We start from the raw sequence: 91,286 nt of genomic DNA, 5'->3' as shown, positions 1-91,286 counted from the left end.
GAAAGGCTGGCATTCATACGCGCAGAATCCTCGCCGCCTCCTCTGATGCCTACCGGGAGTCCATCCTTGGACTCGGGTAGGTTTGATGCGATTGCCCTGCGTTAGCAACAAACACAGCTGTGGCGCCAAAGCAACGCCTCAACGTGAAAAATCGGGTAAGGCCGCCTCGCGGTCGGTGAGCGAATGGCCGATTTGATAAAGGCCCGCATCAACGTTGACAACCCCGCGTTCGCCGAGATTGTTCGCGGACAGCACATCGGCCACCAGCGCTCCAACGCGCCCGGCATCAAAGCCGGTGACGAGAACCACCCAATCGACGGCCGCATCCTTGCCGCGAATGCGTTGCTCCGTTGTCAGCCGAGCCTCAAGGCCCGATTCGAACAGATGGGCGCTGGCCAGTCCCGACTGGTCAGGCAACCGGGGAAGGTATTCGCCGACCAGCCAATCGCGCAACGCACCCTCCCGCCCTTCGGCGGGGCATAAACGGAGCAGCAACGCCGCGTGGCCGAGTCCATGGCCGAAACTCGCCGTCAGCCGGCACAGACCGCGGTTCATCTGGCGGTAGTGAGTCATCATTTTCGACGTCCACGAGCTCGGATTATTGAGCCGCTCCAGATAAGCGGGCGAATCGAGGACGTCGAGGTCGGCCACTTCGTACATCACGAAGTACGGCAACTGCCCCGGCAAAGCCGCCGGTGCCGCACGCCAGCGCGACCCGCGCAAGAAACCCGGGATCGCCAAGCGCTCCGGCAAGTGTTCGTGCGAATGCCAGTCATCGTGTTCGCAACGCGCCTCCGACACGATGTCGAAGGACAGGATCATTGCAGCTTTACCGAGCAGTGCCATGGCGAATCTCCTTGAAAGTGGCCAACATCGAACATGCGCGCCGCCGTCTGGCGATCAGCGCTGGAAAGAGCTTCGAATCATGCCCGCGCGGCAGCGAGGACCGGAGCCGGTGCCACACGCAGGCGGATATCCGGCAGAAAAACCGCCAGCAGCCCGAGCAGTGGCAGGAAGGCGCACAAGCGATAAACGGCCACGATCCCCCAAGCGTCGGCCAATTGGCCGAGCACCGCCGCGCCGATGCCGGCCAGACCGAAGGCAAGCCCGAAAAAGAGTCCGGAAACGGTACCGATCCGGCCCGGAAAGAGCTCCTGCGCATACACGAGAATGGCCGGGAAGGCGGAAGACAGCATGAAGCCGATGATCATGGTCAGGACGACCGACGCATCGAGTCCGACATACGGCAAGGCGAGCGTGAACGGTGCGACACCGAGAATGGAGATCCAGATCACCCGCTTGCGCCCGATGCGGTCGCCGATCGGGCCGCCAAGCAAGGTGCCGGCCGCGACGGCGAACAGGAAATAGAACAGGTGATATTGCGCGGTCTGCGTATCGATGCCGTACTGATGCATCAGGTAGAACATCAGGTAGCTGTGGATGCTGGCCACGTAAAAGAATTTCGAGAAGATGAGCGAGAGCAGAACGCCCAGCGTCAGCATGACCCGGCGCTTCGGCAACTCATGCGCCACGGCCGGCGCGACCTTCTTCGGCTGCTTTTGCTGCTGCCGGTACCACATGCCGACGCCGGTCAGCACGACCATTGCCACCAGCGCGATCAGCGAAAACACGGCGATGCTGCGCTGTCCGTACGGCAGAACGATCCACGCCGCCAGCAACGGGCCGGTCGCCGTACCGGCGTTGCCACCCACCTGAAAGATCGACTGCGCAAGGCCGTGCCGCCCGCCCGACGCCATCCGCGCCACCCGCGCCGATTCCGGATGAAACACCGACGACCCCGAGCCAACCAACGCCGCCGCCAGCAACACGACTTCAAACTGCGTGGCAAAAGCGAGCAGCAGCAGGCCGCACAGCGTGCAGCCCATGCCGAAGGCCAGCGAAAACGGCTTCGGATTGCGGTCCGTGTAATAGCCGACGACGGGTTGCAATAACGAAGCCGTGCATTGGAAGGCAAGCGTAATCAGCCCGATCTGCGCAAAGCTCAACTGGAAATCCGACTTGAAGAGCGGATAGATTGCCAGCATCAACGACTGCATCGTGTCGTTGAGAAAATGCGCAAAGCTGATGGAGAGGAGTACCCGGAAAGAGGTTTTTGCAGAAGATTGAGCGGTCATTTTTTCAAAGGCAAATACAACATGGGCGCACTATATCGGCTAGGATGAATGTCCGTCTCGCTGTTATAAGGCACCCATCTTCGCAAAATGGACACATCAACACTCCCGTGGTCGGAATATGGCCAGGATCAGGGGCATTCCCCGGTTTCCGGCCGCTCGGCCGATCACGCCGCAGACGGGGAAATCCCGCCGCACAGCCACCCAACCGCCCAACTCATCCACGCCGTGCAGGGCGTCATGGTGGTACGGGCCGACGACGGACAATGGATCGTGCCGCCGACGCGCGGCCTGTGGATGCCGCCCGGCGTCGTGCATCAGATGCGCCTGATCGGCGAAGTCCGCCTGCGCACCGTCTATATCCGCCCCGACGCCAGCCCCGATCTACCGCAGCGCTGCCAGGTCGTCCGCATCTCGCCCCTGTTGCGCGAGCTGATCCTCGCCGCCATCGAAATCGAACAACCCTATGCCGCCGACTCCCGCGACGGACGACTCATGCGCCTGCTGCTCGACGAAGTCGCTGCCCTGCCCAGCCTTCCGCTGCGTCTGCCCGCCCCCGTCGATCCGGCGCTGCAGACCATCTGCCGGACAATCGCCGACACGCCCGACGACCCATCGACGCTCGCCGACTGGGCCGGCCAGCTCGGAGTCAACGCCCGCACCATCCAGCGCCGCTTCCTGCGCGAGACCGGCATGACCTTCGGCGACTGGCGACAACAAGCCCGCCTCATCATGGCGCTGGAACGACTGGCCAGCGGCGAAAAAGTCATCGACGTCGCCCTCTCCCTCGGCTACAACAGCCCCAGCGCCTTCGCCACCATGTTCAAACAGCAATTCGGCGTGACGCCGAGCGGGTATTTTCGGACGGAAAGATAGGAGGGATACCTGCCAACGGGGCGGCGGCTATCGTCACAACCATCGCCGTCGGACAACGAGGAGGGCGCATTGCATAGTCATGGGGCGACAATCTACCAACTGTTTTCACACCGGATTGAAATCCGAGCAGCTGCTTGACGCCGAAACCTGCTTAGCAGTCCAATGCGCATAGCTTTCGTCAAGACGCTGATAGGTCATTAACCCTTTGCATATGCTTACCAACTGGACGGATCGCCGAAAGGAATTTCGATACGAGAACACGCTCTTCTCGGACGATGGCATGCGGCTGAAAACGGGCGGGATCGAGTATGTCGAACGCCCGTTTTCCGACAAAGCAAGCAGGCGGTTCCGCATTTTTCTGATCGTCGTACTTGCATTCATATTTCCCGTGATTCCCTTGCTGGCATCTTGGGGGCTCAACGAACATTTCATCTGGATCGTTCCGTTCTTTGCCATCATCGTCTTCTGGGCTCATGTGCGGATTCATTCCTGCCCGACATGCGGAGGGCGGTCGCGATCCTTGAGCACTCCGCACATGGACTCGCCGGTACTTTATCTATGTGATCGGTGCCGAACCTTCTTCGAGCATGGCCAGATCGATGGCGGCTGGCCCTGGAAGTAGCGGGTAGGTTTTGTCTGCACTGGCCGGCGTTGAAACGGTGATGGCAGATATTCCCAGCCCTGCGGCTGCAGTTCGAGGAGAAACTTGACGCGACCGCCGAAAGTGCGTCGGGACCGTTCAGAGCCAGTACCCATTCACTGTGAGTGGGGAATGCCAAAGGGGCGAGCGTGGTGAAACGCCCGCGAGGTGGCGCTCCAGGCATGCCTTATCCGATGCTGAATCGAGTTCCGTGCGCAGACTCGCGAGCGGCTGCACACTATGTAGAACCGCATCGGCCCTCCCGCTATCTGCCCGGCTCGCCTTCGGCCCAGGTCTTCCGGCCGTTGATGAAAATAGGGGTAAAGATCGGTAGCAACCAGAGCAGCATCCAGCTGTTAAGTTGTTCGTTGCCTAGACCCCCGAATGCCCAGATCGCCCAAGGTATCGTCAGCAAAAAAATGACGTACAGCCCCAAGTAGAGCCGCCAGTAGGGTGTTGTCGGATGGCGCCATGGTGCGAAGCTGCGCGTCGCCCAAATGGCCGCGACGAAGATCAGTACGCCGGTGCATCCTTCAGCTATCTTTCCTTGGGCCAGAAATATCAACCCGACGATTGCGACCCACAGGAAGCCGCCAATCCAGCCCCATGTCCAGCCAATCTTTTCACCTTTGCGTTCTACCATGCTTGATCCCCATGTCGCCGAAACGTCATGCTACGCTCAGCGATGAAGGATAGGAAAGTCGGTATCGATCTATTGCTGCCGAGAAGTCTCATACTCATCCGGTGAAATCTGTTGGCCATGAATAGACGAGCGGCGGGAATTTTCCCGAGTTCGACGCCTGGCAGGAATGGGCACTTCCATTCCCTTCGACCGGCAGGTTGGGGGTCAAACTTGCCGTTCATTCGGCCATGTCATTCGCTATAGACGTCATAACAACCGCATCGTCCCATACTTTTCCCGTCGGGAAATTGACTTGCATCCGGCTCAGTCTCGGAACAGCCCGCCAACCAAACGGCGGCTCTCGCTCCCCTGCGTCGAACAAAGGGGATTGCACATCGCCTATCCGGGGGGCGAAAATCGGCCAGTTACGGACCATCGCCACCCATAATCATGGCGCCATGATGTCTGCTTTCGGTCCACAACCGAACATCAACATTCCAGACGTCATCAGCGGGGTAAGCCAAACATGGACCACTTGCTCAGCGAAGTAGTCCATGCCTAATTTTATTGCATTCTAAAATGGCTAATTGACAATCTGGGTTGAAATGTCTCAGCCCCCTTTGGCCACCTAACGACGACACAAAAAGATGACTGCGATGAACACCCGCCCCGAGACAACAATCCCGGATCCTGAAATCGCCCCGTTTCAACGCGGCTACGTGCATGTTTACACCGGAGACGGCAAAGGCAAGACCACCGCAGCCATCGGACTTGCGGTGCGCGCCGTAGGCGCCGGATTGCGCGTATTCCTGGCGCAATTCGTCAAATCGATGCGCTACAGCGAGATCGAGGCGCTCGAACGGCTGGGAGGAAACATCGTCTGCCGTCAATACGGACGCGGATGCTGGCTGCGCGGGGATCCGTCCCCGGAGGATGTCCGTCTGGCACGGATCGGCTATGCGGAAGTACGGGAAGTCATCCACTCCGGAGAATACCCGCTGGTGATTCTCGACGAAGCCAACGTGGCCACGTGGTTCAAGCTGCTGGACGTCGAGGACCTGCTGGTGCTCATCGATGAAAAGCCAGCGGCCGTCGAACTGGTCTTCACGGGCCGCCGCGCCGACTCACGGCTGATCGAACGGGCCGACCTGGTAACCGAAATGCGCGAAATCAAGCACTACTACCACCAAGGTGTGGCAGCCCGGAAGGGGATCGAGAGCTGACCGCAAGCAGGCGCGTCCTGGCTATCTTTCTCCTGCTTCCTTCAGCCAAAAACACTATGCACAAAAGATAGCTGCTTAACTCGCTGGACTCTTCGGTTGTCGACCTACGTCAGCATCCAGACCAAACTCAGAACAGTCTGCCAACCGATTCTGGCAGGCAATCAGGAATACAAAACGGGCCTGCGGCCAAATTGGCGGCAGGCCCGTCGTCTAATGTACGCGGCGCTTAGTAGGTGATCTTCGCCAGCGAGCGCAGTTCTTCCGCCGTCGTGGTGCCGAAGCCGAAGAACTCGAGGTAGGCCGGGATCATTTCGAAGAGCATGTCGGTGCCGATCTGGTAGCGGCAGCCGCGCTCCTTGGCGATCTGCAGGAGCGGCGTCATTTCCTGCTTCATGACGACTTCGCCGACGAAGGTCTTGTCGTCCATGCCGGTCACGTCCATCGGCAGCGGGTCGCCGGGCAGGCCGAGCGGCGTGCCGTTGACGACGAGGTCGTAGCCGGCAGCGGCGTTGTTGCCGGTTTTGGCTTCGAGGTTCGGATAGTGCTGGCGCAGACGAGCGGCCAGCGCTTCGGCCGAGGCGGTGTTGAGATCGCAGATGGTGATCGAGCCGACGCCGGCGGAGGCCAGCGAAGCGGCAATCGCCGCGCCGACGCCGCCGGAGCCGACGAGCAGACAGCGCGCATCCTTGAAAACGAAGCCCTTGTTGGCCAGACCGCGGCAGAAACCGGTGCCGTCGAACATGTCGCCGACGAGTTTGCCGTCCGGACGCTTGACCACGGCGTTGCAGGAACCGGCGACCTTCACTTCGGTCGACACCTCGTCGAGCATGTCGACGACGGCGACCTTGTGCGGCATCGTGATCAGCGCGCCGGGGATGTTGGTCGTCTGGAAGGCGGCCTTGAACACGGCGGGGAAGTTTTCCGGCGTGGCGCCAAGCGGGACGACGACCGCATCGATGTCATGCTTTTCGAACCAGGGGTTGTAAATGAGCGGTGCCTTGAAGGCATAGGTCGGGTAGCCAAAGAGCGGGAGCAACAGGGTCTTGCCGCTGATCATGAACGTGTTTCCTTTCTCAGAGCGTAGGAGTCATCAGAGTTCGTCGATCTCCCGACAATCTGAACGACGGCGCCCCCAACCTTGCGGTGGAGGCGCGTCGCATTGCTTCAGCAACTTCAGGAGGAGACCGATTGCCGGAACGAGGCCGGCTTTACAACGCGCTTGACTATAGTTCCGCGCGTTTCACCCTGTAAATCGCATGGGCCGTATAGACATTATTTCCAGGACGAATAACAGGCACGCTCACAAATGTGATTCGATGACGCGCACCAGCGTTTCCACCGCCGGCACGATGCTTTTTTCCGGCACGGCGGCGAAGCCGAGATTCAGCCCCGTTTGCCAGCTTTCCGGGTTGGCGTAGTACATCGAGAGCGGCCGGCTGACGACGCCTTTGGCGAGCGCCTGCGCGGCCACCAGCGTATCGTCGATCGGCCGGTTGAAGCGGTAGACGAGTTGCAGCCCGGCATGCCCGCCGGAAACGGTCACCACGTCGCCGAGCCGCGATTCCATCGCCTCGCGTAGCGCGTCGCGCCGCCCCTGATAGATGCCGCGCATGCGCTTGATGTGGGCGGTGAAGTAGCCTTCGTCGATGAACTCGGCGAGCGCCGCCTGCTCCGGCATGCGGCCGCCGCGGTAGAGCTCCGAGTTGCCGATCACGAACGCATCGACGAGGTCTTCCGGCAGCACCATGTAGGCGAGCCGGATGCCGGGATACATGACCTTGCTGAAGGTACCCATGTAGATCACGCGCTGACGGCGGCAGAGGCCGAACAGCGAAGCGACCGGCCGTTCGTCGTAGCGCAGCTCGTTGTCGTAATCGTCCTCGATGATCCAGCTTCCCGACTGGTGCGCGTTCTCGAGCAATTCCAGCCGCCGGTCGAGCGACAGGACGACGCCGGTCGGGTACTGGCTCGACGGCGAGGTGAAGATCATGCGCGGCGGTTGCGCCCAGTCCTCCGGCGTCGGCGCCAGCCCCTTCGCGTCGAGAGGAATCGGCCGCACGTCGAGGCCCGCCGCATGCAGCACGTTGCGCGCCCCCCAGTAGCCGGGGTCCTCGATCCACACCCGGTCGCCATGGTCGGCCAGCATGCGGGCGCAGAGGTCGAAGCCCTGATGCGAGCCATTGATGATGAGTACCTGCTTCGGATCGACGGTCATCATGCGCGTCACGCGCAGGTAGTTGGCGAGCGCCACCTTGAGCGGGCCGAAGCCGAGGTGGGTGTAGTTGAGCAGGCGCGACTGGTCGGCATGGATGTATTTGCCGACGAGCCGCCGCCACAGGTTGAACGGGAACAGGTCGACGGCCGGCACGCCGGGCATGAACGCGCCGTGCTGGATGGCGCTGCTCGCCGCCTGGCTGGCGATCGACGTGCCGCGCCTTGAAAGCCCTTCGCGCCGCGTGCCGATCAACCGTTTCGGCGTATCGGGCTTGCTGGCGCTGTCGACGATGCCCGACACGTAGGTGCCGTCGCCGACGCGGCCTTCGAGATAGCCTTCGACGAGCAGCTGCTCGTAGGCGCGCACGACGGTGTTGCGCCCCATGTCGAGTTCGTCGGCGAGCAGACGGGTCGGCGGCAGCTTGGTGCCCTGTTTCAGCACGCGGTCGAGGATGGCGGTGCGCAAAGCCATATAAAGCCGGATGCGCAGCTTGACCGTTTCCGGCTGGCGCTCCAGATACTGGGCGAGCACTTCAATGACGAGGCGTGGTTCCATGCCGGCTCCGGGCGGTTTCGTGACATGCCTGAACGATATTCAGGAGAAGGGAAGCGAATTGGTCCCAGCAAAACCGGGAAAATTGGTTCTCATTCTGTCCAATTCATCTCCTATCATCAATACCAAGCGAAATGAGCGACGAAAAACGCCCAGCAACAAACCCGATGGTTCGCCAGCACGAGCCGGAAGTCAGGAGGTTACAGTGAACATGATCGACAAAAACATCGCGGCTCTGGCCGAGGCCGACACGGCGGCGACAAAAGAGGACGCCGCACCGCATGTCACCTTCCGCAAGGTGCAAAAGACCTACGACGGGGAAAACCTGATCGTGCGCGACCTCAACCTCGACATCCGGCGCGGCGAGTTTCTGACGCTGCTCGGCCCGTCCGGTTCCGGCAAGACGACCTGCCTGATGATGCTGGCCGGTTTCGAAACGCCGACCTCGGGCGAAATCCGCCTCGGCGACCGGGTCATCAACAAGCTGCCGCCGCACAAGCGCAACATCGGCATGGTTTTCCAGAACTACGCGCTGTTTCCGCACATGACGGTGCGCGAGAACCTCAAATTTCCGCTCGCCGTACGCAAGCTGCCAGCCGCCGAAATCGACAAGAAGGTCGACCGGGCGCTCAACATGGTCCAGCTCGGCGTCTATGGCGAGCGCTACCCGCAACAGCTCTCCGGCGGTCAGCAGCAGCGCATCGCGCTGGCCCGCGCCCTCGTTTTCGACCCGGAACTGGTGCTGATGGACGAGCCGCTCGGCGCGCTCGACAAGCAGTTGCGCGAGCACATGCAGATGGAGATCAAGCACATCCAGCGCGAACTCGGCATCACCGTCGTCTTCGTGACGCACGACCAAAGCGAGGCGCTGACCATGTCCGACCGCATCGCCGTGTTCAATCAGGGCGTCATCCAGCAGCTCGCCGATCCGGCGACGCTGTACGAGAAGCCGGCCAACAACTTCGTCGCCAACTTCATCGGCGAGAACAACGCGCTCGCCGGCATCGTCGAATCGGTCGATGGCGACTACTGCCACCTCCGCCTCGACAACAAGGCGCGCGTGCAGGCGGTGATGGGCAACCCGCTCAAGAAAGGCGACAAGGCCGTGCTTTCCGTGCGCCCCGAGTGCGTCCAGCTCAACGTGCAGTCGCTCGGCTGCGCCAACCGGCTCGGCGGCTACGTCACTGAAATCACCTACCTTGGCGACCATCTGCGCGTGCGCGTCGAACTCGCCGGGCGCAAGGAAATCGTCGTCAAGGCGCCGGCCGCGCAGCACAAACACCGCTTCGACCTGGGCGACGCCATCCATGTCGGCATCAACCCCGAACAATTGCGGGCGCTCGATCCGGCGCTCGGCGCCTGAATATCAACGAACCATTTTTCCACGCTGACCACAGCCCTTCCCCCTTAAGTAGCCGACTTTTTAATTCAGGAGAAAGACATGCACCGCATCCCCTCGAAAGTCCGCCCGCTGGCCGTTGCCGGTGCCGCCGCCATGAGTTTGCTGGCCGGCACCGCGCACGCCGACATCACCGTCATTTCCTTTGGCGGCACCAACCAGAAAGCGCAGGTCAAAGCCTTCTACGAGCCCTACACCAAGGCCACCGGCAGCAAGATCATTCAGGGCGAATACAACGGCGAACAGGCCAAAATCAAGGCCATGGTCGGCGCCAAGAACGTGTCGTGGGACGTCGTCGAAGTCGAGTCGCCGGAACTCGTGCGCGGCTGCGAGGAAGGTCTCTATGAGAAGCTCGATTTCGCAAGGATCGGTCCGAAAGCCGATTTCATTCCCGCCGCCGTCACCGAATGCGGCGTCGGCATTTTCGTCTGGTCGACGGTGCTCGCCTACAACAGCGACGCGCTGAAAGCCGCCCCGACGTCATGGGCCGATTTCTGGGACCTGAAGAAATTCCCGGGCAAGCGCGGCATGCGCAAGGGCGCCAAATTCACGCTCGAATTCGCGCTGATCGCCGACGGCGTCAAGCCGGAAAACGTCTACAAGGAACTGGCGACGAAGGCCGGCGTCGACCGCGCCTTCAAGAAACTCGACCAGATCAAGCCGCACATCCGCTGGTGGGAAGCCGGCGCGCAGGCACCGCAACTGCTGGCCGCCGGCGACGTGGTGATGACGTCCGCCTTCAACGGCCGCATCGCCACCGCGCAGAAGGAAGGCAAGAAGAACCTGAAGATGGTGTGGACGAACAACATCTACGACTTCGATTCGTGGGCGATCCCGGTCGGCACGCCGAAGAAGGACGAGGCGTACAAGTTCATCGCCTTCGCCAGCAAGCCGGAAAACCAGAAGGTCTTCGCCGGTGAAATCCCCTACGGTCCGACCAACCTGAAGGGCACGGCGCTGGTCGACAAGGCCATCGTCCCGGAACTGCCAACCGCACCGCAAAACATGAAGGGCGCCTTTGCCAGCAACACGCAATTCTGGGTCGAACACGGCGAAGATCTGGAACAGCGCTTCAACGCCTGGGCGGCGAAGTAAGACGGTGTAACCAACAAGCAAAACGCATTTAACGCAGAGTTCGCAGAGAGACAGAGAGCGCAGAGAGAAACCAGGAGAAAAGAGAGAAATTCAAACGCCATCGTTTTTTCCCGTCGGGTAAATCATGGATTTTTCTCTGCGCTCTCTGTCTCTCTGCGATCTCTGCGTCGAAAGCGGTTCCCGATCACAACCGAAGCAGAGGATCACGGCATGTCTAAACTAAGCGCCACGATGCCCGCCGCGCTGGCATCCGAAAACACGGTTTCGCTGAAACGCCAGCTGGGCCGCGCCGAGCGGATGAAGAAGCTCAAGTACGGCGCGCTGATTGCGCCGCTGGCGATCTTCCTGCTGCTGACCTTCGTCTGGCCGATCAGCGCGCTCCTGAAGCGCAGCGTCGACAACCCCGAAGTCATCGGCGCCTTGCCGGCGACCAGCGCCCTGCTCAGCGACTGGAACGGCGAGAACGCACCGGACGCCCTCGTCTTCGCCGCCTTTGCCCGCGAGATGGGTGAGATCAAGGGCACGCCGGTCCTTGCCGGCGCCGCCAAGCGCCTGAACATGGAACAGCCGGGCTTCCGCTCGCTGATGATGAAAACGGCCCGCGCCATGCCGCCGGCCGAAGGCGTCTCGCCGCGCGACGCTCTCATCGAAGCCGACGAGCGCTGGGCCGACCCGGCGACCTGGCGCTTCCTCGCCCGCAACGCGACGCCCTACACCGGCCGCTATCTGCTCGCCTCGGTCGACCGCACGTACGACGAACAGGGACAAATCGTCCGCGCCGGCGACGATCAGGCGATCTACGTCGATGTCCTGAAGCGCACCTTCGGCATGTCGGCGATTGTCACCGCCTTCTGCCTGCTGCTCGGCTTCCCGCTCGCCTACCTGATGGCGACGCAACCGCCGAAAATCGCCAACACGCTGATGATCTTCGTGCTGCTGCCGTTCTGGACTTCGGTGCTGGTGCGCGTCGCCGCCTGGATCGTGCTGCTGCAAACGCAGGGCCTCGTCAATCAGGCGCTGATGGCGCTCGGCGTCACCGACCATCCGCTGCAGCTCGTCTTCAACAGCACCGGCGTCTATATCGCCATGGTGCACATCCTGCTGCCGTTCATGATCCTGCCGATGTACAGCGTCATGAAAGGCATCTCGCCGACCTACATGCGCGCCGCCCTGTCGCTCGGCTGCCCGCCCTTCAAGAGCTTCTGGAAAATCTACTTCCCGCAGGCCCTGCCCGGCGTCAGCGCCGGCGCGCTGCTCGTCTTCATCCTGTGCATGGGCTACTACATCACGCCGGCGCTGCTCGGCAGCCCGAAGGAACAGATGGCCAGCTACTTCGTCGCCTTCTATACCAACCAGACGATCAACTGGGGCATGGCGGCGGCACTGTCGGCGATCCTCTTCGTCGCCACGCTGATCCTCTACATGGTCTATACGCGCCTGACCGGCCAGCAGGATGCCGCGTCAAAAGCTCGCTAAAAAGGAGAACCGACATGATCCCCGCCTACGCCACTCCGCTCGAACGCGTCTGGTACTACGCCTTCCGCGTCCTCTGCGGCCTCGTGCTGGTATTCCTGATGCTGCCGATCCTCGTCATCGCGCCGCTCTCGTTCAACGCCGACTCGTTCCTGCTCTACCCGATGTCGGGCTTCTCGCTGCGCTGGTACGAGGAATTCCTGACCTCGGCGGCCTGGCGGCAGTCGTTCATGAACAGCCTGATCGTCTCGCCGATCGCGACGCTGCTGGCGATGGCGCTCGGCACGCCGGCCGCCGTCGGCCTCGCCCGCATCGACTTCCCGGGCAAGGCGCTGCTCACCGCGATCCTGATCTCGCCGATGGTGGTGCCGGTGGTGATCGTCGGTGTGGCGACCTACCTCGTCTTCGCGCCGATCGGCCTCTCCGGCAGCTACATCGGGCTGATTCTGGTGCATGCCGCGCTCGGCGTGCCGTTCGTCGTCACCACCGTCACGGCGACGCTGCAGGGCTTCGACTTCAACCTGGTGCGCGCCGCGTCCAGCCTCGGCGCCAATCCGCTGACCACCTTCTTCAAGGTGACGCTGCCGATCGTCGCGCCGGGCGTCATCTCGGGCGGGCTGTTCGCCTTCGGCACCTCGTTCGACGAAGTCGTCGTCACGCTCTTCCTCGCCGGCCCCGAGCAAAGCACGCTGCCGCGCCAGATGTTCGCCGGCATCCGCGAAAACATCAGCCCGACCATCGCCGCCGTCGCCACGATCATGACCGTGCTCTCGACGCTGATGCTGATCACCCTCGAAGGGCTGCGCCGGCGCGGCGAGCGGATGCGCGGCGAAGGGAAGTGAACACGATGAACCGCATTCAACGCAGAGATCGCAGAGCCGCAGAGTTCGCAGAGAAAAACAGGAAGAAACGCATTTATCGATTTTCTCTGCGTTCTCTGTATCTCTGCGCCCTCTGCGTCGAAAGCGGTTTCTAAAAATTTTTATCGGCAAAAGGACTTCATCATGCTCAACCTCAAAGACGCCTCCCTTCTGCGCGACCTTTGCTACATCAATGGCGCCTGGCTGAATGCCGACAAGGGCGAAACCCTCACCGTGACCAATCCCGCCACCGGCGCGGTTGTGTCCTCCGTACCGAAAATGGGCAGCGACGAAACGCGCCGCGCCATTACGGCGGCCAACGCCGCCTATCCGCTGTGGCGGGCGAAAACGGCCGGCGAGCGCGCCAAGCTGCTGCGCCGCTGGTTCGAGCTGATGCACGAGAACGCCGACGACCTGGCGCTGATCATGACCTCCGAGCAGGGCAAGCCGCTGGCCGAAGCGAAGGGCGAAATCGTCTATGCCGCCAGCTACCTCGAATGGTTCGCCGAGGAAGGCAAGCGCGCCTACGGCGAGGTCATCCCGCCGAACGTGCCCGGCCGCCGCATCCTCGCCACGCGCGAGCCGGTCGGCGTCTGCGCCGCGATCACGCCATGGAACTTCCCGGCCGCGATGATCACGCGCAAGGCCGGTGCCGCGCTGGCCGCGGGTTGCACGATGGTATTGAAACCCGCCAGCCAGACGCCGCTCTCCGCGCTGGCGCTCGCTGAACTCGCGCACCGCGCCGGGATCCCGGCCGGCGTGTTCAACGTAGTCACCGGCTCGGCCAAGGCGATCGGCGGCGAAATCTGCGCCAACCCGATCGTGCGCAAACTCTCCTTCACCGGCTCGACCGAGATCGGCGCCGAGCTGATCGCGCAGTGCGCACCGACCGTCAAGAAGCTGTCGATGGAACTCGGCGGCAACGCCCCTTTCATCGTCTTCGACGACGCCGACCTCGACGAAGCGGTGATCGGCGCCCTCGCCTCGAAATACCGCAACGCCGGCCAGACCTGCGTCTGCGCCAACCGCCTGTTGGTGCAGGACGGCGTCTATGACGCCTTCGCCGCCAAGCTGGCCAAGGCCGTCGCCGAATTGAAGGTCGGCAACGGCGTCGAGCCCGGCGTCACGCAAGGGCCGCTGATCGATCAGGCGGCAGTGGACAAGGTGCAGGAACTGCTCGCCGACGCCACCGACAAAGGCGCGCGCATCGTCTGCGGCGGCAAGCCGCACGCGCTCGGCCACACTTTCTTCGAGCCGACGATCATCGCCGACGTGACGAGCAGCATGCGCATCGCCCGCGAGGAAATCTTCGGGCCGGTGGCGCCGCTCTTCCGCTTCAAGACCGACGAAGAAGCGATCCGCATGGCCAACGACACCGAGTTCGGCCTCGCCTCGTACTTCTTCGCCCGCGACGTCGGCCGCATTTTCCGCGTTTCCGAAGCGCTCGAATACGGCATGGTCGGCGTCAACACCGGCCTCATTTCCACCGAAGTCGCGCCGTTTGGCGGCGTCAAGTCGTCCGGCCTAGGCCGCGAAGGCTCCAGCCACGGCCTCGACGACTATCTCGAAATCAAATACGTCTGCCTCGCCGGCCTCTAAACAACGAACCACCTAGAAACCATATTGCAGAGCATCGATAAATGCTTCACCACCAAGACACGAAGGGCACCAAGAAGCACCAAGTAAAAGCCTCGTTTTTCTTGGTGCAACTTTGTGTTCTTGGAGCCTTGGTGGTTCGCATTTTTCGTTGCCTGACGACTCGCGTCACAGCCCCTATCCACGATCCCTCGATAAACAGGAGAGCCCCATGAATTCCATGACCGATTTGCCGGCCCAAACCAACGCCACCCTGATGGCACGCCGCCAGGCCGCCCTGCCGCGCGGCGTTTCGCAAGCGCACGGCGTCTTTGCCGAGCGTGCCGAAAACGCCGAAATCTGGGACGTGGAAGGACGCCGCTGGATCGACTTCTGCGCCGGCATCGCCGTCGTCAACACCGGCCACTGCCACCCGCGCGTGATGGCCGCCGCCAAGGCGCAGATGGAAAAATTCACGCACACCTGCTTTCAGGTCGTCGCCTACGAGTCCTACGTCGAACTGGCCGAGCGCCTGAACGCGCTGGCCCCCGGCGCGACGCCGAAGAAAACATTCTTCATGAACAGCGGTGCCGAAGCCGTCGAAAACGCGGTCAAGGTCGCCCGCGCCTATACCGGTCGCAGCGGCGTCATCGCCTTCAACGCCGCCTTCCACGGCCGCACGATGTTCACGCTGGCGCTGACCGGCAAGGTCGATCCGTACAAGAAAGGCTTCGGCCCCTTCCCGGCCGAGGTCTATCACACGCCCTTCCCCGATCCGCTGCACGGCATTTCGGTCGATGACGCCATGCACGGCCTCGAACTCGTCTTCAAGAACGACATCGAAGCCGCGCGCGTCGCCGCCATCATCGTCGAGCCGGTGCAGGGTGAAGGCGGTTACCTGCCGGCGCCGACGGAGTTCATGCAGCGCCTGCGCGCCCTCTGCGATCAGCACGGCATCGTCCTGATCGTCGATGAAATCCAGACCGGCGTCGCCCGTTGCGGCAAGTTCTTCGCGATTGAACACTCGGGCATCGAGCCGGACGTGATCACCATGGCCAAAGGCCTGGGCGGCGGCATGACGCTCTCCGCCATCGTCGGCAAGGCCGAGATCATGGACGCTGCCGTGCCGGGCGGACTCGGCTCGACCTACGCCGGCCACCCGGTCGCCGTCGCCGCCGCGCTCGCCGTGCTCGACGTGGTTGAAGAGGAAAAACTCTCGGAACGCGCCGCCGCGCTCGGCGAAAAATGCCGCGCCCGCCTCGAAGCGCTCAAACCGCGCTTTGCCTGCATCGCCGATGTGCGCGGCCTCGGCGCGATGACCGCGGTGGAATTCAGCCACGGCGGCGATCCGAAAAAGCCCGCCGCCGACATCGCCAAGGCCCTCGCCGCCGAAGCCGCCCAGCGCGGCCTGCTGCTGCTCAACTGCGGCAGCTACGGCAACGTCCTGCGCCTGATGCTGCCGCTGACGATTCCGGACAACGTGCTCGACGAAGGGCTCGAGATTCTCGAAGCATCGCTGGCGGCGGCCGTCGGGGGCTAATCACCCAGGCGGATGATTCGAGCGGCGGGCACCATCGTCATTACTTCTTGTGGTGATGATGGTGCGCGTGATGAAAGTGATGATGCTGGTGCCCGATTTCCTCCAGCGCCGCCTTCAGGCAGCGTTTGGCTTCTTCGGCGCATTTGCCGCACTCGCTGGCGACGCCGAGTTCGTGCCGGAGGTCTTTCAGGGAATGCGCGCCACCGGCCACGGCTTCCCGGATCTGCCGTTCGGTGATGGCTTTGCAGACGCAGATGTACATCGCTGAGCTTTCGTTGCGGATGGCAGGCCGACGGCCGGGATTGGCGCCCGGCCGTGTTCCAGATCAGTCGCCGGCGGCTTCCATGTGCGCTTGCAGGTAGTTCGGCAGGGTGACGTTTTCGATCAGCCCCTGCTGCGTCTCCAGCCAGTCGATGGCTTCCTCGCACTCTTCCAGCAGGTCTTCGAGCAGATCGCGGCTCACGTAGTCCTGCACTTCCTCGGTCAGCGCAATCGCCTCGATGAGCTGCGGCCGCTGGATTTCGCGCTCGGCCTTGAGGTCGCTGGCCAGGCATTCGACGACGTTCTCGCCGATCATCAGGCGGCCGAGGCTTTGCAGGTTGGGCAGCCCTTCGAGGAAGAGGAGGCGCTCGATCAGCTTGTCCGCCTCCTTCATGACGCGGATCGACTGCTTGTACTGGTAGTCGTTGAGCTTTTCCAGCCCCCAGTTGCGGAACATGCGGGCGTGCAGGAAATACTGGTTGATCGCCGTCAACTCGTTCTTGAGCACCTTGTTCAGGACTTCGATGACTTTCTTGTCGCCTTTCATGGGTCGCTCCTCAGGAAACCAGCGGCACGCTGTCGATCTGGCTCTGCTTGTAATTCTGCAGGCCAACCTGCTCGATCAGGCGCAACTGCTTTTCGAGGTAGTAGGCGTGGTCCATCTCGGTGTCTTCGAGCTGGATGGCGAGCATGTCGCGCGACACGTAATCCTGCGCCTTTTCACAGGCGGCGATGGCTTTCTTCAGGTCGCCGACGACCTTGTATTCGACGGACAGATCGGCCTTGAGCATTTCGGGCACTTCCTTGCCGACCTTCAGCGCCTCGCGCTTGGCGAGGTTCGGCGTCCCCTCAAGGAAAAGGATGCGCTGGATCAGCGCGCGCGCATGCTGGCGCTCATGGTCCGACTCGTGCAGCGCCTTGTCCGCCAGGCGCTGGAATCCCATATCGGCATACATCTCGCCGTGAATCAGGTATTGGTCGACGGCGGTCAGTTCCCCCGCCAGCAGGTCGTTCAGGATGTCGATGATTTTCTTGTCGCCCTTCATGGTGTCCTCTCCAGAGTGTTGGCCCGATGGATGAAATGGGAGACGCCATGCGGCGGGCGATCTTCCACTCACAAGCCGGGTTGACTCCGAGTAACGGCACGAGTTCCGGATTCACCCGAGCAACCGGCTTTGAGTGAGCGTTCGATTACGAGCCAGGCCGACTGTCTGCGCATTCCAACTGGAGATGGCCCCCATCAGACAGGATCAGCTGCTGTAGCCAAGGATCGCGGCAGGAATCTGGTCGAGCGGCAGAATCCGGTCGGCGGCTTCGAGTTTGATCGCCTCCTTCGGCATCCCGAACACGACGCACGTGCTTTCGTCTTCCGCGACGGTCTGCGCGCCGGCGTCGTGCATTTCCTTCAGGCCGCGGGCGCCATCGTCGCCCATGCCGGTCATGATGATCCCGAGCGCATTCTTTCCGGCGGCATGGGCCACCGAGCGGAACAGGACATCGACCGACGGCTTGTGGCGATTGACCAGCGGGCCGTCTTTGACCTCGACGTAATACTGCGCGCCGCTCCGCTTGAGCAGCATGTGCTTGCCGCCGGGCGCGATCAGCGCCAGTCCGGGGCGCACCCGGTCGCCGTCCTTGGCCTCGCGCACTTCGATGTTGCACAGGCCATTCAGTCGTTGCGCAAACAGGGCGGTGAACCGCTCCGGCATGTGCTGGACAATCACGATCCCGCTGCTGACGGCTGGAAGCTGCGTCAGCACCGCTTCCAGCGCCTGCGTTCCGCCGGTGGAGGTGCCGATCGCGATCACCTTGTCCGTCGTCGCATACATCTTTGCGCCGTGGTGCAGCGCGGGACTGGGCAGAATGACGTCGGCGGAATTCTTGGCGCGCAAGCCCAAGGACGGATCGACGGGCGTCACCCGACGAACGGCCATCTTTTGCAGCGCCGTCACGTTGGCTCGGGCGGCCGCCTTGATGCTGCCGACGATGTCGTTCGACGCATCCTCCAGGAAGGACTTAACGTCGATCTTCGGCTTGGTGATGATGCTGACCGCGCCCGCCGCAAGCGCCTCCAAGGTCACTTGCGCGCCCTTTTCGGCCAGCGACGAGCAAATGATGATGGGTGTCGGCCGCTCGGCCATGACTTTCTTGAGGAAGGTCAGCCCGTCCATGCGCGGCATTTCGATGTCGACGATGAGCACATCCGGCCATTGCTTCTTCATCTTCTCCAACGCGAACAGCGGATCCTGCGCGGTTGCGATCACCTCCATCGAGGGATCCTTTGAAATCGCCTGCGTGACCACCTGCCGCACGACGGCTGAGTCATCGACGACCATCACCCGGATTTTTTCGGCCATTGCCATCCTTTCCTTTGTTTTTCTTCTTCCCCTTCCTCGGGGTTCAGCGCCAACAGCGCTCCGACATTATCGGCAAAGATGAGGCCGTCGATAAATCGTCGGCCGTAGGGGCGCCAACTCGTCGGTAACTCCGGTCAGCGATTCCGAATGCCCGATCACGAAATAGCCGTCGCTTTTCAGGTAGGGCAACAGATTCGAGACCACCTTGCGTTTTGTTTCATTGTCGAAATAGATCATGACGTTGCGTAAAAAAATGACATCGAACTGACCGAGTCCTTTTTCGGGCGCCATCAGGTTGCTGGGACGAAACTCCACGCGGTCCCTCAGTTCGCGGGAAACGAGCAAGGTTCCGTCGTGCCGTCCCGTGCCTTTGAGGCAATACTTCTTCAGCAAACGTTCCGGGATATGGTTGGCGCGTTCCAGCGAATAGTGGCCGATTCTCGCCTTCTGCAAGACGCGCTCGCTGATGTCGGTCCCGACCACTTCCCAGGCGTTGCCGCCCAATACGTCGGCAAGCACCATCGCGACCGAGTAGGCTTCTTCGCCGCTTGAGGAGGCGGCGCTCCAGACGCGGAAACTGGCGGCGCTCCGACGCGCCGTCGCCACTTCGCGCAGAAAATCGAAGTGCTTGGGTTCGCGGAAAAAATAGGTTTCGTTCGTCGTCAGCAAATCGACCATCATTTGCCGTTCCTGCCGGTTTTCCGCGCTGGTGACATGACGGTAGTACTGGCCGAAGGTCTGGAAGCCAAGATGGCGGAGCCGCTGGTTAAGGCGGCCGACCAGCAGCACCTTCTTTCCATCGGAAAGATTGATGCCGGCAATCTGGAAAATCAGTTTCTGGAACTGAATGAACTCGGCATCCGAGATGGCGGTATGGTCGAAGCGGACGGTAGAGTTCATCGCATGTCTCGAAGCATTCTTCGCCAAAAAAACCGCGGCCGCCCCGTCGGCGATGCGCGACCGGGCGGCCGCGCATCTGCCAACAGAAGAGGACGGGCTCGCGCCTTACGCGGGACTTGCTTCCTCCGCCCGATTCATCGCCGCGACAACGGCAACTTCCTCGATGGAGAGTATCTTGTTTACATCGAGCAAGACGACGAACTTGCCGTTGACCTTGCCCATGCCGCTGATGAAATCGATGCGAATGCGGGCCCCGAATTGCGGCGGCGGCTCGATCTCGCTGGCGGGGATTTCGAGCACCTCCGACACGGCATCGACAACGATGCCCATCTGCTGCTTTTGGCCACCTTCGGCGTCAACCGTTTCGATGATGACGATGCACGTCCGCTTGGTCACCTCGCACGGTGGTCGTGCGAAGCGTACCGACAGGTCAATCACCGGAACGACGGCACCGCGCAGATTGATGACGCCCCGGATGAAGGGCGGCACCATCGGCACCTCGGTCAAGTTGCCAAATTCGATGATCTCGCGGATCGACAGAATGCCGATGGCGAACATTTCCTCGCCGAGATTGAAGGTCAGGTACTGCTGCTGCTCCGCATCCATCCCGGCGCCGGCCGGAAGACCGGCACCGGACGCGGATGCGTTGAGAACGGATGTTGTCTGGTTCGTCATCGCGGTCATTCCTTTTTATCAATGACTTTCACTGGCCGTCACCTCAGAAACGGGAGAATTCCGATTCATCGAGATGGCCCGAACCGCGACTGGCGCTGCCTTTCGGCGCGGCATTCGACGCCTGCGTCGATCGCCGTGCCTGCGCACCACCCTGCCGGCCCCGTTCATCGTTGCCCAGATTGAAGAACGACATCAGTTCTTGCAGGCTGGTGGCCTGCGACGACATTTCTTCCGCCGTCGCCGCCAGCTCTTCGGAGGCGCTGGCATTCTGCTGCGTCACCTGGCTTAGCTGGTTCATCGCCGAGTTAACTTGGCCGACCCCCACGGTCTGTTCTTCCGAAGCCGCCGTGATTTCCTGCACCAGATTGGCGGTGTTCTTGGTCGCCGGCACGATTTCTTCCAGCAACTTGCCGGCCCGTTCGGCCATGCCGACGCTATTGACCGCCAGCTGGCCGATTTCCTGCGCTGCGACCTGGCTGCGTTCGGCAAGTTTCCTCACCTCGGCGGCCACCACCGCAAAGCCCTTGCCATGCTCGCCGGCACGCGCCGCTTCGATCGCGGCGTTGAGCGCCAGCAGGTTGGTCTGGTAGGCAATGTCGTCGATGATGCCGATCTTCTTGGCGATCTGCTTCATTGCGCCAACCGTTTCATTGACCGCCTCGCCGCCATCCTCGGCTTTCTTGCTGCCTTCGGCCGACATGCCGTTGGCCACCTTGGCGTTCTCCGTGTTCTGCTGGATCGAGGAGGCCATTTGTTCGATCGACGCCGAGGTTTCTTCGACGGAAGCCGCCTGCTGGCTGGCCGCCTGAGAAAGCGTCTGTGCCGTGGCGGACACCTGCTCCGTTGCCGACACCAGCGAGTCTGCGGTGTTATTCACTTCGGTAATCGTGCTCGACAACCGCTTGGTCGTATCGTTGATGGCATCCTTCAGAACCTTGAATTCGCCCTGATACTCCTTCGCGATGCTCTGCGTGAGATCGCCTTCCGACAGCGAGCCCATGACGCGCTTGATTTCGTTGATCGGATCGACGATGGCTTCCACCAGATCATTCAGCCCTTCGACGACTTCCTTGAACTGGCCACGATGGCGGCCCGCATCGCCGCGCTCGTTCAACTGGCCGGCGATGACGGCCTGGGCCAGCTTTTGCACATCGTCTATCAGCATGTTGAGCGGGTTGATCACGGCATCGAGCGTGGCATTGACGCCTTCGATGACGCGCCGGTAGTCACCCTGGTGCTTGTTGGCATCGGCACGCACATCGAGCCTGAGCGCAACCGCCGCTTCAGACAGCATGGTAGCGTCGCTGATCAGCGCGGTCAGCGACGAGCCGACCTCCTTGAAGCTGCCGTCGATCTTGCTGAACTGCGATTCGACTTCCTTCGTGTATTGGTCGGACGGACGGGTCTGGAGGTTGAGGTTGAGGTCGCCCTTGCCCAGACGCTCCAAGTTCAGCGCGACACGCTGCACTTCCTTCTCGGTGTAGTCCTTGATACTGAGGGTGGCGGTAAGGTCGCTCACCGTTTCGACAAAGCCGACTTTTTCGCCCCTGGCATTGAGCACGTAAGCGGTGTCCTGCTTGCACTTCAGGTTGCCCCAGTCGAAGAAGCTCTCGCCCACGCCACGCTTCAGCTGCTGGATGCCGCAGTTTTGCGAATTGCAGATGTTGGCGTTGGCCGTCGAACACGGACGACCGACCGCATCGCTACGGTCGCGGACATAGCCGCGTTCGACCATCAGCTTCTCGAAGGCCTTGTTGAGGAAGGTCCAGTTCATGTCGTTATCGATGACATGGATCGGGAATGGTACGGCGTCGATAACCGAGCGATACCATTCGAGCTTATCGACCACTGTATCGAGCGTGGCGTTGACGCCCTCCACGACCTTGCGGAACTCGCCCGGATGTTTCGCGGCATCCGCACGCACTTCGAATTTTCCGGCGATGGCGCTTTGCGACAACATCTCCGCATCGGCAATCAATGCCGTGAGCGACGTACCGACCAGCTTCAGCGAATTGTCGATCTTGCGGAACTGTGCGGCGACTTCAAGCGTGTATTGGTCGGCGGCCAGGGCGCTGAGATCGAGGTTGAGATCCCCCTTACCCAGGCGTTCGAGGTTTTCGGCAACGCGCTGAACTTCTTTTTCGGTAAAGGCCTTGATGCTGAGCGTGGCGGAAAGATCGGTGACCGTCTCCACATAGCCGACGACCTCGCCCTTGGCATTGAGCACGTTGGCCGTATCCTGCTTGCACTTGAGGTTGCCCCAGTCGAAGAAGCTCTCGCCCACACCCGCCTTCAACTGCATGATGCCGCAGTTCTTGGTCTTGCAGATGTTGGCATCGGCCGTCGAGCACGGACGGCCCACCGCATCGTTACGGTCGCGGACATAGCCGCGTTCGACCATCAGCTTCTCGAAGGCCTTGTTGAGGAAGGTCCAGTTCATGTTCAGGTCGATGACGTGGATCGGGAACGGCACGGCGTCGATGATCGAGCGGTACCATTCGAGCTTGTCGACCACCGTATCGAGCGTGGCGTTGACACCATCCACCACCTTGCGGAATTCGCCCTGATGGCGGCTCGCATCCGCCCGGGTTTCGAACTTGCCGGCGACAGCCGCGTGACTCAGCATCTCGGCATCAGTCACCATCGTCTTTATGTTGTTCTGCATGAGGCTCATGGCGGCCAGCAGGCTCGTCGTGTCCCCGGCCTTCAACGGAATATCCCTGGACAGGTCGCCGCTGGCGATACGTCCTGCGACTTCGTTCGCCAGCGCCGGCTCGCCGCCCAAGACCCTGTAGATGCTACGCGCCATGACAAACGCAAGAGCAATGATCACCGCCAGCATGAACACGCCGAGTCCGATATAGCCGTAGGCGCTCTTCCAGAACGCGGCCTCGATATCGTCAACCCACGCGCCATAGCCGATCACCCAGTTCCAGCCCTTGACCAGCGTCACGCCGTTGATCTTCGGCAGAATTTCGTCTCCGCCCGGTTTCTTGACCGTGATCTCGACAAAGCCGAATTCGCCTTTGTTCAATTCGTCGAGATAGAGCTGGAAATCGGTACGGCCATCGGGGTGTTTCTTGCCCCAATCGACCGTTCCCACATTTTTTTCCTGGCCCGGCGCGGGGACGACGTTGAGCGCTTCCGTGGTGCGCGCCCAGATATACATCGTTCCTCCGTCACGCATGTTGCTCAAGGCTTCAACCGCCCGGGCCTGCGCGTCTTCCTTGGAAAGCTTCCCGCTCCGTTCGAGCGACTGAAAATATTCGGCTTGTTTGGCGGCCAGCGTCAGCGCCGTCCGGAGTTCGCTGCGCCGGTCTTCGTACATGCTGGAGTGCAGCGTACTCAAGCCGTAGCCAGACAAAAGAATCAGGCCAATGAGCGAGCAAATCACAACAATGGCCAGACGACTTGAGAGTTTCATGACTGCATCTCCTTCTCTATCAAAATTCCCTGATGACACCGCCGAATACCGGCGATCACATTGATTCCAACAACCCTTAAAATTAACCGCTTCCCGCACCGTTCATCGGCGCGCTTTGTTCCTTGATTCATCGCCGACCTCACTCGCGCATGACATAACTCGCCGCCCTGGCATTAACCCGGCTTTCCTTGCTCGCGACCCGGCGCACGAGCCCCGGCACATCGAGGATCAACGCGACTTGCCCGGTTCCCAGGATGGTGAAGCCGCTGATGCCCTCGATACCGCTGAACACGGCACCGAGCGGACGAATCACCGTCTGGTATTCGCCCTGCAGGGTATCGACCACGAGTCCGGCGCGATGCCCGGCGTAATTCACCACCACGACGTTCTCGCGCCTGACAGGCTGGAGCAGAAAGGCCAGTTCTTCGTCCACCGGCGGCAAATCGTCCCGCCCGCTCTCCAGTTGCAGCCCGAAGGGCGAGTCGGCGTCCGCGTCGATTGCCGGAGGCGGCGCGTCCGCGATGTCGAAGAGTTCCTTGAGTCGGATAAAGGGCAGCACCTCGCCGCGCAGGTTGAGATGCTGGCGGCCATGCGCGGCGTCGATTTCCTCCTGCGACAACTCGACGCATTCGACGACCATTTCCAGCGGCACGACGAACGACGATCCGCCAACGCCGACGAGGAAGCCATCGATGATGGCCAGCGTCAGCGGCAGACGGATGCGCATCGTGGTGCCGACGCCTTCTTCCGTATCGATATCGATGCTGCCGCGCAAATCCCTGATGTTGCGGCGCACGACATCCATGCCGACGCCGCGCCCCGAAAGGTTGTTGATCTGCTCGGCAGTGGAGAATCCCGGCTCGAAGATGAGCTTGTGGATTTCGTCATCGCTCAGCATCTGCTCCGGCTTGACGAGACCGCGTTCAAGGGCTTTCGCGAGGATGCGCTCCTTGTTGAGGCCGCCGCCGTCGTCGATGACTTCGATGGCAATGGCGCCCGAGTCGTGATACGCGTTCAGCCGCAGCGTTCCGTGCGGCGGCTTGCCGCGCGCCAGACGCACATCGACCGGCTCGATGCCGTGATCCATGGAATTGCGCACCAGGTGGGTCAGCGGGTCGCCGATCTTTTCGACCACGGTTTTGTCCAGCTCGGTTTCCGCGCCGCTGATTTCCAGGCGGATATCCTTGCCGATCTCCCTGGAAACGTCGCGCACGACGCGCTGGAACTTGTTGAACGTGGCGCCGATTTGCACCATGCGCAGTTGCAGCGCCGAATCGCGGACGTTCTCGACCAGCCGCTTCATCACCGACGCGGCTTCAAGCAGCTCGGGATTGCCGCTCTTGAGGGCGGTCAGATCGATGCTGGCGCTGGCGATGATCAGCTCGCCGATCAGGTTGATGTGTTCGTCGAGCTTGTCCGCATTGACGCGGATCATGCTCGCATCACCGCCCTTGGTTTCCTTGACCTGCTTTTGCTTCTGCAGCGCCGCCTGCACCACGGTCGGACTGACCATCTGCTCGGCGACGAGCACGGTGCCGAGCGGTTGATGCGCCTCGCTGGAAGCATCGGCCGCCTGCTGGGCCAGCAGCGCCGCATCCAGTTCATTTTCGGTCAGCGTGCCGCAACGGACGAGGATTTCGCCCAGCCGCATTTCCGTTTCCGGCATCTCCCGGATGAGGTCCAGGTAATCGCCGATTTTGCTGTGCGGCGGCACGATGCGGATACGCGCATCGTCCTGCACGAATTCGAAGGCGCTTTCAATCGCCGCCTTGTCGGCATCCGTCCGGTAGCTGATCTCGAAGCCGAGATAGCAGTCTTCGGGATCCATTTCAGCCGCGCGCGGAATCTCGTCGAGCAACGTGACGATGTTGACGATGCGGCCAAAGGTGGTCAGGTAGCGAATGAAAGAGGCGGGATCCATCCCGTTCTTGAGCACATCCTTGCCGAAGCGCATCGAGATGTGCCAATTGTCGGTTTCGGCGTGAGCGGCACCGCCCTCGCCACCACCGGCGGGGACCGCCACATGTTCCGACGAAGCGGCGCTGGAAGACGCTTCCGCCGGGGCGCCAGCGGCACCGGCCGACTGATGCGCCGTCATCTGACCCTTCAACTGCGCGGTCAGTTCGTCGCTCCGCTGGCGGATGTCTTCGCCGAATTCCTTGCCCTCGGCGACGTTCGCCACCAGCGACCCCATGTGATCGCACACTTGCAGGAACAGGGCGACAAGATCGCCGTCGATTTCCAGTTCGCCCGAGCGCACGCTGTCGAGCACGTTCTCGGCGTTGTGGGTAAAGGCAACCACGTGGTCGAGGCCAAAGAGCCCGGCTGATCCCTTGATCGTATGCGCCGCGCGGAAAATGGCGTTGATCAGATCCTCGTCGTGCGGCGACTGCTCGACACGAAGAAGCGCCTCCTCCATGCTTTCAAGGAGTTCCCGGCTTTCAATGACGAAAGTATTGAGTGCGTCGTCAAGATTCACGGTCTTGTCCTCAGTGGGTAGAGCCAGCAAGCGCCGGCGTGCCGAAGAAACCGGACAGGCCGAACAGGTCGATCAGGTTGAGGACGGGTTCGCTATGCCGGGTGAAACGAACGTTCTTGCTCTGCGCCGCGCCTTCCCGCATGGCCATGACCATCAGTTGCAGGCCGGCGCTGTCGATTTCGCTCACATCCGCAAGATCGATGACGACTTCGTCCGTTTCGCCTTGATTGATGGCCTCGATGATTTTTGGCTTCAGGTCGGCGGCGGCGAAGATGGTGAAATCACCGAGGATGCAAAGCGCCGGCACGGCAAGATCGGGGGAGGTGGCTTCGGCCATGCTCGCCTTCCTTACGGCAGAACCAGCTTCGAGACGGCAGCGAGCATCTGCGCCGGCTGGAACGGCTTGACGACCCACGCCTTGGCACCCGCGGCCTGGCCCTGCTGCTTCATGGCGTCGCCCGCTTCGGTGGTCAGCATGATGACCGGCGTAAACTTGTAGGCAGGCAACTGCTTGGCCGCCTTGACGAACGAAATGCCGTCCATGTTGGGCATGTTGACGTCGCTGATGATGAGATGCAGCTTGCGGCCATCGAGCTTGCCCAGCGCATCCTTGCCGTCACAGGCCTCGACAACGTCATATCCCGCCCCCTTCAGGGCAATGCCGACCACCTGACGCAGTGAGGCGGAATCGTCAACAATCATGATGGTTTTTGCCATGGTAATCCTCGCAAAATCGAGCTAATCAGAAGAAGGTAATGTCCGACTCGACAGCGGCGCTGGCCTTGCCACCGCCATGCACATCGTGCTGTTCGGGCATGGTGTAGGTTTGTGAGAGCTCTTCCAGCCAGGCCGACGCATCGACCGCCCTGGTGCCCTGCCCCTCCTGGCTCTGGATACGCTCGCGCAGCTTTTCCATGTCCTTGCCGACATGGTTCAACACCTGGCTGATGCGGTCCTGGAACTGGAGGGCGACAAGCACTTCCGCAATTTCACCGCCGATCAACTGCGTTTCATGGCGCAACACGTTGGACGAATCAGCCAGCGTATCGACGGCGGTTTGCGCCCGGCGGACAACATGCTCGATCACCTGCTCGGACTGGTTGACCATCTCGGCATCCTGCGCGGCGTACTGGCGCGAGATTTCGAGCGTCGAGGCGATGGCCTTGTTGACCGTCTCGACGGTCTCGCCGATCTTCTTGCCGGTACCGCCGGAGAGATCCGACAGCTTGCGCACTTCGTCGGCCACCACCGCGAAACCGCGCCCGACCTCTCCGGCGCGCGCCGCTTCGATCGCGGCATTGAGCGCCAGCAGATTGGTCTGCTTTGCGATATCGCCGACTTCAGAGGCCATCCGCTTGAGTTCTTCGGTAATTTGCGACAGGGAGGCAATCTCGTTGAGCATCGACTCCTTGACGGCCAGGGCGGAACGAAGCGTCGTGACGATGGAATTGAGTTCCACCTCGTTCTCGCGCAGCAAGGCAATCAGGCCGTCGCCGCCCTCGCCTTGCGATGTTGCCATCGTGGCCGCGATCCGCTGATTGATGTCGGCAAAGCGCTGCGTCAGTTCCGTGATTGAGCTTTCACTGTGCGCGCGGGCCATTTCGACCTGCCCCGCCCAGACCGGCAGCACGCCGGTACACAACCGGTCGAGCCCTTCGATGTGATCGGAACGATGCGCCAGCCGCTCGCGCTCAAGCGTCTCCTGTGCCGCCAGCGCCTGCGCCCGAATGAAACGTTTGCAGCGGGAAACAGCAAGGCTCGCCAACCCGCCGCCCACAACAACGACGGTCGCCGCCAGACCCCAGGTCAGAACACCGTCCCCGACGACCAGCAGGCAAATCGCACTGACCACGGTCAGCGCGGCCGCCGGAATCGCCACCCAAGAAAGAATGCTTTTTTCGCTCACGCGGATACCCCCCCGTTCGTATCGCCGAATCCCGAATCATCAAGACAGTCGTCACGCCAGCGACACGTCATCTCGTCGCAATTTTTTTTCCCTGTGGCAAAGCAGTCGGCATGCCCTTCAGCACGCTGAATTTTCCTGACCAAGTTGGCCGTCGTCAGACCCGTGCTGGCAATGAAGTACTGATCAGCGATCTTGAGCAATCCGGCTTTGTCCATGAACTTCCCCGCGAAAACTTCAACGGCCAGAGCGAATAGGCACGTTGAACACCGCGCTATCATCAGCCAGAAGGGGTAATCGTCTTAGAGTGGAACTACTCAATGCACGTGAAGGAAGTCCCCCATTCGGAGCGCCACCGTCAGTACGAGAGCGCAATCAACACGTGAAGCAAGCACGCCTTGCCTGCCAAACAGCACCTCGCTTACTGTTGACCATCGCCACGCCGATGACGAATCCGCCTCTTTCAACCGAGAAAGCACAAGTTCTTATGAACATGGAAAAACAGGATCAGGCCCCTGCGCCCGCCACCGCAACGGCTCTGCAGATCGTCATCGTTTATGCCGTCTTTGCAAGTCTATGGATACTTTTCTCCGACAGAGCGATCGGCCAGCTGTCCGCGAATCCGGAAACCATCACCCTGCTGGGAACATGCAAGGGCTGGCTGTTCGTTGCGGTAACGTCCGTGCTGCTCTATACGCTGATCCAGCGCCTGAGCAACCAGTTCCGTGCAGCGCTAGCGCGAGAACGCGCCGCCCAGGAAGAAAGCACGCGCACCCGGCAGCTCCTGACCGCGATCATCAACTCCTCGGGCGACGCCATTTTTGCCAAGGACTTGCAGGGCCGTTACTTCCTGTCCAACAACGAAACGGCACAGCTGCTCGGCAAGGAGGCCGAACGGGTTTTGCAGGAAGACGACTGTGCTCTCTTCCCACCGTTGGCGGCGGAGACAATTCAAGCCCGCGACAGAAAAATAATCGCTGACAACCAGACACTTACCTATGAGGAGACGCTTCCAACGGCGAACGGCGAGCGCCTTTTCGTATCGACGAAGGGGCCGCTGCGCGACAGCGACGGGCAGGTCATCGGTGTCTTTGGCATTTCCCGCGACATCACCGAGCAACGACGGACCGAGGCCTCGCTGTCGTACTCCGTTTCGCTGGCCAACGCGGCACTCGAATCAACGGCTGACGCGATCCTCATCGTCGACCGGAATGGGAAAATTGCGCGATGGAATCAGAAATTCATCGAACTGTGGAAGGTGCCGGAAGACCTGCTGGGTGATCGCCCGGATGCCCCGCTGCTCGAGTATGTAACTGCCCGGATGGCAGACCCCGACGCTTTTCTGGCCCGAGTCGCCCAATTCTACGAACACCCCGATGCCACCGGTTCCGACACCCTTCGCCTGGCCGACGGGCGAACCATCGAACGCTACTCGCACCCCCACCGTGTCGGTGACGAGATCATTGGACGATTATGGTCCTTCCGCGACGTCACCGAACGCAAGCGCATCACCGACGCCATCACCGAATCCAAAACGCTGCTGCAGCGTGTCATCGACGCCACTCCGGACTGGATCTACGTCAAGGACCGGCAACACCGGTTCATGCTCGTCAACGAACCATTCGCCCGTGTTTTCGAGCTGACCCCAGCGGCAATGATCGGGCGCTGCGATACCGATTTCTCGCAACTTGACGTGCGCGTCGACGGGCAGGAAAGCACGATCAAAAGGCTTCACGACGACGATGACGCCGTATTTGCTGGCCGGTCGCTTCACTACCCGAGTGAGAAATTTTACTTCGGCAACGGCGAAATCCGGGTTCTCGACTCATTCAAGCGGCCGATCCGGGACGCCGAGCAGAACATCTATGGAATTCTCTGTTATCGGCGGGACATCACCGAACATTTCAAGGCCGCTCAGGAGCAGAAGATCCTCGAAACTCAGTTGCAGCAGGCGCAGAAGATGGAGATCATCGGCCATCTGACCGGTGGCATTGCCCACGATTTCAACAACATCCTTTCCGCCGTGCTGGGCTACGCCGAGCTCATTCAGCTGTCGCCCCAGATCGAGCAGGATCCCGAATTGAGCGACTATCTGCGCGAAATCCTGCAAGCCGGGATTCGCGCCAAGGAACTGGTCGCCCAATTGCTGTCCTTCAGCCACCGCCGGGAAGCCGCCAGCGAAGCCATCGACGTCGCCCCGATTGTGAAGGAAGTCGTTCGCCTGCTCCGCTCCACCATGCCGACGTCGATCTCGATCGATTGCGAAATCGACGACTCGCTGCCCGAGGTGCTGATCAGCCCCGTCCAGTTGCACCAGATCGTGATGAACCTCGGGGTAAATGCCCGCGACGCCATGGCCGGCTCAGGCTCGCTGGAAATCCGGGCCAAACAGGTGCTTGTCGATGAAACGAACATTTGCACCTCCTGTCGCCAAGGCTTTTCAGGCAATTACCTGGTGATTTCCGTGCGCGACAGCGGCGCCGGAATTTCGCCGGAGAACCTGACGAAAATTTTCGATCCGTTTTTCACGACGAAAAACGTCGGACAAGGAACCGGCCTCGGCCTGTCGGTGCTGCATGGCATCGTGCATTCGGCGAAAGGCCACGTGGAAGTGCTTTCCACGCCGGGCGACGGGACGGAGTTCCGCATCTACCTTCCGCCGCACGTCGGAGCTGTCGAGCGGATTCCCCGCGACACCCACGCGGGCGCCAAGGCATCGACGGTGCGCGGACACGTCTTGGTGGTCGACGACGAAGTGAGCATCGTGCGATTCATGACCGTGCTGCTGGAAAATCTCGGCTGCCGCGTCACCGGCACCACCAGTGCGACCGAAGCGTTGCGGCTATTCCAGGACGATCCTTCCGGCGTGGATCTGGTGATCACCGACCAGACCATGCCCGACCTGGCCGGCGTCGAACTCGCCCGCGCCCTGCTGCGCTGCCGCCCCGACATTCCGATTGTTCTGAGTACCGGCTACAGCAACGCCATCGACGAAGAAAGCGCCCGCATGCTCGGCATTCGCCGCTTCGTCCTGAAACCGGTACCGGCCAAATTGCTGGCCGACATCGTCACGGAATGTCTGGCGGAAAAATCGTGAATACGAAGCGCCCCACCGCGGAAAGCGCTACAGGAACAGTTTGATCAGATCCACCGTCGAATCGACATGCAGCTTTTCCATGATCCGCGTCCGGTGATTTTCGACGGTCCGGACACTGAGGCCGAGCAGCTCCGATATTTCCCGGCTCGACTTGCCGTCGACGACCTGCTCGACCACACTGCGCTCACGCGGCGTGAGCAGCTCCTTTCTGGCATTGACCGCCTCGTTCTTCAGCCGCTCGGCATGGAGCACCCGGCTCGCCTCCAGCGCTGACTGGATCTTGCCCAGCAACGCCTGCGCGCTGAACGGCTTTTCAATGAAATCGAACGCGCCGAGCTTCATCGCCTCCACCGCCATCTGCACTTCGGCGAAGCCGGTGAGGAAGATGATCGGCAGCGTCGCGTTCATCGTCGCCAACAGCCTCTGCAGTTCCATGCCGTCGATTTCCGGCATGCGGATATCGCACAGCAGGCACTCGCACGGCATTGGCCGGTAGGCGGAAAGAAATTCGCGCGCCAAACCGAAAGTCTGGGCATCGATACCGATGGTCGCCACCATCACTTTCAGCAATTTGCGCATCGTGGGGTCATCATCCACGACATAAACGGTTCTCGACGATTCTTTGTTGTTCATGGTTGGGGCCGATTCTAAACGCCAAGCTGGATATTCTCACCCGCCAAGACGACGCATGACTTATAGATATCATTGACGGAAAAAATGTTTCTCGCGGAACAACGCGCATTTTTGTGAGCGGATTTGCTTGTGTCAATCGAATGGAGCATTCTCGGCCCGACGAATCCCCCCCAAACGCCACAAATCACTACCGGATATTTCATGGATACGTTCGGCTATTGGCTTCTCCGGCTGGAAAACCAGTGTTTTGCCACCAGTCAATCGACGCAGGGTGGAATTTTCCCGCGAGGCACCGCCTCAAACATCGGCACTCCAGAAGCGTCCCTGTTGATTGGACAATGGCGGGGATTGCCCTGCTACGCGGCGGATATCGAAAAACTGCCGGAGTGCGTCGCCGATGAGCCCGTACCGCTGCGTTCGCTTTACGAACTGGCGGGCGAGGAAGCCTTTCTGCTCGCCGGACGGGCCAGCCAGTTGCTCGACTGGCAACGCAACCATCGCTTCTGTGGACGCTGCGGCACGCCGACCACGCAACAGGAAGGCGAATTCGCCATGGGCTGTCCATCTTGCGGACTGTTGGTCTACCCGCGGATTTCGCCCGCCATCATGGTGCTGATCCAGCGCGGCGACGAATTTTTACTGGCGCGCAGCCGGCATTTCCGGCCCGGCATGTTCAGCGCCATCGCCGGTTTCGTCGAGGCGGGAGAGACGCTGGAAGAATGCGTCGTTCGCGAGGTACGCGAAGAAGTCGGCGTCGACATCTGCAACCTCCGCTACTTCAAAAGCCAGCCGTGGCCGTTTCCCGATTCGTTGATGGTCGCCTTCTTCGCCGATTACGCCGGCGGCGAACTGACGCCCGATCCCGGTGAAATCGAAGCCGCGGGCTGGTTCAGGCGCGACGCGCTACCGCCGCTGCCGGATCGCGTCAGCCTGGCGCGGCGCCTGATTGAGGCGGCCTGTCGTTCGGCAAAGCCGGAGAGTGAAAACTAGCGAGAATTAGCGGCCGACGGCAAGTCTGGCCGACTGTCGACGCATGCCACTGAAGATGGCATCGGCGATGTCCAGCGGAAAATCATCCGGCAGCCGCTTGCTCACCTGTTCGATCACCGCTTCGGTCAGCCCGATCACTTCCTCGATCAGCGCTTCACCCGCGGCCGCCCCCAGCCCGACTTGCTGCGCCTGCGCGATCCAGTGTCGGCGCTCGATTTGCTCGATCAGGTAGTAATTGGCGCTGCCACGCACGGCCATGGCGAGTTTGGCCTTGTGGGGTGAAATCTGGTTTGCCCCTTTCCCGATAACGGGATGGGCAGACAGCACGTCATAAATCGGCGTTGCCTGATACCGGCCACCGGGAAGATGGGCGATGCTGAAATTCTTGCCGTGGCCATCGGTCGCTGCCAAAACCCAGAAGATGATCTGGGTTTTGAAGAAGATCTTCCGATCCTGCCCAGCGTTGTCCGAGCCGAGCAGGATGCCCATGATCCGGGAAATGCCCGGCCCACCATCGGCCTGATATTTGAACAGGGGTGACGTACCCGTTGCCTGACACATGTCTTCCTGGGGCAAGCGGATAATCCAGCTTCCGTCACTTGCCAGCCGGCGATCAAATCGTTCCACGACCAGCGCCTTCTGGTCCTCAAACTGCGCGATATCGCAGTGCGCGACCGGGATTCCGTAAGCCTCCATGAGTTTTGAGCACAACCACTCGTTTTCCACCGACGTACGCATGTCGGCCTGCATATGCCCAACCAGCCCCATCGGCAATTTGAAGATATGCGTTGTCGGCGTACTGCCACGGGGGAGAAGCCACTGTCCGCGATGGCGCAATAAAGCCGTTTTTTCCTGCGCGCCCGCAATCGAGAGGCGCAGATCCTCTTCGTGATCATGCCGCCCCAAAGTTTGAGACGACGTGGCGTTACGGAGACATTGCGCCACACCGGCGCCGTCCAGCGCTTCGCCGTTGATCTCATAGATGTCCGATGGCACCTCGCCTTCGGCAAGGAGTTGCAGGGCGCCGACGCAGTCGCGTCCCAACTTCGCCAGCAGACGGAAGGCATCCGTTCCGCCGGCCTGATGGCGTTGCGCCAGCCGCCGCCGAATGGCCTCGCTGTCGGGCAGAAGGTTGTCAAAAAAGTCCGTGACGATCGCCCCCTGATACGCCGGATTGCCCGCCAGAAAAGGCAGCGACAAGGACAAAGGCCGCGATTGCTCGTCCGCAAGCCAGCCATCGAAATAGCGCAACCGCTCGCCTTGCCGGGAAGACTCCCAATAACCGACGGGGATGCCGTTCATCCAGATGTTCAGCCGTTGATTGCCGGCGCGACGGCCCATGGTTACCAGCTCTCTTTCTTTCTTGCCGGCGCGATGATCTCGCTGGCCCGGAGGCTCTCCGGCTCCCTGACCGTCAGATTCGCCGACGCCACGGTGCCGGAAACGGAAGAGGAAGGCTCCTGCTCCAGCACAATTTCAACGCCCAACAGGCGCAGCACCGTGAACAGCCTTTCAAACGTCGCCGCCGCCGGGTTGGCTTCAAAGGAGGCGTAGCTTTGCTGGGTGATCCCGAGCTTCTCGCCCATGGCGGCCTGGGTCAGGCCTTTTTCCTTGCGGAATCCTTTCAGGATCAGCGGGAGCTGACTGAGCGTTTTGATGGGATAACTCACGGCGACCTCCGTTCCTTGATCGGCAACGATACAAGTCAAAGACTGTAATCGCGATTAACAGCCTAACGACTGTATCTTACTTTTACATAAAATATTCTGTAAATAAACACAAAAAGGAAAATCTGTTTTTTTACAGATTCGTTCCGATCCCATACGAAGGCCGCCTCGGCACCGGCTGGCTATAATCGCCCGACTCTTGGAAAGGATTGCCATGCGTTTCAACGGTTCTGAACACTACGTCGCGACGCGCGACCTGACGCTTGCGGTCAACGCCGCCATCACCCTGCAGCGCCCGTTGCTGATCAAGGGCGAGCCGGGGACCGGGAAAACGAAGCTGGCCGAGGAAGTGGCGGCAGCGCTCGGTCTGCCGCTGTTCCAGTGGCACATCAAATCGACGACCAAGGCCCAGCAGGGACTCTACGAATACGACGCCGTTTCCCGTCTGCGCGACTCGCAGCTCGGCGACGCCAAGGTCGCCGACATCGGCAACTACATCGTCAAGGGCGTGCTGTGGGAAGCTTTCGCCTGCGAAACGCCATCGGTCGTCTTGATTGACGAGATAGACAAGGCTGACATCGAATTCCCCAACGACCTGCTGCGCGAACTCGACCGCATGGAGTTTTACGTCTACGAGACGCGCCAGTTGGTCAAGGCCAGGCACCGGCCGATTCTGATCATCACCTCGAACAGCGAGAAGGACCTGCCGGAAGCCTTCCTGCGCCGCTGCTTCTTTCACTACATCAAGTTTCCGGACCACGAAACGATGCGCCAAATCGTCGACGTGCATTTCCCGGACCTCAAGAAAACGTTGCTTGCCGAGGCGCTCGATGTGTTCTTCGACGTGCGCGATGTGCCCGGCCTGAAGAAGCGCCCTTCGACGTCGGAACTGCTCGACTGGCTCAAGCTGCTGCTCGCCGAAGACATCCCGCCGGAAGCGTTGCGCAGCAAGGACCGCAAAATCTCGCTGCCGCCGCTGCACGGCGCGCTGCTGAAGAACGAACAGGACGTGCACCTCTTCGAGCGGTTGGCCTACAAGCCCGCGCAAAGCCGCTGACCGATCGCGCATGCTGATCGCCTTCTTCCTGCATCTGAAGCAACGGCAGCTCCCGGTATCGACCAGGGAGTTTCTGGTGCTGCTCGAAGCGCTGCAGCGGCATGTCGTCGCCTTCGATCTCGACGACTTTTATCTCCTTGCCCGCGCCACGCTGATCAAGGACGAGAAGTACTACGACCGCTTCGACCGGGCGTTCGGCGAGTATTTCAGTGAAGTCGATGCCCTGTTCAGCCCGGAAAACGAAATCGCCAAAGACTGGCTGCGCGCGGCCATCAAGAAGCACCTCACCGACGAAGAGCGCAACAAGCTCGAAAAACTCGGTCTCGACGCGCTGACCGAACAGCTCAAACGCACGCTCGCCGAACAGGATGCCCGGCACGAACGCGGCGACACCTGGGTCGGCCCCGCCGGCAGCTCGCCGTTCGGACACAGCGGCACGCATCCGGAAGGCATGCGTTTCGAAGGAAAAAGCGAGCACCGCGCCGCCCTCAAGGTGTGGGCGAAACGCGAATATCGCAACCTCGACGACAGCGTCGAACTCGGCACGCGCAACATTCAGGTCGCGCTCCGCCGCCTGCGCAAATTCGCCCGCCAGGGCGCGGCCAGCGAACTCGATCTGGAAGGCACCATCGCCGGCACGGCGCGCAACGCCGGCCACCTCGATCTGCGCCTGCGGCCGGAGCGCCACAACGCGGTCAAGGTGCTGCTCCTGATCGACGTTGGCGGCTCGATGGACGACCACATCCGCGCCTGCGAGGAGCTGTTCTCGGCCTGCCGCAGCGAATTCAAGCACTTCGAGCATTTCTACTTCCACAACTGCGTCTATGACACGCTGTGGAAGGACAACGAGCGCGCCGACCGCGACAGCGTGCCGACGCTCGACCTGCTGCACCGCTACGGCAGCGACTACAAGGTGATTTTCCTCGGCGATGCGATGATGGGCACGTACGAAATCCTCAACCCCGGCGGCGCCATCGAGGACGACAACGAGGAATCCGGCGCCACCTGGCTGCGCCGCCTCACCGACACCTGGCCGCATTCCATCTGGCTCAACCCGCTCGCGGAATCCTCCTGGCAATACCGCAAATCGGTGATGATCATCCGCGACCTGATGGGCGGCCGCATGTTCCCGCTGACCCTCGAAGGGCTGGAGCGCGGCATGCGGCTGCTGAGCCGGCAGGGTTCCAGCTCAAACCTTGTCACCCCGTCAGCGCCGTAGCCGAATTTCTATTTCAGCCGAGCGCCTTCAGAAAGCGTTCGCGCCCGGCTTCGAGCGCCGCTTGCCGGTCCTCGGGCACCAATTCCCGGCATTCCTCACAGAACACCTCGAAGGCGCGCACGACATCCGTTTTTGCAACAGCATCGCGGGGCGCCTCCTGCGGGGGCACTCCGTCGAGCGGCTTCAACACGGCATAGCGCGGGATGAGGCGCTGCCCGCGCTTGCCCGATCCGAGCAAGGGGCCGGTTTTCACGTATTCCTCGCCTTCGTACTCAAAACGGGCGCCGAGCGCTAACTGGTGAATTTTCATGGGATTCTTTGATCAGGAAACAGAGGCGGCATTGTGCCAAATAACGCCATCGCCGGCTTTCATGCGGGAATTGCCGCACAGAATCGGACGTTTTTTACTATGATCAGAAACGCTTGAGACCTGCCCAACACGACAAACACAGCCAAGGAGACGCACAGTGAGCACACCGTACCCGCGTATCGCCATCGTTACCGGATCGACCTCCGGCATCGGTGAAGCCATCACCCGCAAATTCATTTCGTCCGGCTTCGGCGTCGTCGGCAACGCCCGCCGCGCCGACGCACTGGCCGCGCAGGAGAAGGAATTCGGCGCTTCGTTCCGCGGCGTCGCCGGCGATGCGGCCGACGTGTCCGTGATCGACCAGCTGTTCGCGACGGCGCAGGCGCATTTCGGGCGCCCGGCCGACATCGTCATCGTCAATGCCGGGCGCGGCCTCGGCGGCTCCGTGACCACTTCGGATCTGGCCCAATTCGAGGAAGTGCTGCGCACGAACGTCGCCGGCGCGCTCGCCTTGATGCAGAAAGCCGGCCGGCTCATGGCCGAAACACAGCAAACCAGTTTCCCGAAAACCGCGGCCGATATCGTCGTCATCGGCTCGGTGGCCGGACGCCACGTTTCCCCATTCAGCGCCGCCTACGGATCGACCAAATTCGCCGTCGCCGCGCTGACCGAAGGACTGCGCCGCGAAATCGGGCCGAAGGGCGTGCGCGTCACGCTGATTGAACCGGCCGTCGTCGTCACCGGCTTTCAGGCCGTCGCCGGCTACAGCGAATCGCTGCTGCAGGGGTTCGACGAGAAATTCGGCCCGTTGCTGGTCGGGGACGATGTGGCGAACGCCATTCACTACGCCGTCAGCCAGCCGCCGCATGTACATCTTTGCGACATCCTCATCCGGCCAACCCGGCAGGATTACCCATAATCTGGAACATCCCGCAACCAGCCCGCGCTCGCGCGGGCAACGGCCGGCTGCCCATTATTTAAGCAGCAAGAAAAAACCGTTTCCCACCAGCCGCTTACGATAGTTATCCACGGATTGTCGACAGCCTTGCCCAAGGTAGCAGGGGACAAACAGTCGGTTATTATTGCGCCCTCATCACCCACGGAGCCGACGCGCCATGACGCAGAGCGAAATTGAAATCGTCCTGAACACCCGGACCGGAGAAGTCCGCCGCAACGTTATCGGAGCAAGCGAAAGATACCGCTTTCACGCCGCCTACACCGAGGAAGACGCCAAGGCCGGCTGGCTGCAAGTCAGCACGTTCGGCGCCAACACCCCGGAAGAGGAAGTCGCCACCGCGATCGCGCAAGCCAAATCCATCTACCTCAAGACCGAAGACGCGTTGGACGAGGACGCACGGCCGCCAGTCGCCGCCAAGGAATACCTGCTCTACTCGGCCACGGAAAACCGCTACTACACCACCAATGACAGCGGCCAGCGCGCCGACGCCATCCGCTTCACCGAAACCGCCCGCGCCAACCTCGACCGCCACAAGGGCCGCTTCGCTCCGGATGCGGATTGGGTGGTCGCCTAAGCCGTTTGGAACAACAATCCGTGTTCTGAACAGTAAAGTCGAAAACGCAAAGCGACCTCTGTGCTTTCAGAACGAGAAAAGCCCATAGCCAAACGCACCATACATAAATTTGCGACAAACGCTTCCGTATTGCCTTAGAAGGAATCATGAGGCACGCCCAATTCCATCTGAATGACATAACCCCCTATGGGGTTTGGGGAAACTCGCCCCTGTGCTGATTTATGCAACAACGCCGCACCAGTCGCGGAGCAGAATGGAGGCCAGCATGTTGCCATCAATGCGCATTTGAAATGTTGAAAACAATGAACATCCATGACATGCTGTACCCTAGAATTCGGCAAAGGAGCCAATCATGTCCATGACAAAGCAATACGCCAATGCAGCCAAAAAGGCCACCAATGTTTCAATGGCGGAGCCACTTCTTGCTGATGCCAAGGAGTTGCGTATCAACATTTCTCAAGCTGCTGAAGCCGGCGTAGCAAAAGCTGTGGCAGAGAAACGAGCGGAACTCTGGCTTCAAGAGAATTGGGAGGCGATTGAGAGCTCAAACGCCTACGTTGAAAAACACGGATTGCCGTTGGAAAAGTACAGGATGTTCTAATGCCAAAATACAACGTCTATCCGAATCCAAGTGGAGAGGGTTACCTGCTGGATGTACAGGCAGAAATCCATGGCAACCTGAACACTCGAATGGTGGTTCCACTACTCCCCCTTGCGATAGCCCCAAAGCCGGCGCATACGCTTAACCCGGTTTTTGAATTGAACGGGGAAGCGCATTCCATGATAACGCAGTACATGGCGGCCATGCCGGTAAAGGCGCTCAGAGGAAACATCTTCAGCATTGAAGAACACCGTACTGAAATCGTTGCCGCAATAGACTTTCTGCTGCAAGGCTTCTAACTCCCCCCGCGCAGACTCTGCCGGGAGGGCATTTGAACGAGTTCGGGAGTTCACAACCAAATGCAAAAAGTTCAAAACTCAATGAAAACCGACATTCGACTTTACTTGCCTGGAACACACTCTGTTACAAGAAACTCCCCCATTTTTTAGCACTCAAAAGCAGCGAGTGCTAAAATTTTTGGTGCAGTTTGATTGTTCAACCACAAGGAGGTGTAAATCCAGATGACACAGGCTTTGGCATTTCCGATGATCTCGGCGGTAGGCAATATCGATGCCTATATCACCGCGGCAAAGCAGTTTCCGCTCCTCACTGAAGAGGAAGAGTTTCAGCTGGCGACGCGTTTCCGCGAGGAAGAGGATCTGGAAGCTGCGCGCCAACTGGTGTTGTCACACCTGCGCTTGGTGATCTCGATTGCCCGGGGGTATCTCGGCTACGGCCTGCCGCATGCCGACCTGATCCAGGAAGGCAATATCGGCCTGATGAAGGCCGTCAAACGCTTCGATCCAAAGCAGGGGGTGCGCCTCGTCTCGTTCGCCATCCACTGGATCAAGGCCGAGATCCACGAATACGTGCTGCGCAACTGGCGCATGGTCAAGGTCGCCACGACGAAGGCGCAGCGCAAGTTGTTCTTCAATCTGCGCAGTCTGAAGGCTAGCAGCGACACGCTCTCCCCGGCGCAGGTCGCCGATGTCGCGCACCGCCTGAGCGTCAAGCCGGAAGAAGTCGTCGAGATGGAAACGCGGCTTTACGGCCACGATCTGGCGCTTGAAGCCGACAGCGACGATGAAGACGCCTTCGCGCCGATCTCGTATCTGGAGGATAACCGCAGCGAGCCGACGCGCGTTCTTGAAGCGCGCGCCCATGACCATTTGCAGGGCGAAGGACTGCAAAACGCGCTGGCCAACCTCGATGACCGCAGCCGGCGCATCGTCGAGGCGCGCTGGCTGAGCGAGGATCCGGCCACGTTGCACGAGTTGGCCGCAGAATTCGGCGTTTCCGCCGAGCGCATCCGCCAGATCGAAAACAAGGCGATGCAAAAGATGAAGACCAGCCTGGTGCCGCTGCTCGCCGCCAGCTGACAGTCGCGCCTCTCCGCTCAAGAGTGCCGTTCAGCCAACACTGAACGGCATTTTCATTTCCGGAAACTCTGATTTCGTGACACGCGCGCTTGCCTGAGAACAAAATCGGGCATAGTGACACCGATTCGACATATCGATGCCCAACCATCAGGAGTCGCCCGTGCCCCCTTCAACCCCGCCTCACCAACCGGCCTTGTGGACGCCGGCCTTTGTTGCGCTGCTCGCGGTCAATCTGCTCTTGTGTTTCGGGTTTTACATGCTACCGGCGACGCTGCCCGCGCATGTGAAACTGGTCGGCGGCAGCCACTTCGAAGCCAGTCTGGTGATCGGCATGTTTTCGATCACATCGCTGGCCGCGCGCGTGATTTCCGGCACGGCCGTCGACGCCATCGGCGAACGGCGTCTGATCGGCGCCGGCATCCTGATCATTGCCGCGACGACGCTGGCCTTCATCTGGCTACCGATCGACGGCATCCTGCTCCTGCGCAGCCTGCAAGGCATCGGCTGGGGACTATCGACCGCCGCCATTGCCACGGCCGTCTACAAGATCGTGCCGGAAGCCCGGCGCGGCGAAGGCTCGGGCTATTACGTGCTGACCGTCATCACGGCGCTGTCGCTGACACCGCTGGTCGCCATCCTGCTGATGGAAACGTTTTCCTTCGATGTGCTGCTGACGACCTCGGCGCTGTTCACGCTGTCGGCGCTCGCCCTGCTCCGGCGCGGCCTGTCGACCTTGCCCGCCGCACAACCCGTCCGGCACGAAATTTCGCTACGCAACGTTTTCGAGCCCGGCGCCGTCGTTCCATCGCTGCTCTGCTTCATCAACTCGGTGCCGTTGTGCGGCGTCATGGTCTATCTGGTTCTGTTCGGGCGCGAGCGGCAGATCGACAACCTGTGGGTATTTTTCATCGGTTACACGCTGATGATCCTGCTCACGCGGCCAGCCATCGGCCGGCTGTTCGACCGCAAGGGCCACCTTGTCATCATTGTGCCGGGGTGCCTGGCGATGATGCTCGGCTTGGCGGTGTTGTCGCTGAGCGCGTCAACGTCGATGTTGGTCGCCGCCTCGTTGCTGTACGGGCTGGGTTACGGCGCCGTGCATCCATCGCTGCAGACGTGGGCCGTCAATCGCTGTCCGCCCAATCGCAAGGCGGCCGCCAACGGCCTGTTCATGTCGGCCATCGACCTCGGCTACATTGTCGGGGCGATCAGCCTCGGCCATCTGGCCAAGTTGTCGAGCTATTCCGCCATGTACCTCTATTCGACGGGCGCGCTCGTCGTCTTTCTCGCCGTTTATCTGGCGGAAGTGAGGAAACGGCCATCGGCCCTCTGAAACAACAGGCGCGCAATTTGCGGGCAAAAAAATCCCGGGCCGTTTCGGGTCCGGGATAAAGATCCTATCGTGTGATAGGTCAGGGAGGGTCAAACATTTGTCAGCGGGGGACGCTGAAGCAACAATTGCAGTCTATCCATAGACCACCGACTGGTCTGTCGTCCGACTTGGGCATTTTCGTAACGCCCTGTAATCGGCGGTCAACAACCGTCAAACGCCGCGCGGTATGAACAGATAATTGTCCGCCGCCAGCGTTTCCCCGACCCAGCCGCCGCCGAGCCATTCGGTCGCGTGTTCCGCCCCGGCCGCGCCGAGCGCCACGAAAAGCGGCAGAAAATGTTCCGGCGTCGGATGCGCCGCTTTCGCGCCGGGCGCTTCCTGCTCCCAGTCGAACAGCGATTCGGCCTCGTTGCGCATCAGCCGCGCATGCACCCAGTCGCGAAAAGCCCGCGAAGCCGTCGAAGGCTGCCCGAGGCCACGCATGTAATCCATCAGATTGTGCGTCAGGTGGCCGGTGGCGACGATCAGGATGTTCTCGCTGGCGAATGAGGCCAGTGCTGCACCGACCGCGTAGTGGTGGCGGGCGCAGCGCTCGGGCTGCACGGAAAGTTGCAGAACGGGGATATCGGCGGCCGGAAACAAGCTGCGCAGCGGCACCCACGCGCCGTGATCGAGGCCCCGCTGGGCATCGATACCGGTGGCGATCCCCGCTTCGGTCAAGCGCTGCTTGATGCGTTGCGCCAACGCCGGATCGCCGGGCGCCGGATACTGGAGGGCGTAAAGTTCGGCCGGGAAGCCGCCAAAATCGTGGATCGTTTCCGGCTTGGCGCTGCCGGTGACGATCGGCAGCCGCGTCGTCCAGTGGGCGGAAACGACCAGAATCGCCGTCGGCCTGGCCAGCCTTCCGGCCAGCCGCGCCCATGTTTCATTGAGCTCGTCGCCGCCGAGCGCCGTCATTGGCGATCCGTGCGAGAGAAAAAGGATGGGCTGCTTTTGCAGACTGGCGGACATGGTGACTCCTCTTGATTTACGGCCGAACGATCAGGCCTTGGCCGCTTCCGCCGCCTGCGCGGCCTTGACGCTCGGACGGCTGCCGACACGCGCCTGGAAGGCCACAAGTGACGGCCATTGGCCGAGGTCGATACCGACGTACTGGCACCAGTTAAGGACGGTGAACAGATAGCCATCGGCGACCGTAAACTGATTGCCCAGCAGGTAATCGTGGCCGGCCAGATGCTCGGCGACATAGGCGATACGCGCGATCAGGTTCTCTTTGGCAATCGCCTTGAACTCTTCCGGCGTATTCGGTTTGAACAGCGGCCCGAAACCCTTGTGAATCTCGGAACTGATGTAGCCGAGCCATTCCTGCAGCTTGTAGCGTTCGAACGTGCCGGCCTGCGGTGCGAGCCCGCTTTCCGGCTTGAGGTCGGCGATGTACTGGACGATGGCCGGGCCTTCGGTCAGGCGGCGCCCGTCGTCGAGTTCAAGCGTTGGCACATACCCTTTCGGATTGATTTGCAGATAGTCCGCACCGTCAGCGGCGAGCACATGCTTGCGATGGTCGACCTTGACCAGCTCGAAGTCGATGCCCGCTTCGCGCAGGGCAAGATGCGGCGAAAACGAGCAGGTTCCGGGGGCGAAATAGAGTTTCATGAAGTTCTCCTGATGGAAGTTTTTCGATGCGGCCGGGCATCGATTCTGCCCGGCCGGTGGGCACAACAATTCAAGCAGACTTGGACCGGGCACGATCGATCGAGAACGCACCGCTGCCGAGCAAAACCTGGGCAATCGCCAGAACGATCAGATAGACCGGATATTCCCAGCCGCCCTTGGGTGCGCTGAACACCCAGCCATTGCCGAAATGCACGGAAGCCGCGCCGATCAGGATCGGTATCGTCAGCGCCGCGATGAGTCGCGTCTGAAAGCCGACGAGCAGGGCGATCCCGGCAAGAAATTCGGCAGGCGCGACGATGTAAGCGAAAAATCCGGGGAAGCCGACCGAGGCGAAGAATCCGGCCGTACCCGGCAACGTGAAGACGAAAATCTTGAGCGCTCCGTGCGACAGGAACATCAAGCCCAAGGCCAGGCGCAGCAGGGCAATGCCATAGTCGGAAGGGGTTGAAACGGAAGCGGGAGCGGAGGTGGCGATCGGCGTTCCGGCGTTGGCGGCAAGAGTGGTCATGGCAGACTCCTTTGGTAAGTTTCAAATCGGGCGCCTGCATTTGCGCTGGCGTTGGACGAACTATAGACAACGCTCATTTCGGGATAAACACGGATAGAATTAAATCTCTATTGCGCTAATCGGGACAATCAAATGGACAAGTTCGAGGCCATGCGCGTTTTCTGTACCGTCATCGAGGCCGGCAGCTTCGCCGCCGCGGCCGAACAGATGGGACTGTCGACGACAGCGGTATCGCGCCACGTCGCGCAGCTCGAAGGGCATTTGAACGTACGCCTGATCAACCGGACGACCCGCCGGATGAGCCCGACCAACGAGGGCTTCGCCTATTTCGAGCGCTGCACGCAACTGCTCGCCGACCTCGAAGAGGCCGAGGCCAGCGTGTCCGGCGAAGCACACCACCCGCGCGGCCGCCTGCGCCTGACGGCACCGATCGCGCTGGCCACGTCAAGGCTTGCGCCGGCGTTCGCCGCGTTCTCCCTCGCCTATCCGGACATCACGCTCGACATCGTGCTCTCGGACAACATCGCTGACTTTGCCGAGGAGGGGCTCGATCTGGCCATCCGCGTCGGCAAGGTCGGCAGCGATAACCTCGTGGCGCGGCATATCGGCGAAACCACGCTGCTGATCGCCGCCGCACCGGATTATCTGGCACGCGCGGGGACGCCGAACCGCCCGGATGAACTCGCCCGCCACGCCTGCTTTACTTATGCATATTCGGCGACCGGCAACCAGTGGCAGTTCGGGGACAGCGAAGGAAATCCAGTGAGCGTGCGGATCGGCGGCCCGGTCAACGCCAACAACGGCATGCTGCTCGCCGAAATGGCCGCAGCCGGCGGCGGCATCGTGCTCGGACCCTGCTTCATTCTGCAACCGCTGATCGATAACGGCCGCTTGCAGCGACTCTTGGCCGACTGGCCGATGCGCCGCCTGCCGATCCATGTCGTCTATCCGACGCGCCGCCACCTCTCGGCCAAAATACAGGCGATGGCGCGTTTTCTTGCAGACTGGTTCACCCGGAACGAGCAGGCTGCGCAATAATCGATCGATCCTCACTCTAAGGAACACAGACATGATTCTTGGCCACATCGCCGACGTTAGCCGCCAGGGCGGCGTCCTTCCCGAGGTTATCCGCCGCGCCATCGAGACCGTGCAGAAAATCGATGCCGCCACCCTGACTCCCGGCCGCTACCCGATCGAGGGAGAGGAGCTGTTCTACATCATCGAGGACGCCACGCCGCGCGCCGTCGAGGACTGCCACCCGGAAGTGCACCGCAGCTACGCCGACATCCAGATACCGGTCAGCACGACCGAGCGTTTCGGCTTTTCCCTGCCGCAACCCGGCATCGCCGCCGTCACCGAGGAATTCGAAGAACGCGACCTCGGCTTCTACGCCACGCCCGCCAACGAATTCTTCCTCGACGTGGCGCCCGGCAGCTACATCGTCTTCCTGCCCGGAGAACTGCACCGCCCCTGCGTTGCGACCAAGGACACGACGCCGTTCCGCAAGGTTGTGATCAAGGTGCACGCGCGTCTGCTCGGCCTCTGATTCCGCGCTTTAAGCAAAAAACGGCCAGTCCCCTCGCAGGGGCTGGCCGCTTCGTTTTCCGGCGACCGGCACCGGCCAATCGGGCGTCAGAGAATGGCCAGCGCCGCCAGCAGCTTGCCGTGAATGCCGCCGAAGCCGCCGTTGCTCATGACCAGAATGTGATCGCCGGGACGTGCCGCCGCGACGACGCGAGCCACCAGCGCATCGAGATCGTCGCTGACGTGCGCCTTGCCGCCCATCGGCGCCAGCGCCCCGGCAGCATCCCAGCCGAGATTGGCGCCGAAACAGAACACGAGGTCGGCCTCGGCCAGACTCGCCGGCAGCTGCGCCTTCATCACGCCGAGCTTCATCGTGTTCGAGCGCGGTTCAAGGACGGCGAGGATGCGCGGCGCCGCCGCACCGGCCTGCCCGGCAGCGATCTTGCGCTTGAGGCCGGCGATCGTTGTCGCAATCGCCGTCGGGTGGTGGGCGAAATCGTCGTAAACGCTGACGCCACGCTCGACGCCGCGCAGTTCCATCCGCCGCTTGACGTTTTCAAAGCATGACAACGCCGCCAGTCCTTGATCGAACGGCACGCCGACATGGCGGGCGGCGAGCAGCGCGGCCACCGCGTTGGCCCGGTTGTGATCACCGGTCAACGACCACTGCGTGCGCCCGACCTCTTCCTGCCCGCGCATCAGGCGGAACGAGCCGTCGGCATCGTCACCCAGCGCATGCCAGCCACCCGCGTCGTTGAAGCGTTCAACCGGCGTCCAGCAACCGCGTGTCAGCACCCGGTCGAGACTTGCCTCGCCGGCATTGCTGACGACCAGCCCGTTGCGCGGCAGAGTGCGCACGAGATGGTGGAACTGCGTTTCGATCGCCGCCAGATCGGCGAAGATATCCGCATGATCGAATTCGAGGTTATTGAGGACGGCAGTCCGGGGCCGGTAGTGAATGAACTTCGAGCGCTTGTCGCAGAACGCCGTATCGTATTCGTCCGCTTCGATCACGAAGAACGGAGAATCTTCACTTTTCCCCGACAATCGGGCCGAAACACCGAAGTTCATCGGCACCCCGCCGATCAGAAAACCCGGGCTCAGGCCAGCGTCTTCGAGAATCCAGGCCAGCATCGACGAGGTCGTCGTCTTGCCGTGCGTCCCGGCCACCGCCAGCACCCAGCGCCCCTGCAGCACGTTGTCGGCCAGCCATTGCGGGCCGGAAACATAGGGCAGGCCACGGTCGAGAATTTCCTCCAGCAGCAGATTGCCGCGCGAAATGGCATTGCCGACTACGAAGCAATCGGGATTGAGCGCCAGTTGTTCGGTACCGTAACCTTCGATCAGCTCGATCCCGGCCGCTTCGAGCTGCGTGCTCATCGGCGGATAGACACCCGTATCGCAGCCGGTGACGCGATGCCCGGCCGCCCGCGCCAACTGCGCAATGCCGCCCATGAACGTGCCGCAGATGCCAAGAATGTGAATATGCATGAAATGAACCCAAGTTAGAATTTGCCGGACCAATACATGTGAGGCTGGCCGATCCAAAGAGACGCGAATTGTACTCCCGCCCGGCCAACAGCCCCGTCCGCTGCGGCAACGCCGACTTCGGACGCCCCGAAACCGATCAACCCAATTTCAACCACCGACCGGATATCAAACATGCCGCGCCGCCACGAAAGTACGAACAGCCTGCACCAACGACAACTGATCGCCTCCGCCGCCGCGCGATTGATGGCCGAAGAGGGCGTCACGGATTATGCCCAGGCGAAGCGCAAGGCCGTGCAAAGCCTCGGCCTGCCGGAAAACACGCGCCTGCCCGAAAACGCCGAGATCGAGTCCGAATTGCGCCTGATCCAGCGGCTGTTTCACGGCGACGAACACGCCGAGCGAATAACGCTTCTTCGGCGAAAAGCGGCCGAAGTGATGGCCATTCTGCAACGATTCAACCCTTATCTCACCGGCTCGGTTCTCGACGGAACCGCTGGCCGCTACGCCGACATCGACATCCAGCTATTCACCGACAGCGCCAAGGACGTCGAAATCTTCCTGCTCAACCAGCGCCTCGACTTCAGCCACAGCGAGCCGCGCACCGACCGCGCCGAAGCGGTACTCACCCTGCACGGCGAGGAGGCAGACATCAACCTGATCGTTTACCCACCGCACGAAGAGCGCGTCACGCTCAAGACGCGCGACGGCCGGGTGCGCCAGCGCGCACGCCTCGATGCGCTCCGGAAAATGCTTGCGGCAGGAGAGTAGCGGCTTCAAAACCGGTTCTCAATTTGCTTTTCCGGGAAAACCGGCCACAATGGTCGTTGCTGGACAAAAAGCGGCCAAGTGCGGCAAACTGCCGCGATTCACTTGCAACGTGCAAACTTCACATCCTTTCCGCAACGGGCATTCCATCCACAACCGTTGCCAATAACTACGCAACACCGCTCACGACGAACTCCAGCCGCCGACCACGGGTCTGACGGCTTACCACGCACCTTCGAGGAGGCAAATTCATGGATCTTCGCAAACTAAAGAAGCTGATCGATCTGGTCGAGGAATCGGGCATCACCGAACTCGAAGTCACCGAGGGCGAAGAAAAGGTCCGGATCGCCAAGCATTCGGCCAACGCCGCACAACAGACCATCATGATGCCGCAGGCCCCGGCCATCACCCTGCCGGCCGCCCCGGCCAACGTCGGCGCCGCCGCGCCCTCGACAACGCCGGAAGCGAGCGAAGCGCCGAAAACGCCGGAAGGCCAGGTCGTCAAATCACCGATGGTCGGCACCTTCTACCGTTCGGCCAGCCCCGGCTCCGACCCGTTCGTCGAACTCGGCAGCACGGTCAAGACCGGCGACACGCTGTGCATCATCGAAGCCATGAAACTGCTCAACGAGATCGAATCCGACTGCGCCGGCACCATCAAGGCCATCCTGGTCGAAAATGGCCAGCCGGTCGAATACGGCGAACCCCTCTTCATCGTCGGCTGAAGGAGGATTCCGCCATGTTCGGAAAAGTCCTCATCGCCAATCGCGGCGAAATCGCGCTACGCATCCAGCGCGCCTGCCGCGAGTTGGGCGTCAAGACGGTCGTCGTCCACTCCGAGGCCGACCGCGAAGCCAAATACGTGAAGCTGGCCGACGAATCGGTCTGCATCGGCCCTGCCCCGTCCAATCAGAGCTATCTCAACGTCCCGGCGATCATTTCGGCGGCCGAAGTTACCGATGCGCAGGCGATCCACCCCGGCTACGGCTTTCTTTCCGAGAACGCCGACTTTGCCGAGCGCGTCGAATCGTCCGGCTTCGTGTTCATCGGCCCGCGTCCCGAAACCATCCGCCTGATGGGCGACAAGGTGTCGGCCAAGGACGCCATGAAGGCGGCCGGCGTACCGTGCGTGCCGGGCTCCGAAGGCGGCCTGCCGGAAGATCCGAAGGAAATCCTCCGCATCGCCAAGACCATCGGCTATCCGGTAATCATCAAGGCCGCCGGCGGCGGTGGCGGGCGCGGCATGCGCGTCGTGCACACCGAAGCGGCACTGCTCAACGCGGTGACGATGACGCGCACCGAAGCGCTCAACTTCTTCGGCAACGCCAACGTCTATATGGAAAAGTACCTGGAAAATCCCCGCCACGTGGAAATCCAGGTGCTCGCCGACAGCTACAAGAACGCCGTCTATCTCGGCGAGCGCGACTGCTCGATGCAGCGCCGCCACCAGAAGATCATCGAGGAAGCTCCGGCCCCTGGCATTCCGGCCCGCCACATCGCGCGCATCGGCGAGCGTTGCGCCGAGGCCTGCCGGCGCATCAACTACCGCGGCGCCGGCACCTTCGAATTTCTTTACGAGAACGGCGAGTTCTACTTCATCGAGATGAACACGCGCGTTCAGGTCGAACACCCGGTCACCGAAATGATCAGCGGCATCGACATCGTGCAGGAACAAATCCGCGTCGCCGCCGGCGAGAAACTCCGCTTCCGGCAACGCGATCTCAACTTCCGCGGCCACGCCATCGAATGCCGCATCAACGCCGAAGATCCCTACACGTTCGTGCCATTTCCCGGCAAGATCACGCTGTATCACCCGCCCGGCGGCCCCGGCATCCGCGTCGATTCGCACATTTATCAGGGCTACACCGTGCCGCCGCATTACGATTCGATGGTCGCCAAGGTCATCGCCTACGGCGACACGCGCGACCAGGCCATCCGCCGCATGCGCATCGCCTTGTCGGAAATGAGCATCGAAGGCATCAAGACGAACATCGCGCTGCATCAGGAATTGTTGCAGGATGCCAATTTCGTCGAAGGTGGCATTAACATCCACTATCTCGAAAACAAGCTCGCCGCCCAGAGCGAAGTCAAGAAAGAAAAGTAAAACCATGACCTGGCAATCCATCACCATCGAAACCGGCTGCGAACACGCCGACGCGCTCGCCGACGCCCTGCTTGACGCCGGCGCCCTTTCGGCCAGCATCGAAGACGCCGACGCCGGCACGCCGGAAGAAAAACCGCAATTCGGCGAACCCGGCTCGATCACCACGCCCGGTTGGGATCGCTCGCGCGTCGTCGCCCTGCTCGAAGCAGACACCGACGTCGATGAACTGCTGGAAGCCTGCGCCGCCGCCATCGGCCTTACCGAAATCCCGCCCTACACCCACGAAACAGTCGAGGAGCAGAACTGGGTCCAGCTCACCCAGTCGCAGTTCGACCCGATCCGCGTCTCCGACCGGCTGTGGATCGTGCCCTCGTGGCACGAAGCGCCCGACCCCGAGGCCATCGTGCTCGTGCTCGATCCCGGCATGGCCTTCGGCACCGGCTCGCACCCGACCACCCGGCTCTGCCTCGAATGGCTCGAACGCACCGTCACGCCGGGCGTCTCGCTGCTCGACTACGGCTGCGGCTCGGGCATTCTCGCCATCGCCGCCGCCAAGCTCGGCGCGCGCGACGTGCTCGGCGTCGATATCGACCGGCAAGCGGTCAGCGCGGCGATCAGCAACGCCGAGCGCAACGAGGTCAGCGCCCGCTTCGCCGACTCCGCCAGTGAAATCGAAGGCCAGTTCGACCTTGTCGTCGCCAACATCCTGTCCAATCCGCTCAAGGCGCTCGCCCCGGCCATCTGCTCGCATGTGCGGCCCGGCGGCCAGCTGGCGCTCTCCGGCATTCTGGAAGAACAGGCCGAAGAACTGGTCGCCGCCTACGCGCCGTACATTCCGCTGACCATCGCCGACACCCGCGACGGCTGGGTTTGTCTGGCCGGAACCCGCTAGGAGAACTGACCGATGAAGACGCGCTGCCCCGAATGCCAGACCACGTTCCGCGTCACCCCGGAACAACTCAAGGCGCGTGCGGGAAAAGTCCGGTGCGGACAATGCAGCCACGTCTTCAACGCCCTCGATTACCTGCTCGACGAGGAGCCGGCCGCTAGACCCGTCGCCCCCGTAGCCACCATCACGCAGCCGGCCCCGCCCGCCGACGTTTTCCCCGCGCCGGAGGAGCACAGCTACCCTGCCCCCGAACCGGCGGCCGACTTCCCGGACATCGAACTCAGCGAACCGCCTGAGAAGACGGAACCGACCATGTCTTTCGCGCCTGTCGACGAAGAGGTGGCTTTCGCGAGTCCCGCCGTATCGGCCAAGGAAGAATCCCATCCCGGCGATGAAACCGGGAATGGAACCGGTGATGAAATCGAGCCGGAAACCCAGCGGGAAGGCGACAATCAGGAAACCCCGCTCAGCGCGACCGAACTAGAGGAACTCGGCAAAGCCAACGGCCTCATCGTGCCACGCGACACGACGGAAATTCCCGGTTACAGCAAATGGTCGGAAGGCGTCATGCCCCCTCCGGCAGGACTGGCGGCCGAGAAAGTTGTCCGCTGGCCATTCACGCTGGCCACAGTGCTGCTCGTACTGGCGCTGGCGGGACAGCTCGCCTTCCACTTCCGGACCGAGATCGCACTTTCGGCACCCGCTCTGCGCCCGGCGCTGGCCGGTTTCTCCCGCCTGTTCGGCGCCGACATCCCGCTGCCGCGCGATGCCCAGCAGGTCAGCATCGAAACCTCCGACCTGCAAACGGATCCGGCCCACGGCAACCGACTGCTCCTCACCGCGACGTTGCGCAACAGCGCCAAGCACGAAATGGCCTACCCGGTGCTGGAACTCGCGCTCACCGACACGGCGGACGAGCCGATCGCCCGGCGCGTGTTCGCCCCTGCCGACTACCTGCCGGCCAAACTCGCCCCGACCAAGGCATTCCCGGCCAATACCGACATCGCCATCCGCCTCTGGATCGAAGCCAGGGAAGTCGAAGCTTCCGGTTACCGACTGTACGTTTTTTATCCCTGAGGCTACCTCTCCCGACTCATCCTTCGGACATTTTTTCGAGCCCTTCCCATGACCACACTCATCTGCGGTTCGATCGCCTACGACAACATCATGGTCTTTCGCGATCGCTTCAAGAACCACATCCTGCCCGACCAGATCCACATCCTGAACGTCGCCTTTCTGGTGCCCGAGATGCGGCGCGAATTCGGCGGCTGTGCCGGCAACATCGCCTACAACCTCCAGCTGCTCGGCGGCGATCCGCTGATCATGGCCACCGTCGGCGACGATGCGCCGCCCTATCTGGCGCGCCTCGACGATCTCGGCCTATCGCGTGCGCACGTCCGCCACGTCGCCGGCAACTTCACGGCGCAAGCCTTCATCACCACCGACCTCGACGACAACCAGATCACCGCCTTCCACCCCGGGGCAATGAGCCTTTCGCACCAGAACCGGGTGGGTGACGTCGATGGCGCGACGCTGGCCATCGTCGCCCCGGACGGCCGTGAAGGCATGCTGCAGCACGCGGCCGACCTCGCCAACGCGGAAATTCCCTTCATCTTCGACCCGGGCCAGGGCATGCCGATGTTCTCCGGCGACGAACTGCTGGCCTTCATGCAGCAGGCTACCTGCGCCTGCTTCAACGACTATGAAGCCAAAATGCTCTGCGAACGCACGGGCCTGTCCATCGCCCAACTCGCCGGGCTGGTCGAGGCCCTGATCGTGACGCGCGGCGCGGCCGGTTCGGAGATTTACGCCGGCGACCACCGCATCCGGATTCCCTGCGTCGAAGCGGACCAGGTCGTCGACCCGACGGGCTGCGGCGACGCCTATCGCGCCGGCCTGCTCTACGGCATCCAGCAGGGCTGGGGCTGGGAAAAAGCCGGGCAGCTCGCTTCCGTCATGGGCGCCATCAAGATCGCCAGCCGCGGCGGCCAGAATCACCAGCCGAGCCGCCAGGAGATCGCCGACAAATTCGCACAGGCCTTCGGCTACGCGCCGTGGTAATGACGCCAACGCCACTCCCGCTCCGGTTCTTTCGCGGCGCGCGACTGGCGTTGCATATCATCTGGGCGATCATCTGCGTGATCGCCGTTTTCCCGCTGCTCGCGCCGGAACAGCGCCTGCGCCTCAAGCGGCGCTGGTCGCGCCGCTTGCTCGATATCCTCGCGATCCGGCTCGACGCGCCGCTCGACGGCATCCCGCCCGGCAACCTGATCGTTGCCAATCACGTTTCCTGGCTCGACATCTTCGCGCTCAATGCCGTGCGCCCGGCCGCCTTCATCGCCAAGGCCGAAGTGCGCCAATGGCCGTTGATCGGCTGGCTGGCGGCGCGCAACGACACCGTCTTCCTGCAACGCGGAAGCCGCGGACACGCCAAAACGGTGAATGGACAGATCGACGCCCTGCTCACGGCAGGACGGGATGTAGCGCTGTTTCCCGAGGGCACGACGACCGACGGCACGCATCTCCTGGGTTTTCATGCCGCCTTGCTGCAACCGGCCGTCGAAACCGGCCACCCGGTGCTGCCGGTCGCCATTTCCTACCACGATGAATCAGGCCGGATCAGTACGACCCCGGCCTACGCCGGCGACACCACCCTCAAGGAATGCCTGCTGGCGATTCTTTCCAGCCACTCGCTGACCGTGCGCCTGCAACCGACCGCGCCGATCGCCACGACGGAGCGGACGCGGCGGGAAGTCTCGCTCGCCGCCCACCGCGCCATCGCCGACATCCTCGCTACCAGGAACGGATTTCTTCCGGCAGCGCCAGCACCTGAAAAATCGCCCGGTCTTCCAGCCTGATCGCCGTCAGCGGCCCGCCCCACAGGCAGCCGGAATCGATCGCCAAGAGGTTCGGCAGAATCTTCAGGCCCAGCGCCGACCAGTGCCCGGTTACCAGCACGGAATCGGCACTGCGCCGGCCCGGCACCTCAAACCACGGCAGATGCCCGGGCGGCGCCTTGTACACCTCGCCCTTGGTCTTGAAATCCATGACGCCGAGCGGCGTGCAGAAACGCATGCGCGTCATGGCATTGACGATCACGCGCAAACGCGGCCAGCCGACGAGGCTGTCCTTCCACATCGCCGGCTCGCTGCCCCACATCTGCGCCATGAACTCGCGCCAATCGGGAGCCACCAGCGCCGCTTCGACCTCGGCCGCCAGCGCCCGCGCTTCCGACACCGTCCATTGCGGCAACAGCCCGGCGTGCACCAGACAGAAGTTGTCTTCGACGTGACAGAGCGGCTGGTGACGCAGCCAGAACAGCAACTCGTCACGATCCGGCGCACTCAGGATGTCGTCGAACGTATCGCCCTTGCCGCGCTTGCCGAAGCCTTCCCCCGCCATCAGCAGCGACAGGTCATGGTTGCCGAGGACGGTAATCGCCGCCGGCCCGAGGTCGCGGATGAAGCGCAACGTTTCGAGCGAACGCGGCCCGCGATTGACGAGATCGCCCACCAGCCAGAGCCGGTCCTTTGTGGCATCAAATGCACAATGCTCAAGCAAGCGCATGAACGCGCCAAAACAGCCCTGAATGTCACCGATCGCGTAGGTAGCCATTTGTTTGTATCCCGTTTCGCGCAGCAAAGCTGCGCTCCTACCGTCTGAGCTCCGCGTAGGAGCCCAGCTCCGCTGGGCATTTTTCCCGAGCTCACACCCACACCGCATCCCAATGCGGATAATCCCCAACCTTCCGAACCAGCCCGGCGCGCATCGGATTGGCAACCACATAACGCGCCACCGTCACCACATCCTCATCGCGCCGCAACGCGTGATCGTGAAAACCACGCTGCCAAATTCGACCGCCGATCGCCAGACTAACCTTCACCTTGAAACGCCATACAGTCTCGCCCAGCCCCGCGCCTTCCTTCAACAGCATCAACCAGTGCACATGATCGGGCATGACGACGAAGGCCAGTGTATCAGCAAGGACAGCAACGGCATCGCCGTGCAAGGCGCTCACCGCGCAACGCGCGGCGGCAAAGCCAGCAAAATGTGACCGCCTGTCTTTACAGACCATCGTCACGAAATAAACCTGACCGGGCAGAGAGACACGTCCGCGACGGAGATTGCATCCATGCGGGGCATCGGTCATGTCGAATCCTTGTGTCAATCAATCGCGCAGCAAAGCTGTGCTCCTACGGCCGGTTCGCGCCCCCATGTAGGAGCCCAGCTCCGCTGGGCGATTAAACCACCGGGCGATTAGCACATTCCCACCCCCACGCATCCCGACACATCTCATCGATCCCCCGCCTGGCCCGCCAGCCAAGCAGCTTTTCCGCCAGCGACGTATCCGCATAGCAGGCCGCGACGTCGCCGGGACGGCGGGCCACAATCTGATAGGGCACCGGCCGACCGCTGGCCTTTTCGAACGCCCGCACCATTTCGAGAACCGAATAACCGCGCCCCGTGCCCAGATTCACCGTCAGCATGCCCTCGTGCCGCCGCAGGTAATCGAGCGCCGCCACATGCCCCTCGGCCAGATCGACGACGTGGATGTAATCGCGCACGCCCGTCCCGTCCGGCGTCGGATAGTCGTTGCCGAAAACGCTCAACCGCTCGCGCTGTCCGCACGCCACCTGCGCCACGTAGGGCATCAGGTTGTTCGGAATGCCGCTCGGCGTCTCGCCGATCAGGCCGCTTTCATGCGCGCCGACCGGGTTGAAATAGCGCAGGCGGCCAATCCGCCATTCCGCATCGGCCTTGGCGAGGTCCGCCAGAATATCCTCGATCATCAGCTTGCTGGCGCCGTAGGGATTGGTCGCCGAGCGCGGAAAATCCTCGCGGATCGGCACCGAAGCCGGATCGCCATACACGGTCGCCGACGAGCTGAAGATCAGCGTTTTCACATGCGCTTCAGCCATCGCTTCGCACAGCGCAATCGTCCCGCCGACGTTCCAGTCGTAGTAACGCAGCGGCTGCGCCACCGACTCGCCGACCGCCTTCAGGCCGGCGAAATGGATGACCGCATCGACCCGCTTTTTCTCAAAAATCTGCCGCAACAGCGACCGGTCACGGACATCGCCCTCGAAAAAGACGGGAGCACGACCGGCAATCTGGGCCACACGCTCAACGACATCGCGCCGGCTGTTGGAGAGGTTATCGACGATGGAAACCTCGTGCCCGCCTTCGAGCAGCGCGACACAGGTGTGCGATCCGATGAAGCCGGTGCCGCCGGTTACGAGAATATGCATGCTTTCCCCCGATTCATTGCAGTTGCGGCGCGTACTCCGGCACGAATCGTTGCAGGTGCCGTTTCAATTCGTTCGCGCTTGCCGGCGCCGGCTGCCCGAGCCAATGGTCGAGTTCGGCCCGCCAATCGGCCGGCGGGGCCGCTTCGGCCTGGGCAACACGCAGCTTGTCATGGGGCGTGGGCAGCGTCCGTTCGCTGTCCGTCAGCAATTCCTCGTAGAGCTTCTCGCCCGGCCGTAACCCGGTGTATTCGATCCTGATCTCGTCCTCGGAAAAACCGGAGAGGCGGATCATGTCGCGCGCCAGATCGGCGATCCTGATCGGCTCGCCCATTTCCAGCACGAAAATTTCGCCGCCCTGTCCCATCAGCCCCGCCTGCAGCACCAACTGCGCCGCCTCGGGGATCAGCATGAAATAGCGGATGATCTCCGGATGCGTCACCGTCACCGGGCCACCCCGGGCGATCTGCTCGCGGAATTTCGGGATAACGGAGCCGTTGCTGCCAAGCACGTTGCCGAAACGGACCGTAACGAAGCGCGTCCCGCCCGCCTGCTGCATCCCGCCAAGCACCCGCTCGGCCAGTCGCTTGGTCGCGCCCATGACGTTCGTCGGATTGACCGCCTTGTCGGTCGAAATCAGCACCATTTTTTCGACGCCATACCGCTGCGCCGCCTCGGCCAGCCGCTTCGAACCCAACACGTTATTGCGCACCGCCTGCCAGGCGTTCTCCCCCTCCATCAGCGGCACATGCTTGTACGCCGCCGCATGGAAAACAATCGACGGACGGTGCGTCTGGAACACCCGTTCCAGAGACTCGACGTCCTTCACGTCACCCACGACGCAGGCAATCGGCAAGGCCGAAAAACGACGCTGGAACTCCTGTTCGACCTGATAGAGCGCGAACTCCGAAATGTCGAACAGCACCAGCAAACGCGGCCTGAACTGCGCGATCTGCCGCGCCAGCTCCGAACCGATCGACCCCCCCGCTCCGGTCACCAGCACCACGTGTTCGCCGAGCCAGTCGCGCAAACCGGCATTGTCGAGCCGAACCGCCTCGCGCCCGAGCAAGTCTTCGAGCTGGACCTGACGAACCTGGGAAATGCTTACCTTCTCGGACAGCATGTCATCGAGACTCGGCACCGTCAGCACCGAGAGGCCCGCCTGCACGGCCACTTCCATCGCGTGACGGCGGCGCACCTGCGAAGCTTCCGGCATCGCCACGATGGCTTTCCTGACCGACAGCTTGTCCGCCCATTTCGGCAGGTCGTCGATCAGCCCGAGGACTTTCACCCCGTGCAGTTCATGACCGACACGCCGGCTCTCCGACCCGAACAGCCCGACCACGCACCAGTCCGGCGAGAACACCAACTCGCGAAGCAACCGATCCGCGCCATCGCCGGAACCGAGCACCAGCACCGGTTCGCCGACCAGCATCATCCGCCCGTACAAAGCGCGGTCGCGCCACGCCCGGTAGGTAAAGCGGCCGCCGCCCATGGCGAACACCAGAAGAATCGGGTGCAGGATCAGCACCGAGCGGGGCACGGAGGTTTTCTGGAACATGAAAACGGCCGCTCCCACGCCAACCGCCGCCACAGCAACGGCAACGATGATGCGGCGCAAATCCATCAGGCTCGCGTAGCGCCAGATCCCCCGGTACAGACCAAAAAGCCAGTAGGCCGGCGCATGAACGGCCAGCACCAGCAGCAAGGCTTCCGCCCCTCCGGCAAGGAACGGCCCGGGAATATCCAGATTGAAACGCAGCCAGTAGGCAAGGAACCAGCACACGACCAAGGCGGAAAGGTCGTAGATAACGGCAAGAAAACGCTTGGCGACGAGAACGGGATTCATCGGGGAATGATAAGACGGGCCTCAGGCGTGAGGCGAACCGTGCATTCTACTTGATCACCAAAGCATGATCAGTGCGAAACACCGTCGCGCTTCACAACCTTGATGGCCGTTCTCCAGATGATGAGGCAGTCGAACCAGAAGGAGCGACGCTGCAAATATTCGACATCGAGCGCCACCTTTTCCGGAATCGGCAACTCATCGCGGCCATTGATCTGCGCCCAGCCGGTCAATCCTGGCGTCAGCTCGTGAACGCCGTATTGCGTGCGCAGGTCGATCAAATCCTGCTGGTTGAACAGCGCCGGGCGAGGGCCGACGAAACTCATGTCGCCCTTCAGGATGCTCCACAACTGGGGCAGTTCGTCGAGGCTGGTTCGCCGCAGGAAGGAGCCTATCGGCGTCAGATGGCTGGCCGGATCCTTGAGCAGATGCGTCGCCACCGCCGGAGTACCGGTCCGCATGCTGCGAAACTTGGGCATTTTGAAAATCCGGTTGTTTCGGCCAACCCGGTCGGACCAGTACAAGGCCGGCCCCGGAGAAGTCAGCCGCACCAGCGCAGCAACAACGATAATCGGCAACCACAGGAACGCCAAGGCCACGAGGCCCAACACAAGATCAAATGCGCGCTTCACCCTTCCTCCAAACCGCTCAGGTCCGCACCGAAGCCTGCAGCCCTTGCTGCAGAGAATACGGCGGCCTCCAGCCAAGATCATGACGAATTTTGCCGCTATCGACGCGCAGAGAACCCAGCAGGCGATCAAGTTGCCCCGACTTTCCGAACACACGCCCACCCAACCGCAACAATCCAACGGGGCACGGCAGCAATCGCGCCGGACATCCCATCGCGCCCCCCAACCCGCGCAGCAGATCCGGCGTCGAAACATCCTCTCCATCGCTCACCAGATAAGTCTGCCCGGCAGCGGCCGGGTGCGTCGCACAGGTGATCAACGCGTCGGCCAGATTGGCGACATAAATCAGACTCCGCGAGTTCTTGACGGAAGCCAGAGGCAACGGAAGGCCCCGCCTGAGCACCTTCAGCATCGTCGCGAAGTTACCTTTTACGTTCGGTCCATAGACAAGCGGCGGACGCACAATAACGACCTCAAGACCTGTTTCCGCGGCCACCCGATGCAATGCCTGCTCGGCCTCGAATTTTGAGACACCATAGGGATCTTGCGGCATTGGCTGATCGCCTTCCGAGAACGGCTCTCGACCTTCCGTGCCTTCCCCATTCACCTTGACCGAGCTGACGAAAACAAAACGCCTTACGCCGGACGCCACCGCTGCCCGGGCCAGCCTCTCGGTCCCGAACACATTCACCCGGCGGAATTCCGCCAACGGGTCGACCGCGCTCTCGTGCATCACATGGACACGGGCGGCAAGATGAATAACCGTCGTTATATCCGCAAACGCCCCCACCAAGTCTGGGCCGGATACGAAATCCGCAATTTTCGCGACTTCGCAATCAAGATCAAAATCCGCCCCCCCCCGTACCAAGGCGCGTAACGGAATGGCACGTTTCAGCAATTCGGCACACAGAGCGCGTCCGACGAAGCCGTTGGCTCCTGTCACCAATACAGCCATCCCATGCCCTTCATCACCCAAATGCATTTCCGATGTCACGTCGCAAAAAACCGGGCTCGCGCCAAAACCACCTGCGTCCATAGCCAGGAACGAGTCTTGCTGCCTGCCAACAGCCCCAGAAACACGCTGATGGCGCCGGTCATCACTAGAAATGCCGCATCCTCCACGCGTCCGTGCGACGTGAAGACAAACGTCTTGGTCAACAGGCAAGACAACAACGCGACCGCCGCAACCGACAAAACATCCTCGAACAACCAACGCCATTTGATCTCCGGAGCGACCTTGCCATGAGCGAAGGTCACCCAGAACAGAAGGAACAAGGCATTTCCAACCAGCCAGACCCATCCCGCACCTACGGCCCCATATCGATAAGCCACGACGGCCAGAATAGGGAGCCACGCCACCGCAAAGACCGACGAACCAATCCCCTGCCAACGAGTAATCCCTTTGGCAAACTGGACCTGGAAGGCCAGGTTATGCAAAGCAAACGCCGCGTTACCCATTGCATACAGCGCAAGCACCGGCGCCGCTTGCGCCGCGAGATCGGCATTATTTGTCCACGTCAGCAACAACGGTTCGGCCAGGAAAACCATCACCCCCGCCGCAGACATGAGTAGAGCTGCCGCAAACTGGGTTCCCAATCGATACAGATCAGCCATACCGGCCCACTGCCCCTGCGCCGCCAGCATGGTTATCCTGGGCTGCAACGCTTGACCAAAGGGAAAAAACATCAAGATGATGCCATTGGCAGCGGTGACCGCGACGCTGAAATAACCGTATTCCTCAAGATGCAGCCAATGCGACAAAAGAAGCTTGTCGGTCTGCATGATTGCGCTCCACACCAATGAAAGGTAGGCCATGCGTAGCGCAAAGGGCACATGCGGCTTCAACACAGCGCCCCAGGATGGCCAGAAACTTACCCTGACCTTGGGAATTGAACGACCGAGCAGCCATCGATTAAGCCAGCATTCAAAAATCACGACCAATAGTTGGTAGGCAAAGAACGCCGCGGGCCGAATGGAAATAAAACGCAGAACGACCAACACACCCAAACTACGCAGCGTTGCCACGGCAACGGCCGCCGCACTGATTGAGAGTTGGCGGTCCAGCCCGATCAAGCCGCTGGAATAGGCCGAGATCAGCCATCGCTGCCCGACCATTACCCCCATCACCGAAATACAAAAAACAACTTCGCCATGGGGAAGCAAAGAAAACTCAAGCCACGATGACGCGATCCAGTCGCTCACAAGAACTACGGCAACAGAGCAAACCACAGCCAGCGCACCAAAAAACCACTCAAGATTGCGCAGGAGCGCCATTGCTTCTAGCGTCGACATGGCACCCGCCTTATATCGTGACAATTCCCTGGAGAACATGGGGGAAAGCCCCATATCGAGCAGCAAGAGCCACGATTGAAGCATGGCAAAGAAGCCAACAAGACCATAGGCCTCTGCGCCCATGTAGCGCACATAGAGCGGCACGATGGCAATGCCGACCAGCGCAATATAAATTTTGCTGATGTAGTTGGCCGCGAAGCCTAATTTTGCCGACATGTCGAATTCGGAAATTGCTGGCCATGGCCCCCTAGCCGTACCGGCAAACATATTCCCCAGTCTTTCGGGGAGCGCTTAGCCATGGGAAAGCACATCCTTGTACAGTGCGGCGTAAGCCTGGCCTAAAGCATTCCCGGAGAAAAGCCTTTCATAACGCTGCCGCGCGGCCAGGCCCATTTTGTTGGCAAGACCTTCTTCAAGCAAGAATTGCATGGCTTGAGCTAATGCTTGCGGACTTTCAGGTGGCACAGCGAAGCCGGTTTCTTCATGTGCGTTCACAAAAGTGGTACCCGATCCCATCTCGCAGGAAATCAGCGGCCGGCCAAACATTGCCGCCTCCACCAGCACCATGCCAAATGCTTCCGACCGCAAATGTGATGGCAAGACCAGAGCTGCGCATTTTTTCAGCAGGCTGACCTTTTCCCGGTTCGAAACCTGCCCGGCGAAGACGACATTAACCGCCCCCAACTCTTGCGCCTGTTTAACCAGCCTCTCCCGTTCCGGCCCCGAACCGGCAATAACTATTTTTGCCTTTATCCGCGTCGCCGCTTCGATCAGCGTGTGCAAGCCCTTGTAATAACGCAGAACGCCAATAAACAAAAAATAGGGCTGCCCGTCTTCCAGCTCGAGTTTCTGCAGGATCGATTCGTCGCCTTCGGCAGGATAAGTCTGCTCATCTATTCCCAAAGGAATCACGCGTACCTTATCGCGAATCGACGGATGCGAAAGCACCGGACTGGATTGCGCATAATTCGGGGACGTTGCCACAATGACCTGCACGCTACGCAACATGCGCCACATCAACGGGGCATAGATCGCACCGAGCCAGCGCTGGCGAATGATGTCGGAATGATAGGTCAGAACGGCCGGAACCTCGGGCCGCACCAGCAAATGCAGTAAATCGGCAAATGGCCACGGAAACTGATAGTGCAAGACATCGGCCCGCTTCGCCAGGCTTGCAAACAGACGTGCGTCCGCCGGACCACCCAAATCACACGAAGCGGGCACCATAAACGATCGCCCCCTTACAACCTTGGCCTCTGGACGAATCAGTTCTTTCGGGTCAGGACTGGGGGACAAGGTAAAAATAGTATTTGCTACCCCAAGCTTCTCCGTCGCCATGCAAAATTGCCGAATGGCTTCCTGAAGGCCACCCGGCGGGTCCGGAAAATAAGTCTTGTAAACGTGTAAAACCTGCATTTCACGCGCCGGAAATCAACTGACGGTAGAGCTTAGCAGTTTTGTCCGCGCAAGCCGCCCACGTTGCTTCTCTGGCCCGAACAAATCCCTTCTCACGCAGCTCTCCGGCCAACTCAGCGTCATCGACGATCCGCCGCATGGCATGGCCGATTTCTTCAATATCCAGCGGATTGACCATCAACGCCGCCCCCTCGGCAACCTCCGGCAACGCCGTCGTATTTGACGTGATTACAGGCAGCCGCGAGGCAAAGGCCTCCACTACAGGAAGCCCATAGCCCTCATACAAAGAGGGAAACACCAAAGCGCAAGCACTTTGCAACAACGCCCTGGCTTCATAGTCCGGCAAATACTTCAACCAGCGAACGGTACCACCGGCCTCTGCACGTTGCAGTTTCTCCAGCAACGCATCGACACACCACCCCGCGCGGCCAACGACAACCATCGGAAATTCCTGCTGAACTTCCAAAGGCAGCGTGGCATGCGCATCGATCACGCGTTCAACGTTCTTGCGCGGTTGCAGCGTGCCGATAAACAGGAAAAACCTCGATGGAAGCCCCAGTTTCTTCAGAACGCCGGCCTTATTCTCTTCGTCGATCTTCTCAAAATAACGCTGATCGACGCCCAACGGAACAACGCTAACCCGTTCGGGAGGAATCGCAAACTGCTCGACGATATCCTGCTTCGAATACTCGGAAATGGTGACTACATGATCCGCCCACTGGCCCGCACGGCGCCACAACCAGGTTTTCAGCGCACGATAATTCAAGCGCACCCATTCCGGATGAGAAAGCGGAATCGCATCCATGATCGTTGCCAATACGGGCACGCCGGGCAACCGCGGAATCAGGTGATCCGTGGCATGGAACAAATCCACCTGCTTTTTGAGAGCCGAATGCCCGATGAATGGAAATGGAGTAATGGCAGACATTGCTGCCATTCCGGCATAACGCGGCAGTGACAAGCCGGCTTTTCCAGCCTCGACGACCTGTTCCGTAGATAGACCAAAGGCGACCGGCCGCAGATCCACATCGGGAATCGCCAACAGCCCTTTGGCCAATTCCCGTGTATACGTGCCAATACCATCCACACCGCCCGTCTGAAGCCCACGAGACAGGACCGAAACACCGTAACCAACCCTCAAATCTCTTCTCCGCTATACATCCAGGCAAGCGTTTCTTTCAGGGGGCGCGACTTCAAGGCGCCAATGGCCGACACAAGTTTCGCGTTGTCGCCCCGCAACATTTTTACCTCATTGCTCCGAACGAATGCCGGATTCACCGTTACGCGAATACGATAGCCGGCAATTTCCGCCATCATATCCAGCACATCCTGCAGACTGTAGGCCACGCCGGAGCAGACATTGAACACCTCTCCCGCAGGCGCGGCCTTCAACAAATCGCAATAGGCCGCCGTAACCATCCGCACATCGGAAAAATCCCGCGCCACATCCAGATTGCCGAGCTCGATTTCTCTGGCGCCTCTACGGAAATGATCCACGATCTTGGGCAACAGGAAATTCGCAGACTGCCCCACCCCCGTGTAGTTGAAGGGCCGCGCGATCACAATCGGCAAGCGGCCCATCCAAAGACGGGCCACATACTCCATCGCAAGCTTGCTCACGGCATAATCATTCACCGGCAATAGCGGCACGGCCTCATTAACCGCCTCCACAGAAGAATTGCCGTAAACATTCGCACTGCTTGCCAGCAACACGCACTCCACATTTGGCGCTTCCTCCGCCAACACATGCAGGAGATTTCGAGAGCCAATGACATTTATTTCATAAATATCGTTCACATTTTCGTGGGCGACAAAAGAAATTGCCGCAAGATGCACGACGAAATCAGGCTGAACCTCACGAACCACCTTGGACAACGCCTCACGATCGAGAATGCTGGCCAAGAAAAAATTCGGGACGTCCGCAGGATGATCACCCAGACAAAAGACAGAACAGCCTGCGCTTTCCAGATTCCGGACAAGGTGCCGTCCCGTAAACCCTGTTCCCCCTGTTATCAGTACCTTTTTTCCACGCACCAAACAACTCCTCTTGACAAGCAAAGCCCCGCCGGACGCCAAGCAAACCGAGTCCATCAATCAGTCATAATTCCGAATGAATGGACTTTTATCGCAACAAGCTTCGAATTATAATCCCTCGGTTCGGGCTCGGGGTCCCGGCTTTGGTCATTTCATTCCTTGGAAACCGCTCCCTTGCCCCTCCAAGATCCACCAGCATGACCTAACGCACAATCCACCCTGCCAACAGCGGCCAACCCAAACATTCAGGACAACAGATGACAAAAAGCGCACTGATCACAGGAATAACCGGACAAGACGGGGCCTACCTCGCAAAACTCTTGCTGGGGAAAGGATATGCCGTATTCGGACTGAACGCGCGTCGGAGCTCCGACAATCTCTGGCGCCTCCGCGAACTCGGGATTGACAACGACGTCCAGATGATTGACGGCGACCTCGCCGACCTTTCCTCAATCATTCGCGCTTTCCAAGCATCCAAGGCCGACGAAGTTTACAACCTTGGCGCACAAAGTTTTGTCGGAACATCCTGGACCCAGCCTCTGCTGACCGCAAACGTCACAGGCGTGGGGGCCGCCAACGTGCTTGAGGCCGTTCGCCTCGTAAACCCCGACGCACGCTTCTACCAGGCATCAACCAGCGAAATGTTCGGCCTCATCCAGGCAGAGCGCCAGAATGAGAACACCCCGTTTTACCCCCGCAGCCCTTACGGTGTCGCAAAACTCTATGCCCACTGGCTAACCGTGAACTATCGTGAAAGCTTCAAGCTCCACGCCAGTAGCGGCATTCTTTTCAACCACGAATCCCCACTGCGCGGCATCGAATTCGTTACGCGCAAGGTGACCGATGCCGTTGCCCGTATCAAACTTGGCAAACAAAAGGAACTCCGGCTCGGCAATATCGATGCAAAGCGCGACTGGGGCTTTGCTGGCGACTACGTCGAAGCCATGTGGCTCATGCTCCAACAGGACAAGCCGGATGACTACGTCATCGCAACCGGCAAAACGACCACAGTTCGCGAGATGTGCGAAATCGCCTTCAACCACGTTGGTCTCAACATCAACGACCACCTTGTGATTGATCCGGCATTTTTCCGGCCGGCAGAGGTCGACATCCTGCTCGGCGATCCGGCAAAAGCGAATGCAAAACTTGGATGGACAGCCAAAACACAGCTCGAACAGCTCATTGTCATGATGGTCGAAGCAGACATCACTCGCGTTTCAAAAGCATGATGCCGCATAGCTACAGGAGATAGCGTTACTTGAAAGAACTCTCGCTCGCTCCCGACGAGCGAGAGTTTCGCCGCAATTAAGCTCTCAAGCCTGACAAGGCCTCGAATCTCCTTGAGCGAAGGAAGGCTGGGCAGCAGAGCCCACCCCCTCCAACCCCATAGAGCAGAAGCAATAGACAAGGTTGCGCGAAAAACCACAGATTGCCCCAACTAGAAACAACGGATAAATCGCCGGCAAGGAGATCAGAAGTACGCTCGTTTATTTTCATGACACCTGTCTTCGATAGATTCACGATCTATTGATTCAGCTGGATGCTCCCCATAAAAAAGATCGACAAATGATTAAAAGAATAATTGCGTACCGCGGTTTTATATACGAAAGCATAAAGAGGGACTTTCAAGCAAAATACATGAACTCCATGCTTGGATCGGCCTGGGCGATCATCAACCCCCTCGCAATGATTCTTGTATATACATTAATTTTCACGAACCTGATGAAGGCCAGACTCCCCGGAACGGAAAATGAATTTTCTTATAGCATCTACCTTTGCTCCGGCATACTGACTTGGGGATTTTTCTCGGAAACACTATCCCGCACTTGCAACATATTTATAGAAAACGCCAACCTCATAAAAAAGATAAATTTCCCGAGAATCTGTCTGCCGATTACTGCCGCACTAAGTTCGCTCGTCAACTTCTCCATTGTATTTGTGCTATTCATCCTGTTTTTAATAGTTACGAACAACTTTCCGGGCTGGAGCTTTCTTTCTTTCTTCCCGACGCTTTTTGTTCAACTCATATTCTCTATAGGGCTAGGGGTGACACTTGGATTGTTAAATGTTTTTTTCAGGGACATTGGCCAACTACTGGGCGTTTCGTTGCAGTTCTGGTTTTGGCTCACGCCAATAGTCTACCTTGACTCAATCCTCCCCGAACAAATTTTAAAAATAGTTGAACTCAATCCATTAACACCGCTGGTAAAGGCATACCATCTGATTTTCATTTACAACGAACACCCGGACGCATCCTCACTAATACCGACAGCAGCCATTGGACTACTGCTTTGTTACTCCGGGGTTTATTTATACAAACGATGCGCAGGCGAAATGGTTGATGAACTCTAGAGATCACCAATTATTGGCCAATCTGAACCGCCAATTCGCACACAGAGAAATCGGATTCTAATTACCCAGACGGGAACGCCCGCTTAAACTTTCATCCAAGAAACAGGATGTACAAAATCCATGAACGCAGCAAAAGATGGAGTGAAACGTGTATCTCTATGAGACTGCAGCAAGCTTCGAGCCAAACAGCACGGTTGAACTGGCACAGGAAATCACAACCGGGAGTTACTCCATCAATGGGCAAGGGGATGACTGGTACTCGATAGAGGCGACCCCGGGCTCACTGGAGTTCGTGATGACGCCTGCCACCGGCACGGACGTCAACATGGTTCTGTACAACTCGCAGATGCAAATAGTAGCGGCAAACTATAGTGCAGGAACCGAAACCATTAGCTACATAACCTCGCAAAGCGAGACTCTTTACCTGAAAATCTTCCCGACAGCAGCATCCACGTCAAACTACAACCTCTCCGTAACCCTGCCGGAGAACACTTGGTCAACGCAACTCGATTTTGGCCCGATTCGGGATGTCTCCGTAGCGCTTTACGATATAGACAAAGATGGGAAGGAGGAAATTTTTGTCGGCACAAGCAAAGCACTTGATTCCCAACTCAATGAAACACGCCCAGCCGGACTGATCTGTCTTGAGGATGACGGGACCATAAAGTGGTCGGTCAGTTTTCCGGCAATCAGCGGCCCGGACTCCCAGACCGGGAAAACCTATACAACCACATCAGTGAGCACAGCCCCGTCTTTCTCTGATCTGGACGGTGATGGAAGCACGGATATCGTGATTGGGGTTGGTGCCGACACTACAGGGGAAGCAGGTGCCTCCGTCGTTGGACAACCTGGAGACAAAGGCGGCATTTACGCTCTTGACGCCAACGGCAATATCAAATGGTTTCACCAAAGCCTTGATGTGATTGGCGGTAGTACCAACACCGGCGATGGAAGACCCGACGGCGTCTATGGATCGCCTGTTGTATTTGACATCGACAGAGATGGCGTCAAGGAGGTCATTTATAACAGCTGGGATCAGAACACCTGGATACTTGACGGCAGAACCGGTGCAGAAGAACAGAGAATTCATCTCGCCGACACGGTATGGTCCACCCCACGCATTGCTGATCTGAATGGCGACAACATTTTCGAGATCCTGGTGTCTGCGGACATCACGGCAAACGCCGACGCACGAACGAGCACTGGCGGAATTTTTCACGTGATTTCAGCCGATGGCTCCCAGAATTTCCCGGGCTTCAATCAGCCTGTAGGCAACCCCTCCTACACTGAACTCAGGGGAAAATATGAAGAGCAGGCATTATGGAGCAGCCCCGTTACTGCCGATATCGATGGTGATGGAAAACTGGAAATAATCTACGGAACAGGAAACTTCTTCCATGACGGACGAGGGTCTTATATCAAGGTATGGGAAGACGATGGCAGTTTGAAATACACCCTTCGCACACACGGACAGACGTTTGCGACACCACTCGTTGCCGATCTTGATAATGATGGTAGTCTGGAAATCATCGCGGCGACACTCGATGGTTATATCCACGCATGGGATCGCTATGGACAAGAGATCTTCAACACTCCTTCGCGAACCTTCTACAACACAGCCCACAACCCCATTTTCAGCGCCCCCATCGCCGTCGACCTCGACGGTGACGCGAAGCTTGAAATTCTGTATTCGCAAGGGGCTCAAATGGTTATCCTTGATCATGCGGGGACACAAATATCCAGTTCCACCGAAATGGAATACATCTTTCAATTTTTCAAAGGCTCCCCCGCTGCGAAAGACGTAGACAACGATGGTCATATCGACATTATCAGCGGGGGAACAACATCATCCAAAGACCAGTCCGTCGTATACTGCTGGGCATCCCCGAGCGAAGCTGTCGTGAACGACTTTACTGTCGGCCGCTACCAGTTCAATCAGTCAACAAGCAATATCTCCGACTTCGTAACCCGATTCTACGAAACCATTCTCGGCAGAACACCCGACCCGCACGGACTTAACGACTGGACTGACCGACTCAATACAGGCATATCTTCTGGATCGGAAGTCGCACAAGGATTCATTTTCAGCCAGGAATTCACGAATCAGGCAGTAAACAACGACGAATATGTCGATATTCTTTATCGTGCATTTTTCAATCGCCAGGCAGACAACACAGGAAAGCAATACTGGCTGGACAAAATAGCCAGCGGCGCCAATCGCGGAGAAGTTCTGGACGGATTCATTTATTCACAGGAATTCCGTAACCTCGCATCGGCGTACTCAATCCTTCCAACGAAATAAAAGCTCGCATGAGAACACTTTATATTGATTGCTCTTACCTTGCAGAGCACGTAGGCCTTAATACAGGCATTCAACGCGTTGTACGCCGCGTCATTGAGAATCTTGAGGAACTTGCGCCCGGTGTGAATTTACGGATTCAACCCGTCAAAATCGGAAGCGGACAGTTTCAGCCACTCTCCATCGAAGAGCTTTATCCGCAAACACCGCCACCTCAACCCCCTTCTCCTGCCGAGGAAACAACGCCATTTATTTACAAGGCAGCCAACTACCTTCGATCAGTTTATATAGCATCTCGTGAGTTAGTAGCGGCAATATGCGGGCACCACCCGGCAGTTCGGCGTTTTCTGTTCAAACCACGCAATGAAATGGGCCTGGGTTATATCGTTGACAACCTGACCCTGCGTCCGATGCGCTATTTATTGAAACGCCGGGACAATTCCGGAACAACTGATAATTTCAGCCTTATCAAGACCAACGATATTTTATTGTTACTCGACTCTACGTGGTATTCAGAAATCTGGCCGAGCGTTGCCAAAGCCAGGCAAAAAGGAGTCAAGGTCGTAGCCGTCATCTACGACCTCATTCCCATTACGCACCCGCAGTTTTGCGACAACTTCCTGGCAACCGTATTCAAAAACTGGTTCCATGATTCGCTTGAACACGTCGACAAGTACATTGGAATCTCGCAAACAGTTCAGAAGGACTTGCACGCCTACATGCTCAAGGAATTTGGCGAGCAGATCAACGGAAAAGCATTCGATTTCTTTCATCTGGGCGCCGATTTCAAATACCGGATCGCCGACACCTCTCACGTCCGACAAGACGTCGTCGAAGTCATGGCACAGCGGCCCGCCTATTTAATCGTATCCACTGTCGAGCCACGTAAAAACCATGCTTATTTGCTGGATGCCTTCGACAGACTGTGGGAGCAAGGAAGCAACGTCAGTCTGGTTATTGTTGGCAGGACCGGATGGAAAGTTGAGCCCCTCATGGAGCGCATCAACCAGCACCCGGAGAACGGGAAGCACTTGCATTACTGGCATGATCTGAACGATGACGAATTATTCTATTGCTACCAACATGCCAAAATGCTGCTTTTCCCATCGATTGTCGAAGGTTTCGGACTCCCGATTGTCGAAGGACTGAGCAATCGCCTGCCAGTCATGGTCAGCGACACACCAATCCACCGGGAAGTCGGAGGTAATCGCGTCGGCTATTTTGATCTTGAATCACCGGACGACCTGTATAACAAGATCACAAAAATCGAAAAGGAAGGAATACCCGAGGAGTTACTCGTACCAGCCGACTACAAATGGCTCAACTGGCACGAAAGCACCGAACAGCTTCTCGAGAAGACACTACAGGACGCGGCAAACTAAAAACCGCACACCAGAAAACACGGCCTTATCCGCTCCACGGGCTAACACCCGTGTTGATCCGTTGATGATTTCTCGACCGGTTTGCTCAACGGTTCAACGGGGAACCAGACAGTGCTCTTCTTCCAGAAAGAAGAGCACTGTCTGGCTTACAAAGCAGAAAAGGCAAAGAATTTATCAAGGACTCGCCCAACACACCGGGAATACCCACTTTGACCGACGAATTTTCAGGCGCTCGGCAGATATTGGTCGACATATCGCAGATCGTACGGAACGATGCCAAAACGGGGATACAACGCGTCACCCGTAGCATCCTCCTCCATTTGTCGAAAAATCTTCTTCCCGGTTATACAACACGACCTGTATATGCCATGGAGGAAGAATGCGGCTATCGTTACGCGGACATCGGCCTTCCGCACCTTTCCCCCCGCCATGCCGAAGAGACCAACAAAGCCATCGAGGTCAATTCAGGTGATATTTTTATTGGACTCGACCTGCAACGCCAAGTAGTCATCGCACAAAAAAACTTCCTTCAGCATTTAAGGAAGACCGGAGTAAAAATTTATTTTGTCATATACGACCTGCTCCCGATACAAATCCCATGGGGATTCGTTGATGGAACGGCAGGAATGCACCAGCGCTGGCTGGAAGCCTTGGTCAATTTTGACGGCGCCCTCTGCATATCGAAATCTGTCGCGGACGAAATGAAAAACTGGCTACGCGAAAATTTTCCAACGCACGAGCAAGGCTTCAGAGTTGGCTGGTTCCACTTGGGTGCCGACATTGAAAACTCAATTCCCTCACACGGAATGCCAACGGACGCCGGAAATTTGCTCAACTCTCTGGCAGAGAAACCAAGTTTCCTGATGGTCGGAACCATTGAACCTCGCAAGGGATACAGACAGGTACTTTCGGCATTTGAACGCATGTGGGCAAAAAATATCGAATGCAACCTGGCAATCGTTGGCAAGGCCGGGTGGAAAGTTGACGACCTTCTTCAAACACTGCGCACCCACCCCCAACGGGGACATCGCCTATTCTGGCTCGATGGAATCAGCGACCAATTTCTTCAGAAAATCTATGCGGGAACAACCTGCCTTATCGCTGCTTCAGAGCATGAAGGCTTTGGTTTGCCGCTCATCGAGGCGGCCCGTCACAACCTCCCCATCATAGCCAGGGACATTCCTGTTTTCCGCGAAGTCACCGGCGATCACGCCTGGTTTTTCCAAGGAAAAGAACCTGAAGATATCGAGCGAGCCGTTTCCCGATGGTTACAAGTCCACGCCCGGGGCAAACACCCCCGCTCGGAAAAAATGATCACCATAAGCTGGGAAGAAAGCACCCGCCAGCTGCTGAACAACATCGACTGGCCAACGGGATATCAACACTGAAACCGACGATATCCGAACGGGGTATCCTGCCCCATCTACACCGCCAGACGCATAATTCATAGAAACGACACAACACTCCCATGGGCACCATTCGCGTAAACAATCTTGGCAAGGCTTACAAAAACTACCCCACCCCAAAGTCCAGACTTCTCGAATGGCTGGTACCGGGTAGCAAGCCAAGGCATAGCACTACCTGGATACTGCAAGACATCAACTTTGAAATCGCCGCAGGTGAAGCGGTTGGCATCCTCGGAATCAACGGAGCCGGCAAAAGCACCCTGCTCAAGATGATCTGCGGGACCACCCAGCCCACGACAGGAAGCGTCCAGTTGCAGGGCCGCGTGGCCGCCATGCTCGAACTCGGCATGGGCTTCCATCCGGACTTCACCGGCCGCCAAAACGTCTATATGGCAGGGCAACTGCTTGGCATGCAGGAAGCGGAAATCACCCGGCTCATGCCGGAAATAGAAGGATTTGCCGAAATTGGCACGTATATCGACCAATCCGTCCGCGTTTACTCCAGTGGCATGCAGGTTCGCTTGGCCTTCAGTATTGCAACCGCCATCCGTCCGGACATTCTCATCATCGACGAAGCCCTCTCCGTCGGAGACGCCTACTTCCAGCACAAGAGTTTCAACCGGATTCGCGAATATCGGCAAGCAGGCACCACCTTGCTGATCGTGTCGCACGACAAGGCCGCCATACAATCCATTTGCGACCGCGCCATCCTGCTCAACGCAGGAAGACTCGCCATGCAGGGCTCCCCCGAAGCGGTCGCCGACTACTACAACGCGCTGATTGCCGAACGGGAAAACTACAACGTCCAGCAAGACGAAGGCACCGATGGAAAAATTCAGACCATTTCGGGCACTGGCGAGGCCACGGTTACCGACATCGTACTCAAGAACGACAAAGGACACGTCGTCGAACTGATTGACGTTGCGCAGCCCGTAACGCTCGAAATCCGCGTACATGCCAATACCGACCTCCCCAGGCTGGTGCTTGGCTTCATGATCAAGGACCGCCTTGGACAGCCGGTGTTTGGCACCAACACCCACTACGTCGAACAGCCACTCCACGATGTTCGGGCAGGACAGGATATCTGCTACGCCATAAGCTTCGAGGCCAACTTTGGCGAAGGCAGCTATTCCGTCTCCACCGCCTTGGTCAGCACCGAAAATCACCTGCAAAACAACTACGAATGGCGAGACCTTGCCCTCGTTTTTAACGTCACCAACATCAGCAAACCACGCTTTGTCGGCACCAGCTGGATACCGGTAAAATTCGAAATCATTGAAAATCCGGCGAGTACCAACAAGGCCCCTGATCGTCGTTCCGTCGATGCAGATCCGCTGTCGCAGTGAATCCGGGCACATTGAACAGTTGTTACATCAACGGAAGCCGGCACCCGCTTCATTGACTTGGCCATCAGCCCCCGACAACGCCCAGACACCACCTCGCCACATCCGACAGGCAGGCCATAGCAGGAAAGTCCCATGAGATTCATCTCGTACGCACAAAACTATGAAGACGTAATGCTTTGGAGAGCGCTCGGCTACGTCGGCGCAGGCTTCTATATCGACGTCGGGGCCAATACCCCCGAAGGCGATTCGGTGACCAAAGCCTTCTACGACCGAGGCTGGCACGGCATCAACATCGAGCCGCTAGCCGAACACCATGCCGAACTCGAAGCGGCACGCCCGCGCGACCTCAACCTGCAAGTTGCCATAGGTGACAGCGAAGGCCAGGCAACGCTTTACGCCCCCGACATCCGCGGCTGGGCCACCGTCTCCACCGAGGTCGCCCAACGGCACGACCAGCAAGGCGTGCCCATGCGCACGACCACGGTGCCGGTGCAACGCCTTGACCGGATCTGCGAACAATACGCCCCACCCGACATCCACTTTCTCAAAATCGACGTAGAAGGTTACGAAGCGCAAGTCCTCGCCGGCATGGACTTTTCCCGCTTCCGTCCGTGGATTGTCGTCGTCGAAGCCATCAACCCACAACAGAACAACCAGAACAGCACAGCCTGGGATGCCCCGCTGCTGGATAACCGTTACCGACCCGTCTATTTCGATGGCCTGAACCGGTTCTATCTCGCCGAAGAACACAGCGCCCTGGCGCAAGCCTTCCAACTCCCGCCTAACGTGTTCGACGATTTTGTCAGACTCGAAACCGTGCACGCCCAACAGGCGCTGGCCGCAACCGAGCGCCGGCTCTCTGAAATTCAGGCGCAGAACGACGCAGCGCTGCGGGCCATGCACGCAGAAGCCGCCTCGATGCAGGCGCGCCTCGACGCAACGCAGTCCGAACTCGGAAGAACACAGTCCGAACTCGACGGAACGCGGTCTGAACTCGAAAGAACGCAGGCCGAACTCGAAAGAACGCGGTCTGAACTCGGAAAAAAACAGTCCGAACTCAACACCATTATCGGTAGCCGTTCCTGGAAACTTACTCGCCCATTGCGCTACGCACTTCGATACGCCCGGCGCATCAAAGCTTGCCTGCAATCACCGAGTACGCCCACCCCTCCAGAATGCCGCCCATCGGCGGAGCAGGCGGCGGATACCGAAGCGCAACAAGCCACACCTCTTCCTGCAGCAACAAACCAGACGGCCGAAGTCGCAACACCTGCTCTCACGCAGGAACCCATGCCACAACGCCCAGCACCTCAACCGTCAGACCTGAAGATTCCGGGGACTTCCATCCTCAGTGCGCTGGAGCCCCCTGAAACGAACCGGCTCGCCACGCACGGCGCACCACCTTCAATGCTCCCCATGTGGTATCGCCTGACCGGACACGCCGAAGGGCATTACAGCCTGGCTGTCGTCAATCGCGGCATCCTCGGCGCCCTTGCGCACGCACATCCGGACCACGTCAGCCTGCAACCGCGCGACGGCGACTGCACCACGCTCTCGGCCAACGCCCCCGCCTGGCTCGCCAGGCTTGCCGGACAAGCCATCCCGGCCGACGCAGAAGCCCTAGTCCACACCTGCTCGATCGTGCATCACTACCCACCGATCAGCGACCCGCAGCCGGCCAAATGGCGGCTCGCCCTGTTCTTCTGGGAAGAAACCCACGTTCCGGCCCACATCGTCGAACACTTTGAAACACACTTTGACGCCGTGCTGACCGCCAGCCAGTTCGTCAAACGCGCCTTGAGAAATTCCGGCTTCAGCAAACCCATCGTCGTCATCCCCATGGGCGTCGACCATCTGGCAAGCAACCCTGGCGCACCGCTGGCCCCGCTCCCCCGCGCCGACCGCTGCCGCTTCCTGCACGTCTCCTCCGTATTCCCCCGCAAAGGCCCGGACGTCCTGCTCAACGCCTGGCTCCGCCAATTCACCGCCGACGACGCGGTCGAGCTTTACATCAAGACATTTCCCAACCCCCACAACGACATTCGGCGTCAATGGGACGAACTCAGCGCCGGGCATCCGAACCCGCCGCACATCACCATCGACGAAACACCGCTCGACGCCGACCAGATGCGCGCCCTCTACCAAAGCGCACACGCCCTCGTCCTCCCGACGCGCGGCGAAGGCTTCAACCTGCCGGCCGCCGAAGCCCTCGCGCTCGGACTCCCGGTACTCGTCACCGGCCACGGTGCCCATACCGACTACTGCAACCAGCAAACGGCCACCCTGATTCCGTTCCGCTTTGCGCCTTCGGCCAGCCACCTCAGAACGCACGAATCCTGCTGGATCGAACCCGACGCCGAGAGTCTGGGCCGACAACTCAAGGAACTCCATCAGGAAATCCTCACCAACGCCCCCGCCCTCGAACGTCGTCGCCAGGCCGCACACGCCCATCTCTGGGCCAACTACACCTGGCAGCGCAGTGCGGAAGGAATTGCCCGCACCCTTGCCCTCCTCAACGAGCCGTCCGCGCCGACCCCGATCGCACTCCACCTGGTCAGCCCCTGGAATACGGCCTGCGGCATCGCCGAGTACGCGCGCGACCTCGTCAGCGCATGCGACGACGCCACATTCACCCTCCGCATCGCCTGCGACCGCCGGACAACCGAAAGTGGAGCCGACGGCAACCGCCACTACGCGCCCACCTGGACACTCGGCGATACCGACAGCGTCCGCCAGACACTGGAAAACATCGGACAACACAGCAATCCCGGCGACATCGTCCTGATCCAGCACCAGCCCAGCCTTTTCCGGCTCGAGACAGCGGTGTGCGAGCAGATGCAAACCCTCGCGCAGAGAGGCATGGCCGTCATTCTGGAAATACACGCCACCCGCCCGCTGCTCGATCACCAACGTCCACCGCAGCCGGCCATTGACGCGCTGCGCCGCATCGACCGCATCATCGTGCACAGCATCGAAGACCTGAACCACCTGCTCGCACTCGGTCTTGACAACAATCTCCTGCTGTTACCGCACGGTGTCGCGCCGCACGCACCGTCCCGGACCGTCAGCCGGAGCGCGCTCGGCCTCCCCGAAAACGCGCTGGTTGTCGCCACGTTCGGCTTCCTGCACCCGCACAAAGGAATCGACAGGCTGATTGCCAGCCTGCCCCTCATCAGCGCGCAGACCGGACAGGAAACCCACCTGCTGGCGATCACCGCACTCCCCGATCCGGAACGCACCGAACTCCTGCGCCAGTACCAGACACAAGCCAGCGAACTCGGCCTGGCCGATCGCCTGCACTGGCACACCGACTACCAGGAAATCGGACAAAGCATCGCCCAGCTTGCCTGTGCCGACTACATCCTGTTCCCGTATGGCCAAACGCAGGAAAGCGCCAGCGGCGCCGTCACCATTGGTCTGACCACGGGCAAACCCGTCATCGTCAGCGACCAGCCCATCTTTGCCGACCTCGCCGCCATCACGTGGCAAACCGCGCGCAACAGCGCCGCCGCCATCGCCGATGCCGTCGCCACCCTGCACCGCACACCGGCCCTCATCGAACAACTCCAGACAGCGCAAAACCAATGGCTCGATGAACGCAGCTGGCCGCGCACCTCCGCACGGCTGGCACGCACCCTGATCGGCTGCAGCCGTGACAAAGCGCTGCACCAGCACGACGCCCCACGCGTTGCGCCAACGCCGCCGCGCCATCGCCTGCTCGTCGACATTTCCGAACTGTACGCACGCGATGCCCGTACCGGCATCCAGCGCGTCGTTCGCAACATCCTGCAGCAATTGCAGCAACACCGGCTGCCGCACCTTGCCGGCTACCAGATCCTGCCCGTCTACGGCGTCCCCGGCCAAGGTTTCTGCCATACCCGACGCTTCGATCCGGCCGCGCCGCTTCCCGCGTCATTCCCCGAAGCGCTCCCGGCAGAAAACGCCGTCGTCGAGCCCGAGGCCGGCGACATCTTCCTCGGTCTCGACCTGAGCGCCCACCTGTTCCCCGAAGCCGAAGAATGGCTGAACAGCTACCGGCGTCACGGCGTCCGGGTTTACTACGTCATCTACGACATCATCCCGTTACGGCATCCCGAATGGACCATTCCAGGCATGCCGGAAGCCTTTGACCGCTGGCTGCGCGCCATTGCACGCCAATCGACTCGCCTGCTCTGCATCTCCAACACCGTGGCCAACGACGTGCGGGACTGGCTGCTCAGCCACGCCTCAGAAGAAGTCATCCCCGACATCACCCACTTCCCGCTCGGGGCCGACATTCTGGCCGAGACAACTGTCGGCGCCGCAGCAAAACCAGCCGCCCCAACCGCACTTCCCGCATGGTCGAAAGCCCCCGGCACGCCGATCTTCCTCAGCGTCAGCACCATCGAACCACGCAAAGGGCAAATGCAAATTCTTGCCGCCTTCGAAACCCTCTGGGCCGAAGGCCATGACGCCACCCTCATCCTGGTCGGCAAGGCCGGCTGGATGATGGATGAATTCATCGAGCGGCTGGAAAAACACCCGGAAAACGGACACCACCTCTTTTGGCTCCAGGGCATCAGCGACAGCGAACTCGAACTGATCTACAGCCGGGCAAGCGCCCTGATCGCCGCCTCCGAAGACGAAGGCTACGGACTCCCCCTGATCGAAGCCGCCCGCCATCACCTGCCGATCATCGCGCGCAACATCCCCGTTTTCCGGGAAGTCGCCGGTCCTCACGCCTTCTACTTCACCGGACACACCGCCCGTCATCTGGCCGAATCCGTAAAATTCTGGCAAGAACTTCAACGGCACGGGCAACACCCCTCGCCGGAAGGACTCCAATGGCATAGCTGGCAGCAAGCCGCGCAACAACTTCAGAACTGCCTGATGCCGGTGCACCTCGATCAACCCGACCTCTATTGACGGAAAAAACAACACCCACGCAGCCAGACCGGATTTCGAGCATCGTAACGCTTGTTCTACCGAAGACTATCGGGTATAGACAAAAGACACTGAATCAGAAAGGTTTTTCCCCATGAAGACCTGGCACCTGGCCATCGCACTCGCATCCCTGCTCCTGTCCGGCACCACAGCACTAGCCGGCCCGGCGGCCGGCAACATCCTTCTTTCAGCGGGTCCCGCCTGGCTCGAAGCCGACGGGAAGCGCATCCCGGCCACCCGAGGCCAGGAGATCGAAGCCGGGCAGAAACTCCTGACCGGCAATGGCGGCCACCTTCACGTCCGCATGAAGGATGGCGGGCTCGTCGCCATCCGCCCCAACTCCGAACTGGAAGTGCAAGTCTTCGAATACGACCCCGCCAATCCGACGGGAGGCAAAGTCCGCTATACACTCCGCCACGGCGTTGCCCGTTCGGTGACCGGGGCAATCGGCGAAGCCAACAAGGAAGCCTTCCGCTTCAACACCCCGGTGGCCGCCATCGGCGTGCGCGGCACCGATTTCGTCGCCTTTGCCGATGCCACCGCCACGCGCGTCAGCATCAAGAGCGGGGCCATCGTCGTCGCCGCACTTGGCGACGGCTGTGCCGCCGAAGGTTTCGGCGCCTGCCTCGACCGATCGATCACCCTGCGCGCCGGCGACAACACCGGCCACGTCGAGATCAACCACAACGACAAAACACCCCGGCTGCTGCAGGACAAGCACTATCAGATTCCGGATCGCGTATCACCGCCGCTGGCCAGCGAACCCGTAGCCGTCCTCCAGGAAAACAGTCGCACGGAAGCCGTCAGCGAAAAAACGAAGCAAATTGCGGCCATTACCGCGCCGACTACACCAACCGTAGCGCCCACGACACCAACTGACACCGGACTCAACGACGTCTACTGGGGCCGCTGGAAAGCCGACCTGGCGGGCGTCTCGGGAAGCACGGCAAGCGAACTGCTGGCTGCACAGAAAAAGATCCGCGTCGTTTCCAACCTGTTCGGACTTGGCGTCACCGAAATGCCATCACGCCTGCCGGACAACTGGAAAGCCCAATTCAACCTGACCGGAGGCGATGCCTACGTTCTCTCTGGCGGCGTCTACTCCGCAGCCACACTGGGCAGTGGCACGCTAACCATCGACACAGCGGCCAGAGCCTTTTCCGCGAATGCCAGCGTAACCGAAGGACTGAATACGCATGCCATCAACGCGGCAGGTACTGTCAACACATCGGGCTACTTGCTGTCCGATGCCACGCGCTCCAACAGCACCTTCACCGGCGTAGTCCATGCCAACCTCAACACCGTAGGCAGCGTCTTCACGCGAAGTCTGGACGATGGACGCGCGCTGACCGGGACCATGGTTTGGCATCGCTAGCGAGCGTTGACCGGAGGCGCGCCAATCGGCCATTTGCACTCATACTGGCCTGCCTGATAGCAGCCCTGCTAGGGATTACGCCGTTTGCCAAGCAGCTAGAGCAAACCCTGTCGGACTGGCGCATTCGCAACATCGGCCGCGCAGACGACGCGACCCCGATCACCATCATCGCCATCGACGACGAAGCCATCGACCTGCTCGGCCCGTGGCCTTGGCCGCGCAGCCGGATGGCCCAGCTCATCGACCTCCTTTTCGAGCGTTACGCGCCAGCCGCCGTCGGACTCGACATGATCTTCCCCCCCGGCGCACCGGCCAATGAAGACGCCGCCCTTAACCGTGCCCTCGCCAACCGGCCTATCGTCACCGGCCAACTCTTCACTCACGACCCTGTCGAACGGGGCGCCCCACGCTACAACGCCATTCCGCCCAGCACTCACCTCCCCCATTTTCAGGGCATCCTCGCCAACAGCCGGCCACTGACAAATGCCCAGGCCGGTCACATCAACGCCCTTTTCGACAGTGACGGCAAAATGCGTCGACTCTGGCCCGCCGCCTGCACCGAAAAGGGATGCAGCACCGCCCTCTCCGTCAGCCTGTTCGCCAACCTTACCGGCACCCAACAGTGGACGCTTGAACCGGGAAATTTCGGACAACCGCCTTGGCGCCTCACCCCCGCAAACGCCCCCGAACTCGCCCTGCCACTGAACGACGACCAGACCGCCATCATCCCTTGGCGCGGCACCTCACCGCATCGCTACCTGTCGGCCGCCGCCCTCTGGAACGGCAGCATCGCCCCGGAAACCCTGCACAACCACATCCTCCTGATTGGTGCCACGGCCCCCGCGCTCGGTGACCGCGTCAACACCCCGGTCAGCCCCAATCTGCCCGGCGTCGAAACACACGCCCGTCTGCTCAGCGCTTGGCTGAGCGGCAAATCGCCCACACCGGTCGCCGGACAAAACACGATCCTTGCCATACTTTTGCTACTGCAAACACTCGTTCTTTTCGCGTGCAAGCAAACCCCCGTCCGCCTTGCCGCCACCGGCCTGGCGCTCGCCCTGCTGGCGACAGGCGGCAATCTGTGGCTCTACCGACAGCATGCCATTCATCTACCGCTCGCCACGCCGCTCGCCTACCCACTCCTTTTTTCCCCCGCCCTGATCCTCGCCGCCTTCATCAATGAACGGCGCTGGATTCTCGCCCGGATCGGCCATTACCTGCCCGCCCCGCTCGTCGCCCATTTACAGCGGCACGGCGGCCAGATTGCCGAAGAAACGCGCTGGACCACCGTCCTCTACGCCGACATCATCGGCTCCACGCAAGCCTCCCGGCAAATGAGCGCCGCGCAACACGCCCACTGGAGCAACCAGGCCGTCGACCTCGTCGCTCAGGAAGTCACCGAACGCCAGGGCATCATCGACAACATCGCCGGAGATGGCCTCATGGTTTACTGGCGCGACGGCACACCGGCTGAGCAAGCGCGCCACGCCCTCGAAGCCACCCTTGCCATTCGGGACGGACTGACGCGCATCAATGCCACACGCCCCCCCGATCAGCCGGAACTTCTCATGGGCATCGGCCTCCATGCCGGCCCGTTGCTTGCCGGCAACTTCGGCCACGCCCGACAGCGCTACACCATCCTCGGCGAAGTCGCCAACATCGCCTTCCGCATCGAGCGGCAAACGCGCCAGCAACCCGCCCGCCAACTCATCAGCGGCGACGTCGCCCGGCACGCGCACAGCATTCCCCTTTGCCGCATCGGCGCCTTCGCGCCAGACAATGCGGGCGCCCCCATCGAACTGTACACCTTCGCGGCACTCCCGCCCGGCGCCTCCCAATGAACCCAGCGCCCTGCAACGCCGATGCTTCACAACAAATAGCGCGCCGGAAGATCAAAACAATGTTTTCGGGATAAACTCCCGTCCCAGCACAAAAACATCGTACTCAATGCCTGTTCCGCCACGTTTACGACTCACGCTCAGCCTGGCCCTGATGCTCCTCTGCCTTGGCAGCCGGGCTGCACACTCCCAGAGCTGGCGCGACTGGATCGAACAAACCCACCGACTGCCCCCCGCCGCCGCACTCGAACGTCTGGAAAACGCCCCCGAATCCTTCCGGCAACTCGCTGACTACTACTACTGGCGCGGCCACTACACAAAGCAGACGGGAGGGAGTACCGAAGCCGCCAACGAGTTGTTCGAACACGCCCTGATGCTCGACCCGGACCACGCCGGCGCGTGGTACGACCTCGGCATTGGCTTATGCAAGGCCGGCGACCTCGACAGCTGCAAGACCCTGCTGTTGTCAGCCAAGGAACGCTTCGGCGCACCACCCATCGCACCGGAATCTCTGCCCGCCTTCATCGCCAGCGGCGAAATCCGCACCCGGCTAGGCTACAGCAACAACCTCAATGCCGGCAGCCAGACCGCCGCCCTCGGCCTCTGGCTCGACGGCCAGCGCATCCTGCTCCCGCTCGCCAATGCCAGCCGCGCCCAGGCCTCCGGATTCATCGACACCACCATCGACCTCCAGGCCATCCCTACCTTTGCGCCACGCTGGAGCCTCGCACTGACGGCCTACGGACGCCATCCTTTCCAGCACCGCGACATTCTTGGAAACTACCACCTGTTCGCGTTTGAGAGCGGCTACGCCGTCACCGCGCAACAACGCACCGGCGTCCAGACCTACCGCATGGAAGACAGCCAGCAGGGATCGCTCGCCGCCCACAACCTGTGGTGGCAATACATTCACACCGCCAGCGCCACGCAAAGCCGGATCACCGCCGAACGGCGCATTCCCGACGGCACCGCCCCGTCCTACACGTCCCTTCGCGCCGAGACCGTCACCCCGTTATGGAACACCGTCATCGGACGCATCGCGCTCGAATACGACCTGCCCGAAAATGACCGGCCGGGCCACAGCCAGCAGCGCGAAACCATCTCCTTCACCCTGCCGCTGCGCATCGCCGGAGACGGCCAGCTCAACCTCACCGGACGCTGGCAATACACCCACGACAGCGACGCCTACAGCCCCCTCTTCGGCAACGAACGCCGCACCTCCCGGCTCTGGGAAGCACGCCTCGCCGGACGCTGGCCACTGAATCCCCGGCTCGACCTGCTGCTTGACGCCGGCTACTCCAGCCAGCGCAGCAACATCAAACTCTTCGACATCGACGAAGGCAGCGTCATTCTCGGCCTCGGCGCCCGCTTCTAGCTCCGCACGCTCCTGGCGGGCAAGCAAGCGCACCTACCCGCCATCGACGTATCGCTTGCGTAATCCCAGAAACGGCTGCTCGATCGTTGTATAGCTGAGGCGCGATATCCACCACGTCAGCATCGCGGTCAACATGAACACCGCCGCCGTATCAATGGCGCGAATCCCCGACAACGACGGAATCTTCACAAAACGCTCGACGATGAAAATCACCACCGCGTGCCAGAGATAGAGTGAAAAACTGATCTCCCCGCCGCGCTCGAACCACAAATTCAGCCAGCGCGGCAACGAACCCCGCCAGCCAAGATAACTCACCACGACGAGCGACCAGCCCACCGCCTCAATCGTCGGCCACAACACCCACCACCGATTCTTGGGCGCCTCCACCAAAAAGCTCGCCCAATGCCCTTGGGCCTCCACCAGCAAGAACATCAATGCCAGCGCCGCAAGCGGCACGATCCCCGGCAGGCGCCGGGCGCTCACCCGCCCCGAAAACAACTGCGCCACCCACATACCAATCAAAAACTGATCAAACCGGCCGAGCAAAGTCGAATAAAACATCAGATTCGAACGCTCCGCGACCAAATAACCACCCACCTTGAACACCAGCAACAACCCGATCAGGCGCGGCAGGTAGCTCACCCCCTGCTCCATCGCAAAACGCACCAGAAACGGGAAAACCAGATAAAACGTAAACTCCACCGAAATCGTCCACGCCGCCCCCGTTATGAAATGGCTCGACGTCGGCGCCGTCAGCCCGAGGTTCGTCGCGAAAAAGTACAGCAAATGATCCGGCTGGAACTTGTCCCGCGTCAGCGACAACGCGATCATGAAAATGAACGTGAATAGCGGAAAAATCCGTAACACCCGGTTGTACAGGAAGCGGCCGTAATGAATCGGCCCATCCGCCGACAGCCCGATCGTCATGAACAGATAGCCCGACAAAACGAAAAACAGCGAAACGCCGGTATAGCCATCGACCATCATCGCCGTGCCATTCATCACCGGATTCGCCTGCCAATGGCCGAAAAAGTGGTGATACCAATGAAAGACGAACACGATCGCCGCCGCCAGAAAGCGCAAATGATCGAGGCGCGGCACATATTGGAGATTGTTCGAACGCATGCGAAACGGCTTTCACGAATCGGGCGGCACAGTTTACCCGAAGCCATGAAGAGAACGTTCGCCCGTAACCTCCCGACACCGCCGCCGTGACATATGTCACAAAAAATGCCCGCCGGCAGCCGCCTGTGGCACAATTTCCGCATGAGTAATGGAATCGAACCGCGCGCGCTAGCCCGTTTCCCGCTCTGGAACGGACTCCCGAACGACCTCCTGCAACGGATCGCCGACGTCTGCCAGATCGTCACCGTCAACAGCGGCCAGACACTGATCAACACCAACAGCCCCTCCCGCGGCGTATTTTTCCTCGCCAGCGGCCTGTTGCGCATCTGGCGACTCACCGAAACGGGTCAGGAAGTCCTGCTCGGCCTCGTCCTGCCGGGCGGCATGTTCGGCGAACGCTCCATCATCGACGACGCGCCCCACAGCGCCAACGTCACCTCGCTCGAAAACAGCGTCCTGCTGCGCCTTCCCCCGGAAGAAGCCGCTCAGCTGTTTTTCCACGAACCGCAGATCGCCCATCGGCTGATGCGCCACCTCTCGGCGCTCATCAGCGCCAGCAACGCCCAGCGCGAAGCCCTCACCCGCTCCGATGCCACCGGGCGGTTATGGCTCATCTTGCGCAACCTCGCCAAACCTGAACCCGGCAATGGTCTTGCCCGCGTCGAACCGCTGCCGACGCAGGGCGCGCTCGCCCAGATGAGCGGACTCGCCCGCGAAACCGTCTCGCGGCTGATCAACACCTGGGTCAAGGAAGGACGCATCGAGCGCGGGCAAAACTGGGTTGTGCTGCGCATCCAGCAAGGGCCGAAAAGCAGCGCACCGGACGCAATTGCCGATTAGCACGCCAGCCAATCACGCCGAGCCCCTTTTCGTTTTTCCGCAAATTGCCGTTTTTCGCGCCGCAAAGCTGCGCGCCTGCAACCAGTGTCCCGCGAGAAAATCAGCGCCGCCCACCGCGTGCCCGTTCAGTTCTCCAGGCGCTTCAGGTCGCGGTAGAAGTTTTCATGAGGACCGACCGTCAGGAGCTTGAGGCTGCCCTCCTCCAGAAGCCGGTAAAAAAGCAGGCAGAGTTGATGCACCATCCGGAACTTGTAAACGTAGGGATCGGCTTTCTGCGGCCGGTGTAACTTCTTGACAGCCCGCTCGAAGGTTGGGGTAACAAGAATACGCATCAGCCGAACTGATACTCACCGACCGCCTCTTCACTGTCCGCGATCAGGATATCCCGAATCATGGCAAAGGGCAGGTCAGGGTTCTCTTCGGCAATCTTGCCGATACTTGACCAATACTCGATCTGCTTGGGCACCGAACGATGCCCAACGGCGGCATCGCGCTTGGCTTGATCCACTTTTCCTGCCGAATTTGCTCAAGCGTTTGAGCACACCCCACATCCCGAGCAATGCCTTCATTCATCGCCGCCAGGTCCTGCGGCTTCAAGCCGCTTGCAGGTCAGTTGGCAACGCCGCTCGATGAGATCAACGATCTTGCTGAGTATGTCGTGATCCAGGCCCCGGGTGACGAACGATGAACGCAGGGCGGCGGCTTCGAGGGGTAACTGGCGCGCGATGGCCAGAACCCGCTTTTTGACCTGCGCTGGAGACAGTCCTGCCGCCTGCGCAAACTGTTCCCAATGCCGCGCCTGGAGTTCGGTGAACTTGTATTTGCTGCCGATCTTCATCGCCATCTTGTCCGTGAGATTGGCGTACACCGCTGTCGACAAGGCATCGTACAGCGGTGCTAGTGCCGCGCCGCGCTCGGTGTAGATCAGGGAGAAGTTCTTGGCGTGTGCATCGTGGTTGCCGATCAGGGCGTTGAAAATCACGTAGTCCAGCAAGCCCAAAATGTGCGGAGCGCTGGGGCGTGTTGCTTTGCGCACCAGTTCGAAGCATTGGGCCAGATCTGGACCGCCCTCGTTCTGGTACTTGTATTCCGGTGCGACGCCCAGTGCCTGGCAGAAGTCTTCCTGATGCAGCCGCCGCAAGGCACCGTCGGGTTGGCGGACGCGGTCATAGCGATCCACCAGCAAATACTCGCGATCAGCCACCCGGTGAATGACTGCACTGGCGGTAGACAGCTTTATCTGTGCAGCCAGGGCCAGGCAGAATCCTTCGTTGAACACGCTGCCTTCGACAGCCGAAATCACCGGCTTGAGGATGTGAGAGCTTGGGGTGTTCTGCAGAGGCAAACCCAAGCGCCCATCAGCAAAGATCACCGGCAACTTGTCCTGAGCGCCGGCCAGGGACAGCCGCAACCCCTCGTCACCCGCCAGCATCGGGCGGCGCGGCAGTTCATCCAGAATGGCGACCAGTTCTGCCTCGTCCAGCCAGCGCACCACTGGCGCGGACTGGATGACGTCGGGTTGTTGGCCAGTTTCCAGCAGGCTGACCGCACCAGCGCATTCGCCACCAATCCCGTCTAGCAGTGCAAAATCATTCTGGCGCGAGACGTGTAGTGTTTGGGCGATCAGCTTGCGCTTGTCGCCTTCTGGCAGCAGACCGGCAAAGAAGGGGCGCGTGGCCTTGTCGTCAAAAGCCTCTGCCTGTAAGGGGAGGTGGTGTGACAGTGGACGTGTGTTGGCAGATTGCAGCCATTCGGGTAAGTAGCTGAAGCTCAGCCGGCCATCGACTTGAGCCAGCTGTCCGACGTGTTGCCCCAGCAGCCAGACTTCCAGGACTCGGCTCATTTCTGGCTCTCCTCCAGCCCTGCCAGGCTCAGCGTTGCCCCCAGCGCCTGTAGGACTCGCAAGACGTTCTCCAACCGGACGGTGGGTTTGCCTGCTTCCAGATCAACAATGAACCGTACGCCAACGCCTGCTGCTAGCGCCAATTGGGGTTGGGTCAGTCCCAGTGCTTTGCGGGCGCGTCGCACTGCGTCGCCCAGATGTTGTGGAGTTTCGATTAATGTAGGCATACCAGTTTCCCGTTCGGGAAATTATGCCGACTGCCGGAGGGATTTTCAAGAAAATTAACTGATCGGGAAATTATGTGCTCATTCCTGTAGGCAATCCGGAAAAATTCCCGTTCAGGTAAGTGTTGCGGGCCAGCCCGGTAGAGCACGACAAATTGACACAACGCCCTCCCGCCCCGACCTCCGGCGCTCCCGGTCTCGGGGCTTTTTCTCGTTCTGAAAGGAGCTGCCATGCGCATTCTGCGTGCCCCCCGAATTGACCCGAGGTATCGAAGATATCAGCCTCCGGACTTCGACCTCGACCGTCGCCTCTGGCGGATTCCCTTGGCGAAAAGCGGCAAGGCGCGCCATGTCCCGCTGTCGGATCGCGCCGTGGAAATCCTCACGGAGTTGCCGCGCTGGGACGGGTGTCCGTATGTCCTGCCGAACCCGCACACGAAGAAGCCGTTCGTGTCGGTCTTCTATGCATGGGATACGGCACGTCGGCGGGCCGGAATGCCCGAACTCCGAATGCATGACCTGCGCCAGGACCTGCGCCAGGACACCCACACTGTTTTTCAGGTTGTGACGAGGCTTTGGCAAGATAGAGCCGCCCTCGCCGCCGAGCCCAGCACGGGCAGCGACGGTTTCCTTGAAGTCCCGCGCCGATGTCATCATTCACCCCGCCAGTAACGCCTTGAGATCCTTGAGCATCAGGAACAGGTGGTAGGGATCGGTCGGGCTTGGCTCGAACTCCCAGGACTCATACCACTGCCGCGCCGAATCATCCTTGGCATGAACCAGCAGGCAACGAATGCCCGCAATGTCAGCAGCCTGTGCGGTGCGCAGCAGCGCGTCCTTGAGCAGCGCTTTGCCCAAGCCCTTTCCCTGGTGATCACGATCTACAGCCAGTCGTGCCAGGATCATGACCGGCACCGGATGCCGGGCCAACCCCTTCATGACGCGCACTGGGGCGTCCTCCGGATCAACGCTACCTACCGCCAGACTGTAGAAGCCAACCACTTCGCCGTGCAGGCAACACACGTAGGTCTGGGCGCTGTTGGCTTTCTGGTTGACGAGCGCATAGCGCTGCAGGAACTGGCTGAGTGCCGGTTGACCGCAATCGAAGCCTTCCGTCGAATCCGCAGGCGCGAGCTTGCGGACCGGTTCATACGCAGCACTCAACCCAGAACCCCGGGGTCACTGAGCAGTTTCTTCAGGCGCGGCTTGGCTTGCACGGGTCGATCCAGCGCTTGCTGAAACGCCTGCCACTGGTCATCGTTCAGCACGAAATGGCGACGATCTGCCAACGCCTGGTTGGCCGCGATCACTCCGGCGTCCAGCAGGAATTCGCTGACGTTTTTGTGGCAAGAACGCGCGGCTTCCTGCAGCAGCTGCTTGACAGAGCTGCTGGCGCGGACATCGATCCGTTCGGTTTTGGAGAGGTTCAAGGTGCTCATGGCAACCCCCATGTTCTGAAACTTCCCTCATCATAGCGTCCGGACGATGTCCCGACAAGTCAAGCGGGCGGCGCGCAATCGGCTCGTGCCGTCAAAAGGCATCAGCGGTTGTTGAGGCAATTCCGCAAGATGCGCTTCATGGCGCAGGGCGAGCAACGACCTGACGCTGGCGGGTGGTGCCTTGTTTGGCGCCACCTCGCGGCGCGAGCGGCGCGGCGGGGCGCTTTCGGTCTCCGGCTTGCAAACAAGGTTGTAAACAAGAAAACAAGGTGGGCGTCCTTTTGTTTCGTCTTTTCTTTTGTTTCGTCTTTTGTTTCGGATCACAGCCACCAGAAACTCCGCCCATTGGCGGATTTAAGCCACAGCGTTTCAGCGTCCAAGCCAGCGCATCACTTGGGAAATTCGCAAATTTGCGGATTTGGCAATCCTCGTGCTGCTACAACTTGCCTTGAATTAGTGCCGCACCAAATTTATAATATCGTGCATACCATCAAGGAGCCTTATCATGGCCATCACGGCACACTCTCCCACCGTCAAGGTTGTCGGCACCAACGGCCAAATTTCGCTGGGCAAGCAATACGCGGGTCGCCAGGTGCTGGTGGAAGAGTACGAGCCTGGCGTCTGGCTGGTGCGCACTGCCACCGTCGTTCCCGACAACGAGCGCTGGCTGCACGAGCCTCAAGCAGCGGCCGATCTGCAAACGGCCATGGCCTGGTCCGTGGCCAATGTGGCATCGGATGCCGATACCGAAGACACGCTCAAGCGCCTGGGCCATGGCGAGCAGTGACGCCAAGGTCAGGCTCGACCTGAACAACCCGGTGTTTCAGGACAACCTGCTTACGCTGCAAAAGACCGAGCGCCACGCAGCTCTGGATACGCTCCACAAAATTCGCCAGCTGACTTGGAACCAGCTGTACCGCGACCCGGGCCTGAAGTGGGAGAAGATCACCAGCGTCAGGCCACCCCAGGGCATCGATGCGATCTACTCTCTGCGCATCACCCAGGCACGCCGGGCGACTGCGTACCGCGACGGGGATTTCATCCGACTGCTCACCATCGCGCCTGATCACGATGCCACCTATGGCAGGAAATGAGCTGCAGCACTGGTGCTCATCCGAGCAACCCGGCATCACCCTGCGCGAGATGAAGCACAGCTACCCGGGTGGCAATCGCGTGCTATCGCTACTGGTGCTGGAGTCTGCGGCGCCGAGGAGCTTCGCTGGCAGGGGGTGGGAGGATGAGGAAACCGAGGACAGCTACGACCGGTTTATTGGTGAACGGTGAGGCTTGAATGATCAACAACGCGATCAAGCACAACTTTTCGCGGCAGGAATACGTAGGTGAGCTTACAGGATGCTCAGCCTATTTCCCGTCCTCTGGAAAGGCAAACTCAGCGCGAGCAATGCTTCATGGATGCGATGTACTCTTATTCAAGCTGTCGGAGAGAGAAGGGGCTGTTGATGCAATCATCACGATTCCTGATGACTTTTCATCGATACACTACTTCCGCAACCAAGCCACTACAGATGGCATAACCAAAGATGCCCATCTCACCTATCATGGCCGCCCGAAGCGGAAGAAAATGACGGGCGAAATCCACCTGGTGAACGATGGTCAAAATCGATTCTCCGGCCAGTCCAACCGAGTAGCTGCGCCACTTTCAATCAGCAGCGACATTAAGACGCACCCTCTACCAATATGCCGAATAGAACTCAACCTTCGGGCCGGAAAAGTTCAGCCGAGAAATAGTATTTCTAACGTCTTTGAACTTCACCTGGGAAATGTATTTTTCAACACCATCGAAGTTTATCTAGCTCAAGCCGGTTTTTTGCACTCAATTGCGTCCTGTACCCCTTCAGTACGAAATGTCTTGGGGTCAATTTTCGTCTTCACTGACATGCAGTCTTTCTATGCCGATACTCTGTGTCGGCGCGCAGGTCTTTACCCTCAAGCTCTGGCGTTGCAAACAAAAAACTACGAGCTTGTAATCCTTGCCACGCACGAGTACAAAAACACCTCCTACAAAGAAAATACGCTGCGATATTTTCACACAAAAGATTACTTTAAGAACTTGGTATCGCGATCCTGCGCAGCGACTGAGCAAGGTTGGTTTGTAGACCAAAAGTCACATGCAGCTCCCAAACCGGGATTTACAAGTTTGAAAACCTTCCTTTGACTGTGGCTTGATCGGGTGGCTGGTTAACTTGGAGACAAGGGCGTACCGACATGTGTATCCTCGGGGGGAGCCCGACTACGTCTCAAAGTCCCGATGGAATGATATGCAGGCTACGGCATGGGAAATTGGAACGTCTTACAGGGACTTTCTAATCAGCCTCCAACAGGAACATGCTGCTCGCACTGGACTACCACCCAAGACAAGAAAGAGGCAATGAGCACGTGAGGCCAAGCCCAGCAATCCACACGGCCGATGCACGAAAAGCCGCGCAGGCCGGTTAGGTCCACGCTCCTGAGTGTCCGCTTTCCAGGAGCGACTACGGCAGCTACAGGCCTCACCCCACCACGACCACCTCCACCGCCTCCCGTAGCCTCACCAAAAGCATTGAAGCCTTCAGCGAAACTGCAGGAACGTTGGCAGCGAGCCCAACCCGAACCTAACCGTCTCCATCGGCACATCTTCCATCCGTGCAAAAAGGGTGCGGCCAGAATCATCTGGATAATCAATCCAGACGTCGTAGTGCGAGTGAGGACGAGCTTTTGCTGCCCGTGCATATGCAGCCTTGAAGTTGAGCTCGTAAAGATCACCGGGTACCGGCGTGGGCACCATGCGCACTATGACAGGCTTGCTTCTGCGCTTTCCGCCGAGCTCGGGAAGACCGGTGTGCTCGCGTAGCTGATCAAGCTCAAAGCGCAGATAGTCGGCAGAACGAGGATCCAGACCACCGGCGATCACTGCAGATGCAACCTCCTGAGCAACAACGAGTGTCAACGGCGATTCAAAACTGATACAGATTTTTGTTGGGCAGCGATTCAAAACTGACACACCCCGGACACTTCATTTGCGCTGATCGCGTTGCCGAGAGGGAGGGGCGAAGGCCCGACCGGAAGGCGGCGCGATCAGCGC

At 60.2% G+C, this 91,286-nt stretch carries 87 protein-coding genes; 44 read left to right on the top strand and 43 right to left on the bottom strand.

The features are described 5' to 3' along the window. Positions 1-138: 138 nt before the first annotated feature. Together GH659_RS08535 and GH659_RS08530 are read right to left on the bottom strand one after the other, a co-directional pair. Complete coding sequence (locus GH659_RS08535) at positions 139-846, bottom strand: hypothetical protein (RefSeq protein WP_153110981.1); 708 nt, start codon at positions 844-846, stop codon at positions 139-141. 77 nt (positions 847-923) lie between these two features. Then, positions 924-2,135, bottom strand: coding sequence for an MFS transporter (locus GH659_RS08530; protein ID WP_153110980.1), 1,212 nt, complete (start codon positions 2,133-2,135; stop codon positions 924-926). An 87-nt stretch (positions 2,136-2,222) separates the two neighbouring features. Here GH659_RS08530 and GH659_RS08525 point away from each other — a divergent pair, with 87 nt between their 5' ends. Then, complete coding sequence (locus tag GH659_RS08525; RefSeq protein WP_153110979.1) at positions 2,223-3,008, top strand: AraC family transcriptional regulator; 786 nt, start codon at positions 2,223-2,225, stop codon at positions 3,006-3,008. Between the two features lie 178 nt (positions 3,009-3,186). Here GH659_RS08525 and GH659_RS14780 read toward each other — a convergent pair whose 3' ends face one another. Further along, the gene (locus GH659_RS14780; protein WP_170285850.1) at positions 3,187-3,483 is read right to left on the bottom strand and encodes a hypothetical protein; all 297 of its coding nucleotides are present in this window, start codon (positions 3,481-3,483) and stop codon (positions 3,187-3,189) included. 430 nt (positions 3,484-3,913) lie between these two features. Further along, entirely contained in the window at positions 3,914-4,291 is a 378-nt protein-coding gene (locus GH659_RS08515; RefSeq protein WP_153110977.1) for a hypothetical protein, read from the bottom strand. A gap of 635 nt (positions 4,292-4,926) precedes the next feature. On the opposite strand from GH659_RS08515, the gene GH659_RS08510 reads away from it, so the two are divergent. Next, positions 4,927-5,493 (top strand): cob(I)yrinic acid a,c-diamide adenosyltransferase, encoded by a 567-nt coding sequence (locus tag GH659_RS08510; protein ID WP_153110976.1) that lies wholly within the window; start codon positions 4,927-4,929, stop codon positions 5,491-5,493. A 226-nt stretch (positions 5,494-5,719) separates the two neighbouring features. Here GH659_RS08510 and GH659_RS08505 read toward each other — a convergent pair whose 3' ends face one another. Both GH659_RS08505 and pdxR read right to left on the bottom strand, forming a co-directional pair. Further along, positions 5,720-6,550: a shikimate dehydrogenase family protein gene (locus tag GH659_RS08505; RefSeq protein WP_153110975.1), complete on the bottom strand. Its 831-nt coding sequence runs from the start codon at positions 6,548-6,550 to the stop codon at positions 5,720-5,722. Between the two features lie 243 nt (positions 6,551-6,793). Further along, the gene (gene pdxR / locus GH659_RS08500) at positions 6,794-8,263 is read right to left on the bottom strand and encodes a MocR-like pyridoxine biosynthesis transcription factor PdxR (protein WP_153110974.1); all 1,470 of its coding nucleotides are present in this window, start codon (positions 8,261-8,263) and stop codon (positions 6,794-6,796) included. Between the two features lie 208 nt (positions 8,264-8,471). Here pdxR and GH659_RS08495 point away from each other — a divergent pair, with 208 nt between their 5' ends. From GH659_RS08495 to gabT, 6 genes are all read left to right on the top strand, one after another. Next, entirely contained in the window at positions 8,472-9,623 is a 1,152-nt protein-coding gene (locus GH659_RS08495; RefSeq protein ID WP_211364165.1) for an ABC transporter ATP-binding protein, read from the top strand. A 78-nt stretch (positions 9,624-9,701) separates the two neighbouring features. After that, positions 9,702-10,754: an ABC transporter substrate-binding protein gene (locus GH659_RS08490; RefSeq protein WP_153110973.1), complete on the top strand. Its 1,053-nt coding sequence runs from the start codon at positions 9,702-9,704 to the stop codon at positions 10,752-10,754. 210 nt (positions 10,755-10,964) lie between these two features. Then, on the top strand, positions 10,965-12,230 hold the full coding sequence (locus GH659_RS08485) for an ABC transporter permease (protein WP_153110972.1): 1,266 nt from the start codon (positions 10,965-10,967) through the stop codon (positions 12,228-12,230). Between the two features lie 14 nt (positions 12,231-12,244). Beyond that, complete coding sequence (locus tag GH659_RS08480; protein ID WP_153110971.1) at positions 12,245-13,069, top strand: ABC transporter permease; 825 nt, start codon at positions 12,245-12,247, stop codon at positions 13,067-13,069. A 159-nt stretch (positions 13,070-13,228) separates the two neighbouring features. Further along, positions 13,229-14,686, top strand: coding sequence for an NADP-dependent succinate-semialdehyde dehydrogenase (gabD, locus tag GH659_RS08475; protein WP_153110970.1), 1,458 nt, complete (start codon positions 13,229-13,231; stop codon positions 14,684-14,686). Positions 14,687-14,894: 208 nt separating this feature from the next. Continuing rightward, on the top strand, positions 14,895-16,202 hold the full coding sequence (gene gabT / locus GH659_RS08470; protein WP_153110969.1) for a 4-aminobutyrate--2-oxoglutarate transaminase: 1,308 nt from the start codon (positions 14,895-14,897) through the stop codon (positions 16,200-16,202). Positions 16,203-16,242: 40 nt separating this feature from the next. Here the strand turns inward: gabT and GH659_RS08465 are convergent, their stop codons facing one another. The 11 genes from GH659_RS08465 to GH659_RS15140 all read right to left on the bottom strand — a co-directional run bounded on the left by GH659_RS08465 (position 16,243) and on the right by GH659_RS15140 (position 27,700). Then, positions 16,243-16,464 carry a (2Fe-2S)-binding protein gene (locus tag GH659_RS08465; RefSeq protein ID WP_153110968.1) on the bottom strand — a complete coding sequence of 74 codons (222 nt, stop codon included), beginning with the start codon at positions 16,462-16,464 and terminating at the stop codon, positions 16,243-16,245. Positions 16,465-16,527: 63 nt separating this feature from the next. Then, positions 16,528-17,010 carry a bacterioferritin gene (gene bfr / locus GH659_RS08460; protein WP_153110967.1) on the bottom strand — a complete coding sequence of 161 codons (483 nt, stop codon included), beginning with the start codon at positions 17,008-17,010 and terminating at the stop codon, positions 16,528-16,530. 10 nt (positions 17,011-17,020) lie between these two features. Next, on the bottom strand, positions 17,021-17,509 hold the full coding sequence (gene bfr / locus GH659_RS08455; RefSeq protein ID WP_153110966.1) for a bacterioferritin: 489 nt from the start codon (positions 17,507-17,509) through the stop codon (positions 17,021-17,023). 204 nt (positions 17,510-17,713) lie between these two features. Then, a complete protein-coding gene (locus GH659_RS08450) occupies positions 17,714-18,820 on the bottom strand; it encodes a protein-glutamate methylesterase/protein-glutamine glutaminase (RefSeq protein WP_153110965.1) in 1,107 nt (368 codons plus the stop codon). A 66-nt stretch (positions 18,821-18,886) separates the two neighbouring features. Further along, a complete protein-coding gene (locus GH659_RS08445) occupies positions 18,887-19,720 on the bottom strand; it encodes a CheR family methyltransferase (protein ID WP_153110964.1) in 834 nt (277 codons plus the stop codon). Between the two features lie 105 nt (positions 19,721-19,825). Then, positions 19,826-20,395 carry a chemotaxis protein CheW gene (locus tag GH659_RS08440; protein WP_425499987.1) on the bottom strand — a complete coding sequence of 190 codons (570 nt, stop codon included), beginning with the start codon at positions 20,393-20,395 and terminating at the stop codon, positions 19,826-19,828. 43 nt (positions 20,396-20,438) lie between these two features. Beyond that, a complete protein-coding gene (locus GH659_RS08435) occupies positions 20,439-23,819 on the bottom strand; it encodes a methyl-accepting chemotaxis protein (RefSeq protein ID WP_153110962.1) in 3,381 nt (1,126 codons plus the stop codon). 139 nt (positions 23,820-23,958) lie between these two features. Beyond that, positions 23,959-26,298, bottom strand: coding sequence for a chemotaxis protein CheA (locus tag GH659_RS08430; protein ID WP_153110961.1), 2,340 nt, complete (start codon positions 26,296-26,298; stop codon positions 23,959-23,961). 10 nt (positions 26,299-26,308) lie between these two features. Next, positions 26,309-26,635 carry an STAS domain-containing protein gene (locus tag GH659_RS08425; protein WP_153110960.1) on the bottom strand — a complete coding sequence of 109 codons (327 nt, stop codon included), beginning with the start codon at positions 26,633-26,635 and terminating at the stop codon, positions 26,309-26,311. Between the two features lie 11 nt (positions 26,636-26,646). Beyond that, complete coding sequence (locus GH659_RS08420) at positions 26,647-27,015, bottom strand: response regulator (RefSeq protein ID WP_153110959.1); 369 nt, start codon at positions 27,013-27,015, stop codon at positions 26,647-26,649. Between the two features lie 25 nt (positions 27,016-27,040). Then, complete coding sequence (locus GH659_RS15140; RefSeq protein ID WP_425499988.1) at positions 27,041-27,700, bottom strand: methyl-accepting chemotaxis protein; 660 nt, start codon at positions 27,698-27,700, stop codon at positions 27,041-27,043. Positions 27,701-28,314: 614 nt separating this feature from the next. Between GH659_RS15140 and GH659_RS08410 the strand changes: the two genes are divergently transcribed. Together GH659_RS08410 and GH659_RS08405 are read left to right on the top strand one after the other, a co-directional pair. Beyond that, a complete protein-coding gene (locus GH659_RS08410; protein ID WP_153110957.1) occupies positions 28,315-28,458 on the top strand; it encodes a hypothetical protein in 144 nt (47 codons plus the stop codon). A gap of 230 nt (positions 28,459-28,688) precedes the next feature. Beyond that, on the top strand, positions 28,689-31,298 hold the full coding sequence (locus tag GH659_RS08405) for a PAS domain-containing hybrid sensor histidine kinase/response regulator (protein ID WP_170285849.1): 2,610 nt from the start codon (positions 28,689-28,691) through the stop codon (positions 31,296-31,298). Between the two features lie 27 nt (positions 31,299-31,325). Here GH659_RS08405 and GH659_RS08400 read toward each other — a convergent pair whose 3' ends face one another. Next, positions 31,326-31,931: a response regulator transcription factor gene (locus GH659_RS08400; RefSeq protein ID WP_153110955.1), complete on the bottom strand. Its 606-nt coding sequence runs from the start codon at positions 31,929-31,931 to the stop codon at positions 31,326-31,328. Between the two features lie 129 nt (positions 31,932-32,060). On the opposite strand from GH659_RS08400, the gene nudC reads away from it, so the two are divergent. Beyond that, positions 32,061-32,921: an NAD(+) diphosphatase gene (nudC, locus tag GH659_RS08395; protein WP_246167783.1), complete on the top strand. Its 861-nt coding sequence runs from the start codon at positions 32,061-32,063 to the stop codon at positions 32,919-32,921. Between the two features lie 6 nt (positions 32,922-32,927). On the opposite strand, the gene GH659_RS08390 is transcribed toward nudC, so the two are convergent. Beyond that, positions 32,928-34,262, bottom strand: coding sequence for a type II toxin-antitoxin system HipA family toxin (locus tag GH659_RS08390; RefSeq protein WP_153110954.1), 1,335 nt, complete (start codon positions 34,260-34,262; stop codon positions 32,928-32,930). Positions 34,263-34,264: 2 nt separating this feature from the next. Then, a complete protein-coding gene (locus GH659_RS08385; RefSeq protein WP_153110953.1) occupies positions 34,265-34,591 on the bottom strand; it encodes a helix-turn-helix transcriptional regulator in 327 nt (108 codons plus the stop codon). Between the two features lie 211 nt (positions 34,592-34,802). Here GH659_RS08385 and GH659_RS08380 point away from each other — a divergent pair, with 211 nt between their 5' ends. Both GH659_RS08380 and GH659_RS08375 read left to right on the top strand, forming a co-directional pair. Next, entirely contained in the window at positions 34,803-35,645 is an 843-nt protein-coding gene (locus GH659_RS08380; protein ID WP_153110952.1) for an AAA family ATPase, read from the top strand. A 10-nt stretch (positions 35,646-35,655) separates the two neighbouring features. Further along, a complete protein-coding gene (locus GH659_RS08375) occupies positions 35,656-36,864 on the top strand; it encodes a vWA domain-containing protein (RefSeq protein WP_153110951.1) in 1,209 nt (402 codons plus the stop codon). Between the two features lie 13 nt (positions 36,865-36,877). On the opposite strand, the gene GH659_RS08370 is transcribed toward GH659_RS08375, so the two are convergent. Then, positions 36,878-37,174, bottom strand: coding sequence for a hypothetical protein (locus tag GH659_RS08370; protein WP_153110950.1), 297 nt, complete (start codon positions 37,172-37,174; stop codon positions 36,878-36,880). 157 nt (positions 37,175-37,331) lie between these two features. Here GH659_RS08370 and GH659_RS08365 point away from each other — a divergent pair, with 157 nt between their 5' ends. From GH659_RS08365 to GH659_RS08340, 6 genes are all read left to right on the top strand, one after another. Then, positions 37,332-38,093, top strand: coding sequence for an SDR family oxidoreductase (locus GH659_RS08365; protein ID WP_153110949.1), 762 nt, complete (start codon positions 37,332-37,334; stop codon positions 38,091-38,093). Between the two features lie 196 nt (positions 38,094-38,289). Next, the gene (locus GH659_RS08360; protein ID WP_153110948.1) at positions 38,290-38,706 is read left to right on the top strand and encodes a hypothetical protein; all 417 of its coding nucleotides are present in this window, start codon (positions 38,290-38,292) and stop codon (positions 38,704-38,706) included. A gap of 352 nt (positions 38,707-39,058) precedes the next feature. Further along, positions 39,059-39,307, top strand: a complete 249-nt coding sequence (locus GH659_RS08355) for a type II toxin-antitoxin system CcdA family antitoxin (protein ID WP_153110947.1) — start codon at positions 39,059-39,061, stop codon at positions 39,305-39,307. Continuing rightward, on the top strand, positions 39,307-39,606 hold the full coding sequence (locus GH659_RS08350) for a CcdB family protein (RefSeq protein ID WP_153110946.1): 300 nt from the start codon (positions 39,307-39,309) through the stop codon (positions 39,604-39,606). The genes GH659_RS08355 and GH659_RS08350 overlap by 1 nt, the downstream gene beginning before the upstream one ends. Before the next feature lie 222 nt (positions 39,607-39,828). Further along, the gene (gene rpoH, locus GH659_RS08345) at positions 39,829-40,686 is read left to right on the top strand and encodes an RNA polymerase sigma factor RpoH (protein WP_153110945.1); all 858 of its coding nucleotides are present in this window, start codon (positions 39,829-39,831) and stop codon (positions 40,684-40,686) included. Positions 40,687-40,846: 160 nt separating this feature from the next. Further along, positions 40,847-42,019 carry an MFS transporter gene (locus tag GH659_RS08340; protein ID WP_170285848.1) on the top strand — a complete coding sequence of 391 codons (1,173 nt, stop codon included), beginning with the start codon at positions 40,847-40,849 and terminating at the stop codon, positions 42,017-42,019. 210 nt (positions 42,020-42,229) lie between these two features. Here GH659_RS08340 and GH659_RS08335 read toward each other — a convergent pair whose 3' ends face one another. The 3 genes from GH659_RS08335 to GH659_RS08325 form a co-directional block, all read right to left on the bottom strand. After that, positions 42,230-43,030: a DODA-type extradiol aromatic ring-opening family dioxygenase gene (locus tag GH659_RS08335; protein ID WP_153110943.1), complete on the bottom strand. Its 801-nt coding sequence runs from the start codon at positions 43,028-43,030 to the stop codon at positions 42,230-42,232. A 30-nt stretch (positions 43,031-43,060) separates the two neighbouring features. Beyond that, on the bottom strand, positions 43,061-43,672 hold the full coding sequence (gene gstA, locus GH659_RS08330; RefSeq protein ID WP_153110942.1) for a glutathione transferase GstA: 612 nt from the start codon (positions 43,670-43,672) through the stop codon (positions 43,061-43,063). 70 nt (positions 43,673-43,742) lie between these two features. Continuing rightward, positions 43,743-44,201, bottom strand: a complete 459-nt coding sequence (locus GH659_RS08325) for a DoxX family protein (RefSeq protein WP_153110941.1) — start codon at positions 44,199-44,201, stop codon at positions 43,743-43,745. Between the two features lie 132 nt (positions 44,202-44,333). On the opposite strand from GH659_RS08325, the gene GH659_RS08320 reads away from it, so the two are divergent. After that, positions 44,334-45,239 (top strand): LysR family transcriptional regulator, encoded by a 906-nt coding sequence (locus GH659_RS08320; RefSeq protein ID WP_153110940.1) that lies wholly within the window; start codon positions 44,334-44,336, stop codon positions 45,237-45,239. A 31-nt stretch (positions 45,240-45,270) separates the two neighbouring features. Further along, complete coding sequence (locus GH659_RS08315) at positions 45,271-45,747, top strand: NanQ anomerase/TabA/YiaL family protein (RefSeq protein ID WP_170285847.1); 477 nt, start codon at positions 45,271-45,273, stop codon at positions 45,745-45,747. Between the two features lie 86 nt (positions 45,748-45,833). On the opposite strand, the gene mpl is transcribed toward GH659_RS08315, so the two are convergent. Then, positions 45,834-47,216, bottom strand: coding sequence for a UDP-N-acetylmuramate:L-alanyl-gamma-D-glutamyl-meso-diaminopimelate ligase (gene mpl / locus GH659_RS08310; RefSeq protein ID WP_153110938.1), 1,383 nt, complete (start codon positions 47,214-47,216; stop codon positions 45,834-45,836). A 171-nt stretch (positions 47,217-47,387) separates the two neighbouring features. On the opposite strand from mpl, the gene GH659_RS08305 reads away from it, so the two are divergent. From GH659_RS08305 to GH659_RS08275, 7 genes are all read left to right on the top strand, one after another. After that, positions 47,388-47,984: a hypothetical protein gene (locus GH659_RS08305; RefSeq protein ID WP_153110937.1), complete on the top strand. Its 597-nt coding sequence runs from the start codon at positions 47,388-47,390 to the stop codon at positions 47,982-47,984. 248 nt (positions 47,985-48,232) lie between these two features. Beyond that, on the top strand, positions 48,233-48,706 hold the full coding sequence (gene accB, locus GH659_RS08300) for an acetyl-CoA carboxylase biotin carboxyl carrier protein (protein WP_153110936.1): 474 nt from the start codon (positions 48,233-48,235) through the stop codon (positions 48,704-48,706). Between the two features lie 14 nt (positions 48,707-48,720). After that, positions 48,721-50,085 carry an acetyl-CoA carboxylase biotin carboxylase subunit gene (gene accC, locus GH659_RS08295; RefSeq protein WP_153110935.1) on the top strand — a complete coding sequence of 455 codons (1,365 nt, stop codon included), beginning with the start codon at positions 48,721-48,723 and terminating at the stop codon, positions 50,083-50,085. Between the two features lie 4 nt (positions 50,086-50,089). Then, positions 50,090-50,977: a 50S ribosomal protein L11 methyltransferase gene (gene prmA / locus GH659_RS08290; protein WP_153110934.1), complete on the top strand. Its 888-nt coding sequence runs from the start codon at positions 50,090-50,092 to the stop codon at positions 50,975-50,977. Positions 50,978-50,989: 12 nt separating this feature from the next. Then, positions 50,990-52,051 carry a DUF3426 domain-containing protein gene (locus GH659_RS08285; protein ID WP_153110933.1) on the top strand — a complete coding sequence of 354 codons (1,062 nt, stop codon included), beginning with the start codon at positions 50,990-50,992 and terminating at the stop codon, positions 52,049-52,051. A 48-nt stretch (positions 52,052-52,099) separates the two neighbouring features. Further along, positions 52,100-53,035, top strand: coding sequence for a carbohydrate kinase family protein (locus tag GH659_RS08280; RefSeq protein ID WP_153110932.1), 936 nt, complete (start codon positions 52,100-52,102; stop codon positions 53,033-53,035). Continuing rightward, complete coding sequence (locus GH659_RS08275) at positions 53,035-53,832, top strand: lysophospholipid acyltransferase family protein (RefSeq protein ID WP_153110931.1); 798 nt, start codon at positions 53,035-53,037, stop codon at positions 53,830-53,832. Before GH659_RS08280 ends, GH659_RS08275 begins: the two co-directional genes overlap by 1 nt. Here the strand turns inward: GH659_RS08275 and GH659_RS08270 are convergent. The 10 genes from GH659_RS08270 to GH659_RS08225 all read right to left on the bottom strand — a co-directional run bounded on the left by GH659_RS08270 (position 53,768) and on the right by GH659_RS08225 (position 64,437). Beyond that, positions 53,768-54,589, bottom strand: coding sequence for a symmetrical bis(5'-nucleosyl)-tetraphosphatase (locus GH659_RS08270; protein WP_153110930.1), 822 nt, complete (start codon positions 54,587-54,589; stop codon positions 53,768-53,770). The genes GH659_RS08275 and GH659_RS08270 overlap by 65 nt on opposite strands. Before the next feature lie 91 nt (positions 54,590-54,680). Then, on the bottom strand, positions 54,681-55,124 hold the full coding sequence (locus GH659_RS08265) for an REP-associated tyrosine transposase (RefSeq protein ID WP_153110929.1): 444 nt from the start codon (positions 55,122-55,124) through the stop codon (positions 54,681-54,683). A 91-nt stretch (positions 55,125-55,215) separates the two neighbouring features. Beyond that, the gene (galE, locus tag GH659_RS08260; RefSeq protein WP_153110928.1) at positions 55,216-56,223 is read right to left on the bottom strand and encodes a UDP-glucose 4-epimerase GalE; all 1,008 of its coding nucleotides are present in this window, start codon (positions 56,221-56,223) and stop codon (positions 55,216-55,218) included. 13 nt (positions 56,224-56,236) lie between these two features. Further along, positions 56,237-58,069 carry a polysaccharide biosynthesis protein gene (locus GH659_RS08255; protein ID WP_153110927.1) on the bottom strand — a complete coding sequence of 611 codons (1,833 nt, stop codon included), beginning with the start codon at positions 58,067-58,069 and terminating at the stop codon, positions 56,237-56,239. Between the two features lie 68 nt (positions 58,070-58,137). Then, the gene (locus GH659_RS08250; RefSeq protein WP_246167782.1) at positions 58,138-58,779 is read right to left on the bottom strand and encodes a sugar transferase; all 642 of its coding nucleotides are present in this window, start codon (positions 58,777-58,779) and stop codon (positions 58,138-58,140) included. After that, a complete protein-coding gene (locus GH659_RS08245) occupies positions 58,715-59,638 on the bottom strand; it encodes a UDP-glucose 4-epimerase family protein (RefSeq protein ID WP_246167781.1) in 924 nt (307 codons plus the stop codon). Before GH659_RS08245 ends, GH659_RS08250 begins: the two co-directional genes overlap by 65 nt. A gap of 47 nt (positions 59,639-59,685) precedes the next feature. After that, a complete protein-coding gene (locus tag GH659_RS08240) occupies positions 59,686-61,254 on the bottom strand; it encodes a lipopolysaccharide biosynthesis protein (RefSeq protein WP_170285846.1) in 1,569 nt (522 codons plus the stop codon). 24 nt (positions 61,255-61,278) lie between these two features. Then, positions 61,279-62,403 carry a glycosyltransferase gene (locus GH659_RS08235; RefSeq protein WP_153110924.1) on the bottom strand — a complete coding sequence of 375 codons (1,125 nt, stop codon included), beginning with the start codon at positions 62,401-62,403 and terminating at the stop codon, positions 61,279-61,281. Position 62,404: 1 nt separating this feature from the next. Next, on the bottom strand, positions 62,405-63,544 hold the full coding sequence (locus tag GH659_RS08230; RefSeq protein WP_153110923.1) for a glycosyltransferase family 4 protein: 1,140 nt from the start codon (positions 63,542-63,544) through the stop codon (positions 62,405-62,407). After that, positions 63,541-64,437: an NAD-dependent epimerase/dehydratase family protein gene (locus GH659_RS08225; RefSeq protein ID WP_246167780.1), complete on the bottom strand. Its 897-nt coding sequence runs from the start codon at positions 64,435-64,437 to the stop codon at positions 63,541-63,543. The genes GH659_RS08230 and GH659_RS08225 overlap by 4 nt, the downstream gene beginning before the upstream one ends. A 257-nt stretch (positions 64,438-64,694) precedes the next feature. On the opposite strand from GH659_RS08225, the gene gmd reads away from it, so the two are divergent. The 10 genes from gmd to GH659_RS08175 all read left to right on the top strand — a co-directional run bounded on the left by gmd (position 64,695) and on the right by GH659_RS08175 (position 82,733). Next, complete coding sequence (gene gmd, locus GH659_RS08220; protein WP_153110922.1) at positions 64,695-65,666, top strand: GDP-mannose 4,6-dehydratase; 972 nt, start codon at positions 64,695-64,697, stop codon at positions 65,664-65,666. Positions 65,667-66,003: 337 nt separating this feature from the next. Next, a complete protein-coding gene (locus GH659_RS08215) occupies positions 66,004-66,789 on the top strand; it encodes an ABC transporter permease (protein WP_153110921.1) in 786 nt (261 codons plus the stop codon). Positions 66,790-66,937: 148 nt separating this feature from the next. Further along, positions 66,938-69,091 (top strand): DUF4214 domain-containing protein, encoded by a 2,154-nt coding sequence (locus GH659_RS08210; RefSeq protein WP_153110920.1) that lies wholly within the window; start codon positions 66,938-66,940, stop codon positions 69,089-69,091. Between the two features lie 8 nt (positions 69,092-69,099). Continuing rightward, positions 69,100-70,470 carry a glycosyltransferase family 4 protein gene (locus GH659_RS08205; protein ID WP_153110919.1) on the top strand — a complete coding sequence of 457 codons (1,371 nt, stop codon included), beginning with the start codon at positions 69,100-69,102 and terminating at the stop codon, positions 70,468-70,470. Positions 70,471-70,679: 209 nt separating this feature from the next. Next, positions 70,680-71,858, top strand: coding sequence for a glycosyltransferase family 4 protein (locus GH659_RS08200; RefSeq protein WP_153110918.1), 1,179 nt, complete (start codon positions 70,680-70,682; stop codon positions 71,856-71,858). A gap of 80 nt (positions 71,859-71,938) precedes the next feature. Then, positions 71,939-73,222 carry an ABC transporter ATP-binding protein gene (locus GH659_RS08195; RefSeq protein WP_153110917.1) on the top strand — a complete coding sequence of 428 codons (1,284 nt, stop codon included), beginning with the start codon at positions 71,939-71,941 and terminating at the stop codon, positions 73,220-73,222. A gap of 132 nt (positions 73,223-73,354) precedes the next feature. Next, positions 73,355-78,127, top strand: a complete 4,773-nt coding sequence (locus GH659_RS08190) for an FkbM family methyltransferase (protein WP_153110916.1) — start codon at positions 73,355-73,357, stop codon at positions 78,125-78,127. Positions 78,128-78,239: 112 nt separating this feature from the next. Continuing rightward, the gene (locus GH659_RS08185) at positions 78,240-79,520 is read left to right on the top strand and encodes a FecR family protein (protein WP_153110915.1); all 1,281 of its coding nucleotides are present in this window, start codon (positions 78,240-78,242) and stop codon (positions 79,518-79,520) included. Next, entirely contained in the window at positions 79,508-81,361 is a 1,854-nt protein-coding gene (locus GH659_RS08180; RefSeq protein WP_153110914.1) for a CHASE2 domain-containing protein, read from the top strand. Before GH659_RS08185 ends, GH659_RS08180 begins: the two co-directional genes overlap by 13 nt. A gap of 106 nt (positions 81,362-81,467) precedes the next feature. Further along, positions 81,468-82,733, top strand: a complete 1,266-nt coding sequence (locus GH659_RS08175; RefSeq protein WP_170285845.1) for a tetratricopeptide repeat protein — start codon at positions 81,468-81,470, stop codon at positions 82,731-82,733. A 33-nt stretch (positions 82,734-82,766) separates the two neighbouring features. On the opposite strand, the gene GH659_RS08170 is transcribed toward GH659_RS08175, so the two are convergent. Beyond that, positions 82,767-83,858, bottom strand: coding sequence for an acyltransferase family protein (locus GH659_RS08170; protein ID WP_153110912.1), 1,092 nt, complete (start codon positions 83,856-83,858; stop codon positions 82,767-82,769). Between the two features lie 93 nt (positions 83,859-83,951). Between GH659_RS08170 and GH659_RS08165 the strand changes: the two genes are divergently transcribed. Then, the gene (locus tag GH659_RS08165; protein WP_153110911.1) at positions 83,952-84,698 is read left to right on the top strand and encodes a Crp/Fnr family transcriptional regulator; all 747 of its coding nucleotides are present in this window, start codon (positions 83,952-83,954) and stop codon (positions 84,696-84,698) included. Between the two features lie 125 nt (positions 84,699-84,823). Here GH659_RS08165 and GH659_RS08160 read toward each other — a convergent pair whose 3' ends face one another. The 4 genes from GH659_RS08160 to GH659_RS08145 are packed head-to-tail and all read right to left on the bottom strand — an operon-like array spanning position 84,824 to position 86,768. Beyond that, positions 84,824-85,030 (bottom strand): type II toxin-antitoxin system RelE/ParE family toxin, encoded by a 207-nt coding sequence (locus GH659_RS08160; RefSeq protein ID WP_153110910.1) that lies wholly within the window; start codon positions 85,028-85,030, stop codon positions 84,824-84,826. Beyond that, positions 85,030-85,206 (bottom strand): TA system antitoxin ParD family protein, encoded by a 177-nt coding sequence (locus tag GH659_RS08155; RefSeq protein WP_153110909.1) that lies wholly within the window; start codon positions 85,204-85,206, stop codon positions 85,030-85,032. The genes GH659_RS08160 and GH659_RS08155 overlap by 1 nt, the downstream gene beginning before the upstream one ends. Positions 85,207-85,263: 57 nt before the next feature. Next, positions 85,264-86,541: a type II toxin-antitoxin system HipA family toxin gene (locus GH659_RS08150; RefSeq protein WP_153110908.1), complete on the bottom strand. Its 1,278-nt coding sequence runs from the start codon at positions 86,539-86,541 to the stop codon at positions 85,264-85,266. After that, positions 86,538-86,768, bottom strand: a complete 231-nt coding sequence (locus GH659_RS08145) for a helix-turn-helix transcriptional regulator (RefSeq protein WP_153110907.1) — start codon at positions 86,766-86,768, stop codon at positions 86,538-86,540. The genes GH659_RS08150 and GH659_RS08145 overlap by 4 nt, the downstream gene beginning before the upstream one ends. Positions 86,769-86,996: 228 nt before the next feature. Here GH659_RS08145 and GH659_RS08140 point away from each other — a divergent pair, with 228 nt between their 5' ends. After that, positions 86,997-87,437 (top strand): hypothetical protein, encoded by a 441-nt coding sequence (locus GH659_RS08140; protein WP_153110906.1) that lies wholly within the window; start codon positions 86,997-86,999, stop codon positions 87,435-87,437. Here GH659_RS08140 and GH659_RS08135 read toward each other — a convergent pair. Further along, positions 87,423-87,929, bottom strand: a complete 507-nt coding sequence (locus tag GH659_RS08135) for a GNAT family N-acetyltransferase (RefSeq protein WP_153110905.1) — start codon at positions 87,927-87,929, stop codon at positions 87,423-87,425. The genes GH659_RS08140 and GH659_RS08135 overlap by 15 nt on opposite strands. Further along, complete coding sequence (locus GH659_RS08130) at positions 87,926-88,204, bottom strand: type II toxin-antitoxin system TacA family antitoxin (protein ID WP_153110904.1); 279 nt, start codon at positions 88,202-88,204, stop codon at positions 87,926-87,928. Before GH659_RS08130 ends, GH659_RS08135 begins: the two co-directional genes overlap by 4 nt. Before the next feature lie 505 nt (positions 88,205-88,709). Between GH659_RS08130 and GH659_RS08125 the strand changes: the two genes are divergently transcribed. From GH659_RS08125 to GH659_RS08110, 4 genes are read left to right on the top strand one after another with little or no spacing between them, the layout of a single operon-like run. Further along, a complete protein-coding gene (locus GH659_RS08125) occupies positions 88,710-88,991 on the top strand; it encodes a hypothetical protein (protein WP_153110903.1) in 282 nt (93 codons plus the stop codon). Next, positions 88,978-89,298, top strand: a complete 321-nt coding sequence (locus GH659_RS08120; protein WP_153110902.1) for a hypothetical protein — start codon at positions 88,978-88,980, stop codon at positions 89,296-89,298. Before GH659_RS08125 ends, GH659_RS08120 begins: the two co-directional genes overlap by 14 nt. Continuing rightward, a complete protein-coding gene (locus GH659_RS08115; RefSeq protein ID WP_153110901.1) occupies positions 89,285-89,488 on the top strand; it encodes a hypothetical protein in 204 nt (67 codons plus the stop codon). Before GH659_RS08120 ends, GH659_RS08115 begins: the two co-directional genes overlap by 14 nt. A 7-nt stretch (positions 89,489-89,495) precedes the next feature. Further along, positions 89,496-90,380, top strand: coding sequence for a hypothetical protein (locus tag GH659_RS08110; protein WP_153110900.1), 885 nt, complete (start codon positions 89,496-89,498; stop codon positions 90,378-90,380). Positions 90,381-90,773: 393 nt separating this feature from the next. On the opposite strand, the gene GH659_RS08105 is transcribed toward GH659_RS08110, so the two are convergent. Next, entirely contained in the window at positions 90,774-91,205 is a 432-nt protein-coding gene (locus GH659_RS08105; RefSeq protein WP_153110899.1) for a hypothetical protein, read from the bottom strand. Between the last annotated feature and the right edge of the window lie 81 nt (positions 91,206-91,286).

This window comes from Propionivibrio limicola (assembly GCF_009469695.1).
In the GTDB taxonomy this organism is placed as follows: domain Bacteria; phylum Pseudomonadota; class Gammaproteobacteria; order Burkholderiales; family Rhodocyclaceae; genus Propionivibrio; species Propionivibrio limicola.
This window is presented reverse-complemented; position numbering and strand designations above follow the sequence as displayed.

Bases quoted from the DNA above. Each gene is read 5' to 3' on its own strand.
- bfr (WP_153110967.1), bottom strand. From the start codon at position 17,010: ATGAAAGGCGACAAGAAAGTCATCGAAGTCCTGAACAAGGTGCTCAAG.
- GH659_RS08535 (WP_153110981.1), bottom strand. From the start codon at position 846: ATGGCACTGCTCGGTAAAGCTGCAATGATCCTGTCCTTCGACATCGTG.
- GH659_RS08215 (WP_153110921.1), top strand. From the start codon at position 66,004: ATGATTAAAAGAATAATTGCGTACCGCGGTTTTATATACGAAAGCATA.
- galE (WP_153110928.1), bottom strand. From the start codon at position 56,223: ATGCATATTCTCGTAACCGGCGGCACCGGCTTCATCGGATCGCACACC.
- GH659_RS08195 (WP_153110917.1), top strand. From the start codon at position 71,939: ATGGGCACCATTCGCGTAAACAATCTTGGCAAGGCTTACAAAAACTAC.
- GH659_RS08165 (WP_153110911.1), top strand. From the start codon at position 83,952: ATGTCACAAAAAATGCCCGCCGGCAGCCGCCTGTGGCACAATTTCCGC.
- GH659_RS08130 (WP_153110904.1), bottom strand. From the start codon at position 88,204: ATGAGCACCTTGAACCTCTCCAAAACCGAACGGATCGATGTCCGCGCC.
- GH659_RS08420 (WP_153110959.1), bottom strand. From the start codon at position 27,015: ATGGCAAAAACCATCATGATTGTTGACGATTCCGCCTCACTGCGTCAG.
- GH659_RS08305 (WP_153110937.1), top strand. From the start codon at position 47,388: ATGCCGCGCCGCCACGAAAGTACGAACAGCCTGCACCAACGACAACTG.
- GH659_RS08115 (WP_153110901.1), top strand. From the start codon at position 89,285: ATGGCAGGAAATGAGCTGCAGCACTGGTGCTCATCCGAGCAACCCGGC.
- GH659_RS08450 (WP_153110965.1), bottom strand. From the start codon at position 18,820: ATGGCCGAAAAAATCCGGGTGATGGTCGTCGATGACTCAGCCGTCGTG.
- GH659_RS08485 (WP_153110972.1), top strand. From the start codon at position 10,965: ATGTCTAAACTAAGCGCCACGATGCCCGCCGCGCTGGCATCCGAAAAC.
- GH659_RS08285 (WP_153110933.1), top strand. From the start codon at position 50,990: ATGAAGACGCGCTGCCCCGAATGCCAGACCACGTTCCGCGTCACCCCG.
- GH659_RS08495 (WP_211364165.1), top strand. From the start codon at position 8,472: ATGATCGACAAAAACATCGCGGCTCTGGCCGAGGCCGACACGGCGGCG.
- prmA (WP_153110934.1), top strand. From the start codon at position 50,090: ATGACCTGGCAATCCATCACCATCGAAACCGGCTGCGAACACGCCGAC.
- GH659_RS08350 (WP_153110946.1), top strand. From the start codon at position 39,307: ATGCCAAAATACAACGTCTATCCGAATCCAAGTGGAGAGGGTTACCTG.
- GH659_RS08275 (WP_153110931.1), top strand. From the start codon at position 53,035: ATGACGCCAACGCCACTCCCGCTCCGGTTCTTTCGCGGCGCGCGACTG.
- GH659_RS08525 (WP_153110979.1), top strand. From the start codon at position 2,223: ATGGACACATCAACACTCCCGTGGTCGGAATATGGCCAGGATCAGGGG.
- GH659_RS08175 (WP_170285845.1), top strand. From the start codon at position 81,468: ATGCCTGTTCCGCCACGTTTACGACTCACGCTCAGCCTGGCCCTGATG.
- GH659_RS08505 (WP_153110975.1), bottom strand. From the start codon at position 6,550: ATGATCAGCGGCAAGACCCTGTTGCTCCCGCTCTTTGGCTACCCGACC.
- gabT (WP_153110969.1), top strand. From the start codon at position 14,895: ATGAATTCCATGACCGATTTGCCGGCCCAAACCAACGCCACCCTGATG.
- accB (WP_153110936.1), top strand. From the start codon at position 48,233: ATGGATCTTCGCAAACTAAAGAAGCTGATCGATCTGGTCGAGGAATCG.
- GH659_RS08515 (WP_153110977.1), bottom strand. From the start codon at position 4,291: ATGGTAGAACGCAAAGGTGAAAAGATTGGCTGGACATGGGGCTGGATT.
- GH659_RS15140 (WP_425499988.1), bottom strand. From the start codon at position 27,700: ATGCTCAACGAGATTGCCTCCCTGTCGCAAATTACCGAAGAACTCAAG.
- GH659_RS08280 (WP_153110932.1), top strand. From the start codon at position 52,100: ATGACCACACTCATCTGCGGTTCGATCGCCTACGACAACATCATGGTC.
- GH659_RS08400 (WP_153110955.1), bottom strand. From the start codon at position 31,931: ATGAACAACAAAGAATCGTCGAGAACCGTTTATGTCGTGGATGATGAC.
- GH659_RS08410 (WP_153110957.1), top strand. From the start codon at position 28,315: ATGCCCTTCAGCACGCTGAATTTTCCTGACCAAGTTGGCCGTCGTCAG.
- pdxR (WP_153110974.1), bottom strand. From the start codon at position 8,263: ATGGAACCACGCCTCGTCATTGAAGTGCTCGCCCAGTATCTGGAGCGC.
- GH659_RS14780 (WP_170285850.1), bottom strand. From the start codon at position 3,483: ATGAGCCCAGAAGACGATGATGGCAAAGAACGGAACGATCCAGATGAA.
- GH659_RS08145 (WP_153110907.1), bottom strand. From the start codon at position 86,768: ATGCCTACATTAATCGAAACTCCACAACATCTGGGCGACGCAGTGCGA.
- GH659_RS08405 (WP_170285849.1), top strand. From the start codon at position 28,689: ATGAACATGGAAAAACAGGATCAGGCCCCTGCGCCCGCCACCGCAACG.
- GH659_RS08140 (WP_153110906.1), top strand. From the start codon at position 86,997: ATGCGCATTCTGCGTGCCCCCCGAATTGACCCGAGGTATCGAAGATAT.
- GH659_RS08315 (WP_170285847.1), top strand. From the start codon at position 45,271: ATGATTCTTGGCCACATCGCCGACGTTAGCCGCCAGGGCGGCGTCCTT.
- accC (WP_153110935.1), top strand. From the start codon at position 48,721: ATGTTCGGAAAAGTCCTCATCGCCAATCGCGGCGAAATCGCGCTACGC.
- GH659_RS08120 (WP_153110902.1), top strand. From the start codon at position 88,978: ATGGCGAGCAGTGACGCCAAGGTCAGGCTCGACCTGAACAACCCGGTG.
- GH659_RS08325 (WP_153110941.1), bottom strand. From the start codon at position 44,201: ATGACCACTCTTGCCGCCAACGCCGGAACGCCGATCGCCACCTCCGCT.
- GH659_RS08170 (WP_153110912.1), bottom strand. From the start codon at position 83,858: ATGCGTTCGAACAATCTCCAATATGTGCCGCGCCTCGATCATTTGCGC.
- GH659_RS08265 (WP_153110929.1), bottom strand. From the start codon at position 55,124: ATGACCGATGCCCCGCATGGATGCAATCTCCGTCGCGGACGTGTCTCT.
- GH659_RS08480 (WP_153110971.1), top strand. From the start codon at position 12,245: ATGATCCCCGCCTACGCCACTCCGCTCGAACGCGTCTGGTACTACGCC.
- GH659_RS08235 (WP_153110924.1), bottom strand. From the start codon at position 62,403: ATGCAGGTTTTACACGTTTACAAGACTTATTTTCCGGACCCGCCGGGT.
- GH659_RS08435 (WP_153110962.1), bottom strand. From the start codon at position 23,819: ATGAAACTCTCAAGTCGTCTGGCCATTGTTGTGATTTGCTCGCTCATT.
- GH659_RS08205 (WP_153110919.1), top strand. From the start codon at position 69,100: ATGAGAACACTTTATATTGATTGCTCTTACCTTGCAGAGCACGTAGGC.
- rpoH (WP_153110945.1), top strand. From the start codon at position 39,829: ATGACACAGGCTTTGGCATTTCCGATGATCTCGGCGGTAGGCAATATC.
- GH659_RS08490 (WP_153110973.1), top strand. From the start codon at position 9,702: ATGCACCGCATCCCCTCGAAAGTCCGCCCGCTGGCCGTTGCCGGTGCC.
- mpl (WP_153110938.1), bottom strand. From the start codon at position 47,216: ATGCATATTCACATTCTTGGCATCTGCGGCACGTTCATGGGCGGCATT.
- GH659_RS08425 (WP_153110960.1), bottom strand. From the start codon at position 26,635: ATGGCCGAAGCCACCTCCCCCGATCTTGCCGTGCCGGCGCTTTGCATC.
- GH659_RS08445 (WP_153110964.1), bottom strand. From the start codon at position 19,720: ATGAACTCTACCGTCCGCTTCGACCATACCGCCATCTCGGATGCCGAG.
- GH659_RS08270 (WP_153110930.1), bottom strand. From the start codon at position 54,589: ATGGCTACCTACGCGATCGGTGACATTCAGGGCTGTTTTGGCGCGTTC.
- GH659_RS08125 (WP_153110903.1), top strand. From the start codon at position 88,710: ATGGCCATCACGGCACACTCTCCCACCGTCAAGGTTGTCGGCACCAAC.
- GH659_RS08110 (WP_153110900.1), top strand. From the start codon at position 89,496: ATGATCAACAACGCGATCAAGCACAACTTTTCGCGGCAGGAATACGTA.
- GH659_RS08465 (WP_153110968.1), bottom strand. From the start codon at position 16,464: ATGTACATCTGCGTCTGCAAAGCCATCACCGAACGGCAGATCCGGGAA.
- GH659_RS08250 (WP_246167782.1), bottom strand. From the start codon at position 58,779: ATGATCTTGGCTGGAGGCCGCCGTATTCTCTGCAGCAAGGGCTGCAGG.
- GH659_RS08150 (WP_153110908.1), bottom strand. From the start codon at position 86,541: ATGAGCCGAGTCCTGGAAGTCTGGCTGCTGGGGCAACACGTCGGACAG.
- GH659_RS08320 (WP_153110940.1), top strand. From the start codon at position 44,334: ATGGACAAGTTCGAGGCCATGCGCGTTTTCTGTACCGTCATCGAGGCC.
- GH659_RS08185 (WP_153110915.1), top strand. From the start codon at position 78,240: ATGAAGACCTGGCACCTGGCCATCGCACTCGCATCCCTGCTCCTGTCC.
- GH659_RS08240 (WP_170285846.1), bottom strand. From the start codon at position 61,254: ATGTTTGCCGGTACGGCTAGGGGGCCATGGCCAGCAATTTCCGAATTC.
- bfr (WP_153110966.1), bottom strand. From the start codon at position 17,509: ATGAAGGGCGACAAGAAAATCATCGACATCCTGAACGACCTGCTGGCG.
- GH659_RS08440 (WP_425499987.1), bottom strand. From the start codon at position 20,395: ATGACGAACCAGACAACATCCGTTCTCAACGCATCCGCGTCCGGTGCC.
- GH659_RS08530 (WP_153110980.1), bottom strand. From the start codon at position 2,135: ATGACCGCTCAATCTTCTGCAAAAACCTCTTTCCGGGTACTCCTCTCC.
- GH659_RS08510 (WP_153110976.1), top strand. From the start codon at position 4,927: ATGAACACCCGCCCCGAGACAACAATCCCGGATCCTGAAATCGCCCCG.
- gstA (WP_153110942.1), bottom strand. From the start codon at position 43,672: ATGAAACTCTATTTCGCCCCCGGAACCTGCTCGTTTTCGCCGCATCTT.
- GH659_RS08370 (WP_153110950.1), bottom strand. From the start codon at position 37,174: ATGAAAATTCACCAGTTAGCGCTCGGCGCCCGTTTTGAGTACGAAGGC.
- GH659_RS08160 (WP_153110910.1), bottom strand. From the start codon at position 85,030: ATGCGTATTCTTGTTACCCCAACCTTCGAGCGGGCTGTCAAGAAGTTA.
- GH659_RS08355 (WP_153110947.1), top strand. From the start codon at position 39,059: ATGTCCATGACAAAGCAATACGCCAATGCAGCCAAAAAGGCCACCAAT.
- GH659_RS08380 (WP_153110952.1), top strand. From the start codon at position 34,803: ATGCGTTTCAACGGTTCTGAACACTACGTCGCGACGCGCGACCTGACG.
- GH659_RS08375 (WP_153110951.1), top strand. From the start codon at position 35,656: ATGCTGATCGCCTTCTTCCTGCATCTGAAGCAACGGCAGCTCCCGGTA.
- gmd (WP_153110922.1), top strand. From the start codon at position 64,695: ATGACAAAAAGCGCACTGATCACAGGAATAACCGGACAAGACGGGGCC.
- GH659_RS08190 (WP_153110916.1), top strand. From the start codon at position 73,355: ATGAGATTCATCTCGTACGCACAAAACTATGAAGACGTAATGCTTTGG.
- GH659_RS08390 (WP_153110954.1), bottom strand. From the start codon at position 34,262: ATGGGCCGTCGCGCCGGCAATCAACGGCTGAACATCTGGATGAACGGC.
- GH659_RS08360 (WP_153110948.1), top strand. From the start codon at position 38,290: ATGACGCAGAGCGAAATTGAAATCGTCCTGAACACCCGGACCGGAGAA.
- GH659_RS08255 (WP_153110927.1), bottom strand. From the start codon at position 58,069: ATGAATCCCGTTCTCGTCGCCAAGCGTTTTCTTGCCGTTATCTACGAC.
- GH659_RS08335 (WP_153110943.1), bottom strand. From the start codon at position 43,030: ATGTCCGCCAGTCTGCAAAAGCAGCCCATCCTTTTTCTCTCGCACGGA.